We start from the raw sequence: 115,343 nt of genomic DNA on the forward strand, positions 1-115,343 counted from the left end.
GTAGGATAACCGTAGTTATCAAAAATAGTACGGATGTCTTCGATTAATGTTAGTCCGTCAGTTGAGATATCGTCTAAACGACCAATAAAAGGAGACACATAAGTTGCACCCGCTTTAGCAGCTAATAAAGCCTGACCAGCAGAGAATATAAGCGTACAGTTTGTTTTAATGCCTTTTTCAGTGAAATACTTAATTGCTTTTACGCCATCTTTTATCATTGGAACCTTCACCACAATACGTTCGTGAAGTTTAGCCAGAGCTTCACCTTCAGCAATAATCTCTTCAAAAGTGGTAGAAATTACTTCTGCACTTACATCACCATCTGTAATTTCACAGATAGCTTTGTAATGATTAATTACATTTTCTTCACCAGTGATTCCTTCTTTAGCCATTAAGCTTGGGTTAGTGGTAACACCATCTAAAACACCTAAATCATGCGCTTCTTTAATTTGAGCGAGGTTAGCGGTATCGATAAAAAATTTCATAATTTGAGTATATATAATATGAATTGTCTCTTTGACACTTATAATTGATTGCGCTAAGATACAGAATTGAAATTCAGAAAGAAATATTTTTTAATTATTAAATCTTTAAGACTTTCCATAATTGTATCATTCCAGCTAAACACTACATAATCAGACCAATAAGCAACAGTGCAAACGTTGGCATAAAGAAACATTTATTTTCATTCATTAGCAAATTAAATTTAAATCTTTATGCGTGTAAATTTTATGCAACCGATTGCATAACTCTTACAAATTTATCTATTTTTAGCAGTTGAAGCATTGATACTGCCGAGGTAAAGAATGTAATTAATAGTTCATGGCAAAGGAAATTACTATTTATGATATTGCAGAGAAACTCAATCTCTCAGCTGCCACGGTAAGTCGCGGATTGAAGAATTATCGTACAATTAGTGAGTCGACCAGAAAGCGGATCATGGACACCGCTAGAGAAATGGGATATCGCTCCAACACTTTCGCAAGTAATTTGCGGTTGCAACGGACCAATACAATCGGCGTTATTGTGCCCCGTCTCAATAGCAATTTCATGTCGGATGTAATTGCAGGTATAGAAAAGGCAGCAAATAAAGCGGGTTACAATCTTATTATTAGTCAATCACTAGAAACTACGAAAAAAGAGGCTGAAAATGTAGCTACAATGTTTAATAGCAGGGTTGACGGTCTGCTTGTTTCGCTCGCTTATGATACTGCAAACACTAGGCATTTCGAACAATTTATTAACAAGGGAATTCCAGTCATCTTCTTTGATCGTGTTATCCAACACGCTATATGCCCCGGCATTACTATAAACAACTTCAATGCTGGCTATGAGGCAACTAGTCATTTGATTTTTCAGAACTGCAAGCGTATTCTGCATATCTCGGGGGATCAGACAGGGAATGTTTACAAGGATCGCTTAAATGGATACAAAAAAGCCTTGGAAGACCATGGGCTTGTCTTTGATGAAGCGCTTGTGGTTATTAATAAGCTTAGCTTTGAAGATGGCACCAAAACAGCGTCTGATATTTTGCGGATGCAGCAAAAGCCAGATGGAGTCTTTGCAGCAAATGACTCCTGTGCTATTGCTTGTATGCTTGAATTAAAAAAAGCAGGAGTAAGGATTCCGGAAGAAATAGCCTTTGTTGGATTTAATAATGACCCGGTGGCCCTGGTTATAGAACCGCAGCTAAGCACCATTAATTACCCGGGAGAAGAAATGGGAGAGCATGCCGCAAACGTACTCTTCTCTCATCTTAATAATACTAAGGATACTCCACCTGAACACGACCTACTGCTCAAACATGAACTTATTGTAAGAGGATCCTCTGCCAGAGCTATTACAACATAAAATAAACATGATATTAAAAATCCAATATAAACACAGATGATACAGCAAGATCAGAAAATAGCTATCGTTACCGGAGGAGCATCCGGAATTGGCTTAGCCATCGCTAAAGAATTTGTAGCAAATAATATCTTCACTATAATCATTGGACGGGATCAATCAAAGCTTGACAATGCCAAACAATTGCTTGGAGATTTATGTGGGACCATCTCGTTTGATTTGGGGAAACTTGAGGGAATACCAGCACTGGTAGAAAGAATTGTGGATGAATATGGAAAAATAGACATTCTGGTAAACAATGCAGGAATAAATATGAAAAAAGAATTCAGCGAGGTTACCGACCAGGATTTTATGAGCATTATTCAAACTAACTTACTTTCAGTTTTTGCTGTATCAAGAGAGGTTGTAAAAGCTATGACCCCTCGTCAGTCTGGTTGTATTATCAACATTAGTTCAATGGCGGCGCAATACGGCATCCCTAAAGTAATTGCTTACACAGCGTCTAAAACAGCGCTTGACGGGATGACAAAAGCTATGGCAGTAGAATTATCGCCAAAAGGCATCCGGATCAACTCAATAGCGCCAGGATTTATTGCAACCGACATGTCGGCAAAAGCCTTAGATTCTGATCCGGAAAGGAAAAACAAAGTGATGTCGAGAACGCCAATGGGCTATATGGGCGAACCAAAAGATATTGGAACTACTGCAGTTTTCCTTGCATCTGAAGGAGCTAAATATATAACCGGCACAATCATCCCTGTTGATGGAGGAAATTCAGTAGGGTTTTAATCAGTCAACGAACTTATCGAATATAATATGTTAATGGAACAAACAATGCGCTGGTTCGGCCCAAACGATCCGGTTGGCTTACGGGATATAAAACAGGCAGGATGTACGGGGGTAGTAACAGCTTTACACCATATTCCTGTAGGTGATATCTGGACAGTTGAGGAAATACGAAAAAGACTGGAAATCGTCAAAGCTGCGGGCTTGACATGGACAGTTATCGAAAGTTTACCTGTTCATGAGGACATCAAAAAACATTCTGGCAACTATAAGCAACTTATAGAGAACTACAAACAAAGCTTGAGAAATGTAGCCAGTTGTGGCTTGAAGGTGGTAACTTATAATTTCATGCCCTTGCTCGACTGGATGCGGACAAATTTGAGTTATACTTTGGAAGATGGAAGCAAAGCGCTATACTTTGAAAAATCAGCCTTTATAGCCTTTGATCTTTTTCTATTAAAACGCCCTGGCGCAGAAGCCGACTACACTGCAGAAGAAATTTCTAAAGCAGAAAAGCGGTTTCAACAAATGGACGAAGCCGAGAAGGCGAGCTTATTTAATACGTCTTTACAGGCTTTGCCTGGCAGTGATGAACCTTTCACAGTTGAAGAGGTACTGACAGCTCTTAAAACATATGAAGGTATTAGTCGCGAACAACTAAAAGAGCACCTTTACTATTTCTTAAAAGAAGTTGCTCCTGTTGCTGAAGAAAACGGCCTTCAATTAGCCATTCATCCAGACGATCCGCCCTTTAGTATCCTTGGCCTGCCAAGAATACTGAACACGGAAGAAGACGCCCAGGCAATTATTGATGCTGTCCCTAGTCCCGCCAACGGGTTGTGCTTCTGCACCGGATCATTTGGAGCAAGGGCTGATAATGATCTTCCAGGCATTGTGAAACGATTGGGCGATCGAATTCACTTTCTTCACCTGCGCAGTACTCAACGCGATGAGGAGGGTAATTTCTACGAGGCGAACCATCTGGAAGGCAATGCCAACATGTACGAGGTAGTAAAGGAGATTGTGTTGCTAAGCAGACGGAAGAAAGTGTCTATTCCTATGCGTCCGGACCATGGGCATCAGATGCTGGATGATCTACATAAAACTACTTACCCAGGATATTCTGCTATTGGTCGCTTAAAAGGTTTAGCCGAACTAAGAGGACTGGAAATGGGAATAAACCTGTCAATTTAATTCTCCTGCAGATCGAACTTTAAAAGTGCGATCTGCATCCCATTTAAGATCAACCCAAGAACTGAAAACTACAATTACCAGGCAAACTAATTAGACTTTGCGACAAAAAGTTTTTTATGTTTGTATTATGTACTTCTTCAGGAAAAAAGATCCAAACAGACCTCAAAGCTTCAACCTGAAAGTGATGCATTTTATAAATGCTACCGCTATTATTGTATTCCTACTGGGAATTATATATAAGGTTGTTGAGTGGGTGTTCTTTAAATAATTTCCCATAAATTAAGAAGTCTAGTTTATCTCAATCTGATTATGAAGCAAATCATTAATACTACTAAAGCCCCTGCTCCTATTGGTCCGTATAGCCAGGCAATCCTTACTAACGGAACACTTTATGTTTCCGGACAGATTGCCATTAATCCCGAGACAAATGAACTTGTAGTTGACTCTGTTCAGAACGAAACTTCACAAGTGTTGGAAAATGTCCGTGCAATTCTTACCGAAGCGGGTTTTACTTTTAACGATGTAGTGAAGGCTACAATATTTTTGAGTGACATGAGCCTCTTTCCTATTGTTAATGAGTTGTATGGATCTTGCTTTACGTCTACTTACCCTGCAAGAGAAACGGTAGCTGTAGCTGGTCTTCCTAAGGGGGTAAATGTTGAAATTTCTGTAATAGCAACGAAAGATTAGTTTTTAACTGAAATTTTCCCTGTTCTTGGCAAATCATACTCTAATAACTCCCATTGAATATCTGAAAGGTGTTGGGCCAAAAAGAGGAGAAGTTATTAGAAAAGAACTAGGAATATTCTCTTACGAAGATTTAATCAACTATTTCCCATTCAGGTACGTTGACCGTACAAAGTTTTATAAAATACGGGAACTTAATTCAGACCTTCCTTCCGTTCAAGTCCTGGGAAGATTGGTATCAAAAGAACTGGTCGGCGAAAAGCGGGGCAAGCGGCTGGTTGCTACACTAAGGGACGATACAGGAATCATAGAGCTAATCTGGTTTCAGGGGATCAACTGGATTGAAAAGAGCTTAAATCCAGGAAACGTTTACATTGCCTTCGGGAAACCAAACGAGTTTAATGGAAAAATTTCAATAGCACACCCAGAGCTGGAAGTTTACAACCCTAATTCGCCAAAAGCTGGAAATCTAACCCTTCAGCCCGTATATAACTCCACCGAAAAGCTCAAGCAGTTTTCGTTGGATACTAAGGGAATTCAGAAACTTCAGGAAGCAGCTCTGGATATTGTTATTGGTGCGGTAGAGGAAACTTTGCCAGAATACATACTGACAAAATTCAAGCTTTTAACAAAAAGGGAAGCTCTCTTTAAAATTCATTTCCCTCCTGATGCCACCTTACTCGAGGCAGCAAGAAAACGCCTGAAGTTTGAGGAACTATTTTTCATTCAGCTTAAACTATTGAAGAATAAGCTGATAAGAAATCAACGTTTTAGAGGGCATATCTTTTCCCGGGTTGGAGAGAAGTTCAATACTTTTTACAAGGAAAAGCTTCCTTTTAATCTAACTAATGCCCAAAAACGGGTAATTAAAGAGATCAGACAAGATACGCAGAAAGGTCATCAGATGAACCGCCTGATTCAGGGTGATGTGGGAAGCGGAAAAACTGCTGTCGCTCTGGTTAGTATGCTTTTTGCTATCGACAATGATTTTCAGGCCTGTATGATGGCTCCAACTGAGATTCTTGCTCAGCAGCACTATCAATCAGTGAAGAGCTTGGTGGGAGACGATTTTATTAATGTTGCATTACTAACAGGCTCAACCCCTAAAAAAGAGCGGAAGGTGATTCACCAGAGCCTTTTGGAGGGATCCCTCGACATTCTTATTGGAACTCATGCTTTGCTGGAAGACGAGGTTCAATTCAAAAACCTTGGATTGGCAGTGATCGATGAGCAACACCGCTTCGGAGTTCAGCAGCGGGCCAGATTATGGAAGAAAAATACAGTACCTCCACATATTCTTGTAATGACCGCCACCCCCATACCAAGAACTTTGGCGATGACCCTGTATGGTGATTTGGATGTATCGGTGATTGACGAGTTACCAGCTGGAAGAAAGCCAATCAAAACAATTCATCTATTTGAAAATCAACGGTTGAGAATGTTTGGGTTAATACGGCAGGAGATTGCTAAGGGCAGACAGGTTTACGTAGTTTATCCTTTAATTAAAGAAAGTGAAAAGCTTGACCTATTACACTTGGAGGCGGGGATAGAGGCTATTACACGGGAATTTCCTCTGCCGGACTATAGGATCAGCGTTGTGCATGGAAAACTGAAACCAGCAGACAAAGATTTTGAAATGCAACGCTTTGTAAAGGGGGAAACACAAATAATGGTAGCTACTACCGTAATTGAGGTGGGTGTAAATGTTCCTAATGCGAGTGTGATGATCATAGAGAACTCAGAACGATTCGGGTTATCCCAGTTACATCAGTTGAGGGGCCGTGTTGGCCGGGGAGCAGAACAGTCATACTGTATCCTGATGAGCAGTAATAAGCTGAGCAGGGAGGGTAAGGTTCGCCTGGAGACAATGGTAAGGAGCAATGATGGATTTGAAATTTCTGAAATAGACCTTCAATTGAGGGGGCCCGGCGATATTGAGGGAACGCAACAAAGTGGGGTATTAGACCTTAAGATAGCCGACCTGGCCCAGGATCAAAAGATCTTACAGGCAGCCAGAGAGGAGGTGATTCAGATCTTTGAAGAAGACCCGGAACTGGCAAATGAGAAGAACCGGTTACTACGAGAACATTTCCTGAAAAAAGACAGAGCAATTACATGGAATAATATATCCTGAAGCAAGTTTAAGTTTAGATTTGCGATCTTGACTCATATAACGAATACTAGTGGAGACAGATAGTAATACCAGGATTAAAAAAGACCCTTATATATCCCTCAGATACCCCGAATTCAGAGCCTACCTAGGAGTTCGATTTTTTCTCACCTTCGCATATCAGATACAAGCTGTAGTAATAGGATGGTATCTATATAATCTTACTAAAGACCCTCTTTCATTAGGAATGATAGGCCTTGCAGAAGCTATTCCTTCGATAGGCATTGCCTTGTATGGAGGTTACGTGGCAGATAAATCCGAAAAAACGGGAATGCTTAAATGGATATTAACTGCAATGTTTTTCTCTTCGCTGGTTATATATCTGATCACCTTACCAACGACTGCTTCCTATATTAATGGTAAACAGGTTGTACTTATCATATACCTGATGATATTTGTGATAGGTATCGCCCGCGGATTTATGGCTCCAACAGTCTTTTCGCTGATGGCAGCTATTATCCCAAGAGAACATTATCCGAATTCTTCTACATGGAATAGTACATCCTGGCAAATTGCCACGATTGCAGGTCCTGCAGCAGGAGGTTTAATGTACGCTGGAGTAGGTGTTTCAACTACATTCCTTGTTATTCTCATTCTCTTAGCTGTCTCGTTTTGCTGCGTTATGTTCTTAAAAAAACATCCTGCCCAATTTGTACCTAAGGAGAGCATTACAAAAAGCCTAACAGAAGGAATACGATTTGTTTTTAATAGCAGAATGATGCTCGGAGCTATGAGCCTTGACTTATTCTCAGTCTTCTTTGGAGGTGCAGTTGCATTGATACCTGTACTGGCAAAGGAAGTCTTGAATCTGGGTGCTGAGCAATTCGGATTAATGAGAGCTGCACCTGCAGTGGGCGCAGTTTTAACGATGCTGATTATGACAAGATACCCTCCAATGAATAAACCCTGGAGAAACCTGTTGATCGCCGTTACTGGATTTGGCCTTTCAATTATAGGTTATGGTTTATCACGCAATTTTTATCTCACCCTATTTTTCCTATTTTTTGAAGGTGCATTCGATTCGGTTAGCGTGATTATTCGCTCAACCATTATGCAACTGCTTACGCCCGATGAAATGAGAGGAAGGGTATCGTCAGTGAATTCAATGTTTATAGGTTCTTCAAACGAATTAGGCGCATTCGAATCTGGACTATCAGCAAGACTTTTAGGAACAGTTCCTGCGATCGTATTTGGTGGAAGTGTTACACTTTTGGTTGTGTCAATTACTTACTTAAAAACGAAGAAGCTACTCCCATTAGGGGTAAAGGAAATACATGCGGGGTAAAGAATACTGACTATTTAGCTTAAATAAAAAGAGCGGCTCCATCCGGGCCGCTCTTCTTTTATAACTTGATTTCTTCTTCTTTGGAATTGAGGAAATGAAATTCTGTTAAATAATAGGATGGTATCGCCTTAACCTTTATCCATTTACCATAGTTAAAGTACCATCTCATCTGTTTTGAAATAAAGCCTCTCTTTATGTAAGCCTCAATATAAGGGTGTACACAAAGAACAATGTTCTTCTCGTTTTGCTCTTTCAAAATGTAATCGAGGTTATTTTCGATATCATCCATCAGCACAATACTAGCTTTGATTTCACCCGTCCCATCGCAGGCGGGGCATTTTTCATTTGTGACAATGTTCATCTCCGGACGAACACGTTGTCTTGTTATCTGAACCAGTCCGAACTTACTCGGAGGCAGGATAGTGTGCTTAGCACGGTCAAGAGACATCTGCTCTCGTAAGTAATCAAATAACTCCTTCCGGTTGGTTGGCTTGTGCATATCGATAAAATCGATCACTACAATTCCCCCCATGTCTCGCAGCCGGAGCTGACGTGCAATTTCTCGAGCTGCTTCCTTATTCACCTGCAGAGCATTCTCTTCCTGGTTTTCGGGATTAGCTGTTCTGTTACCACTGTTTACGTCCACCACATGAAGTGCTTCGGTATGTTCTATCACCAAGTACGCACCGCCTGGAAGGTTAACAGTTTTGCCAAAAGCAGCCTTTATTTGTTTCTCAATTCCAAAGTGTTCAAATATCGGTTCGCGGTGTTTATAAAGCTTAACAATCCGCTCCAGCTCCGGAGAGATATCCTGAACATACGTTCTAATCTCTTCGTAAATGTTAGTATCATTAACATGAATGTTGGTGAAATCCGCGTTCAGAATATCCCTTAAAATTGTGGATGCTCTGCCCATTTCACCTAATATCTTTTTAGAAGGCTCTGTCTTGTCTAAGCGGGTACTAAAAGTCTCCCAGCGGGCAATCAGATCGAGCAGGTCTTTTTGTAATTCCTCTACTCCTTTTCCTTCAGAAACCGTCCGGATGATTACTCCGAAGTTCCTTGGTTTAATGCTTTCAACAATCTTTTTAAGTCGGCTACGCTCCGTACTACTTTTAATCTTTTTCGAAATGGATATGGTTTCGGAAAAAGGTACCAGCACTACGAACCTACCTGCAATAGATAGGTCTGAACTTAATCGAGGGCCTTTTGTTGAAATTGGTTCTTTGGCTATCTGCACCGGCAATAACATATTGCGGTTTAATACCTCGGAAATTTTACCGGATTTGTTTATGTCCTCCTCCGTTCTGAAACTATCCAGCAGCTTATCCTTGTAGCTGCCATTCTTTACTATCTTAGTCAGCTTTATCAGCGACTGAACCTGCGGCCCCAGGTCAAGATAATGCAAAAACGCATCCTTCTCGTAGCCAACGTCTACAAAAGCAGCGTTTAGCCCGGGCATGATCTTTTTAATCCGTCCGAGATAGATATCTCCAACGGCGTAATTATTGTTAATATGCTCGGTGTGAAGTTCTACGAGTTGCTTATCCTGTAGTAAAGCTATAGTCACCCCATTGGGGGTTGAATTAATAATTAATTCCTTTACCAATAGCTACTCAATTAGTGGCGGGGATCCGCCAAACGTACAACACCAGAATAATAAAACACAAGAACCCCCATGCTTAAGGCCTGGAGGTCTTATACGTTTTGAGTCAATAGTATGAGAGTTTTGAGAATATCCCTTTACTCTGCACTTCTAACTCCAAACTGATTATTTTTTCTTGTGTCTATTTTTTCTTAAACGTTTTTTACGTTTGTGAGTAGCCATTTTATGTCTTTTTCTTTTTTTACCGCTTGGCATAGCTTTTAAATTTTAAATGTTTTATAATTATTTAATTCTTAATTCTTGCAATTTCTTGTCAACCAGTCTATCCACAGATGGATCAGCTGCAAGTTCCTTACCTTTTGTATAAGCAGTTATTGCATTTTCTTTATCGCCCAAACTCTCATAAGCCATAGCAAGGTAAAGCCATGTTTCGGGTTTGGATTCTTTTGTAAGCACCGTTTTAAAACGACTAACTGCTTTATCAAACTGACCTGACTTCATTGAAAACAAGCCGAGGTTCATATTTGCACTTATATTTCCAGGGTCCTTTGCTACTACTTCACGAAGTAGTTGAATGCCCTGCATCGGATTGGGAGTACCACTTACATAAGCTACTCCAAGCCCAGTCTTTGCGTCAAGGCTTTCAGGCTCTTGTTCAATAGCCTTTTGATAGGCCCCAATCGCCTTCTGAACCAATGCCGGTTGAACTATTGAATCCTGCGTATTTTGGTACGCAGTTGTGAATAGATTGCCTGTTTTAATCCAGTCATCATATGACTTTGTAAACTTAGCAACCTCTTCGTAATATAAAGCTGCGGGAGCAGGAAGATTTACATCATCCCATTTCTGCGACAACTGCTTTTGCAATTCAAGCTTTTCCGATCCGGAAGCTGCCTTAAGCTTATTTTCCAGATCACTGATCTGCGCTGCAAGGTCACCGCTTAGTGTTTGCTTAGCTGATTCAGATATATTTTCTATGGAAAGTGTTTGAACTTGGGAAGCACCTTCGGCTGCTTCTCCTGCGTGTTGCCCCTCTTCTTTAACTAAACCTTTAATGTCTAACGAAAACAATAGCCCCATCAGCAAAGCCACCAATCCAATAACTGCTATTTGTTTTCCCTTTAACATCTAGTGTGCGTGTGTATGATTATGCTTCAGCGTTAGCTTCTGCCTCTGCTGCTGCAGCAGCTAATTTTGTAACGTTACCGTTTTTAACTTTCTCAACAAATACTTTTGCTGGTTTGAAACTTGGAACGAAATGTTCCGGAATAATGATAGCCGTATTTTTAGAAATGTTACGTGCTGTTTTAGTTGCCCTTTTCTTAACTACAAAGCTCCCAAAACCTCTAACGTACACATTTTCACCTTGTACCATTGAATTTTTCACCACTTTAAAAAACGCTTCTATCGCTTCTTGTACATCTAACTTCTCTATACCAGTTTTACCTGAGATCTCTGCGATAATTTCTGCCTTAGTCATGTCTTATTGAGTTAAACTATTTCGTAAACACTTAATTGTTTTGGGGTTGCAAAAGTATTGCTTTAAATCGAATTCATAAAATAAACTCAATTTTTTTTTGAGAGCGCCGTTTTAGTGGTGGCTTTTTACCTTTGTAAATTGCTTTATACCTAACGGAGATAGATGAGTTTCATTGCTGAAATAATTGGTTGGTACGAGAACAATAAGCGAGACCTTCCCTGGAGAAAAACAACTGATCCTTACGTGATCTGGCTTTCGGAGATCATCCTACAGCAAACCCGAGTAGACCAGGGAATGCCCTATTTTAATCGCTTTGCTGAAAGATTTCCAACAGTTGCTGACTTCGCTGAAGCTCAGGAAGATGAGATATTAAAATTATGGCAGGGACTGGGTTATTACTCCCGTGGCCGCAACATGCACAAGACGGCACAAATGGTAATGGAAGAGTACGGCGGATACTTCCCTAAACGATACGATGAGCTAGTCAAATTGAAAGGGATTGGCGAATATACCGCCGCCGCTATTTCATCCTTTTCAGCAAATGAAGCGAAAGCAGTGGTAGATGGAAATGTCTTCCGTGTGCTCGCCCGATATTTTGGTATTGAAGAACCTATAAACTCATCAAAAGCAAAAAAAATCTTTACAGACCTTGCCAATGAAGTAATTGATAAAATGCAGCCGGGTCTAAGCAATCAAGCATTAATGGAATTTGGGTCGCTACAATGCAGGCCTAAAAACCCGCATTGTGAAACATGCCCTTTAAAACTCTCATGTGAAGCCCTCAAAAAAGGATTAATAAACCAGCTACCTGTAAAGCTTAAAAAATTGCAGGTTAAAAACCGGTATTTCAATTATTTGATCTGCACGAAAGGAGATAAGGTTCTATTTAACAAACGAGGGCCAAATGATATTTGGGAGAATTTGCACGAGTTCCCTCTTATTGAAACAGACACACCTGTTGATTCAATTGACCTCGTAAACTCCGAAAAATTCCAGAGTTTTTTTGGAAAAAGATCTGCATTAACAGGACAATACGGCCCTGTCAGACACCTTTTGAGTCACCAAAAGTTGCATGTGAATTACTTATTCATTGAAGATTTTGAAGAGCATTTCAAAGACCAGAACAATTGGTTTTACGCAGATATTGGATCAATTGAGCAATTTGCTGTGTCGAAGATCATTTTTTCTTTCTTGAATAAATTTCCTACCTTGAGAAGATCTTAAATCTAAATCTAATGTCAGGAGTAAACAAAGTTATTCTGGTTGGACATTTGGGAAAAGATCCCGAAATCCGCCACCTCGAAGGAAACACATCAGTAGCAACTTTCACCTTAGCGACATCAGAGTCCTACACCAACAAACAAGGACAGAGGGTTGAACAGACCGAATGGCACAACATTGTTGCGTGGAGAGGACTTGCAGAGATTGCTGCCAAGTATCTTCAAAAAGGAAAACAAGTGTATGTAGAGGGAAAAATCAGAACCAGGTCGTACGACGACAAGGATGGAAACAAGAGGTATGTTACTGAAATCATTGCTGAAAACATGACTCTGTTGGGTAAAAAAGAAGGTGAAAACAATTCCGCCCCTTCACAAGCAGGCCAGCAGCGGCAGGACGAGTTAAGTAATATTCATAACTCAGTTAATGATGACCTTCCTTTTTAAAGCCGTTTAAGACCTTCCAGCACTAAGCCATGTAGAAATCTATGTGGCTTTTTTCATTTTTCATTAGAAAGATAGTCTCATATTCAGCACCTTAGTTGATCCATTCCCTCCTCCTTAACTCTATATCATTCCACTTACAATCTCTGCAAAGAAAAAGCAAATTCCTCTTCTGTAATTTCTTGACTCACAAATGAATAAAAAATTTTATTTCAACTTGTAATACTTATTTTTTTATCAATACTTTTGCATCGTTTTAAACTATTTATTGCACTGTAAGTCAAAGACAGAAAATGAACGTATCAATTTTAAATATCACAACAGCGGAACAGCCCAAAAGTGGCTCTGTATGCGTTCTGGTACGTCCACGATTCAGTGACAAACTTATCTTTCGTCCCCGACGACCGTTCATGCCTAGATTTTGATTTCTAATTTGGCAGCCCTTTTGATGTACCGTTTCGGTAAAATATTAATTAACAATTTTTCTGGCACCTTAAAGACAACTAATAAAGTCTTATTCCGTATAAGCGGATTTTGAAAAAATGAACGTAAACGATTTCTCTATAGTAGTAGCATCTGAGGCGCATACAGGTTATGCAGAACAGATTTGTGATGAAATGGCTGAATCGGCAAAAGCTCGGGGAACCGGTATTGCGCGTCGTAGCCCACAGTATGTAGCAGATAAAATGCGAGAAGGAAAGGCCGTTATTGCTTTGCATAATGATGGTACCTGGGCAGGATTTTGCTATATAGAGACCTGGAGCCATGAGCAGTTTGTGGCTAACTCGGGCTTGATCGTTAATCCCGCTTTTCGTAAGGCGGGACTAGCAAAGGCTATCAAGAAAAGAATTTTTGAGCTTTCAAGAGAAAAATATCCCGACGCTAAGATCTTTGGACTGACTACTGGACTGGCTGTTATGAAAATTAACTCAGAGCTAGGCTATGAGCCTGTAACCTATTCCGAACTTACGCAGGATGATAATTTTTGGAAAGGATGCCAGAGCTGTGTGAACTACGAGATCTTAACGATGAAAGGTCGGAAAAACTGCCTTTGTACCGCCATGCTCTACGATCCTGTTGAAAAACAACAACAGGAGGAAGAGAAAGTTGGAACTGTGAAGGAGCAGGAAATGACCCACAAAGCAAATTTGCTAGAGCGCATTGAAAATTCAATTCGTCGTTCAGTAAAATCACTAGCATTTTTATCAACTCTTATCCCTTAAATAGAATACCCACTAAAAAAATGAAGAAGAAAGTAGTTTTAGCCTTTAGCGGTGGTTTAGATACATCTTACTGTGCTATTTACCTGTCTAAAGACTTAAATCTTGAAGTACACTCTGTAATTGTAGACACTGGTGGCTTCACTAAAGAAGAACTTGAGCATATTGAAAAACGTGCTTATGCTTTAGGTGTCGCTTCTCACCATGCTGTTGATGCTGTAAAAGGATATTATGAAAGTGCAATTCGTTATCTGATCTACGGTAACGTCTTGAAAAATAATACTTATCCTCTTTCGGTAAGTGCAGAACGTGTTACTCAGGCTACTGCCATTGCTGAATACGCGAAGGAAATTGGTGCAGATTATGTAGCTCATGGTTCAACAGGAGCAGGAAACGATCAGGTTCGTTTCGATATGATCTTCAACATCCTTTGCCCTCAGGTTGGTATCATTACCCCTATTCGCGACTTAAAACTGTCACGTGAGGCGGAAATTGAATACTTAAAATCGCATGGTGTCGAGTTTAACTTTGAGAAAGCTGCATATTCAATTAATAAAGGTATTTGGGGAACCTCTGTAGGAGGAAAAGAAACTCTTAAGTCAAAAGGAATTCTTCCTGAGGAAGCATGGCCTACCCAAGTAACGAAAACAGACGCCGAAGAAGTTGCACTTGAATTTAATAAAGGTGAATTAGTAGGAATAAACGATCAAAAATTTGATCATCCAACTGATGCTATCAAAGCTTTGCAAGCTTTGGCTGGCCCATTTGGTATCGGACGTGACGTGCATGTGGGAGATACTATCATCGGAATCAAAGGTCGGGTAGGATTTGAAGCAGCTGCTCCAATGGTTATTCTTAAAGCTCACCACGCCTTAGAAAAACATACGTTAACAAAATGGCAGTTAAGCTGGAAAGATCAATTGGCTAACTTCTATGGAACATGGATGCATGAAGGCCAATTCCATGATCCTGTTATGCGTAACATGGAAGCATTCCTTACCGACTCCCAGAAAACAGTTTCAGGTAAAGTGTTTGTTCAATTACTTCCTTACCGCTTTCAGATCATTGGTATAGAATCAGCTCACGATTTGATGGCTAGCAAATTCGGAAGTTATGGAGAAATGAATGAAGGATATACTGGCGAAGATGTTAAAGGATTCTCTAAGATCTTCGGAAATCAGGTTAAGATATTCCATAACGTTAATCCCTAGGCCTCCGCTCCCCCGAGGAGTACAAACGCTATGATAGCGTGCAAGAAGTGGCTTTTCAAGATACCGGGAAGAGAGAGCTTCTCTTTCTTCCCAATGATTTAAATTCTAATGACAGAATCAATGTCGAATAAAATTAAAGTGGGTATTGTCGGTGGAGCAGGATATACAGGAGGTGAATTGCTTCGCATCCTGGTTAACCATCCAAATGTGGAGATTGCCTTTGTTAATAGTAATAGTAACGCAGGCAACTACATTTATGATGTTCACACTGATTTAATTGGTGACACTAATCTAAAATTCACAAGTGAACTCTCACAGGATATAGACGTACTATTTCTTTGTGTAGGTCATGGGGATGCTAAGAAGTTCCTGGAAGCAAACCCTATAAATGACAACATCAAAATAATTGATCTTTCGCATGATTTCAGATTAGGGAAAGCTTCAACAATAGAAAATAAAGCTTTTGTTTACGGTCTTCCTGAATTAAACAGAGATAAAATTAGATCTGCTCAAAATATAGCTAATCCAGGCTGTTTCGCTACTTGCCTGCAACTAGCATTGCTTCCTTTAGCTAAAGCCGGATTGCTGAATAAAGAGGTGCATATCTCCGCCACTACCGGATCTACCGGCGCGGGACAGAGCCTTTCTTCAACTTCTCACTTCAGCTGGAGAAATAATAACCTTTCAGTTTACAAAGCCTTCAGTCATCAGCATTTGAAAGAGATCGGAGAGAGCATTCATCAGCTTCAACCTACTTTTGCTGAAGAGATCAACTTTGTTCCTTACCGGGGCGACTTTACCCGAGGCATCATAGCCTCGATATATACAGAATCAGATTTAAGCCAGGAGGACCTGGAGAATCTATACGAACAATATTATGCAGGACACGAGTTCACTCATGTCAGCAAAAAGAATATCGACCTTAAACAGGTTGTAAATACTAACAAGTGTTTAGTTCATGTAGAGAAACACGGAAACAAAATACTGATACTAAGCATTATCGATAACTTATTAAAAGGGGCTTCCGGACAAGCAGTTCAAAACATGAACCTTATGTTTGGTTTAGACGAGAGAGCAGGATTAAGACTGAAGGCAGCCGCGTTTTAACCCCTATCCCCCTGAAAGGGGAAATTAAAAGCTCCCGAAAGGGAATGGAGGACTCTCATTATGAATCTTTTTGATGTATACCCAATCAACAATATAGAAATTGTCAAAGGTTTGGGTAGCTTGGTTTGGGATAGCAAGGGACAAGAATATCTGGACTTATATGGCGGCCACGCTGTAATTTCTATCGGACATACTCATCCTCATTATGTTGCACGCGTTACTGAGCAATTGAATAAGCTCGGCTTTTATTCGAACTCGGTAGAGATCCCATTGCAACAAGCTTTAGCTGAAAAACTCGGACATGTTTCAGGAAAAGAAGATTATAGCTTATTTCTGATAAGTTCAGGAGCTGAAGCTAATGAAAATGCACTTAAACTAGCCTCTTTTTACAATGGACGTAAAAAAGTAATAGCTTTCAAAGGTGCTTTCCACGGCCGTACATCTTTAGCTGTTTCCGCTACTGATAATCCAAAGATCGTGGCTCCGGTAAACGAAACTGATAATATTATTTTTCTTCCACATAACGATGAAGCAGCATTAGAACAGGCTTTTAGAGAGGTCGGTAATGAGATATCTTCGGTAATAATTGAAGGAATTCAGGGTGTTGGAGGAATAAAAGTTGCTAGTCAAAGCTTCCTTCAGAAGATCCGTTCACTTTGTGACCAATATAATGCTGTTTTTATTGCTGACTCTGTTCAGGATGGATACGGAAGAACAGGACAGTTCTATGCGCACGATTGGGCCGCTATAAATGCTGATGTTTATACTATGGCTAAAGGGATGGGCAACGGGTTTCCAATAGGAGCAATTTCTATTGCACCTAAATTTAAACCATGGCATGGGATGCTGGGAACCACATTTGGAGGTAACCACCTTGCTTGCGCCGCAGCATTAGCTGTTCTTGAAGTTATTGAACAGGATAATTTACTTCAGAATGCTACAGAAGTTGGTTCTTATTTAATTGAAGAGTTGAAGAAATTCAACCAGATTAAAGAAGTAAGAGGTCGCGGATTAATGATTGGGATCGACCTTCCAGAAGAATTAAGCCATGTCAAAAAAGAGCTTCTGTTTAAGCATCACATATTTACTGGCGAAGCAAAGCCGAATGTGATCAGATTACTTCCTGCTCTTAACTTGAGTAGAGCCCATGCAGATCGTTTCCTTGAATCGTTCAGCAAAGAGCTAAAAGCAGAAAGCACAAAGCATAAAGCAGCGGTTTAAAATGAGAGACTACACAAAGCTCGAAGTTTGGCAAAAGTCCCACCTAATGGTGCTTCATATTTACCAGACCATCTTGCCTTGTTTTCCTTCTCACGAAAAATTTGATTTACAGAGCCAGGTTAAAAGAGCAGCCTATTCGGTTCCATTAAATATAGTGGAGGGAGCAGGAAAATCTACAGAAAAAGATTTTGCCCGTTTCCTTGATAATGCTCTAGGTTCTGTTCATGAACTCGAGTATGGTTGTTTACTAGCAAAAGATCTGACTTATATATCAGAAGCTCATCATCTAGAAATAAAGAAAAAATCTAACGAAGTTAAAGCTATGCTCATCGGTCTGATAAAGGCCTTACGAGCATAGCTTTTTTTCCGAAAGTTTAATTTGTTCTTCAATGGCCATCAAGAACCTTCAGGCTACTTTTATCCTCATTTTGTGAGTTCCGCTCATGAAGGTTTTTTCTAACTTTGCAATTTTATAAAGTTTGCAGGAAGCTTTGTGCTTTCAGCTTTCACCTTTAAGCTCAAAATATGAGACAGTTCACTTCAGTACACGACGTTGCTAACGTTCCTGCTATTGTACAGGAAGCCTTAGCACTTAAAAAAGACCCTTTTGCTCATCAGCATCTCGGAAAAAATAAAACAATAGGATTGATTTTCCTTAATCCTAGTCTCCGTACCCGTTTAAGTACTCAAAAGGCGGCACTTAACTTAGGTATGACCCCTATCGTGATGAATATCGATAAAGAGGGCTGGGCTTTGGAAACCAGCGATGGAGTGGTGATGAATGGCACAACAGTAGAGCATATACGTGAAGCAGCAGGAGTTATGGGTGAATACTGTGATGTACTCGGAATTCGGTCCTTCCCATCTTTAAAAGATAAAGAAGAAGATTATAGTGAAGATATCTTCAACAAATTTATAAAATACAGTGGTTTGCCTGTTGTTAGCTTAGAGAGTGCTACGCGACATCCACTTCAAAGTTTAGCCGATCTGGTTACAATTGAAGAGTACAAAAAAACGGCAAAACCCAAAGTTGTTCTTACCTGGGCTCCTCACGTAAAACCACTTCCTCAGGCCGTTCCAAATTCATTTGCGGAATGGATGTGCAAAGCGCAGGAAGAAGGAATGATAGACTTCGTAATTACTCACCCTGAAGGGTATGAGCTTGCCGAGCAATTTACCCCAGGAGCAAAAATTACTTATAATCAGGATGAAGCTTTAGCAGGTGCGGATTTTATTTATGTGAAGAACTGGTCGAGCTACAAAGATTACGGCAAAATCCTTACAGAAGGCGAAGGCTGGATGATGAACCAGGAAAAGTTAAAGATCACTAATAGTGGCAAAGTGATGCATTGCCTACCTGTTCGAAGGGATTTAGAATTAGGATCAGATATTCTTGATAGCGAAGATTCCTTAGTAATTAAAGAAGCAGCAAACCGGGTTTGGGCAGCACAGGCAGTGCTTAAAGGAATTTTGGAGGACTTACAATAATGAAGCCTCTTTATGTAATTAAAATCGGAGGTAATGTGATAGACAACTCTGAAAACCTGCATTATTTCCTCAATGATTTTGCATCCCTTGATGGATATAAAATACTTATCCATGGAGGAGGCAAGATCGCTACAGACCTTTCGCACACACTGGGTATTGAACCAAAAATGGTGGATGGACGGAGAATTACAGACATCGAAACACTTCGCGTGGTAACCATGGTTTATGCCGGATTAATTAATAAGAATGTAGTAGCTCAATTACAACGTTATTCCTGCAATGCGATAGGCTTAACTGGTGCAGATGCAAACCTGATCAAGGCAACTCGTCGTCCTGTTAAAGACATTGATTATGGTTTCGTAGGCGATTTGAACGAACAATCTATTGATAGTCAAAAACTCGCTGCACTACTTGAAACCGGAGTCGTTCCTGTATTTTCTGCTATCACCCACGATGGAGAAGGTCAGCTTTTAAACACAAATGCTGATACGATCGCTTCCTCCATTGCTGTGGCGATGTCTTCATTATACAAAACTAGCCTTGTATATTGCTTCGAGAAAAAAGGGGTATTAAGGGATGTTAATAGTGATGATTCGGTGATCAGAGAAATTAGCGCTTCAGAATTCGAAGGATTAAAAGCTGATAATGTAATTGCCGGAGGAATGCTGCCAAAACTGGAAAACGCCTTTAAGGCAATAAATAGCGGAGTAAGTGAAGTTTATATCGGTAAATCTGATGAACTTCCTTATTTAAATGAACAATTATTCGGAACCAGATTATTTGCATAAGATGAACTTAGAAGGAAATATTGCAATTCTTGGAAGCGGAAACATGGGTCTGGCTTTCGCTGATGGCTTAGTTAAATCTAATACCTATAAAACTTCCCAAATAACCCTTACCAGGAGAACTCTTGAAAATCTCTCGGTTCAGAAATTACAAGGTTATAACACTACTACTAATAATCTTGAGGCTGTAAGAAATGCTGCCATTGTAGTACTGGCTGTTCTTCCTCAGCAATTAAATAAACTACTTGCTGAAATCAAAGATGCAGTAGACCCTAAAACGCATTTGATCATTTCTGTAGTAACTGGAGTTGCCTGTAAAGATATAAAGGGGCATTTATCAGAAGAGGTACAGGTAGTGCGTGCTATGCCCAATACTGCGATCTCTATAGGACAGTCAATGACCTGTATTACCACCGACAATGCAGCTCAGGCGAATGTCGATTTAACAAAGCAGCTGTTTGAAACCGTAGGCTCAGTAGTGCATATCAATGAAGATCTGATGTCATCAGCAACAGCATTATGCGCAAGCGGTATTGCCTTTTTCCTAAGATCCATTAGGGCCGCTTCACAAGGAGGAGTTGAAATCGGCTTTCATGCTGAAGATGCTTTGAAAATGGCGGTACAGACAGCAAAGGGAGCAGCAGATTTGCTTTTAGCTCATGGCTCACATCCAGAGCACGAGATTGATAAAGTAACCTCTCCGAAAGGTTGTACTATCGCCGGACTGAACGAGATGGAACATAACGGCTTCAGCGCGGCATTGATTAAAGGTATTAAATTAGCTTCAGTTAAAGCTGCCGGCTTATATAAAGACTCTAATTAATGTCAAGACAACTTGCAGAGGATAGCCTGGAGCTGTTAAAGGATTTAATTACTATGCCGTCATTTTCCCGGGAGGAGGATAAAACAGCGGATACAATTGAATCCTTTTTTCAAACTCATGGATTAAATCCCAGGAGGCAGCAGAACAATGTTTGGTCTTTCAATGAAAATTATGATCCTGCAAAACCAACAATTCTTTTAAACTCCCACCACGATACCGTAAAACCTAATCCCGGTTATACAAGGGATCCTTTTTCTCCAGAAATTGAGGACGGAAAGCTATTCGGATTGGGGAGTAATGACGCAGGTGGCTGCCTTGTTTCCCTTATTGCTGCCTTCCGGTATTTTTATGCTAAGAAAGATCTGAAGTATAACCTTTGTATGGCGGCTACAGCCGAAGAAGAGGTTTCAGGTAAAAATGGGATAGAAGCTTTAGTGCCAGTATTAGGTCCTTTGGATTTTGCTATTGTGGGAGAACCGACTCTAATGGATCTTGCTGTGGCAGAAAGAGGCCTGATCGTTTTAGACTGCGTAGCTCATGGAAAAGCAGGGCACGCTGCAAGGGAAGAAGGTGAGAACGCTATATACAAGGCCTTAAAAGACATTGAATGGTTCAGAACATATAAGTTCCCAAAAGAATCGGAATTATTCGGGCCAACAAAGATGTCGGTTACTGTAATCAATGCGGGTTCACAACATAATGTCGTTCCTGCAGAATGTAAATTCACTGTTGATGTTCGCGTAACTGATGCTTACCGTAATGAAGAAGTCGTCGAGATAGTTAAGCAACATGTTGCATGTGATGTTACCCCTCGTTCAACTCGTTTAAAACCATCTTCAATCAGCAAAGATCATCCCTTTGTACAAGCTGGTTTAGCTTTAGGAAGGAAAACCTACGGATCGCCCACCACTAGTGATCAGGCTTTACTTGATATTACATCCGTTAAGATTGGCCCAGGCGACAGTGCCAGATCGCATTCGGCTGATGAATATATTTATGTGACCGAGATCTATGAAGGAATAGAGCTTTACATAAAGTTGCTGGAAAAACTTGTTTGATTTACGAATTACGATTTTTGATTTACGATTCCTGCAAATCGTTAGATTTACGAATTACGATTTTAGATTTACGATTCCTGCAAATTTGTAAATTTACAAAATCTGAAACTTGATAAGCTATTCTTTAGGATGGACTATAGAAAGTATATAGAGACAAGGCCAGATGTTCGTTTTGGTCAACCTTGCATAAGGGACACTAGAATTTCTGTTTCAGACGTTTTAAGCTGGCTCGCTAATGGGATGACTCAGGAAGAAATACTATCCGATTTCCCAGAACTAATTGAGACGGACATTCAAGCATGTAAAGAGTATAGTCCCTCATTTCAGTAACCATTATGTCTATGCATATGTATATTTCATTTAGACAAATAGCACATAACTTGTCTAAATCGTAAATCGTAATTCCTAAATCGCAAATCTCGGATGGATAAAGAAATACTAAAGAAACGAACAAAAGCTCTTTCTATAGAAATAGCTCATTTAGTACAATCTTTACCCTACAATATTATTAACAAGAATTATTCAAATCAAATAATAAGATGTTCAAGCTCTGTTGGGGCAAACTATAGAGCCGCTTGTAGGGCGAAATCAAAGGCGGACTTTATTAATAAGCTTAAAATCGTAGAAGAGGAACTCGATGAAAGCATGTTCTTTCTGGAACTTCTCCTCGAATTTAATCCTGATTTTAAGTTAACAATTATAAAATCCTGGAAGGAAGCAAACGAACTTCTTTCTATCATTGTATCCTCAATTACTACCTTACGTAAGGTGATTGAAAGCCAATCGTAAATCCCAATGAAGCTTTGGCAAAAAGATAAACAAGTAGAAAAATCAGTAGAAAAATTCTCTGTAGGGAAAGACAGGGAACTTGATGCAGAAATGGCGATTGAAAGCCAATCGTAAATCGTAAATCGTAAATCGTAAATCGTAAATCCAAATGAAACTTTGGCAAAAAGATAAACAAGTAGAGAAATCAGTAGAGACCTTCACTGTAGGAAAAGACAGGGAACTTGATGCAGAAATGGCGGCATTCGATGTGCTTGGTTCCCTTGCTCATACTCGCATGCTTGAAAGTATTGATCTGCTTAGTGGTGCAGATTTAGAAGTCGTTCAAAAAGAACTGAAAAATATCTATAAAGAAATTGAAGCAGGCGAATTCCTTATTGAAGATGGGGTAGAAGACGTTCACTCGCAAGTTGAGCTACTGCTTACTCAGAGAATTGGTGATGCTGGTAAAAAGATACATAGTGGCCGTTCCCGTAACGATCAGGTTCTCGTCGACCTTAAGCTGTACTTTAGAAGTCAGATCCAAAGAACTGTTGAAAATACTGAAACACTTTTCAATCAACTGATCTCCCTTAGCGAAGAGCATAAGAATAAATTACTTCCTGGCTATACGCACCTTCAGATCGCTATGCCATCTTCTTTCGGCCTATGGTTCGGTGCCTATGCAGAAAGTCTGGTGGACGATCTTGAGCTTATGCTGGCCGCCTGGAAAGTTTGTAATAAAAATCCTCTTGGATCAGCGGCAGGATACGGTTCTTCATTCCCATTAAATCGTACGATGACCACCAACCTATTAGGTTTTGATACGCTGAATTACAACGTGGTTTATGCACAGATGGGTAGAGGAAAGACCGAGAGGATTCTTGCACAAGCTATGTCTTCTATTGCTGCAACTTTAGCCAAGTTCTCTATGGATGTAACACTGTTCATTAATCAGAACTTCGGTTTTATCAGTTTCCCTGATGAGCTCACCACCGGTTCGAGTATAATGCCACATAAGAAGAACCCTGATGTTTTTGAGTTAATGCGTTCCCGCTGCAATAAGATCCAGGCTTTGCCAAATGAAATTGCTTTAATGACGACCAATCTTCCTTCTGGTTATCATCGCGATTTACAACTGTTGAAAGAGAATCTTTTCCCGGCATTCCAGTCTTTGAACGAATGTCTTGAAATGGCTACTTTTATGCTTCAAAACATTAACGTTAAAGATGAGATCCTGAAGGATGAGAAATACCTTTATTTGTTTAGTGTAGAAGCAGTGAACGAAGAAGTTCTGAAGGGAGTGCCGTTTAGGGAAGCCTATAAAAAGGTAGGATATGAGATTGAAAAGGGTGAATTTAAGGCTCCTGAGAAAGTAGAACATACTCACGAAGGTAGTCTGGGAAACCTTTGTAATCAACAGATCACTGATATGTTTAATCATACACTTAAGGGTTTCAACTTTGCGAAGGTAGAAGCTGCTATTCAGGAATTAATTAAATAAAGGCTTAATAAAAAATGTACGAGGGTAAAAGCGCCAACTTTTACCCTTGTTTTGTTACAGAGCGAAGTATCCAGCCCTATTATCCTTTAATATCCACATAATTATAATCAGCTTAGCTTAAACCACCGTATATTTGGCTCTATTCAACCTAGCTAAATAAGCTTGAAAATTTGCAGAAAACAGTAATCAAATGCCAGTATCCCGTTTAGCACAACACTTAAAAGGCTCTGAGATCATCAAGATCGCAGGCGAAATAAATGAATTAAAAAAACAAGGTCAGCAAATAGCTAATCTTACCATAGGCGACTTTGATGCTTCGCTTTTCCCCATTCCGGGAGAATTGACTAACGGAATTAAAGAGGCTTACGATCATCATCAAACAAATTATCCTCCGGCAGACGGTATTCTTACCTTGCGAGAGAGCGTTAGTGCCTTTATGCAGAAGCAATTCGGATTGGAGCTAGGGACAAATGAGATCCTGATCTCCAGTGGTTCCCGTCCTATTATTTATGCTACCTATTTGGCTTTGATCGACCCTGGAGATACTGTTATTTTTCCGGCACCTTCTTGGAATAACAATCACTACTGTGATCTGACTTCAGCGAAAGGAATTGCAGTGCCAACAAAGGCAGAGAATAACTTTATGCCAACAGCGGAAGATCTTCGTCCTTATATTTCCGGAGCTACCTTACTTGCGCTTTGCTCTCCATTGAATCCTACCGGGACTATGTTCGGAAAAGAAAATCTGGAAGAGATCTGCGACCTCGTGCTGGAAGAAAACAAAAATCGCCAGTCCGGAGAGAAACCTCTATATATTCTTTATGATCAGATCTATGCAATGTTGACTTTCGGAAGTCACCAACATGTAGACCCTGTTAGTCTTCGTCCTGAAATCAAGGATTACGTTATTTATATCGATGGTGCCTCGAAATGTTTTGCAGCAACAGGTGTACGTGTGGGATGGGGATTTGGACCAGCTCATGTAATTGATAAAATGCGTTCTATCGTTGGCCATATGGGTGCTTGGGCTCCAAAGCCTGAACAAGTGGCCATGGCAAATTATCTTAATGATGGAGAAGCTGTAGCACAATACCTGACTACTTTCAAAAAACGCATTCAGGCCAGTCTGGATACCTTGTACAAAGGTTTCCAGGAGTTAAAAGCAGAAGGTTTTGCAGTAGATGCAATAGAGCCAATGGGAGCAATTTACCTAACCCTAAAGCTTGACTATACAGGTAAGACTTCACCTGACGGAACTGTTCTCCAAGATAGTTCAGACATCAACTTCTATTTGATTAAAGAAGCTAAAGTAGCCCTGGTACCGTTTTCAGCATTTGGTACCGGACATGAAGTTAATTGGTTCCGGGCATCTGTAGGTGCATGTTCAACGGATGAGATTGCTTTAATGATCCCGCGCATAAAGGAAGCGCTAAGCAAGCTTAGTTAAGTTCTATCATACCCTTTTCAGCAGGTGATACTTCTGAAAGGGGTATTTCTTTAAGCTCTCGGAAAACCTATCCTTTTAATTTTAATCTCCTTGGCAGATTCCTTCCTTGTGATCAATAATGGTACACCAACCCCGCCTGCCAAAGCCATAAGAATAAACATTACTTTCAACCCATTATTTACGGTCTCTGATAAAATATGATTGAAGGTATTAGGATCGATCTTACCAGAAAGATGCATTAATCCTAGCATCATTCGATAGGCGAAAATACCAGGAACCATAGGAATAACCGCCGGAATAGCAAAAACAGGCGGCGGAGCATGCCTCACATGGGCAAACCAAATACTCAGGAAGCCAATAGCTGTTGCTCCCACAAAAGTTGAGAGAATTACATTTATCTCAAAGTGGATCAAAAAGACCTTGAACAAACCTCCAATGGCAGCCATAATATAAATAGGCAACAAGGTCCTCTTAGGGACATTAAAAAGCACTCCAAAGCCGATGGCAGCAAGTCCGAACCAAATTCCTTTTTCTAATAGTAACAGCCATTCCATAACTAATATTTAATTTACGATTGAAGTTTACAGCAGGTGATCTTATTTCACTATATCAGCATTGAGGTAAGCATGCCCAAAGCAATAGCGAATGAAATGATAAACCCGTTTAAGCCTCTTATTAAGCCGTTCTGAGAATTACCTTCAATCATGTCTGAAAAAGAGTTGATCAAGGGCACTCCTGGTATTAAAAATAGAACGGAGGTAGCAAAAGCATGTTCCTGAAAATGCCCTGTACCAAAACGAACTAAAGGCCCCGCTATAAACGAAGCAGTGAACGAGGCAAAATAAATGCACATATATGGGTTAAATCCCTTCTTCAAGGATTGCTGACGGACAAAAAGCCCGGAAAATGTTGCTATAAAAACAACCAGCATATCAATAGCGTCTCCTCCAGCTACCCTGCAGAAGGAAGATCCTGCAAGACCCACAAGAGCCAGCACCAGCAGACGCCTGTAATGGGGCAAGGTAACAAGTCTGTCAACTTCTTCATTGATCTGTTTAACTGTCCACTTTTCGTCCAATACTTGCCAGCTCATCCTGCTTATCCCAGATAGAACCCTAAAATTAACTCCGTGAGGTGAAGTTCTTTTTAGGCTATTGAAGAAGTAATTGTTGTCTTCGTCATATAAGCTAAGCATCAGAGTTCGTTGGGAGATAAGCATATCAGCATTATATCCAAAGGATGTAGCAATACGGGTGATCGTGTTACGAATGCGGGCCGTGCTCGCTCCTGATACCATCAGCAGAGCCCCGATGTTTAGCAAGGTCGCCCCAAGTTCTTTTACTTCTGTATCGGTATGATGTTCGGTCATTTTGATTTTGCCTTATCCTAAAGCTGAACAAAGTTAAATTACTACAGTTAAAAGAAAATTGACTGATGTCACAGATGTAAAAGACTTTTGTCTCTATAATACCTGATAAGGTGGCAAAAGAAAAGCCATTGCTTAAATAAGCAACGGCTTCTGTAATCCGCTTTAATCTCATTTATGCAGCAGTTGAGATATGCTTCACTAAGCTCCGCTTTGCCAGCGGTAGAAGCGTTTGTTCCAAGGGAAACGTGATATCCGTCTCTACATGATAAACTGCTGGATTAGGCACTTCACGACGGATATGAATAAGCTCCTTCCGGATAGCTTCAGGCGTATAGATAAAATTCCGTTCAAAGCTAGACACGAATGAAGTGTTGATTCCTCTGTATTTCTCGTCGTGATTTTCAAAAATTGTTACCTGATATTCATAAACCTCCGTGCTTCGTTCATCCCCATTGCGCAGCAGCAAATATCCGTGATAAGGATAAAGAGGAACAACGCCAATCGGCTCAATCTTCAGACGGCTTTCAACGAACTCATAAATTTCACGACCTTCCTTAAGAGCAGGATCCATCTTACCTAAAGAAAAGCTGATAATGCTCTCTATTTCCAGCATTAGAGAATCATCCTTTACCATTTTCTCATAAGTAAGTTTCACCGCTTCGATATCTGCATTAGTCAATCGTTCAGGAAAAGCTCTCTGCAAAGCAGACTTATTTTCCTTGAAACGCATAAGGTTGTTGTAATGAAAGATTAAGTCGTTCAGATCAGGGTAAAGTTTTGTTTTATTAAAATGATGGTTGATCTGCTGAAGATACGCCAGCAACTGATATTTCTTAAACTCAAAATCAAGAGAACCTTCGATGAACCAGTTAACGCTTAAAGACTTCATATTTTACTAAGATTAAACTGATTAACTATGTTTACACTGATTAACTATGATTACACCGATAGTTTGATCACGCAAAGAAAGTTAGGTATATGTAATCAATTCAAATCAGTGTAATCCTTTTATAAATCTGTGTAATCCTTATATAATCACAACTAATAATAAATAAAAAAACTCAAATTTGCAACGATGCCAACAGGAACCCTCTTTCTAATTCCAGTGCCTCTTGCTGATAATTCGGCCAACAAGGTGCTTACTACTTACCAGCAGGAAATAATAAACAACATCCGTACCTATATAGTAGAGAACGAGAAAACCGCCAGATACTGGTTAAAAAGCATGAATTTACATACGCCTCAAAGTGAATTGTCGATTCATGTATACGGTAAACATTCTGAAAAAAACGACATCAGCACCTACTTCAAAGAACTGGAAGCGGGAGTTGACGTTGGATTAATGAGTGAGGCCGGATGTCCCGCAGTTGCCGATCCGGGATCGGAGATTGTTGCAGAAGCTCATCGTAGGAAGATAAAGGTCGCTCCAATGGTAGGGCCGAGTTCTATACTGCTGGCCTTGATGGGATCTGGGTTTAGCGGACAAAGTTTCACCTTCCATGGTTATCTACCTATAGATAAGGTACAACGTTCAAAAAAAATCAAGGAATTGGAGCTAAACTCTCAGCGCCTGGATCAGACGCAGATCTTTATTGAGACTCCCTTTCGAAATAACCAGATGCTGGAAGAATTACTTAAAACCTGCTCGGCTAAAACGAAACTATGTGTCGGAGTAAACCTCACCGGAGAAGATGAACAGATCATTTCACAGTCGATCGAACTGTGGAGGAAACAAAAAGCAGATTTCCACAAGAAACCTGCTATATTTCTTTTATATCGATAATTAAATCACCCGGCAAAGTAATCCTTTCAGATATTCACCTTCAGGAAAAGATGCCCTTACAGGGTGGTCTTCTGGCTGACAAAACTGATAAATAAACTGGATCTCTTTTCCCGCGTCTAAAGCGGCCCAAGCCAGAATTTGTTTGAAGTGGGCAATATCAACCGCCCCCGAACAGGAGAAAGTAGCAAGTAGACCACCGCTATTTAATAACAACATTCCAATACGATTCAGATCTTTATATGCTCTGGAAGCTTTATCTAAGGTTGAACGGGAAGGTGCGTATTTAGGTGGATCAAGGATGATAATATCAAACTTCTCGTCGTTCTCTTTAAGTAAACGCAATTGCTTGTTAACATCCGACTGCACAGCCGTATGTTTTGCTTTCCCAAATTGATTAAGTTCAATATTCTGCTTTAATGTATCAATAGCCAGAGCAGAACTGTCTACACTCATTACTTCAGCAGCACCTTGTTTAAGTGCATTTAGAGTGAATCCTCCCGAATAAGAGAAGCAATCTAGCACTCGTTTCCCCGCTGCATGCTCTGCTACAATCCTCCTGTTATCCCTTTGATCACAAAAGAAGCCAGATTTCTGACCTTCCGCTATATTTATATGATATTTGATACCATTTTCAAATACCTCGACAAATTCAGGTGGAACTTCACCAAACAGTACCCCATGTGATGCTTCCATGCCTTCGTGAGCACGGGCACCAGCGTCACTTCTATCAAAAATACCTTTAGGGTTTAACAATGCAGAAAGTTCTGAAATAATTACATCTTTTACCTTTTCGACTCCAGAAGTAAGGATCTGCACAGAAAGGTATTCAGCATATTTATCGACGATAAGTCCTGGAAGATAATCAGCTTCACTAAAGATTAAGCGACAGGCGTTCGTATTGCCAGACTCAAGGATAGATCTACGGGCACCAACCGCCTTTTGGATTCGCAGTCTCCACCAATCTTCGTTTAATTCTACGTCCTTGTTCCATTCAAGCAATCTTACAGCGACCCGGCTTTCTTTATTGTAAAACCCATAGGCAAGAAAATCACCGGAAATATCTGTTACAGTAACAAGATCGCCGTTTTCAGGCTTTCCTTTTACAAAATCTACTGCTCCTGAAAACACCCATGGATGTAACTGGCGAACTGCCTTATCTTTTCCCTTCTTTAAGCGAACTGTAAACATCCGTCAAAAGTAAGGATAACATTTGAGGCCTTGAAAGAATTATTTAGCTATTAAAGGTCTTTAAATACTTCTTCAAGATCCAGTTGGAAGCCTGGCAGAAGAGGAGTGGGAACTACGTCCCCAATAGTAAGAAGTCGGGATGGAACAAACTTTTCTTCTTCGCTTAAGGTGTACTTGAGGAAGGTTTTATCCTGAGGAGAAACGATCCAGTACTCTTTCACTCCGGCTTCTTATTCCAAAAATGCAATTTTACGCTCTGGTAAAAAAGGAACCTTCAGAAATAGCAGTCACTTCAAAATACTAGCCGAACAAAGACCCGAATACTTCCTCTATCTTAGACACACTTTTTATCCCAATATCGTATCTTTTCAGATCTAAGCCTTTTTGATTATACTTAGATATATAGATCTCTTCAAAACCCAATTTCTGTGCCTCTGCAATTCTTTGCTCGATACGATTAACTGCTCTGATCTCTCCAGATAAACCGACCTCCGCAGCGAAGCAGACCTTAGAAGATATCGAAATATCTTCATGGGAAGAAATAATTGCAGCAACTATACCAAGATCAACAGCGGGATCTTCTACTCTTAATCCGCCCGCAATATTCAGGAAAACGTCCTTCGCGCTTAACCTAAAGCCACAGCGCTTTTCAAGTACAGCCAGCAACATGTTCATGCGCTTGGTATCAAACCCGGTAGCAGAGCGTTGGGGGGTACCATAAGCAGAAGGACTAACCAGGGCTTGGGTTTCGATCAACATAGGTCTTGCTCCTTCGAGCATCGCCGAAATTGTGATTCCGCTTAACTCTTCATCTCGCTGCGACAGGAGTATCTCTGAAGGGTTAGACACCTCTCTCAGGCCCGTTCCCTGCATTTCGTAAATCCCAAGTTCAGATGACGAACCAAAACGATTCTTCACTGCTCTGAGGATCCTATAGACATGATGCCTGTCCCCCTCAAATTGAAGAACCGTATCGACCATGTGTTCCAATATCTTAGGTCCCGCAATTGTACCATCCTTAGTAATGTGCCCTATAAGGAAAACGGGAGTAGAAGTTTCCTTAGCAAAACGTAAAAGCTCGGCTGTACACTCACGCACCTGGGAAACACTACCTGGCGTAGACTCGATATGAGCAGAATGAAGAGTTTGGATAGAGTCAATCACCACAATATCCGGCTCGAGTTGTTCGATCTGTTTAAAAATATTTTGTGTTGAGGTCTCTGTTAAAATATAAGCACTCCCAACTCCAGAAGGAGGAGAAAGGCGCTCTGCACGCATCTTGATCTGATGCTCACTTTCTTCACCTGAAACATACAGAACTTTCATACTAGGCAGGCTCAAAGCAACCTGAAGCATAAGGGTCGATTTTCCTATACCCGGTTCACCTCCAATAAGTACAAGGGAGCCAGGCACAATTCCTCCCCCCAAAACTCTGTTCAACTCTAGGTCCGGGGTCACCAACCGGGATTCCTCCTGATAAACAATCTCACTGATGAGTGAAGGCTTTGTAACGCGGGAGTTCCCACCAGATACGTTAGTTGCTTTCCAATCAGGAACACTGGCATTGTTCTTTTGGATCACTTCTTCGACGAAGGAATTCCATTGTGAACAGGCAGGACACTTCCCTAGCCATTTGGGAGATTCGTAGCCACAACTTTGGCAGAAATATGCGGACTTAGTTTTTGCCATTCCTTAAATATTGATCTTCTTGGTCCTTCCAACAAGCAAATAAAGAAGTGAACCTAGAATTGGAAGGAAAAGAATTAAAAGTATCCAGATCGTTCGTATTGTGCTATTCTCAAACCTGCCTTTAATTACGTCTACGAGACTAAAGAGCATCAAGCCTAAGGGTATTATACCAAAGAAGCCTATCAGTACCAGCTCAGGAAATCCAATTTTAAATAACAGTATAATATCCATTTTCAATTAATCCTGCAATGATAACTTTTCCCCGATCTGTTGTCTCCACATGGCGTAATAAAGGCCTTTTTCTTCAATGAGCTCTCCATGTTTGCCTGACTCAATGATCTCGCCTTTTTCCAGCACGAAAATCTTGTCGGCATGCATTATCGTCGAAAGCCGATGCGCAATGAGAATAGTGATATGATTACTCATATTCGAAACGTCTCGAATCGTTTTTGTGATTTCCTCTTCCGTTATTGAATCCAGCGCAGAAGTTGCTTCGTCAAACACAAGGATATTCGGCTTGCGTAGCAATGCTCTCGCGATTGATAATCGCTGCTTCTCTCCACCTGAAACTTTAACACCTCCCTCTCCGATCACGGTGTCCAAACCTTTATCCGCCCGCGCTAATAAATTATGACATGCCGCCTTATACAGTACCTGCATACACTCTTCGTTGGTAGCACCAGGGCGCACAAATAATAAGTTCTCCCTAATTGTTCCTGAAAACAACTGGGTATCCTGAGTTACAAAACCAATTTTCTCACGCAACTCGTCAAGATCAATTTCTGAAGAAGGGATGTTGTTATATAATATCTGACCTTGCTGAGGCTGATAAAGTCCTACCAACAATTTAACAAGTGTTGTTTTACCAGAACCTGACGGTCCGACAAATGCGATTGTCTCTCCTTTTGTCGCATCAAAAGAAATATTTGTCAAAGCATTTCTCTTTGCAGTGCGGTGTTTAAAACTAACATCAGAAAAGCTGAATTCATTAACAAAACTAAGGTGCTCCGGCTTCTCCGGCTTAAGGTCAAGAGGAGTATCAAGGATAGCCTTAAAATTATTAAGCGATACTTCCGCTTCTCTCCACGTTAGGATAACATTTCCAAGTTCTTGCAGTGGGCCGAAGAGGAAAAATGAATAGAATAAAAAGGAAAAATATTGCCCAGGAGAGATCGCATTGTCAAATATCAGGATCAGAAGGACAACAACCATCGTACTTCTTACCAAATTAACGGTTGTTCCCTGGACAAAGCTCATACTTCTAACATACTTTACTTTCTTAAGCTCAAGTCCAAGTATCTTATAGGTAGTATTATTTAGACGCTTGATTTCCTGATCAGCTAAACCCAAACTCTTCACCAGCTCTATATTCCGCAATGATTCTGTAGTCGAACCAGCTAAAGCCGTTGTTTCACCAACTATCTTCTTTTGTATAGTTTTAATCTTTCTGCTTAGTAGCAAGCTAACAATAGCTATTACCGGTATTGAGGCTATATATACCAAGGTTACCTTATAGCTTACAGACAGAGAGTAGCCAATTACAAACACCATTCCTATAATGCTTACGAAAAGAACGCTTATAAAGGAAGTGATGAACTTCTCGGAATCTTGTCTTACCTTTTGAAGGATGCCCAGAGTCTCTCCGCTTCGTTGATCCTCAAACACCTGGTAGGGAAGTTGAAGGGAATGCTCAAGGCCATCTGCATACATCTTCGCACCCACCTTTTGAATAATAATATTAGTAAAATAATCCTGGAAGTTCTTTGCTATTCTTGATACCATTGCGGCTCCGATTCCCAATCCCACCCATTTAAGAACTCCGGAAACATATACAGAGCGGTCCAGATGGTCTTTCTTTTCGATAAAGCCATCTACAATACGACCTGTTATATAGGGATCCAGCAAAGAAAAACCTTGATTTATTGCAGCAAGGAACAAGGCTAGAATAACCACGCCTCTATGCTTGCTTAAATACTTGATGAGTAGTTTCATGAATTAGAATTAGATAGCAGCAGTGAGTAGATTGAGCTACTAAGGCCAAAGATTTGCTCGCAGCACCGCTTAGAACAAAAATAAAAAAGGGAATGAGTTTAAATATTCATTCCCTTCAATTTGACTTTAAGATTAAATCCTAAACCGTCATAATATCTTTCTCCTTAACCTCAGCATGCTTGTCTACTTTGACGATATAGCTGTCAGTTAGCTTTTGTACTTCAGCTTCACCTACTTTAATTTCATCTTCAGAAACACCTTCAGACTTTAGTTTTTGGATCTTAGCATTAGCATCCTTGCGGATATTTCTAATTGCCACTTTACCCCTTTCAGCCTCTTCCTTCACCCTTTTAACCAGGTCTCTACGACGCTCTTCCGTAAGAGGAGGAACATTTAAACGAATAACAGAGCCATCATTCTGAGGATTTAAACCAACGTTTGAATCAATTATAGCTTTCTCAATAGCACTCAGAATTGATTTTTCCCAAGGTTGAACCACAATGGTGCGAGGATCAGGAGTGTTAACACTTGCTACTCCACTTAAAGGAGTTGGAGAGCCATAGTATTCCACTACTACTGAATCAAGCATAGCCGGACTCGCTTTTCCTGCCCGAATTTTAATCAATTCTGATTCAGTATGAGCAACAGCTTTATCCATTAAGCCTTTAGCATCATTAAGTTGCTTTTTTATAAGGTCGTTCATATTGTTATTCTAATTTTGGCAAAACTAAAAATTCTTTACACAATGTTTTATTATCCCTTTACCAAAGTACCTATATGCTCGCCATTGGCAATACGCATAAAGTTACCAGGCTTATTCATATCGAATACAATAATTGGAAGTTTGTTCTCCTGGCACAGTGTAAACGCCGTCATATCCATTACGTTTAGATTTTTGTCGTAAACTTCCTGGAAGGAAATTTCATCATACCGCGTAGCAGAAGGATCCTTCTCCGGATCAGCAGTATAAATACCATCTACACGAGTTCCCTTTAATACAACATCCGCCTGAACCTCAATCGCTCTTAAAGAGGCACAAGTATCGGTAGTAAAGTATGGATTACCAGTTCCCGCACCAAATATTACAATACGAGCCTTCTCCAGATGTCGAACCGCCCTTCTGCGAATAAAGGGTTCACAGATCTGCTCCATTTTAATTGCTGTCATTAACCGTGTTTTCACGCTTAATTTTTCAAGAGCATCTTGTAGAGCCATTGAGTTAATAACTGTGGCAAGCATACCCATATAATCAGCTTGAACACGATCCATGCCAGATTTTTCTGCACTTAAACCACGGAAAATATTTCCTCCGCCAATTACGATTGCTATTTCAATTCCTTGATCGTGAACAGCTTTAATGTCTTTGGCATACTGCAGCACACGGTCGCTATCTATACCGTATTGCTTGTCGCCCATTAAAGATTCACCGCTAAGTTTTAAAAGGATACGCTTGTACTTCATTAATAGAGAAATTTGCCAAAAATAGCAAAAAGTTCGGATTGAAGACGGAGGATTGAAGATTTGGAAGATTTAAGTGGCAGAAACAGAAAATCCCCACCAATTTAGGGTGAGGATTTCCGTTTATCTTTAAATCACGGCAATAACGCCAGGAATTTAATCATATTATGCGCCTAATTGTACGCGTTTAAAGGCAGTTACAGTCAAGCCTTTAGAAACTCCGTCAAGGAACTGAGCAATTGACTTAGAAGAATCTTTAACGAATTCCTGATTCAATAAAGTTGATTCTTTGTAGAATTTGTTCAATTTACCTTGGGCAATTTTCTCAACCATTTCTTCTGGTTTACCTTCAGCACGGATCTGCTCTTTAGCGATCTCAAGTTCACGCTCAATTGTACGTGAATCAACATCACCCTTGTCGATAGCAACCGGGTTCATTGCAGCAATTTGCATTGCTACGTCTTTACCAGCCTCTTCAGCGCCAGCAGCATCAGCAGTTAGAGCTACTAATACTCCTAGACGGTAGTTACCATGGATGTAAGCGATTACTTTTTCACCTGATACAGTCTCGAATTTAGAAACACCGATCTTCTCTCCGATTTTACCAGTTTGATCTAAGATAAGATCAGAAAGTTTAGATCCATTTAAATCAAGTGCAGTAAGATCATCTACAGAAGCTGGGTTCTGCTCAATTGCTAAATCAGCAATGCTATTAGCGAAAGCGATAAAATCAGCATTCTTAGCTACGAAGTCAGTTTCGCAGTTAACTTCAACAACAATACCACGTTTGCCATCAGCTGTAGTTTTAGCGATAACAACACCTTCGTTAGACTCACGGTCCTGACGGCTTGCAGCTACTTTAGCACCTTTCTTACGAAGGTAGTCGATAGCAGCTTCAAAATCACCATTAGCTTCGATTAAAGCTTTTTTGCAATCCATCATACCTGCACCTGTTTGCTGGCGCAGTTTGTTTACGTCTGATGCAGAAATTTGTACTGTAGACATTTCTTTTTTAGTTTAAATTTCAAAGCCTCCGCCTTAAGGCGAAGGCTTGATAAATTATGTTATTTAAAATAATATCCTTGTTAAGGGATAGTAAACTTTGCCGCACTCACCTTTTGGCGAGCCTGAGACACTGCTTACTCAGCGGAACCTTCGCCTGCTTCAGCAACTACTTTTGGCTCAGGACGTGCTTCACCTCCGTTGTCAATCTTAGCTTTTGCTGATGCTGCTTCTTTTTCAGCTTCGTCTTCTTTCTCGCGTTTACGCTCGTCAAGACCTTCCTGAATAGCTTTTACAATGATATCAGTGATCAATTGAATTGATTTAGTAGCATCGTCGTTAGCTGGGATAGGGAAGTCGATGTTTGAAGGATCAGAGTTAGTATCTACCATTGCAAAAGTAGGTACGTTTAACTTTAAAGCTTCAGTAACAGCGATATGCTCTTTCTTAACGTCAACGATAAATAATGCTGCAGGAAGACGGTTAAGATCAGAAATACCACCAAGTAGTGTTTCTAATTTAATACGCTCACGCTGGATCATTAATTTCTCTTTCTTAGAAAGAACATCAAAAGTACCGTCTTTAGTCATCTTGTCGATGTTAGACATCTTTTTGATTGACTTACGAACAGTTGCAAAGTTAGTTAACATACCACCTAACCAACGCTCGGTTACGAAAGGCATGTTTACTGATTTTGCCTGAGCCGCAACGATATCCTTAGCTTGCTTTTTAGTAGCTACGAATAATACTTTGCGACCTGATTTAACGATTTGTTTGATAGCTGCAGCAGCTTCTTCCAATTTCGTTAAAGTTTTATTTAAATCTATAATGTGGATGCCATTACGCTCCATGAAAATGTACTGAGACATTTTCGGATCCCATTTACGGGTAAGGTGACCGAAGTGTACACCTGCATCCAATAATTCCTGATATGTTGCTCTAGCCATTGTTTGGTCCTCCTTAAATTAACGTTTACTAAATTGAAATCTACGACGAGCTTTTCTACGTCCTGGTTTTTTACGCTCAACCATTCTGTCATCACGGGTCATTAACCCTTTAGCTCTTAATCCTGATTTCGATTCAGGGTTTAATTCAACGATTGCTTTTGCAATAGCTAAACGAACAGCTTCCGCTTGTCCTTTTACACCACCACCAGCAACATTAACATTTACATCAAATTTGCTATTGTTACCAGAAACTTCGATAGATTGGTTAACAATGTACTGAAGAGGCAAAGTAGGGAAGTATTCTTTGTAGTCTTTACCATTTACGGTAATGTTGCCGCTACCATCAGTTAAGTAGATACGAGCAACTGCAGTTTTTCTTCTGCCTGAAGTGTTAGTAGTTGACATTTCTTTTTCTCCTTAATTAAAGTTTGATTGCTTTTGGATTTTGTGCTGCATGAGGATGCTCGCTTCCTGCGTAAACATGAAGATTACCGAACAAGGCACGACCTAAACGATTTTTAGGCAACATACCACGAACAGCTTTCTCGATGATTCTTTGAGGATGCTTAGCTAGCAACTCTTTTGGAGAAACGAAACGCTGACCACCTGGATAACCTGTGTAACGAACATAAACTTTGTCGCCTAGTTTGTTACCGGTTAGTTTAACCTTGTCTGCATTAATAACGATCACGTTATCACCGCAGTCTACGTTTGGGGTGAATGTAGGCTTGTGTTTTCCTCTTATGATCATTGCGATCTTAGAAGACAAGCGCCCCAAAATCTCGCCCTGTGCGTCAACAACTACCCATTCTTTGTTAACGGTCTTTTTGTTGGCAGAGACAGTTTTGTAACTTAACGTATTCACTTGCTTGAAATTAAATTAATTAAACAATTTTGTATACCCCTTAAATTGGGACTGCAAAGATAAGGCAAATAATTTAAGAGTCAAGGGGTTGAGCCAAAAAATTTAAAAAAGGAAAGCTATCCTCCTTAGCCAGATATTCTAACCAGAATTCTATAAAAAAAGAAGGGCCCGCATTTGCGAGCCCTTCTTTTTATCGGACGTTTAAGTCCTTTTAATAATACGCTTATATACAGTATTATCTTTGTTTGATCTCAACACGACGGTTTCTGATACGACCTTCTTCTGTTGCGTTAGAAGTTAAAGGACGGCTTTCACCGTAAGCTTTAGTAGAGATACGATTAGCATCAACACCAGAGTTTACTAAGTAAGTTTTAACAGAATTAGCTCTGTCACGAGACAAGTTCAAGTTGTAAGCTTCAGTACCTTCTGCAGAAGCATGTCCATCTAAAGTTACTTTAGCTGCTGAGTTTCCACGTAATTCAGAAGAAATTCTATCTAAAGTTGGATAAGATGAAGTTTTAAGAACTGAACTATCAAACTCAAACTGGATGATGTTACCAGCACCAGATGCAGCTAATGAATCAGCTGAAGGGAACTTGATTGTACGACCAGAACCATCAACAACAGCACCAGCAGCGCTATTAGGCTCTTTGTCAAATTTATCAGAAACTCCATCACCATCAGCATCAGCAGAAAGTTGGTTTACAGTGTTCTCTAAAGTGCTTACGCGAGTTTTTAGAGCTTCAACTTCTTGACGTAAAGTAGGATCTTTTAATTCATCATACATTACAGCAATTGGGTTTGTCCACTGTAAGCTTGGTTTTGCTTTGTTTCCTAAAGTAAATTCAAGACCTGCATAACCGTAAGACCATCTGTCTTTATTAGATGCACCGTTTTTCCAGGTACGATCTAAGTTATCAGCATCCAGGAAGTTAGCATCATAACCTAAGTTTAAGGCAATCATATCGCTTAACTTGAAGTTAGCTCCAACACCTACTGGAATAAAAAGCTCGCGTCTTTCGCCGTTGTCATCTGGTTTGTAGCTAGTTAAACCAGCACCCGCTTGAACGTAGAAGCCTAAGTTTCTAGTTCTGCTTAAGAAAGAAACAGTACCAACATTTGCAACTCCCTTTAAAGAGATAGCATAATGTAGATCTGTGTCAAAAGAGCTTGGTTGGCCGCCCTGTTGAACTCTTCCATCGAAATTATCGAATTTACCTGCTAAATTACCACGGTGGAAATCTAATTTAGCTGCGAAAGATGGGGCAATTTGCTTTTTAATGAAAGCTCCATAACCGAAATTCATCTCCCAGTCACCATAATCATTAGTGCCGAAAGGTACAATTGGAGCTAAAACACCTCCGTTAATACCAATAGACCATGTTCTGTACTGGCTAGCGCCACCAAACACCGTGGTAGCGGAGCCTGAAGTTGATGTGGTTGTAGTTTCCTGCGCAGAAGCAGTAGTGATACCTGCTAAGGCTAAACTAGAAACCGCAAAAACTTTCCTTAATGTAGAATAATTCATGCTGCGTTTTTTTTAAGGTTAAACAATTTTTAATTGTGTAATTTTTTACAAAAATAAATATAAGTTTGATTTCACCAAATCAACCAAATACTGTTCCATTTTCTTCAGCTTTAAACATGTTCAGTATAAAATGGTTTGCAGTTAAATAAATTTGTATTAGCATGAAATACCCTTCCCTCGATAAAAACCTATTTCAAAAGAATCGGCACAATTACATTAATTTACTGAAAAGCAACTCGATAGCTATCTTTAATTCTAATGACGAGTTTCCGCGAAGCGGCGATCAAAATTTTCCATTTAAACAGAATAGTGACATTTTTTATTTGTGCGGAATCGATCAAGAGCAAACAATATTGCTTTTATACCCAGATTGTCCCAATCCTCTATACCGGGAAGTCCTGTTTTTAAGACAAACAAATGACCATATTGCGGTCTGGGAAGGATATAAATTCACAAAACAACAAGCTATAGGAGCATCAGGGATAGAAACAGTAATGTGGATCGAGGATTTCTGGAGTGTCTTTAATAGTATAATTCACTACGCAGAGACGATATATCTAAATACGAATGAAAATGATCGCTCAGATAATCCTGTTCCCTACCGAGATCTTCGCTTTATTCATGATCTTAAATATAAGTTCCCGCTACATAAGTACGAACGGTCAGCCCCCTTACTGCGACAACTAAGAGCAAAAAAGTCTTCTTTTGAAGTCGATTTAACAAAGAAAGCCTGCCAAATAACGCGCGATGCTTTTATAAGAGTTCTAAAATTTGTGAAACCGGGCGTGAAAGAATATGAAATTGAGGCAGAGATAATTCACGAATTTATCAGACAGGGAGCGACAGGTCATGCATATAGTCCCATCATTGCATCTGGTGCTAATGCTAATATCCTCCATTATAATGACAACAATCAGATATGTAAGGACGGTGATTTAATTCTCTTTGACTTCGCTGCCGAATACGCAAATTACAATGCAGACTTAAGTCGCTCCATTCCCGTTAACGGGAGATTTACCCAAAGACAAAAAGATGTGTACAATGCAGTGCTGCGAGTATTCAAAGAAGCTAAAAAAATGTTGGTGCCTGGGACTATCTGGAACGAATACCACACAGAAGTCGGAAAAATAATGGAGAGTGAATTAATAGGTTTGGGATTGCTTAATAAATTTGAAGTAGAAAAACAGGATCCCAAAATGCCTTTATATAAAAGATACTTCATGCACGGCACTTCTCATCACCTGGGTTTAGACGTCCACGATTTTGCTGGCAGATACACTCCTTTCGAAGAAGGAAATATTCTAACTTGCGAACCAGGTATATATATTAGGGAAGAAGGTTTCGGGATCAGATTGGAAAACGATATATTATTAACAGAGTCGGGTAACATTGATCTTATGGAGGACATCCCCCTTGAAGCGGATGCTATCGAAGAACTGATGAATTCTTAATGTTTGGATTTGTGCTTTTTTAAATTAGTTGCAGAGAAGTAGGTAATCAAAAGCAGATTTCCTGATTTCAATTCCAAACCAGACAAGTTCCAGATTTTGTTATTTTTGTCCCGATCAATCCCAATCTTGAAAGCATAAAGCACAGGAAACTTTAAAAAACCAATAAATTGTCTATTCCAAAGTTCATTTTTCAGACATTTAAGACAAATAAGTTACCCTTCATAACCCGTTGGCATATAAAGAGGTTCAGAAAAAAGAACCCGGAATATAATTATGAGTTTTATGACGACCAGCGGATTGAGGATTTTTTCAAAGCAGAGTATTCTGAGGAAGTTTTTAAAGCCTATCAAAAATTAAATATAGGAGCAGCTAAGGCCGATTTTTTCAGGTATGCTATTCTCTACAAAAAAGGCGGTGTTTATTTGGATATAGATAGTGGAATTTCAGGCCGCCTTTCTGATTTCATTAGCTCTCAGGACAAGGCTATTATAACCTTAGAAGGAGACCCAAACTTATTTGCACAGTACGCATTAGTTTATGAAGCAGGGCATCCTTTTCTTAAAAGAACAATTGAGCTTGTTGTTGAGAACATCTACCTGAATAAGTTCCCAAATGATGTTCATGCAATGACTGGCCCTACAGTATACACAAAAGCAATTAAACAATGCCTTGAGGAAGATCCAAATATCCCTCATAGAGTTTTTGGAACAGACTATAATGGACACTTGAAGGTAAAGTACCGGTTTGGCAAATTCTTTTTATACAAACGAGGTGATCATTGGAAAAAGCAACAACTGGTAACCCCGGTAATCAAAAAAGACTTACAATAATGAATGCTGAAATAACGATAAGCGGTTTTTCTTATGTCCGTAACGGGATAGAAATGGGTTATCCTTTTTTAGAAGCGATCCAGTCAGTCCTTCCCATCTGCGATGAATTCATAGCAGTGGTCGGTGATTCAAGGGATGGTACCCGGGAAGCCATTCTGGCGTTAAATTCTCCTAAGATTAAAATAGTAGATACCGTTTGGGATATGAATCTGCGTACCGGAGGGAAAATATTTGCTCAACAGGCTAATGCCGGAGTAGATGCCATTACTGGGAAATGGGGATTTCACATTCAGGCTGATGAGGTTATTCATGAAGAGGACCTATATAAGATCAAAGACGCAGTTTATAAATATGATCAAGATCCCGAAGTGGAGGGTTTTTTGTTCCCTTTCATGAATTTCTGGGGCGGATATAATTATATAAGGACTTCAAGAAAAGTTCACCGTAATGAGATAAGAGTATTCAGGAATGATAAAGTAATACTTGCTTATCGTGATTCTCAAGGATTCAGAGTTTACACAAGCAGGAAGGCATACGAAAACGGAGAAAAAGGACGTAAGCTTAACGTTGTTAAAGTAAATATCCCGGTTTTTCATTATAGTTATGTAAGGCCGCCAAAGCTTATGACAAAAAAGGGAGAGGTTTTTCATAGTTTTTACGACCCTAGTCTTGTTGTAGACGATGCAGAGAAGAAGGAGTTCAAATACGAGAGTATCGATAAGCTAGAAGAATTCAAAGGCAAGCATCCTAAGTTGATGGAAAAATGGGTTAAAGGACAAGATTGGACCTTCGTCTATGATAAAAAGAAAACTACAATGCCCTTCAAATATAGAGTACTTCATTTTATAGAAGATCTGACAGGCTATCGTTTTTTTGAATATAAAAACTATAGACTGTTAAATAAGTAGGCTTACAGCTTTTAATTAAAAAACAATTAGAGCTGAAGCTTTTTTAAAGAAGAAACCGTATTAGATAAAATTGCAAGTAACAAATTGATTAGGCATATACTAATAAGCAGAACAGACGCAATTGGGGATGTAGTACTTACGTTGCCCTTATGTGGCTTAATAAAAAAATATCTTCCCGATGCCAAAATCTCTTTTTTAGGAAATTCTTATACAAAAGAACTGATTACTGCCTGCACTTATGTTGACAACTTTGTCAATTTTAGCGATTGGGCAAATGATGAAATTGCCAAGCAACAATTAAAAGACCTTAGCATTGACGCGATAATTCATGTTTTTCCAAAAAAACGCGTTGCAGCTTTAGCCTCAAATGTCAATATTCCAGTTCGCATTGGTACCAGAAATCGTGTTTATCATTGGCTATACTGCAACAATTTAATAAAGCTTAGTAGAAAAAAATCGGATTTACACGAAGCTCAATTAAATATCAAACTTTTAAAAGGCCTGAAATTAGATATAAATCCTGGCTTAACAGAAATACCAACATATTATGGACTTAAACCAGAATTGATTCTTGATAGAGGAATAGAAGGCCTTTTGGGTAACGATAAGTTCAATCTGGTAATCCATCCGAAATCCTCGGGAAGTGCTAAAGAATGGTCTTTAGAACATTACGCAGAACTTATAAAATCTCTTGACCCTACACGTTATCGAATTTTCATTTCTGGTTCTGAGAAAGAAAAGGACATTTTAGGTCACTGGATTCAAAGCTTAGAAGACCGTGTGATAAATTTGACCGGAAGATTTTCATTAGCCCAACTATTAAGCTTTATAAGCAAAGCTGACGGTTTAGTAGCTGCTAGTACAGGACCTGTCCATCTTGCTGCTGCTGCGGGCATACATGCTTTAGGCTTATATCCTAATTCGTCATCAATTAATGCCCAAAGATGGAGACCTATAGGTGTAAAAGCAACATATATTCAGGCAGAAGGAGGAGATATAGACACCATAAATCCCGCAACTGTATTAGATAAAATTAAACATTGGCAAAAATGATAAAGAGACCAGCAAATGTCTTGGTTACATTAGATTCAATGAAAAACCCTAATACAGGTTTATTTTATTTCGGTTATAGTCTGTCTCAAGCACTATTAAATCACGAAAATGCGTATAACGTTATCTTGAACTTTTATCTTCCCAAAAAAGGAACCCCATTATTTGATGGAAAACCCTACACAATAAAGCATAATGAATTCTATAAATATTACTTCCCTCAGCGAAATAAATTTGACCTAGTCCATTTTACGGATCAAATTTGCAGACTGAAACCAACGAGAGTTTCTGGGAAAAAAGTTATTACTATTCATGACTTAAATGTATTGTACGAGAACAACGAACTCTCTCCTGCTCATGTTAAATATTTAAAACGCCTAGGCGATTATATTAGTGAATGCGATAGGATCGTTGCTATATCAAAATTTGTTGCAAAAGATATCCTTCGACATTTTCCTCAAGCTCAAAACAAGCTGGAAGTCGTTTATAATGGAGCAGACCAACTTACTATAACTCCAAATCACACCCCTGATTATCAGCCTTCAAAACCATTCATATTTAGTATCGGCGAGCTGCTGGCAAAAAAAAATTTTCATGTGCTGCCTGCATTACTACAAGATAATGATTATGAGCTTGTAATATCGGGAAATCGTCACCCTTTGGGTTACGAAAATAAGATATTGGAAGCAGCGCGAGAGCTAGGATTCGAAAATCGGGTTAAATTAACTGGCCCTGTTAGTGATATAGATAAAGCCTGGTATTACTATAATTGCCTGGCTTTTGCCTTTCCATCGATTGCAGAAGGCTTTGGACTGCCTATTATTGAAGCGATGCATTTCGGAAAACCTGTTTTTCTTTCAACACATACCGCTGTGCCCGAGATAGGCGGCGACGCTGCTTTTTACTTCCAGGACTTCTCCCCGCAGCACATGCAACAAGTTTTCAAGGAGGGTTTAGAAAAATTTATATCTGACCCCAGCCTTAGAAAGAAAGCTAAGCAAAGAGCAACTGAATTTACGTGGGAAAAGACAGCACAAGCCTACTATAAAATTTACAAGGAATTACTGAATAATTAAAGGATACAACTAGCCCTTCCTATACAATTTCTTGAATTCTCTTATCTTATATCTTATCCAGACTATAAAGCCATAATGCTTAAAAACCAGCCTGGACATGTTTTTTTTCAGAAGCTGGTCAAAGTCTCGAGAAGAAATGCCCGTATGATTGTAGTTAGCAATCATATAGTCTTTATATATCCATTTAATGGATTTATCAGACCAGCACTCCATATTTAATATTGAATCAGCTGAAATTTTGTAATTTAAGTTATACCTGTGACTTTTGAATATTGAAGAAGAATAGAACATAGATTGGTGAGACATCCCAGTTTTAACCATTTTGTATGGCGTCATGAATCCAGAACATTTCATGCCTTTATATATAACATTGCCGTAATAGATGGAATGGGCTTCTTTTAGCTCTAAAGCCATATCCGAAAAACCATCAAGAAGTTCGTCATCCGCCCCTAAAAAAATAACCCAATTACCGGTTACTTCATCAATTGCTTTATTCATAGCATCATAAATTCCCCTATCTGGTTCACTTTTCCAACAGAATAAGCGATGAGAATTCGACTTTAAAATATCAACTGTTTGGTCTGTACTTGCTCCATCCTGAATGATGATCTCCACATTTGAATACCTTTGGGAATATATACTATTAAGACAGGATTGCAAAGTTGACGCCGCATTCCGGGTTACAATGATAATAGAGATTTTAGGAGCACTGATATTTGCAATAGTCATTTAAGCCTTTTTTATGGGTGATAAAAAGAAAACAAACATATTGATATATTTTGACTCAGAATGTCATCGAAATCCCGGGAAATCTTCGACTCCTAAGTATTGGTTAGGTCAAAAAATAAGAGCAATTTAAAGAACTACAATAGGAAACTTTACCTTTGCAGATTAAGCATATAAATGAAAACGTACTTTAGGTTATTATCCTTTGCTAGTCCGATTGGAAAGTTCGCTGTACCATATATTTTCACGACACTTCTACATGTTGTCTTCAATACCCTAAACCTTGCCCTCTTAGTTCCACTACTTACCTTCTTATTTGATACAACAAAGAAGGGGAAGATTTACGAACAGCCAGATAATTTCTGGGATATAATGGGAGCATTCAACTTCTATTCCCAAGAGATAAACAGGACCTACGGTACTTATGGAGCACTCCAATTTATTTGCATAATTATTGTTATTTCTGTTTTACTCAGCAACCTCTTCAAGTATTTCTCACAGAGAGTTATGGAGAATTTAAGAATTCATACGCTACTCAATATCAGGAAAACGGTGTTCGAAAACGTAATGAACATGCATCTTGGCTTTTTTAATAATGAAAGAAAAGGAGATATCTTGTCAAAGATAACTAACGATGTTCAGGTAGTTCAATTTACGGTTACAGGCACGTTGCAAGTGATCTTCAGAGAGCCCTTTCAACTTATCGCATATTTGATCGCCCTATTTGGCATCTCTTACAAACTAACTTTCGTTTCAATCCTGTTTATTCCCGTTTCCGCGATATTTATAGCAAGATTAGTAAAAAGTCTAAAAAATCAGGCTTTTGGATCTCAAGCATCGTTTGGAACAATGGTTAGTAATTTGGAGGAGGCACTTTCAGGAATAAAAATAATCAAAGCATTTAATGCCACCAGCTTTATTACCGAAAAGTTCAACAAGGAGAATGAAAACTTTTCTGAAATTGGCCGGCAGATGGCAAAAAGACAACAACTAGCATCTCCTATATCGGAATTCCTAGGAGTAGTAATGGTTGCTTTTATTTTGTTGTATGGAGGAAGCCTTGTCCTTAGTGGTAGTTCAGAGCTTACTGCGCCAGCTTTCATCGCATATATAGGTATATTTTCACAGCTTACACGACCCGCAAAAGCACTTTCAGATTCTTTTACAGGCATTAACCTTGGTTTAGCTGCGGGTGAACGTATTTTAGAGCTGGTTGACATGAGACCAGAAATACAAAATTCTCAAAACGCTAAGTCAGTTTCCGGCTTTGACTACGCAATTGAACTGGAGAACATCACTTTTGCATACGGAGAGAAAATAATTTTAAATGAGGTGTCGTTAACAATACCTAGAGGTAAAACAGTAGCATTAGTTGGCCCTTCAGGAGGCGGAAAATCGACATTAATGGATTTGATCCCCCGGTTTATTGAACCAAAGGAAGGTCGCATATTATTTGATGGAATAGATATTAAAGATATCGAAATGGACTCATTAAGAGCTCAAATGGGTTTTGTGAATCAGGAGTCAATTCTGTTTAACGATACGATTTTTAACAATATAGCCTTCGGTAAAACTACCGCAACTCAAGACCAGGTAGAAGCAGCCGCTAGAATAGCAAATGCACACGAGTTTATTCTCAAAACCGACGAAGGCTACTACACTAATATTGGGGATAGAGGTGTTAAGCTGTCGGGCGGTCAAAAACAGAGACTTAGCATTGCCCGAGCTGTGCTAAAAAACCCTCCTATAATGCTTCTAGACGAAGCTACTTCAGCCCTCGACACTGAATCAGAAAAACTGGTGCAAGATGCATTGAATAAACTGATGGCAAACCGTACCACGCTGGTGATTGCACATCGTCTTAGTACCATTCAAAATGCTGATATTATTGTCGTTCTTGACGCAGGAAGAATTGTTGAAAAGGGCACCCATTCTGAGTTGATGTCGCGAAATGGACTTTATAAACGTTTAATTGAAATGCAAACGTTTAGTGAGTAATGTCAAATATAGAGGTAAAAAAAAAGCTAGAAAACACCATAGAGGGACCTGGTCTCCCACTTATCTCGGTTATAACCGTTGTAAAAAATTCTGCATATTGTCTTGAAAGATGCATTCAATCTGTTGTTAATCAGGAGTACAAAAACATTGAACACGTAATTGTTGATGGTGAGAGCACCGATGGAACCGTTGAAATATTAAAGAAATATAACGAAAGTCTTGGTTATTGGATCAGCGAGAAGGACACTGGAATTTATAACGCAATGAATAAAGCAATTGAATTCACAAAAGGTAAATGGCTTATGTTCTTAGGTGCAGACGACTTCCTTCTCCCAGGATTTAGCGAGTTCGCATTACAATTAAAGAGTCCTCAAACTATCTACTACGGATGTTGCCTTTGGGGAAATCGGGTGTTAAATACAGAACCTTATACACAAAAATCTTTACCATTCGAATGTATTTGTCATCAAGGGATCTTGTACCCACGAAGTGTTTTCGAGAAGTACAGATATAATGAAAAATACACGGTAGCAGCAGATTATTACCTTAATATACAGTGCTGGACAGATAAAAGCTTCGGTAAATTCCACTGGCCTTTTCTCATTTCTAATTTTACCCAGGGAGGGTTTTCCGAATCTACATTAGACGAGGCCTTTGAGAATGACTTCGAAGATATTTTGAAAAAGTATCTAAAGACTAAGTACTATTTACGTTACCGGTTTAAAAAATTCAAAAAAAGATTAAAAAAAACAAAAGTGGATGATTAAGATTCAGTTTGACCATCAGCATTTTTCTAACCAGGTCTTTGGAGGAATTTCCCGCTATTTCGCTAACATCCAGGCAGCGTTGTCTGAATCTGATGAGTTTTCATTCGACAGAGGAATTTACTTTACTAAAAATTATTACTTAAAGGATGAGAAGTTCCCTTTGCCGAGAATTATTTCCCGGTATATGATAAAAAAATATTCTGACAGTCGTATTTATCGAAAAAACACACGGTATTCACTTAAGTGTATTCAAAAAAACAAATACGATTTATTTCACCCTACCTATTATGATCCATATTTTGTGGATCATGTTAAAGTCCCCGTTGTACTAACCGTCCATGATCTAATACATGAGAAATTTCCCTTATATTTTCCTTTAGATGACGAAACAACTCATCAAAAACGGCTTACAATAGAGCGAACAAATCATTTCATCGCAATTTCCGAGTCGACAAAACGGGATTTACAGGAATATTATCAGATACCGGAAGATCAGATAACTGTTATATATCACGGTTATAATCCTATCGATTTTTCTGGAAGAATTTCGAAGGACTACGGGAATTACATTCTCTTTGTTGGAGATAGAACTAGTTATAAAAACTTCCTCACATTTCTTCAGGCCGTAAAAGAGATTGTTGAGAACTATAGGGACATAGAAATAATTTGTGCAGGAGGTGAAGCCTTTCGAAGTGTTGAAAAGGAAGTAATTCATAGATTAGGACTTTCAGATCGAATAAGACAGTTTAAGGTTAATGACGCAGAGTTACATCAACTTTATAAACATGCATTAGTATATGTAAACCCCTCCCTATATGAGGGGTTTGGCCTTCCAATACTTGAAGCATTTGCAGCAAGCTGTCCCGTAGCTTTAAGCAATACCAGTTGTTTCAGAGAAGTTGGAGGTGATGCTGCTGTATACTTCGATCCCTACGAGCCGTCTTCAATTACAGAAGCCATTCAATCTATTCTATTTGACACAGCCGCTCGTCAAACTCTCACTAACAAAATGCCTGCGCAGTTGAGCCGATTTTCAATGAGTAGTTGCATGGAAAAGACTAAATTAGTTTATAAAAAAATATTAGATAAAAGCTAAGATGATCCACTTCGCTAAGTCTCCTGTATTATTTCTTATATTTAATCGACCTGAGCAAACTAAACTTGTTTTTGATCGGATTAGAGAGGCAAAACCAACAAAGCTTTACATTGCTGCTGACGGGCCCAGGCCCGAAAGGAATGAGTTAGATAGCTGTAAGGCAACGCGTGATATAGTAAAACATATAGATTGGCAATGTGAGGTTAAGACGCTTTTCAGGGAAGAAAACCTGGGGTGTAAAGAGGCGGTTTCAAGTGCTATAGATTGGTTCTTTCAAAATGAAGAAGAAGGTATAATTTTGGAAGACGACTGCTTGCCTTCAAATGATTTCTTCCGGTTTTGCGATACGCTTCTTGAGAAATACCGGTTTGATAGCAGAATTCGCCACATTTCCGGCTGTAATTTACAGCATGGGAGATTTCGTGGAGACCATACCTACTATTTCTCTAATATGACCCACGTCTGGGGTTGGGCCTCTTGGAGAAGAGTTTGGAAGGATTACGATAAGAACCTGTCTAATTATGAAGACCATGAAGTGTTTAGTCGTTTTATAGCGATTTTCCGGGAGCCACTTATCGCGGAAAGCTGGACGAACATTTTCAAGATGGTTAAAGCAGGAGAAATCGATACCTGGGATTACCAACTTACATTAATAAACTTTTTTAATCATAGCCTCTCAATTATTCCCAACTACAATCTTATAACCAATATTGGTTTCGGAGAAAATGCTACTCATACTTTTACTACTGATGACCCTAATGCCCGAATTCCTCTGTCTTCATTACCAGAGCAGATTTTAGATCCAAGATATTTTTTGCCTCAAATAGAGGCTGACTATTATACTCTAAATCTTGATTTCGATTTGGAAGCCCGAAAAGAGCGAATCTTGAAAGAAGCAGCAAAGAGGAAGGGTTGGATTAAGCGAGCCAAGTACAAGTTTAAAAAGTGGCGAAAAAGGAATAAGAAGACTGAACGAGACAAGATCGAGGATTTTTACCTACAAGTAAACCCTTCAATAAAAGATCTTAAGCTTACCTCCCAGCTTCCGAACGAATTACAACTACAACAAGAAATTGAGACCCATCGTAATGTCTCTTACTCTCAGGAGGGAGAAGATGCAGTTCTTGGACGCATTTTCGAATTCCAGCCTTCAGGCTTTTTTGTAGATATAGGTGCGCATCACCCACTTAGGTTTTCCAATACATACAAGTTTTATGAAAAAGGCTGGCGGGGTATTAATATCGATGCTATGCCAGGAAGTATGGACAGCTTTAAAAAGTTCAGACCAAGAGATATAAATCAGGAAATTCCTGTTTCTGATAAAGAAGAATCCATTCCATTTTATATTTTCAACGAGCCGGCTCTTAATACTTTCTCCAATTCTATGGCCGAGGAAAGAAATGGTAAAGAACATTACCGTATCGAACAAACGGTCGAATTAAAGACCAAAACATTAGAAAACATTTTAAATGAATACCTACCGGAGAATCAAGAAATCGACTTTTTATCAATAGATGCAGAAGGATTTGATGTTAATGTTATTAAGTCAAATAACTGGACGAAATACAGGCCCAAAATAGTTTTAATTGAAAATGAAGTCAACTTGAATAATGTTGATAAATCGAGTATTCATCAATTGATGATTCAGTACAACTATGAATTATATGCAAAGACCGTAAAGACGTACTTATACAAAGAAAAAAATTTCGAAATATAAATTAAAGAGGACCTACAGCTAAGCGATCTTATAGGCTTTAAAATAATTTTTATAGTATCCCTTTATAAAAAACTGTAAACTTCTTCCCAAGGACTTGGTAATCCACCTCAATGGAATTCTATCTTCATTAAATCTCTGAATGGGATTCACAATTTTGATCTCCCTTTCAGAGTTAACGAGTTCATTGATGTATCTTCTATAAATCAACTCAATTGTTTTGGGTGCCAGGAAATAATGTTCTGCAGTTAACCTGAAAGTATTTGCTTCTGCATACCGAAAATCGTGGAAATGATAAAAAATTAATTGAAAAACCGACCCTGTCTTAATTTCGTTCCCATAAATTTTCTCGCCCACCTCAGAAAATTCATATTGTTGAACATTCCAAGGCGCAACCCCACCTCCCAGGTGCTGGAGCTCATGTACCCCTTCGAACTTCTCCCTCCAGCAGTCTAAATACTTTTGGTCGCCAAACTTGCCATCCTCAACACGGTTATAACACCATTCTAAGCAAGCATCTCGCCACCAGTTTAGAACCCTAAGCCCTTCAGGAGTGCTTCTGAAACTGACAAATTGAACGCAATATTTTCCATTCTTAGATTGATCATGCTCCGGAGTAAAACGATGTTCAGTAATTAGAACGGAATTGGTTCCCATTTCGGCTAATAGCACTCGCGGATCTTCGAAGAATAAAAGATCAGCATCAAGATAGGTGCAATGATTTAAATTAAAGTTGTTTATACAATACAATATGGCAGAAGAAGTAGAAGTCCAGCAATACTCCCCTGCAGTGCGGGTAGGCTTTACTGTTAATAAATCTTTATCCTCGAAGTTCCTTAAGGGAATTATTGTTGCCTTGTCCAGTCTAAGTTTACAAAGTGTGTTATAACAGTCATCATCAAATGCAATAATATATAAATGAAATCGATTACAATGCTCGTTTAATGAATTGTACAACGCCAGGCCTCTTGACAAATAAACTGAATTGAAAAGGGTACAAAAATTAAGTAATTCATCATTAGACGAAAAATCTGCAAATTCTCTGCTCATCCTACTTGTCGCAATGTTTCTTGTCTAGACAACAGAAGTGAGAAAAAGTACTATAAGAATTATGTATTATCTTTACAAAATTGTTATTGTAAAAACTCCCACTTTGAATTTTAGATACGTGGCTTCTTATCAAACGGTTTCACCAGTCCTCTTTTTAATTTTTAACAGACCAGATACAACAGTAGCGGTATTTGAAAAGATAAAGGAAGCTAGACCTGAAAGGTTATATATAGCAGCAGATGGTCCAAGGTTGGAGAGACCTGGAGAGATTAAACTTTCTAAAGAGGCAAAGGCAATAGTCGAACAGGTAGACTGGCATTGCGAAATAAAAACCCTGTTCAGGGAAAAAAATTTAGGCTGCAAATATGCCGTGTCGTCAGCGATAGATTGGTTTTTTCAACACGAAGAAGAAGGGATTATATTAGAAGATGATTGTTTACCCTCCGCTGATTTTTTCCGGTTTTGCGATGAACTCCTGGAGAATTACAGGGATGATAACCGGGTTACTCAAATAACGGGCTGCAATGTTCAGCCTGGAAAAAGATGGGGTTCTGCCAGCTATTATTTCTCCAATAATATAGAAGTTTGGGGCTGGGCGAGCTGGAAACGAGTTTGGAAGAACTATGACGTCGAATTAAATAACTACAATGAAAAAGAGCTAGAACAGCATTTACAGGAAATCTATAAGAATAGAATTGTAACTCAAAAATTCATGGAGGCTTTTAACGAGTTAAAGGAAGGAAAAATTGACACCTGGGATTATCAACTTCGCTTCATAAATTTTTTTCAAAAAGGCTTGGTAGCTGTTCCGAATTTCAACCTCATAAGTAATATAGGTTTTCGCGCAGATGGTACTCACACAATTAATAGTGACCACATTTTTGCAAATATAAAAACAGAGCAACTTCCCGATATAATTACTCACCCTTCAACTTTCACAGCCTGCACTGAAGCTGATCTTCAAACCTTTTACGCAGATTTTAATATTAAGAAAATGAGTTGGCTAAGGAGATTTAGAAACCTTTTCAAATTTTAAACTACCTCTTCAGGAAGAAACCTTTATCAAACCCGGCCGGAACGCCGTCTATTTTAATATCCGTTTCACCTTCTACAAATGACACGAACTCCGCTACGACCTTATAATCGTTAAAATGATTCAGAAATCTCTTCTCGTTAAAAAACCAGGATGGATATGATGCGCTATAGATATCAGGAGGTACAATTTGGACTGTTAGCTGATCCTCCTCCTTATTTTTCACAAATGCTGTCCGGTCAAATATTAAGTAATCGAAACTATAAGAAGCAAGCTGTTTAAGAAAACTATGCGGATCTGAAAGATACTGAACAGACCCTGATAACAACACTACACTTGGCATACTGGTCTCCAGGCACTCCTCAATACTATAGGCAAACTTCAACTTTTCATCTTCGAAAAATTGCTTCCCGCATTCCACATATTTCTCCTGCTCCACAATTGTCCAGGTAACCTTGACATTATCAGGTATGAAGTCCTTGACTTGAAACCACGTACTTCCGAGTGATCCACCAAAATCGATAAGATTTAGTGTATTATTATTTTTAACGGCAATATTTAACAAGCAGGAGATCACCGCAAACGGATACTCCTTCTTATCAAACAAAACCGAATCACGCTCATATACCGCCTCGCCTTGTTTTACTTTCAAAAGTGATTGCTTTGTTTTCTCTAGTATGTTATCAGCGCTATAACCAGTTGAAGCATCTAAAGCAGCTTCCCAGTTGGAATAATTACCAAACCACCCATATTTCTCCTTTTTACTTCCCTTATTAAAGATTTTTTTTAGTTTTCTAAGCATTATTCATATCTAGAGCAGATAAAATTATAATAATATTGCCATATATATTAATCCTATAAATAAGAAACAAAATATCAGCTGACTACTTTTCCTACAAGCAAGTCATCTAAGTTCTAAAATCGCTTACAGATCAAACATATAACCCTTTTTTGGGTTAAAAGAACATCATATCAACTATTCTATGAAATTAAACGCATACGACTACTTAATAGTAGGCTCTGGACTATTCGGAGCCGTTTTTGCACACGAAGCTACCAAAGCAGGAAAAAAATGTCTGGTAATTGATAAGCGTAATCATGCCGGAGGTAACGTTTACTGTAAGGAGATGGAAGGCATTAACGTGCACCAGTATGGTGCTCATATCTTTCATACCAACGATAAAGAAATTTGGGATTATGTAAATCAATTTGCTGAATTCAATCGGTATACTAATTCTCCAGTAGCAAATTATAACGGCGAATTGTATAACCTTCCTTTCAATATGAATACTTTTTATCGCCTTTGGGGAACTAAAACTCCTGATGAGGCTAAAAAGAAGATTGAGGAACAAATTGCTGATCTTCATATTACAGAGCCCAAGAATCTTGAAGAGCAGGCCCTAAAATTGGTAGGAACTGATATTTACGAAAAATTAATCAAACACTATACAGAAAAGCAATGGGGAAGAAAAGCTACTGAACTTCCTGCTTTTATCATTAAACGCTTACCTGTTCGCTTTACTTACGACAACAACTATTTTAACGATAAATACCAAGGTATCCCTGTTGGCGGTTATAATAAGATTATAGAAGGACTGCTGGAGGGTGTAGAAGTACGTCTCGATACTGACTTCTTTGCCAATCGTGAAGAACTAAGTTTACTTGCCGATAAGATTGTATTTACCGGAAAAATAGATGAATACTATAACTATCAGTTTGGCGAACTGGAGTACCGCAGCCTTAAGTTCGAAACCGAAGTAGTAGATACAGAGAATTATCAAGGCAACGCAGTGATCAATTATACAGATCCGGAAACTCCTTACACCCGTATAATAGAACACAAACACTTTGAATTTGGTACGCAACCAAAGACAGTAGTTACTAAGGAGTACTCATTACAAGCAGCGAAAGGAGTAGAGCCCTACTACCCTATCAATGACGAAAATAATACTGCCATCCTGAAAAAATACCAGGCATTAGCAAAGGAAGAAACTAATGTAATTTTTGGAGGGCGTTTGGCCGAATACAAGTATTATGATATGCACCAGGTTGTCGGTTCGGCATTGGTGAAAGCAAAACGAGAGCTGGGTGTTGAAAAAAACGACGCTGTTTTAAAAGAGGCTGTATAACTCAATTAGCTCCCAAATAAAACCAAAGAGGCTCCTAAAAAGGGGCCTTTACTATTTCAGAACCTTTTGATGACTTCAGCGGCGACATAATCACACCTTACTGACCTTCTGGTTTGCATCACTTAAACAAACCAACTTTTCTATTGCATTAAAACAATTTCATTAAATTATCAAGCTACCCTTCCTTTTTTGATTAATTAAGCAAAAGGTGCTCAGGATTTTTTTTAAGAAGAGACAAGTCCTATAATTGCAGGGTAAATGTTGAAATAAAGAATTGGACGACCGATAAGACCAAATGCCAGAATTAATAGATTTAAAAACTTTTACCGATAACAGAGGAAATTTAACGGTAATAGATAAGTGCATCCCCTTCCCAATTGCCCGTATCTTTTACATTTATGGGGTAGATGATTCTGTCAGAGGAGGTCATCGACATGTTGAAACGGTCCAGGCTGCAATTTGCATACAAGGTTCCTGCCGGATCTTTACGGACAATAATCAGGAACAAAAGTGGTTTGACTTGAATTCTCCATCAACTTGTCTCCTTCTATATCCTGAAGACTGGCACACTATGAGTGAGTTTTCAAAAGATGCTATTTTGATGGTACTGGCATCAACCAGCTTTGATGCAAGTGATTATATACATACGCCATACAACAAGGTATGATAGAGTACGAGGACCTTTCAAGGGTGAACTCCCCTTACAAGCAAAAATTTTCAGAGGCATTCAGCAGATTTCTGGATAAAGGTTGGTTTGTTTTAGGGGAAGAAGTAAAACTCTTTGAAGAAGAGTTTGCATCATATTGCGGCAGTAAGTATTGCATTGGCCTCGCTTCCGGTCTTGATGCCTTGTATCTTTCATTACTGGCCCTGGATCTACCTGAAGGCTCAGAGATTTTAGTTCCGTCTAATACTTATATTGCAACAATATTAAGTATCGTCAATGCTGGATTAAAGCCTGTTCTGGTAGAACCGGATCTAGGAACTTATAATATAGATGCAAAAGGGGTAAAGGAAAAGGTATCTCCTTCTACGAAAGCAATTATGCTTGTCCATTTATATGGCAAACCTTGCAAGATGGACGAACTGATAAATATAGCTAAAGAATACAATCTGCATATCATAGAAGACTGTGCACAGGCTCATGGAGCCAAATACCGGGGTAAGACTGTGGGCACCTGGGGGATTTTTGGAGCTTATAGTTTTTACCCTACAAAAAACCTTGGAGCTTTAGGTGATGCGGGAGCCATAATAACAGACGACCCCCTGATGGCTGAGAAGTTGAGAGCTTTAAGAAATTATGGTTCGCAGGTTAAATATAAGAATGATTACGTGGGAATTAACTCGCGCCTTGACGAACTTCAGGCTGCATTTCTTAGAATTAAGCTTTGCGACGTAGATAAGATAAATGAGCATAAAAGAAACCTTGCCAGTATTTATAAACAGGAATTAAACAGTGATTATGTGATTATTCCTAAAGAGCAGGAGAATACTTATGAAGTGTTCCACATATTTAACATCAGGACGGAAAAACGCGACGAACTGAAACAATACTTGTTCGGCAAAGGAATTAAAACAGAAATTCATTACCCTATTCCTCCCAATCACCAACAGGGATACAAAGACAAGCTTCAGGGATCTTATCCTCTTTCTGAAGAGATTCATAGAACTACACTTAGCTTGCCTATCTCTTTAATTCATACCGGGGATGAGATAAAGATGATAGCTCAAACTATTAATAGATTTTTTGAAGGTGACCTATAAATATAACAAGTGAGAGCCTTTCACCTAACTACATCAGCGGCCAAAATAAAAGGCCCTCTCAACTTATTATGAGAGGGCCTTTTAATCAAATTATATTTTACAATTTTATATTCAATCCTAACAAAACGTTTGTTCCTGCCTGAGGGAAGTAAAAGTTTTCGGTGATCTGACCGCCATACATATAAGAATAAGTATATCCGTTAGATTCGTACTTCTCATCGAACACGTTATTAACAAGCAGGGTGAGGCCGATATTCTTGAGTTTGCGAGCTTGGATATTATATCTTAAGCGAAAATCATTAACGAAAAAAGGATCTAATTTCCTATCCTCATTAGAGGTATTATCCATATATTGCTTACTTACATATTTAGATAATAAAGTTGCTTCTAAACCTTTAGCGATCTTATAGGAGAAATCACTCCCCGCAATAACAGATGGAGAAAAAGCGATATCAGCTTTTGCATAGGTGTTAGAGACTTGGCCTCCGTTGTCATAGTCATCCATATACTCCGTGTAGTTCTTTACCTTGTTTCTGCTCAAAGTAATATTTGCTCCCCAACTCAGGTCTTTTGAAAGCAATACCCGTCCATCTAATTCAAATCCCATCCTATAGCTAGTTGGTACATTTTGACGGATGTACTCACCAACGTCATTGATCTTACCAGTAAGTACCAGTTGATTTCGATAAAACATCCCATAATAGTTTATCCCAAAATTGTAAACTTTGCCAGCATTCCGATAACCAACCTCAACGTTCTTCAGATTTTCAGCTTGTGGCATGGCCTCTGCCAAAGCGTAGCGATAATCATCTCTATTGGGCTCCTTGTTTCCGATAGCAAAGGATCCATATATATTAGAATGGTTATCAACTGAATAAGTTATCCCAGCTTTAGGATTGAAAAATTTATGATAGTACTGAAGATCTTGCTCTGTCAAGGTCTTATCAGTTCCTGTAATTGCATAATCAACGTACCGGTATTGTAAATCATAGAATAAGCGGGCCCTTCCTACCTGAAAGTCAATACGACCATAGATGTTAAAATCCTTCTTCAATCCGCGTCCTAAATAGTATTGCTGGTTAATGGAAGAAACAGGTAAAGTAGCCGAAATTACTTCGCCAAAATGGTCTCCGTCATACTCGTTATAAGCCCCCCCAATGATAATGGAGTATTCACTTGAGGGAGAGTAATCTAAGGAATAGGTGAGGCCATAAAAATCATTCTTTAACCATCTTCTTCTTACCAGATCAGTTTCCTGTCCTGCTGTTCCCCCGAATAATGTTGAGTTTAAACCGTAATCTTCCAACGATGCTCCATTCTTAAACTCCTCATAATACCCTTTACCAAAAGTATAGTGTAAAGCTGTATTAAATGACAATGCAGGATTAAAGGTATGTGTATACAAAGTCTGATAATGGGTTTGATTATAATTGTCTGTTTGATTATTATATCTGAACTGGCTGTAAGTCCGCCCATCTGAGTCCCAAAGATTTAGTGAATCCTCCTGGGTAAAATACAAAACTCCCTGATTGTTATAATAATGGGTCAATAAAGCATCACTTTCGCCTCTTAACTTAGCTTCCGGTACACCATTCCACACCTGGTAAGTTTTTTCTTTTCCTCCGAACACATTAACTCTTACCAGATCTTTTTTTCCATAATAAGCAGCGCTCGAGAAAAACGACTTCAAGTTGGACGAACCTCTATCAATAAAACCATCTGAAGAAATAGCAGATAAACGGCCATCAATAGTAAACTTATCAGCCATGAGTCCTGATCCCAGATTTAAAGTATTCTTTAAAGTTCCAAATGAACCTCCTGCACTGTTCAGTTCAGCATAAGCAGTATCATGCCTTGTTGTAGTTTGAATATTTAGACTTCCCCCAAACGCTACAGCTCCATTGGTTGAAGTTCCAACACCTCTCTGAATTTGTATATTATCTACTGACGATGCAAAATCAGGAAGATTTACCCAAAAGGTTCCCTGACTTTCTGGATCGTTATAGGGGATACCATTTATTGTAACATTAACACGGGTTGGATCGCTCCCCCGGATACGAATACCTGTATAACCTACTCCATTCCCTGCGTCTGAACTAACCACAACAGAGGGCGTTTGATTTAAAAGATAGGGTAAGTCTTGACCAAGGTTATTCTTTGCCAACTCCTCCTTGTCAATATTTTTATAGGTAGTTGGAGAACTTTCTGAGGCTCTTGTTGCCTTTACAATTACAGCATCTGTAACAAAATTTGAAACTTGCAGGCCAACATTTAGCGTTTGATCAGCAGAAAGGTGCAAAGTTTGCGAATAGGTGTTAAAGCCAAGGAAAGTAACTTTGATTACATAATTTCCACCCCTAAGGTTACGGAAAGAGAAATTTCCGTTCGCGTCTGTCTGAGAGCTATACTGATTAACGGTTACATTTGCTCCAACCAGAGGACGTTGACCAGATCCATCAACTACTTTTCCTGAAATCGTAAACTGTGCGGCTGCCCACAATGGTAGAAACATAGCCATGAAGGCTATTACATTCATCTTCTTCATACTTTTTGAAATTTTAGACGAACACAAGGGGCGTGCATTGTCATTAATACTTCCTACGCCAGCATTACCTGGATCAGGTTCCTGTCAAACAGCCTTGTTAAATTCCGGCCCGGAGTTTTTCTGTTTAACCATGGGTGTAATCTCAGCCTGCAAACCTGGTTTGGTTAGGTTTACAAGCACCCCTAAAATTTGTGCAAAAGTATAAAAAATACAGTAAGGGAAGGATTTATTCTAATAGATGGCCTTGTTGTGATAAATCGGCGACGGTGTATCCCAAGTAAGAGCCATATAGGTAATAGCTTTCTTTACCGAAGGCTGAAAGCATCCAGTTTAGGAACAAAATACAAGACAATAGGTAATAAAAGGAAAAATATTAAAACTTAATATCCCCTTTTGGCAAGTCAGGGCCTGTCTTATTGGTTGAAAAAGTAAGCTTTGATGAAGGTTTGTTAACCTTTACCGCCTTATCCCTTAGTTTCGCTATCCTTTTCAGCATTTCAAGACCCTCGTAGTCAAACACCCAATCCTGATCATTTGCTCTAAAGGACTTAGTGATTTTTGATGTCCTAATATCCATGTTTTCAACACTAGGGAGCTGCCATACGTTTAAAAGCTCGGCTGGACTCCATTTAGAGGAATTTACCGTCTCCATTTCCTCGATAAAAACCTGGCTATAGGCATGAATAGACATGCATACGGCCACTAGTCTTCCTTCAGGCACTAACTCGTCCAACTCCATAGATCCTCCTGCATAGCCCTCCCTGCTACCAATCCTGATATCTTTCGTCGAAACATAACTATAAACCCTCTTCCTGAAATCAAAAGCTACGACAGTAAATCTTATAATATAGTATGCCGCATCGCAGCCTCTAATATCGTTTTCTGTAACAGCGGGAAGGTGTATAATTACCTTATTCTCCTGGCTCAGCTCAGCCGAGGCCCTTACTCTAAGCACCTTATCTACTGGCGAGTTGTTATTGAACTGGAAGCCCTTAAGAAAGCTCATATCACCATCGTGAATATCCCTTTCGCCTCTTTCCTTTGCGGAGGCAGATACCGCCTTCCGAACTGCGGAGGTACAACGGTTGATCATTCCTCCATCGTAACCTTTATACGTCCATTTGAAAGCTTGACGGATGATCCTTGCTGTGCTGCTACAGAGCCCAAACTCTAAACTTGCCTCTTTCGAGCTTAGAGTTTGTTTAACTTTATTCGGTTTCATCTGTACGACGTTAAGATCGCGCCAGCTACGATAGACGATATTAGAAACAGATCCGTGAATTACTCCTTTTGTGTCGATAACTGCCATAAGAAAGGTTATTTAAGTTAAATAATTTATTAGTTTTACTAGTAAATTTAATTATCTAAAACTTACCTGTCAATAGTTAAGAAAATTTTCTTCTTCTCCCATCTCCCCTTTATAAGATTCTGCAGACCAAACCTACCTTGGCTGCTTCAACGTCCAATCAAAGCGGAAATAACTCCTTAAATAATCATCACATACCCTTCATTGAGTCCACATATCTTCGATAATACGTGGACTGGATATGGATTTAACACAGATGAAATAAGGATTCATCCAGAAGTTGGAGTGAAGAAAATAATACCTTGCATCGCCTTTGGATTTAACAAGTATTCTAGTTAGGAAATATAAGGATTGGGAGGTAGAAAGATTATCGACGTTACAACCAAATTTGGTAAAAAAATTTGAATTCCCGACCCTCAGAAACAACAATTTCCATTAATCCCCACACATAAAATTCACGTCATCGTTCCCGGAAACGATTGCGTAAAAATTGTATACCATTTCGTCTTTTATCTAATATAAACTCGCTAAAATTGTTGAAAACTAGTCCCTTTAATAACGAAAGGTCAGCAAAAGTCGACCTGCTACATTAGCTTGTTGGGTATAATAAGATGCTGAAAGCCTGCTTAATTCTTGAATGCATTTGCGAAAAATTCGAAAGCAGATCTTTGTAACAAGATAGTTATTCCTGATCGATGGGGGAGTTAAGATATTATTATTGTGAATTAACCGTTTTAACGAAAACCAAAATATAAATGACACACACATTTAAAGTACTTGCATTTCTGGGATTAGCTGCTGCGATAAGTGCAAGCGATGCATTTGCTCAACAAGCGCAAGCTCAGCAGTGGCCAAAGGTTCTACCCACTGTACAACTTCCGCAATTTAAGAAAGATACAGTTAGTATCGTTAAAAATGGAGCGATCAGCGATGGGATCACATTAAACACTAAAAGTATTAACCAAACGATTGATGAAGTAAGCAAAAAAGGAGGAGGTGTAGTACTTGTTCCCCGTGGAATATGGTTAACTGGTCCGATAGAACTTAAAAGTAACGTTAACTTACACCTCGCTAAAGATGCTCTTATAAGTTTTACGGAAGACTTCTCTCAATACAAACTTGTAGAAACTAATTGGGAAGGTTTAGGTGCTGTTCGTAATCAATCTCCAATTTCAGGAACAAACCTTGAGAATGTTGCAATTACCGGTTATGGTATCGTAGATGGCAACGGAGATGCCTGGAGAATGGTGAAAAAAGAGAAACTTACCGAGTCGCAATGGAAGAAGTTAGTAGCCTCTGGTGGTGTTGTAAGTGAGGATAAAAAATCGTGGTACCCTTCAGAAAGCTCGATAAAAGGCTCTAAATTAAAAGGTGCAGGTGTAATTGCCCCTGGAAAAACGGTAAAAGACTTTGAGGAGATTAAAGATTTCCTTCGTCCGAACTTGCTGGTTTTAACTAATTGCAAAAAGGTACTGCTAGAAGGGATAACTTTCCAAAACTCTCCTGCCTGGAACCTTCACCCCTTAATGTGTGAGGATGTTACCGTAAGAAACGTTTATGCCAAGAACCCATGGTATGCTCAGAATGGCGACGGGATCGACGTTGAAAGCTGTAAAAATGTTCTGATCGAAAACAGCACCTTCGATGTGGGTGATGATGGTATTTGTATTAAATCAGGGAGAGATGAGCAGGGACGCCTTCGTGCTAAGCCAACAGAAAATCTAATTGCAAGAAACAACGTAGTGTATCATGCCCATGGTGGTTTCGTAATTGGATCTGAAATGTCGGGAGGCGCTAAAAACCTGTACATTTATGATAACACCTTTATAGGTACAGACATTGGGCTACGTTTTAAAACCACCCGGGGAAGAGGCGGAGTTGTTGAGAACATTTTTGTAAAGAATATCAATATGAAAGATATTCCAGGCGAAGCTATCCTTTTTGATATGTACTATGCTGCTGTGGATCCTGTTCCTGCAGCAGGCGAGAAACGTGAAGCACCTAAGGTTGAATTATTGCCAGTTACAGAAGCAACTCCTGTTTTCAAAAACTTCTATATCAGCAATGTTGTGGCGCAGGGAGCAGAAAAAGCGATTTTTGTAAGGGGTTTACCTGAGATGAACATTAGCAATATTTTTCTTGAAAATATCACTATCCAGGCTAAAAAAGGGATAGAAATCGAAGAAGCAAAAGGCTTATATCTTAAAAATGTTAATGTTGTAACTTCAGAAACCAAGCCTGTTGTTAATGTAGTTAACAGTACTCAAGTTTATTTTGATAACTTAGCTTTCAATAAAGACGCAGAAGTTCTGTTCAACGTGAATGGCAAACGCACTGCCGACATTAATGTAACCAATACTAAAACTACTAATGCTAAAGTAGTTGCTTCGTATAATCAGGAGGCGACTAAAAAGGCGCTAAAAGTAAAATAAACCTATAGACGCACATGAAGAAATTTTCAATTTTATCTGCAGTAACTTGTCTGTTTTCCTTGCAAGTTGCCACTTCTAATGCTCAGACGAAGCCTCTGTCTGAAAGAATGGCTGCACAGGTAATGGATATTTGGGCTGATTCGTTATGGACGGGCCGCCCTTTTAAATGGACTTACGACCAGGGTGTAATTCTTGAAGGCATAGCTGACATTTGGTATAAAACCGGAGATGGAAAGTATTTCAACTACATCAAGAAAAGCATGGATCACTTCGTTCAGGCTGATGGAACGGTTAGAACCTACAGGCCGGATGAGTTTAATATTGACCATGTAAAGAACGGCAGATCCGTATTACTTCTTTATAAAGTAACAGGACAGGAGAAATATTTAAAAGCAGCTCAGGGCTTTAGAGATCAGTTGAGTAAACATCCCCGTACTAAAGAGGGAGGTTTCTGGCATAAGCAGGTTTATCCTAACCAGATGTGGTTAGATGGTCTTTATATGGGAGAACCTTTTTATGCTGAATATTCTGCCTTAACAAATGATGCTGCTGGATTTAATGATGTTGCCAACCAATTCATCTGGATGGAACAGCACTCCCGCGATCCTAAAACAGGCTTAATGTATCATGGATGGGATGAATCAAAAGAACAACAGTGGGCTGATAAAACCACAGGCCGCTCTCCTCATGTCTGGGGACGTGCAATGGGTTGGTACGGTGTTGGCCTGGTTGATGCATTGGAGTATTTCCCTGAAAATCATCCAAAGCGCAAAGAGGTTATTGCTATATTAAATCGCTTTGCTGACGCCATTAAGAAAGTTCAGCAACCGAACGGCTTATGGTACGATGTGATTGATGTACCTAACGGAAAGGGTAATTATTTCGAGTCTTCCGCAGCAGCGATGTTCGTAACTACTATTGCTAAGGGAGTGCGCCTGGGTTACTTACCGCAATCTTATATGTCTGTAGCTGAAAAAGCCTATGCTGGCATGAAGAAGGAATTTGTGGAAGAAGTAAGTGCTGAGAAAGTAAATTATAAAGGTACAGTGAATGTCTCCGGATTAGGTGGAAAGCCTTACCGCGACGGTAGTTTTGAGTATTACATGCGCGAAAAGGTGATCACCAATGATCCTAAGGGGGTAGGTGCATTTATGATGGCTGCTTCAGAAATGGAAATCGCTGCACTTCCTAAAATGGGTAAAGGAAAAACCGTAACGGTTGATTCCTACTTTAATAACGAGTTTCACAAGGAGCCTGCAACAGGCAAAATGGAGCCATTCCATTACATTTGGAGCGAAAAGGATAATAACGGTTATTCGTTACTAGGTCACCTATTTAATGCGAGGGGTGCTAAATTATCAACCCTGGAAGATGCTCCTACAACAGCCAACTTAAAGAACTCCAGCGTATACATCATTGTAGATCCTGATACAGAAAAGGAAACAGAAAAACCAAATTATGTACAGGATGCACACGTAAAAGCAGTTTCTGACTGGGTTAAAGCAGGAGGTGTTTTGGTATTTTTCCATAATGATGCGGGAAATGCCGAATTCAAAAACTTTAACAAATTGGCAAATGCTTTCGGAATTAATTTTAATGAAGTTAGTAAGAACAGGGTTCAGGGAAGCCAGTTTGAGCAAGGAGCAGTAATGATGCCGGCCGATCATCCTATTTTCAAAACTACCAAGAAAGCTTATTTGAAAGAGATTTCAACCTTGACGTTAACTGGCCCGGCAAAGCCTTCAGTCACCCATAATGGCGATGTCATTATTGCTACGGCCAAAGTAGGTAAGGGAACTGTTTTCGCAGTTGGTGATCCGTGGTTATATAATGAATACACAGATGGAAGAAAGCTTCCTGCTGATTTTCAAAACTTTAACGCTGCTAACGATTTGGTGGAGTGGTTATTAAGCCAGGCAAAGCTAAATAATAGTTGCAGTACACCCCATGATAGTAAACAGGCGGGTTTTATTTGGGGTTTGTCTAAGTTTGCATACTTCTGTAACCATAGGGGAAACCACAATTTAAATTAGACAGATACTAGTTAATCTTTCATCACAGACAAAGACAGAAAGATAACAAAGTAAAAGATAGAAAGTACTAATAGATAATGAAACAGTTTTTAGACGAGAACTTCTTATTAAACACGAAAACGGCTCAAACGCTTTACCATGATTATGCTAAAGAGATGCCGATCCTGGATTACCACAATCACCTGATCCCCGAGCAGATTGCTAAGGATGTTACTTTCGAAAACATCACTCAGGTTTGGCTATATGGCGACCACTATAAATGGCGTGCAATGCGTACGAACGGCGTTGACGAGTCGTATATCACTGGAAACAAGAGCGATTACGAGAAGTTCGAGAAATGGGCTGAAACAGTTCCCTATACATTAAGAAATCCGCTTTACCACTGGACTCACCTCGAGCTTCAGAGATATTTCGGCGTGAAAGATATTTTGGATGGAAAGTCTGCAAGGAAGATCTATGATATCTGTACAGAAAAGCTTCAAAGCAAAGAGTACTCGGTAAGGAACTTGTTGAAAATGCAGAAAGTAGAGTTAGTTGGAACAACTGATGATCCTACTGATTCTTTAGAATGGCACAAGGTTATCAATGGAGATAATTTTGGACTCACAGCTCGTCCAACCTTCCGTCCTGATAAAGCGATGGCTGCAGAAGATGTTGCTGGCTTAAATGCTTATATCAGCAAGTTAGAGGCTGTTACGGATTTGAGCATATCTGATTTTGACACCTATCTTAAAGCTTTAAAACAGCGTCATGATTTCTTCCATGAAAATGGAGCGAGGATCTCTGATCACGGATTAGAGCAGATCTATGCTGAAGATTATACGGACGCTGAGATCAAAGCGATTTTCGATAAGATCCGTGCTAACCACATTTTAACTAACCAGGAGGTATTGAAGTTCAAATCAGCAATGCTGATCTACTTTGCGGTGTGGGATCATGAAAAAGGCTGGGTTCAGCAGTTCCACTTAGGAGCATTACGTAATAATAATACCCGTATGCTTACTCAACTAGGTCCTGACACTGGCTGGGATTCAATTGGAGACTTTAGTCAGGCTCGTCAGCTTTCTAAATTCTTAAACAAGCTAGATACTGAAGATAAGTTAGCTAAAACTATCCTTTACAACCTTAACCCTGCAGATAACGAATTGATGGCTACTATGATCGGTAACTTCAATGATGGTTCTGTTGCTGGTAAAGTTCAGTTTGGTTCAGGCTGGTGGTTCCTTGATCAGAAAGACGGCATGATCAAACAAATGAACGCTCTTTCTAACATGGGACTTTTAAGTCGCTTAGTTGGTATGTTAACCGACTCAAGAAGTTTCTTATCTTATCCTCGTCACGAGTACTTCAGAAGAATCCTTTGTAATTTATTCGGAGATGATATCGAGAATGGAGAAATACCTAACGATATCGAGTGGGTTGGAAAAGTGGTTAAAGATATCTGTTACTACAACGCGAAGAACTATTTTGAACTGTGATAACTAAGGTTTTATGCTTTGGCGAATTACTGCTACGAGTATCGCCGGCTCCAAATGACGTAGAAGAAAAACAGCCTTTCCATTTATATATGGGTGGGGCGGAAGCAAACACTGCTACGGCTTTGGCGGGATGGAATGTACCTGTGAAATATTGTACTGTGCTTCCCGATAACTTTATGTCGCGTTACATATTAGATTATTTAGAGTATAGGGGAATTTATACTTCCTCTATCCTCTTTTCTGGTAACCGTGTCGGGGTATATTACCTCGACAGGGGAGCCGATCTGAAAAGCAGCGTTGTATACGACCGCGAACGTTCTTCTTTTTCTGAATTAAAACGGGGAATGATCGATTGGGATAAAGTGCTACGCGATGTTTCCTGGCTTAACCTTACAGCTATTAGTCCTGCTTTAAACCAAAATGTTGCTGATGTTTGTTTGGAAGCGTTGGAAGCGGCCTCAAGAAAAAAAATTACTACTTCGATTGATCTGAACTATCGTTCGAGATTATGGAAGTACGGTAAGCAGCCTATCGAAGTAATCCCGGCTCTTGTGGAGCACTGCGACTTGGTAATGGGGAATATCTGGGCAGCCAACAGCCTCTTAGGCACTTCTATTGACGAGCAGATCCATGAAAAGGGCAGAAAAGAAGATTACCTCGAACATGCTAAAGCTACTTCATTGGAAATAAAGGAAAGATTTCCAAGATGTAAATCGGTGGCAAATACGTTCCGTTTTGATAGCGATAAAGACAATTTGCTTTATTACACGAGCCTTTTCACTGATGGTAAGCAATACAACTCGCCAGAGTTCAGGACTAAAGGGGTAATTGACCGTTCAGGAAGTGGCGATTGTTTTATGGCGGGATTGATCTATGGTTTCTACAACCATCATCAACCACAAGATATTGTGAATTATGCTACTGCAGCGGCCTTCGGTAAGTTGCAGGAACAGGGTGATGCTACTGACCAGGATGTGTTCACAGTAAGTAAGCTCCGTACTGATAATGATGCGTAAGTAACGCAAACGATGGAAAGGCCGACCAGAAGGGGCACACGTCGATTTGACTTTTGGAGTTACGAATAGAAATCGATTGACAAATGGGGTCAAGACGATTAAGAATAATTGAGTTATAAGATTTAAGATTAAATATTGATTTAGAAATCATGCAATTAAGTAAGAAAACGTATACAGGATATCGCGAATATCCAGAGAAGATTCTTCAGTTTGGTGAAGGTAACTTCCTTCGTGCTTTTGTTGACTGGTTCTTCCAGGAGCTTAACAATAGCGGAAAATTTAGCGGTTCGGTTGTAGCTGTACAGCCTATTGCTCATGGTATGGCTGATATGCTGAATGAGCAGGACGGCCTATACACGCTTTACTTACGCGGCTTGAAGGATGGAAAGCCTGAAAGTAAGCATGCCACTATGGATGTAATTAGCCGTGCTATTAATCCGTATGCTGATTTTGCTGCTTATTTAAAAACAGCTGAGAATCCTGAAATGCGTTACGTGATTTCAAACACAACTGAGGCCGGTATTGCTTATGATGAGAACGATGAGCCTACAATGACTCCTCCGAACTCTTTCCCTGCAAAGCTTGCTGTTTGGTTAAATCACCGTTATAAAACTTTCAATGGTGATGCTTCAAAAGGAATTCATATCATCCCTTGTGAACTTATCGACAAAAATGCGGATAACCTTAAGCGTATCATCCTTCAATTAGCTTCTAAATGGAGCCTTGAAGAAGGTTTTGTTAACTGGTTAAACAGTGCATGTACTTTCAGCAATACTTTGGTTGACCGTATTGTTCCGGGGTATCCTCGCGAGCGTATAACTGAAATTACTGAAGAACTTGGTTATGAAGATAAACAAGTTGTTGAAGCTGAGCCTTTCCACCTGTGGGTGATTGAAGCGCCTGAGTCTTTACAACAAGAACTACAGTTTCCTTCTCTAGGGCTGGATGTGAAATACGTTCCGGATATGAGCCCTTATCGTACCCGTAAAGTAAGGATCTTGAATGGTGCACATACTACCTTGGTTCCTGTAGCTTACCTATACGGTTTGGATACTGTACGCGAGTCGGTTGAGCATGAGGTGGTAGGAAAATTCCTGAAGGATGCTATTTACGATGAGATCATCCCGACTTTAGATTTGCCAAAAGAGGAGCTTGAACAATTTGCTGCTGATGTTATCGATCGTTTCCGTAACCCATACATCAAGCACTTGTTAATGAGCATCTCTTTGAACTCATGGTCTAAGTTCGAAACTCGCGTATTGCCTTCAGTATTAGAGTACATTAAGAGAAAAGGAGAAATCCCACAAAAACTAGCTTTCTCTTTGGCAGCTACTATTGCCTTTTACAAAGGAAAACGTGGAGAAGAGGCTATTAACTTAAATGATGATGCACCTCTTATCGAGCTTTTGAAAACTGCATGGGCTAAATACGATGGTACTGACGAATCGTTTGAAGATGTGGTTACTGAAGTTTTAGGTTTCGAAAGAAACTGGAAAACGAATTTAAATAAAGTTGAAGGATTAACTGCTGCTGTTACCAAACACTTAACTAATATTGAGAAGTTAGGTATGCAGAAAGCAATTGAGACTGTTTAAAATAACATTAATAAGACAGCGGGAACCGAACCCTTTTAGTAAATTTGTAGTATAAGGCTTTGGTTCCTACCTGTTTAGAAAGGATTGATACATGAAAGAGTTTATTAAAATACATTCGAAGGATAATGTGGTGATAGCACTGAAAAGTTTCAGTGTTGGAGATGTAATCGAGGTTGAGGGAAAGCGCATTATTGTAATTAGCGACGTTGAACGCGGACATAAAATTGCTACTGAAGATATAGCCAGCGGTTCTGATATTATCAAATACGGTTACCCTATTGGTCATGCGATTGCGGATATTAAAACAGGCGAGCATGTGCACGTACAGAACGTCAAGACTAATTTGAAAGATGTTTTTGATTACTCTTATGAACCGCAATTGTTGGACAGCCTTCCTCACGCATTTGAAGGTCGTACGTTCAATGGTTACCGTCGTGCAAACGGAGATGTTGGCATCCGTAATGAGATCTGGATCGTTCCTACAGTAGGTTGTGTGAACGGTATTGCAGAACAGATCATCCGTGAGTTCAAGGCTGAAGAAAATCCAACTGACTTAGAAGGGATTGAAGTGTTTAAGCATAGCTACGGTTGTTCGCAGTTAGGTGATGACCACGAGAACACTCGTCAGATCCTGGGTGATATTACTTTACATCCTAATGCTGGTGGTGTATTAATTCTTGGTCTTGGTTGTGAAAACAATAAGATCGACGAGTTTGAAGCGTCTTTAGGCAACTACGATAAGAGCCGTATTAAATTCCTTTCAAGCCAGAGCACTTCAGACGAAGTTGAAGATGCTAAAGCATTACTGAAAGAAATCTACGAGGTTGTTCGTCAGGACAAACGTGAGCCGATCCCAGTTTCAGAACTTAAAGTTGGTTTGAAATGTGGTGGATCTGATGGTTTGTCAGGTATTACTGCTAACCCACTTTTAGGTTATTTCTCTGATTGGTTGATCAGCCAAGGTGGAACTACTATCTTAACTGAGGTTCCTGAAATGTTTGGTGCTGAAACAATTTTAATGAGTCGTTGTGTGAACGAACAAGTTTTTGATAAAACAGTTCATTTAATCAATGATTTCAAACAATACTTCATCGACCAGAAACAACCAATTTATGAAAACCCGTCTCCAGGTAATAAGGCTGGTGGTATCAGTACTTTGGAAGACAAGTCTTTAGGTTGTACTCAAAAAGGTGGTATCGCTAATGTTGTTGACGTATTGAAATATGGTGAGCGTGTAAAGACTAAAGGTTTAAACCTTCTTTCAGCTCCTGGTAACGACCTGGTTGCTACTACTGCTTTAGGAGCATCTGGTTGTCATATTGTTTTGTTTACCACTGGTCGTGGTACACCATTCGGTAGTTTTATCCCAACATTGAAGATCTCTACCAATAATGAGCTTGCTACTAAGAAGCCACACTGGATCGATTATAATGCAGGTCCTTTGGCTGAAGACAAAACTTTTGACGAAGCGTTGAAAGAGTTTGCTGATAAAATTATCAGAGTTGCAAGCGGAGAGAAAGCTCATCACGAGAAAAACGGTTTCCGTGAAATTGCAATCTTCAAAACCGGAGTAACATTGTAATGCATATAGTCGAGTTTTAAATAGAGAAGGGGCGTCAGAAATGATGCCCCTTTTTCGTTTTATCTTTGAGTAACAAGGCTATGGAACAGCTGCTTTTGTTCTGGAGTAAGTTCTTTAGCTTCTTCCAGGTAGTTATTAAGATCTACGTGTACACGGTAAAGCTTTGCACTTAAAACTTGCTCAACTCCCTTCCGGCGGACTGTTACATACACTTCTGGGGCATTTAAATTGAAGTCAAAGTATCTTTCCCATAGCTCTTCAACATTGTCGTTGGTCACCTCTATATCCTGGATTCTCAAGAGTATATCTCCATTTTGCAGGCCCAATAGGTTTTTTTCTACGTTAGTGAAGACAGTAACGTTTAGGCTCTCGTCAAACCTCTTCCCAAACCTTCCTGCATAATACCCTTCTATCCTTTTATATGGATGACAGTCGAATCCGATCTTTCCAAAATATTCCTTAATCGGCATTTTCGATACCCCTTTTATATAAGCGTTAAAGAAATTTGCAATGTCAGGATGTGATTCAGCAATAAAAAGGTCAAGTAGAGATTCGTCTTGAAAAGGCTTTTGAGGCCCATACTTACCTGCTAAACTTTGAACCACTGACTTCAATGACTTAACTCCTGCTGTCTTCTGTCGAATTTCAAGGTCTAACATTAAAGCTAAAAGTGCACCCCGGTTATAAACGCTTGTATACTTCTTTTGAAATTCATCCTCCATTACCCTCCTGCTCATTTCAGTCATTGAGAAATCACCAAACTCTACAGATTGATAAATTTTTTCCTGCATCGCTTTGATAAACTTCTTTTCATCAATCAAATTGCTCTGCAATTGAGCTAATTGAGAAAAATACTCCGTAACACCTTCATACAACCATAAATGTTGAGACATCTTGGGACTAGTAAAATCAAAGTTTTCGATTTCAGTACTATGAAGATTTAGTGGAGTAAGAATATGAAGGAACTCGTGTGTAGAAACATCAAGAAGCATCGACTTAAGCTCATTTTTAAAGGAGGTTTCTGGCAAATAATATAGGGAGCTATAATTATGTTCAAGGGCTCCGAAGCCTCCCTCCCCCTTGCTTCTATCTACCAATCCCTTCTTGGGGTCTTCAAAGAAATATAAGAACTGATAGGATGATACAGGAAGACCACTAAAGAACTTATCCATAGCGGTAACCATAGGCTTAAGTAAGTCCGCTACTTGTTGACTTTTAACCTTCCCTGTAGCAGAGTAAACAAATACGTTTATTCTAGTCTTACCAACCATAAAGGAACTTGTATCAGGTTTTGCATAAATAACAGGGTTATCGGCAAGCTCTACGTAGTTTTTTGCATATAGCCTATCAACAGTATTTGACTTATTCTCAACCGGCAGATGGGTAGCTGCAAAAAGATCGGAAGGTTTAGCTACAGTTAGTTCGATAGGGAGTGTCTTGTATTCTTCAAAATATCCATAAAAAGCATGGTTATTGATAACAAAATTTTTGCCTTCCTCTATATTTGTTCCACCTGGTTGAAATATAAAGTCTTTATGCATTTCATCCCAGGTATCCTTTACTTGATACCGTATTTTCTCTAAAGATTGAGCATTACTTATTCGGTACTGGTTTGTATTGAGTTTTTCTACTTTTAGCTTCTTCCCCTCTTTACTAAAAGCTGTAAAATCGCTGATAAATCTACCATAATCTTTTCTGGCATAAGATCCAGGTATAGCCTTGGGAAAAGAATAAGTAACAGTTTCATGGGTAACTTTTGGAGTACGCAGCTCAACTTTTACCTGGTCTTTTTCTATATTAATTAAGTCAACGTCATACTGGTATTGAGCTTTGGTCTTAACGCTTAAAAAAGCGAGGAGGAGTAAAAATTTTAGTTTCATAAAGTGATAGGATTAACTGGCACAGATTAAATTCTATGATCAATAATTTGATGATAATTTTAATAATAACACTATTTCAGACTGCTCTTATTTTCTATTGTCCAAAGGCATTATAACGAGCAAATTTAGAGAAAGCGCTACAAAGATGTTCATTATTGTTATTAAGCCTATTCTAGGTGGTTTGGCGTACTTTCGAAATGGACGAGATTAAAAAAAGGAAACTGCTGTTGAAACGTGATAAAGAAGGTTTTTTTAAGTAAAAGAAAGCTAACCCTATAAGATAGATACCTATAGGGTTAGAATATCTGATGACTATATCTTAATCTTAACAACTAACTTCTTGATATTTCCTTCCCCAATTTGAGGAGCATGAACATCTTCCGGGAAGAATACTGCGAACTGGCCAAATTGAAGATCGAAGTAAGTGCCGGGTTTATCTTTCCAGAATATCACGTCTTTTTCCGCATTATATTCGCCTGCAGGATCAGAAACAGTGCTGCGCTCGGAGTATCCGAAGGTCTCTTTTGGAGATAAAGCTACTTGAATGTCCATCCAGTTGTTATGGCACTCAAACTTAGCAGTCTCAGCTGTATAAGCTTCTTTATCTGATGTTCCGGCTTTTAACCCGTCAGCAATCTCCCATTTACCAACTTCAAGAGAAGAAAGGTCCTGGCTTTTAATCCACTCAAAAGCTTGTTTGAAAAGAGGGTGAACACCGTAATATTTTTCAGCGTTCTGTAATGAATCGATAATCATTTAATTTCCTATTTATATGGTTGTTAAAAATAAAAAAATCCGCCTTACTTATGCAAGGCGGATATATGAGTTTTACCCATTCTCCCCCTTCTGGGGGTGTGGCCCGATTTAAAACCGGGAATCGGGTTTATTAGCGTTGTACACGACCAGAAGCATCACCGTTCATCAACGTTTCAACTTCAGATAAAGTAGCGTGATTTAAGTCGCCAGGAATTGTGTGTTTTAATGCAGATGCAGCAACACCAAACTCAGCAGCTTCGCCCATTGATTTTCCAGTTACTAAACCAGTGATAAAACCAGAAGCGAAAGAGTCACCAGAACCCACACGGTCAACGATACGAACTTCGTATTGTTTAGTGTGATAGAATTCGTTACCATCATAAACTAAGGCAGACCAACCGTTGTCAGAAGCACTATGGCTTTCGCGTAAAGTTGAAGCAATGTACTTGAATCCGAATTTCTCTTTCATTTGCTTACATACTGATTTGTATCCATCAAGGTTCAATTCACCTTTAGTGATGTCAGTACCTTCAGCTTTGAAACCTAAACTAGTTTCAGCATCTTCTTCGTTACCGATACAAACGTCAACATATTGACAAAGTTCAGTCATTACCTGACGAGCTTTTTCTTTACTCCAAAGTTTCTTGCGGTAATTAAGGTCAATACTTGTAGTGATACCTTTAGCTTTAGCAGCTTTAAGAGCTTCTAAAGTAAGAGCAGCAGCAGCATCGCTCAATGCAGGAGTGATACCGGTAGTGTGGAACCAGTCAGCACCTTCGAAGATAGCATCCCAGTCAAACTCAGAAGCTTTAACTTCAGCAATAGCAGCATCAGCACGGTCATAAATAACCTGAGAAGCACGCATAGAAGCACCTGTTTCAAGGAAATAGATACCTAATCTTTTTCCACCTCTTGCAACGTACTGAGTATCTACACCATAACGACGTAAATGGTTGATAGCCGCTTGTCCGATAGCATTATCAGGAACTTTAGAAACGAAAACACCGTTTAAACCGTAGTTAGTTACAGCAACAGCAACGTTAGCTTCACCACCGCCATAAGTTACATCAAAGCTATCGCTTTGTACAAAACGCTCGAATCCTGGAGTAGATAAACGTAGCATGATCTCTCCGAGGGTCACTACTTTTTTTGACATCTTTAAGTCTATTTAATTATTAGAGGTTTAAAAATCTAGTTAAAAACTTGGCAAAAGTACATTAAAGTTAAAGACTTAGTGTATTTGGACGGAAAAAATCATCGGGAACGATTGCATAATTTTTTTGTTACCAGAGGCGTGATTCTCATCACCTTTAGGGTAAAAAGCTACATAGTTTTATATAAAATTTCTACTTTAGCCCTCGATTATAAATCATCTAAAAAAATTCCAATAATTTGATATGAGTAAGAAAGAAGAAGTTCTAAAAGTAATTACTGACCAGGGAATATTACCATTGTATTTTAATAAAGATACACAGACAAGTGTTGACCTGTTAAGAGCGTTATATAAAGCTGGTATCAGAACTGTTGAATATACCAACCGTGGAGAAGCAGCATTGACAAACTTTGCTGAAATGAAAAAAGTTATCGATGCCGAACTTCCAGGAATGCTACTTGGTGTAGGTACAATTAAAGACGCTGCTGCTGCTGAAGCTTTTGTTAATGCAGGCGCAGACTATGTAATTAGCCCTGGACTAGTAGAAGATGTTGCAGAATGGGCAGAGTCTAAAGGTATCCTTTGGGTTCCGGGCTGTATGACTCCTTCAGAAATCATCAAGGCTGAGAAACTAGGTGCTAAATTCGTTAAATTGTTCCCTGGTAATATCTTGGGTCCAAGCTTCCTTTCAGGAATTAAAGCTTTATTTCCAAACCTTCTTTTCATGCCTACAGGAGGTGTTGATACAACGAAAGAAAACATTTCAGGATGGTTTAAAGCAGGTGTTTGTGCTGTTGGTATGGGTAGTAACCTGGTTACTAAAGATATTATGGATAACAAGCAGTACGACTTGTTAACAGAGAATACTGTAAAAGTTCTTGAGGTAATCAATTCCTGCAAATAACCTGGGTTATAAACCTACATTAAACGAAAATGGAAAATCAAAAAGCAAGTAATTATAGGTGGACCATTTGCAGCCTCCTATTTTTTGCTACAACTATCAATTACCTTGACCGGCAGGTCCTTTCCTTAACCTGGAAAGATTTTATTGCGCCAGAATTCCACTGGACTGATAGTGACTATGGTACCATAACTGCTTTGTTCTCTATTTTTTATGCCGCTTCTATGCTATTTGCTGGACGCTTCGTAGACTGGATGGATACAAAGAAAGGATTCTTATGGGCCATCTTCATTTGGTCTCTTGGAGCGTGTTTGCATGCCTATTGTGGTATCGCAACTTCGGGTATAATCACCGGTAATTGGTTAGTAGGATTTGAAGGGGCGAAGGAAGCTATTTCAAAAGTTGGAGACACAGCACTTGTCTTGTCTACCAGTGTTACCCTATTTATCATCGCACGAATTGTTTTGGCCTTTGGTGAGGCAGGAAACTTCCCTGCGGCAATTAAAGCTACAGCCGAGTTTTTCCCTAAAAAGGATAGGGCTTTGGCTACTAGTATCTTCAACGCGGGAGCAACTGTGGGAGCTTTAGCAGCACCGGTAACTATTCCTCTGATTGCTGCCAACTTTGGATGGGAAATGTCTTTTATCCTTATCGGAGCGTTGGGATTCGTTTGGATGGGATTCTGGATCTTTGTTTATAAAAAACCTCATGTTCATCCACGAGTGAACAAAGCAGAACTGGAATACATTCAGCAAGACATCGTTTCAGAGAATCCTGTGATCGAGCCCGTTCTAGGAACAGAAAAAAGGATGAGTTTTGCTTCTTGCTTCAGCTACAAACAGACCTGGGCTTTTGCCTTTGGAAAGTTTATGACTGATGGAGTTTGGTGGTTCTACTTGTTCTGGTTTCCGGCATACTTAAGCTCGGTTTACGGTTTGAAGTCGGATAATCCGTTGGCGCAAACAATGATGTTCGTTCTTTACGCAATCACTCTTCTTTCCATTATCGGAGGTTGGCTTCCAACTTATTTCGTCGATAAGAAGAAAATGAACCCTTATGAGGGCAGGATGAGATCTATGCTTATTTTCGCATTCTTTCCGCTATTAGCCTTGTTAGCTCAGCCACTAGGTAATTATTCAGCTTGGTTTCCGGTTATTATAATTGGTATCGCGGGTGCTGCTCACCAGGCTTGGTCAGCGAACATTTTCTCTACTGTGGGAGATATGTTTCCAAGATCTGCCATCGCAACTGTGACAGGTATCGGAGGAATGGCTGGAGGATTAGGTTCATTTCTAATCAACAAAGGCTCAGGTCTCTTATTTGATTTTTCAAGAAAGAACTGGTCAACAGTAAACGGAGAACCTCTGGCTACTGTAAAACCAGAGTGGGTTACTGCTGATTTCAAATTAAGTGATACCATGTTAAAAGACCTTGCCAAAGAAGGTGTAGAGGTTGCAAACGGAGTGAATACGGGCTATCTGATTATTTTCTCTATTTGTGCTGTAGCTTATCTTATCGGCTGGTTTGTTATGAAATCTTTGGTTCCTAAGTATAAACCGATAGAGTTATAAGGTTGAAAGTATTATAAAGAAGAGGCTGGCTCCAAACAAATGGTGCCAGCCTCTTTTTTTTATAATAAAGTTTTGTCCTTTGGAGAGCGTTGAAGTTCACCATTTTTCCAATGGTGTCCTTTTCTATTACTTCGCATTTTTACAGGCATTAAAGTAGAGTTTATATCAGTTAAAGCAATTTCTTTACTTTTAATTGATCTAGCTCACTTCCAAGTCTTGCTCAAAACCGTAAGTTTGCCATAACCGTTATTAAATTTTTACTGACATCTTACTGTCGGTAAAGTTATACTTACTAAAACAAGTAATTTGGAAGCAACATTAAACCTGGATTCGATTTTCGTAGAGGAAAGTCAAGTCCCATCAGAGTTTCTGATCGAAGAAGTTCATCAGAAAGAGTATCTGAGCAATGGAGAGATGAAACGCTGGGACGGAGACACCAGCTCTGTCTATTCTCCAGTATGCGTTAGAACACCTGAAGGCCTAAAAAGAAAGCTGATCGGAAGCTACCCTGTTTGCACTGAGAAAGAAGCAATGGAAGCTCTGGCTGCAGCAGAGGCAGCTTACGACAATGGTCGCGGCCAATGGCCAACTATGAGTGTTCAAGACCGTATCAAATGCGTAGAAGACTTCACACACAAAATGATCGAACAAAAGGATATTGTGGTGAAGCTGATTATGTGGGAGATCGGCAAATCGTATTCTGACTCAGTAAAAGAATTTGATCGGACAGTTGAGTACATCTATGCTACTATTGATGCTTTAAAAGACATTGACAGACAATCTTCCCGCTTTGAAATAGAACAAGGGATCGTAGCTCAGATACGTCGCTCTCCTTTAGGCGTAGTGCTATGTATGGGACCGTTTAACTATCCCCTAAACGAAACCTTTACAACGCTTATACCTGCGCTGATTATGGGCAATACATTGCTTTTCAAACCACCTAAGCATGGCACCTTATTACACTATCCTTTATTGAACGCATTTAAAGAATGTTTTCCTAAAGGCGTGGTAAATACGATCTATGGAAGAGGTGCCACTATTGTGCCTGCGTTAATGCAGTCTGGGAAGATAAATGTGCTTACCCTGATCGGATCATCGAAAGTAGCAGATCAACTAAAGAAACTTCACCCTAAGGTCAACCGTCTTCGTGCTATCTTAGGACTTGATGCAAAAAATGCCGCGATCGTATCTGAAAAGGCTGATTTAAAACTAGCTGTTAGCGAAACCGTTTTAGGTTCCCTTTCATTTAACGGTCAGCGTTGTACAGCCTTGAAAATTATCTTCGTTCATGAATCGGTCGTTGACCAGTTCCTGAGTATGCTTTCGGATGAAGTTGCAAAATTAAAATATGGAATGCCATGGGAAAAAGGTGTCGCTTTAACTCCACTTCCAGAGCCTCATAAGCCAGCTTACTTGAAAGAGTGTATTGATGATGCTATTGCCAACGGAGCAAAGGTCGTAAATGAAAATGGTGGAGAAACATTTGAGTCCTTTGTATACCCAGCGGTCGTATATCCAGTGAAGAAGAATATGAAGCTTTACCGCGAAGAGCAGTTCGGTCCGGTTATTCCGGTAGTTCCTTTCTCTGATGTAGAAGAACCAATTGAATACCTGATAGAATCTACTCACGGGCAACAAGTAAGTATTTTCAGTAATGATGCAGACGAACTTGCTTCATTAATTGATCCTTTAGTTAACCAGGTAAGTCGTGTAAACATCAACTGTCAGTGTCAGCGTGGGCCAGACGTGTTTCCCTTTACTGGACGTAAAGATAGCGCTGAGGGAACATTGTCAGTAGTTGACGCGCTTCGTTCTTTTTCCATCCGTTCGCTAGTGGCAACAAAATTAAATGATAATAACAAGCAGTTATTAAACGAGATTGTTGCCGACAATAACTCAAACTTCTTAAGTACGAAGTTCATCTTCTAAGTACTGTAAACATATGAAAAGCTCCCATTGATTTTGGGAGCTTTTTTTTAAACCAATACAGGTATGTTATTGGAAGTTTCCTCTTTTCTCAAATTAACAATTGCCTTATTTATAACTCCTCCATCTGATGCTGACCGGGTATGATGACATGATTGAAGCCTACATCTTCCAACCTTCTCTTAAACAGCTTTTGGACGTCATACTCTCCATGTACAAGAAACAGCTTCTTAACTAGTTTAGGATCCTGGCAGGAAAGAAACTTCAATAGGTCTTCATAATCGCCGTGAGCACTCATTGACTTAATTACCTGCACCTCAGCTCGAACATCATACTCCTCTCCAAAGATCCTTACCACTTTCGCTCCATTGGTTAAGCGGCCTCCAAGAGATGTCGGTTCGGCATAGCCCACTATCAGTATGGTATTTTTCTCATTACCTATACTATTTTTAATATGATGTCTTATTCTTCCTGCCTCTGCCATTCCTGAAGACGATATGATTACGCAAGGACGTGGATCTGTATTTAGTGCTATAGATTCCTGGACTGTCTCTATAAACTTCAATCCTTTGAAATGAAATATATCGTCGTCGGTCTTCATAACCTGCTGTACATTACGGTTGTATTCTTCGGGATGTTCCTTAAGAACCTCTGTCGCCTTTTTAGATAAGGGGCTATCCACATAAAAAGGGATGTCAGGCAACTGCCCCTTCAATTCAAGAGCATTTAGGGCATAAAGCAACTCCTGAGTTCGTCCAACGCTAAAGGCTGGAATAATCACTTTTCCTCCCTTCACGACACAAGTCTGATGAATGATTTCCTTGAGTTGCCCTTCAATTGGTTCCAGGTCTTTATGTAAAGAATCGCCATAAGTGGATTCGATTAAGATGTAATCTGCCTGTGGGAATGTTGAAGGACTCCGAAGCAGCATATCTCCATATCTACCTACATCTCCGCTAAAGGTCAATTGGTTGAACTTTCCATCCTCTAGTATTGTAAGATGAACCGCTGCACTTCCGATTATATGCCCGGTGTCAGTGAGCCTTAACGTTACTCTTGGATCTATTTCAAAATCCTCATTATACTCAACGATTTTAAAAAGACTTAAGGCTTTAGTTACATCCTCATCAGTATACATGGGCTGTATGGGCTCCAATCCTTTCTTCAATCGGAGGGAATTCTCATATTCGGTATCCTGAACCTGAATATTTGCTGAGTCTGAAAGAAGGATCTTAGCCAGATCCATAGTTGGAGCTGTAGAATAAATAGTACCATTAAAGCCTTCTGCAACCATTTTAGGGATCAACCCACAATGGTCTATGTGGGCATGAGATAGGATAAGGCAATCTATAGAATCAGGGCGAAAGCCGAAGTGATCATTTAGTCCATCAGTTTCCTCTCCTAATCCCTGGAACATCCCGCAATCAAGCAGTATTTGAAAGCCGCTGTCAAGTTTTATTAAGTGTTTGCTGCCTGTTACATTACGTGCAGCTCCGTGAAACGTAATTCTCATTCTTTCCAATTTGGATTTAAACAACAAAGTAGTGGAGAAAGAGATTTATTATAAAATAACTAAAACATTAGTTCTATAACTAAGTTCTTAGTTATATACTTGGTATAGCAATTAGATACATGGAAATTAAAGAGTTAACAAAGGCGGAAGAGCAGGTAATGCAAGTACTATGGGAATTGGAAAAAGCATTCGTTAAAGAAATTATCGACCAGCTGCCTGATCCCAAACCTGCTTACAACACAATTTCAACGATTATAAGAATTCTTGAAACAAAAGGATTTGTAGATCACGAAGCATTTGGTAAAAGCCATCGATACTTCCCCTTAATCGGAAGAGAAGAATACAAGAGTTACGCTACCGAAAAATTGTTGAGTTCCTACTTCGGTAACTCTGTCGAAAACATGTTCTCCTTCTTCGTTAAGAAAGAGAAAATAGACCTCAAAGAGGCAGATGAAATAATCAAACTAATCGATAAACTCAAAAATAAATAGTTATGACTTTCCTAAATTTCCTTATCCAGGTAAATATCTACCTGACGCTGTTTTATCTGTTTTATGCAGTATTCCTAAAGAACGAAACATTCTTCAATGCTAACAGATTATACTTGATCTTAACCACACTACTTTCGGTGGCAATACCTACGTTAAAGCTTCCCTGGATCCTAAGGCTGCTGGAGACTGAGAAGGTTGAGGAGGTGACTCAAATTGTGATGTTATCCGCGGCACCTATTATCCTTAGGCCTGACTCTGCCGAATACAACCTTGGTTTTAGAGATTACATCATGATCATTTATTTTGCTGGTGTAATTGGCCTTACAATTCGATTTTTGATCCGTTTAATCGCCCTTTTTGTAATTACGCCTAAGGCAGGCAGTGCTTACTCCTTTTTCCATATAATAATAGTTTCTGATGAACTGGAAGGCAAGGACGCCATAATCGAGCACGAAAAAGTTCATCGCAGGCAGCTGCATTCTGCAGATGTCTTACTCTTTGAGCTAATGATAGTCTTCAATTGGTTGAACCCAGTTGTATATGCTTATAAAAAAGCTATAAAGTCTATCCATGAATTTATTGCTGATGAGATCTCCACACGAAATACTAATAAGGCTGACTACGCCCTGCTTTTGTTGGGAAGGGCTGTCGATGTGCCATCAAGACATCTGACTAATAATTTTTTCAATGATTCACTTTTAAAACGCAGGATAATAATGTTAAACAAAACCAAATCAAGAAAAGCAGCTATATTGAAATATGGCCTTTCAGCACCTTTATTTGCATTAATGTTGATCTTTTCCTCAGCAGTAATAGAGTCTGACGCTAAGGACGTAGGAACGATTGGAGCAATTAAACAACAGAAATTAACTACACTTGAAGTTCCTGCTCCGGAGGAATCGTCCAGAACAACAAATTCTACTATATCAACTGAAAGAAGACGACGGCTAACTGAAAACCAGAAACAAGATTTAGCTTCACAAGTCGCAAGAACTTCCTTAGCAATTATTCAAGCAGTTGCGGACAGTTCCATCTACGAGGTCGGTAATGTTGAAATACAGCCTCAATTCCCTGGTGGAATGCAAGCCTTCTACACGTTTGTAGGTAAAAACTTCACGTACCCAAAAGAAGCTCGCGAAAAAGGGGTTAAAGGCAGAATTATAATAAATTTTGTGGTAGAGCCTGACGGCCGTTTAACTAGCTTCAAAACGGTTCGGGATTTAAATTACGGAACAGGAGATGAGGCGATCAGAGTTCTTAAAACAAGTCCAAAATGGGAACCGGCCTTTCAAAATGGTAAACCTGTACGAGTTATGTATACGATTCCAATTATACTTAATATTGAACCTGATTCTAATAAAGAACTACGAATAAAGGGACCGGAACTTGACCATGCGTATATCCTTTTAGATGGCAAAAATATTACAGTAGCAGAATTTAGAAAAATTGACCCTCAGAATATAGAATCAATCAAGGTAATTAAAGATGATAAAGAAAAATTTAAAGAATATGGAGCGCCTGAAGATGCGACCGGAGTAATTATTATAAAACTTAAATAAATCTAAACCCTATAAAACACAAGAGCCCGGAAACATTGCTGTTTTCGGGCTCTTTTTTTCCTCCTTGCCTCGTAATGCAAAGCTAATCAATTTCTTCCTCTTTAAAAAACTTAGCGTTGAAATAATCACGACGCATTCTGTTGATATTTGTAAGAGAGATTTCTTTTGGACATTCAATTTCGCAGGCACCTGTATTGGTACAGCTTCCAAAGCCTTCTGCATCCATTTGAGCAACCATTGCCTGTACACGGCGGTAGCGCTCAGGCTGGCCTTGTGGTAATAAAGCTAACTGAGAAATTTTTGCTGACACGAACAAGGAAGCTGAAGCATTTTTACAAGCAGCTACACAAGCACCACACTGGATACAGGTTGCAGAGTTGAACGCCTCATCAGCAATAGTTTTAGGAATCGGAATTTCGTTAGCATCCGGAATACCACCAGTGTTAACTGATACGTATCCTCCTGCCTGCTGAATTCTGTCAAAGGCTGAACGATCTACAGCTAAGTCCTTGATTACAGGGAAGGCAGTTGCTCTCCATGGCTCGATTGTAATAGTCTCACCATCTTTAAAGCTACGCATGTGTAATTGACAAGTTGTAATTGCTCTTTTCGGGCCATGTGGTCTTCCGTTTATGTACAATGAACACATACCGCAAATACCTTCACGGCAATCGTGATCAAAGTGAATAGGATCCTCGCCTTTCTTTGTCAATCCCTCGTTCACTACATCCAGCATCTCCAGGAAAGACATGTCCTGTGATATATTATCAGCTTTGTAAGTAACAAATCCTCCCTTGTCGTTGGCATTCTTTTGTCTCCACACTTTAAGGGTTAAATTCATGTTTCCGCTCATCTTATTTTGAGTTTGGAAGTCCAAGGCTCAAGGTATCAAAATCAACCTCAAGCCTCAGGCCTCAGTCTTTTACTTATAACTACGTTGTGTTAATTTTACGTTCTCGTACACTAATGGTTCTTTGTGAAGTTCCTGAGGTACATTATCCCCCTTGTATTCCCAAGCAGCAACGTACGCGAATTCATCGTCATTACGCTTTGCTTCACCTTCTTCAGTCTGACTTTCTTCACGGAAGTGACCTCCGCAAGATTCAGCACGGTTTAACGCATCCCGAACCATTAATTCGCCAAGTTCAATGAAGTCAATCACGCGATGTGCTTTCTCCAACGACATATTGAACTCTTCATTCACTCCAAGAACTTTTGCATTTTTCCAGAAATCAGCTTTTAACTCCTGAATCAATCCAATCGCTTTAGTTAAGCCAGCTTCATTACGTGCCATTCCGCAGTACTCCCACATAATGTTTCCAAGCTCGCGGTGATACTCATCCACGGTTTTAGTTCCATTAAGAGAAAGGAGTCTCTTGATCGTATCTTCTACACCCTTTTTAGCCTCAGCGAAAGCAGGATGCTTGTCGTCTACAGGTTTTGGACCAATAGTAGCAAGATAATCTCCTAAAGTGTACGGGATTACAAAGTAACCATCAGCTAAACCCTGCATCAATGCAGAAGCCCCTAAACGGTTAGCTCCGTGGTCAGAGAAATTACACTCTCCTAAAGCATATAATCCAGGTACTGTAGTTTGCAAGTTATAATCTACCCAAAGTCCACCCATTGTGTAGTGAACTGCAGGATATATACGCATTGGCATCTCATACGGATTCTCGTCAGTGATCTGATAGTACATATCGAACAAGTTCCCGTACTTTGCTTCTACTGCCGCCTTGCCTAAACGTTTGATCGAATCAGCAAAGTCCAAGTATACTGCTTTACCAGAAGAACCAACGCCCCGACCATCATCAAATGCCTCTTTTGCATTACGGGAAGCTACGTCACGTGGTACCAGGTTACCGAAAGAAGGATATTTACGTTCTAAGAAGTAATCTCTGTCTTCTTCTTTAATATCGGCAGCTTTCAATTGTCCGTTACGAACTTTTTCAGCCATTTCACGAGTCTTTGGAACCCATACCCGACCGTCGTTACGTAAAGACTCAGACATCAATGTCAGCTTAGATTGATGGTCACCACTAACAGGGATACAAGTAGGGTGGATCTGAGTATAGCATGGATTGCCGAAGAAAGCTCCTTTTTTATGTGCACGCCAAATAGCTGTTGTATTGCTACCCATTGCATTTGTTGACAAGTAAAATACGTTTCCATATCCACCAGTACAAAGCAATACTGCGTGACCAGCATGAGATTCTATCTCTCCGGTGATCAGGTTACGTGTAATTACACCTTGTGCTTTTCCGTCAACTTTAACTATGTCCAACATTTCGTGACGATTATACATCTTCACTTTACCTTCATTGATCTGACGGTTTAAAGCTGAATAGGCGCCCAAAAGCAATTGTTGTCCGGTTTGGCCTCTGGCGTAGAAAGTACGGGATACCTGAGCACCACCGAATGACCGGTTGTCTAGCAAACCTCCGTATTCACGAGCAAAAGGAACACCTTGAGCCACACACTGGTCGATGATATCTACAGACACTTCAGCTAAACGATAAACGTTCGCCTCACGAGCACGATAATCGCCCCCTTTAATGGTATCGTAGAATAAACGATAAACTGAGTCACCATCATTACGATAGTTCTTGGCAGCATTCACACCTCCCTGAGCAGCGATAGAGTGAGCGCGACGAGGGCTATCTTGAAAACAAAAAGCTTTAACGTTATAACCAAGCTCGGCCAATGATGCTGCAGCTGATGCTCCAGCTAAACCCGTTCCAATTACGATTACAGTGTACTTACGCTTGTTAGCAGGGTTAACAAGCTTTAAGTTGAATTTATGTTTAGACCATTTTTCGGCCAACGGCCCTTCTGGTATTTTCGAATCTAAAATCATTTGAATTTTTTTTACTCCTCTTAATTTACCAATGAATTATTTAAAGAAGAAAAAGTATAAAGGCATTGCTGCAAAAATAGCAGGGATAATAATGCTAAACGCCCATAAGCCCAGGAAGTCAATTAAAGGCTTGTACTTGCTATGATCAAACCCAAGTGTCTGAAAGCCGCTCTGGAATCCATGATATAAGTGAAAGCCCATTGCAATCATAGAAATTACATAAAGAACAACATACCACCATTGCTTAAATGATTCACTTACAATCTTGTACAGATCTTTGGCAACTACAACTTCTGTCCCTTTCTGGGTATCAACATACTCAGAATGAACTAAGTGCTTTCCGTCGAAGGGCAGCTCTGTAACCTTTACGTCTGTAGCATCACTTAAGTTCATCTCGTATCTGGCATAAGGTAATTTACCCCAATGATACTGCGCCCAGAAGTTACTCATATGTACAACGATGAAGATTAAAAGAATAGTACCAAGTATACCCATGTTTCTTGAGCTCCAAGTACTATTGGCTTCACCTTTCGTTACTGCATACTCTATCGGCCGGGCCTTTTTGTTCGCAGTAGTTAAAATTAAAGCGTACACAGCATGTAAAATGATTGACGCGTACAGCAAATAGGAAACGATTTTAATAGGCGCGAAGTGAGTCATGAAGAATGAATACTCATTGAACGCTTTTCCACCATCATCTTTAAATAATTGAAGGTTACCTATGAGATGGACTACTAAGAACAGAGACAAAAACAGCCCTGTTAAGCCCATGATCAATTTCTTCCCCAACGTAGACGAGAAAGCTTTACTGAAATTGCTCATTACTTTTCTTGATTGATTTAATTAATTTTTCGGGATACAAAAGTATTTAATTAGGTCGAATATATACACTATGTAACAGGACTGTCAAAAGAATTACTTTATTTAGAAACGTTCTAAAATAAAAAGAACACCTGATCTAGATCATAATATTTTTGGTATTCTAATTTACTTTGAGAGTCTTTTTGAAAAAAAGAGTGTAATATTTTAGATTTTTACCACCTTTTTATCAACAATCCCAAATACTGCAGAAGAATCTCCTACTTCAACACAGAAATTACCAGTAAAACGACCAAAGGCAGGCAAAATAGCTTGTCGGAGTCCAAAATAGAAACAAGAAATCGTTAAACTTTGCCTTCCTCCACCCCTCAACTTTACTCCTGGGTGGATATGACCTGAAAAAACGTACTTATTTTCGATTTGTAACTGTCCTGCACCTAAGGGTTCATGAACAAAAGCAAACGTTGGAGTCTCGAACCGCTCAGTAATTTTAAATCCGGCCTCTTCATAATGTTGTTGAGGGAGAATATCATGATTGCCCTTTACCAAGATCATGTAAACTTCAGGGAACAGCCCACGCCAAAGTTGCAGCCAATTCCAGTCACTATTTATTTCACTATGAAAGAGATCTCCCAGGAAAATAACTTTCGAAGGTCTCCATTCATGTATCAAGTCAGATAGAGTACTTAGGTCTTCCTGCTCAAGAGTACGGGGAATAGCAATACCTGCCTTTCTAAAGTGGCCAACTTTTCCAATATGAAGGTCCGAAACAATTAAAGTTTTTTCTTCCTGCCAAAAAATAGCTTTTTGAGGAAGAAGGCAGAAGGTTTGTTCAAGAAATTTCCACTCCAGGCAATGCGCACTCATCATACAATTACAAAAATAAAAAAAGCCTTCTGCTTTAAACAGAAGGCTTTTCTAACTATGTTTTTTATTAATTCGACAAAGGTACAGTTAACATGATCTTTCCACCTTCCGGTGTAATACCATCCAGTCTCAACATGTTATTTTTAGAAGCACCTAGTGCTGCATTAATATCATCAACCTTATTAACTGGTTTGCCATTCATGCTTGTGATTATAGTACCGGCAGGAATTTCGTAATCCGAAAGTAACCCTCCAGGTTTAATATTTGATGCAACAAGTCCTGAATTAATTCCAAAACGCTGTTTTTGTGCACCAGTTACCGGAGTGAAGCTAGCGCCCAACTTATCAACTACAGCTTTAGAGGATAGGTTATTCGCCGTTTTTACAGTTTCCTCCCCTTTAAGCGTAACATTCACAGTTTTATCGTCACCACCGCGCTCATAGGTAAGCTGAACTTTGTCTCCGGGACGAAGTCTTCCAACCCTTTCCTGCAGGTCAGCAGAAGACATGATATTAGCTCCCTCAACTTTAGTAATAATATCACCTTCCTTAATTCCTGCAGCCGCCGCTCCTCCATTTGGCACCACGCTGTTAACATATAAACCATTTATACGTTTTACGCCGAGTTCTTTTGCTACACTTGCATTCAGCTCCCGGAAGGTAACTCCTACAAATCCACGCTTAACGCTACCGAACTTAATAAAGTCATCCATAATCTTTTTAGCAAGATTGATCGGAATAGCGAAGCCGTACCCTTCGTACGTTCCAGACTTTGATGCAATAGCCGAGTTAATGCCAATAAGCTCACCCTGAGCATTTACTAATGCGCCACCGCTATTTCCAGGGTTAATAGCTGCGTCAGTTTGGATAAAAGCCTCAATTGCAGAATTCACTCTTTGTTGCGGCTCCTCACCTTGTCTTGACCAGTTGTCAGGGTTATTTTGCTCACCAAGAATACCTATACTCCTTCCTTTCGCACTAACTATACCCGCAGTTACCGTTGAATTCAATGTCAGAGGATAACCTACTGCTAACACCCATTCGCCAATTTGTACATTATCAGAGTTACCGATTTTAACAACAGGCAGGTTAGAGCCAGTTACTTTCACTAATGCAAGGTCAGTATTGGGATCTCGTCCAATAACCTTTCCTTCAAAGGAGCGATTATCTGGAAGGATAACTTCAATTTTGCTCGCATTCTCTACTACGTGATTGTTTGTGACGATGTACCCATCATCACTTACAATAACCCCTGAGCCAGAAGCTACCTGAGGCATGCGCTGCATATTACGGGGTGACCCAAAAAAATCTCTGAACATATCGTCAAATGGATCCCCACTGCCACCGTTTCGTCCCCTGTTGGAAGCATTTGTGTTTCCATAAGTAGTTTGTATGTGAACTACTGCCGGAGTTACCGCTGCTGCAGCCTGAACAAAATCTACTTGTCCAGCGGATGAAACATTTAAAGGATTATTTGTAAAATATACTTTCTGTTTCTCGTCGATACTCATTTTTTCGGCGTACTTGGTTTCAACAAGCTTGTATCCGCCTATCGCCACTGCACCTCCAATAAATGCAGTTAAAAGTGTTACTCCTATTTTTTTCATACCTTATTTTTCCTCGTGTAAGTTTCTGTTTTCAAATTTAATACCAGTTAAACGGAATTTGCAATTTCCACATATTTCAAACCCTGTTAAAAATTGTTAAAAACCCGAATCCTGATAGAGAAGGATTATAATTGAAGCGCAATATCTCTATTTCTATCCACAAAATTCCTTCCACATTTTGTATTCTTGCTTTCATTTTAGTCAAAATAAGATCTCATAAGCTTATTCTTTTCGAACACATGAAACTTCATTTTTATAAATATCAGGGAGCAGGTAACGATTTTATTCTTGTTGACAACCGAAATTCCGTCATTAATCACAATGATCCATCTCTTATATCCTTTATATGTGATAGAAGATTTGGGATTGGTGGCGATGGAATGATGTTTCTTCAGAAAAAAGAGGGATTCGATTTCGAAATGGTTTACTACAACTCAGACGGTCAACCAAGTAGTATGTGTGGAAATGGGGGACGATGTATTGTGGCTTTTGCACATGACTTAGGAGTCATTAAACAGGAAACGAACTTTTTGGCAGTTGACGGTCCTCATCATGCCACAATTACAGCTAACAACAACTGGGTTAGCCTCCAAATGATAGATGTAAAAGAGGTAAAATCAGATGGGGATGCTACTGTATTAAATACGGGATCTCCGCACTATGTGCTCCCGACAGAGAAGCTAAAAGAGAAAAATGTTTATGAAGAAGGCAGAGCTATCCGCTATAATGACACCTATAAGAAGGAAGGTATTAATATCAACTTTGTGGAAGACCTGGGAGACCATTACTTCGTAAGAACCTATGAAAGGGGAGTTGAAGATGAAACTTTTGCTTGCGGGACAGGTGTAACGGCAGTAGCTCTGGCAATGGCTAAAAGGAAAAATCAAACAGGAACCCTAAGTACTCCAATAAAGGTATTGGGAGGGGATCTAAATATCCGTTTTGATTACGACGGCACTCTCTTCTCTAATATTTTCTTAGAAGGACCGGCAAAATTTGTATTCGAAGGAGATATTGAAATTTAATCCTTCCAACTCGTGCATAGTTAATTTTTCAGTCACCAAAGGAACTCCATAGTGAGTTCCTCAATCAACTTTACAATCCATACTTATTTTTCAGTTTCAAATAGTATATTCCTCAAAAAATATACTTTTGCACCTCTAACCGTATTTTTATGCATAGGACACATACCTGCGGCGAATTAAATATCAATGATTTAGGCAAAGAAGTTACCCTTGCAGGATGGGTACAAAAGTCACGCGACTTAGGAGGAATGACATTCGTGGATGTCCGTGACCGTTATGGAATAACTCAGCTATTATTCAACATGGATGAAGATGCTTCGTTATGTGAAGGAGCCCGCGGACTGTCACGTGAATTTGTAATTAAAGTGAGCGGCAAAGTGGTAGAAAGGACTAATAAAAATCCTAAGATGCTGACTGGCGATATCGAGATTAAAGTTTCCAGTCTGGAAATTTTGAATCCCGCTAAATTGCCTCCATTTCTTATCGAAGATGAGACTGATGGAGGAGATGAGTTGCGGATGAGATACCGTTATCTTGACCTTCGTCGTAATCCGGTTAGAAACAATTTAATTCTTCGCCATAAAATGGCTCAGGAGATCAGAAAATACTTGGATAACCAAGACTTCTTAGAGGTTGAGACTCCAGTGCTTATTAAATCTACTCCTGAAGGTGCGCGCGACTTCGTTGTTCCAAGCCGAATGAACCCTGGTGAATTTTATGCATTACCACAATCTCCTCAAACTTTTAAGCAATTATTGATGGTGTCGGGCTTTGACCGCTACTTTCAAATTGTTAAGTGTTTCAGGGATGAGGATTTACGCGCAGACAGACAACCCGAGTTCACGCAGATAGATTGTGAAATGGCTTTTATAGAGCAGGAAGATATATTAAACCTGTTCGAAGGATTGATACGACATCTATTCACAACCGTTAAAGGTGTTGATTTAGGGGAAGTTCCTCGAATGGTGTATGCTGACGCAATGAAGTACTACGGCTCAGATAAGCCTGACACCCGTTTTGGTATGAAATTCGTTGAACTAAACGACCTGGTAAAAGGTGCCGGTTTCCCTGTATTTGATAATGCAGAACTTGTTGTTGGAATTAATGCAAAGGGTTGTGCACCGTACACAAGAAAACAGGTTGATGAACTAACCGACTTTGTAAAACGTCCTCAGATCGGAGCAACTGGCCTTGTGTATTTAAGATACAATCAGGATGGTTCCCTAAAATCATCAGTAGATAAGTTCTTCAGCGAAGAGCAATTAAAAGCATGGGCAACTGCTTTCGAAGCAGAACCAGGGGACTTAATATTATTGATGGCAGGTCCCACGGAAAAAGTTAGAAAACAACTGAATGAGCTTCGCCTCGAGATGGGTACTCGTTTAGGCCTTCGTGATAAGAATAAATTTGCTCCACTCTGGGTGATAGATTTCCCGCTACTTGAGTGGGACGAAGAGCACGGTCGTTACCATGCAATGCACCATCCATTTACTTCACCAAAGCCAGAAGACATTGAACTATTAGATTCAAAACCGGGAGAAGTACGTGCGAATGCATACGATTTGGTAATTAACGGAACAGAAATTGGTGGTGGATCGATTCGTATCTATGAAAAAGGTTTGCAGTCCCTCATGTTTAAGCACCTTGGGTTTACTCCTGAAGAAGCACAAAAACAGTTCGGATTTCTCCTAGATGCCTTTGAATTCGGAGCTCCGCCTCACGGAGGTATTGCATTTGGCTTCGACCGCTTAGTTTCTATCTTCGCTGGTCTGGATTCAATTCGTGATGTGATCGCTTTCCCTAAAAATAATTCTGGCAGGGATGTAATGATCGATTCTCCAGCTACTATATCTGACGATCAATTAAAGGAGTTAAGTATTACCACAACCGTTTAACCTAATTCATAACTTCCATTAGTAGGATTTTCTCAACCATGGATGAAAACAGGTTAAACGACCTATCTCTAATAAAAAAAGCCTTCTAACTCCGGAAGGCTTTTTTATTAGGAATTAAACTAAACTATTTTATACAGAAAACTACCTGGACTACGCTTTTCAACTGTGGCAGATTAAATGATGCAACAGCCTGCATCTGCTCCGCCTCCTCCCTATCAACAGGATTGAACGCAAGCAGAGCAACAACTAATAACACGGGAATCAATAAAATGATAAAGGGAGATATGTTGTTGATTGAATTTTTCATGTCGTTGATCTTTAATACTTCAAAGCAACAACATATTATCCTTTCGAGAAAAACGTTTAGACTAACAGTTTAAATTTGTAGATAAACAATCAAGAGAGAAATTCGTCTACTAAAGGCCTGTTTGTCGATAAAAATTGGCAGTTCATCGAAGAACCAGTTCTGTGTCTAACATTTTTGTCTCATATTCGGTTACAGGATGTTTACTTTCAATAAGCTTTATAAGGAGTTCTGTTGCAGCCTGACCAATTTCAAATGCTGGCTGTCTAACTGCTGTAAGCGAAGGGCTAAAAAGATCAACCACATTGGAATTAGTAAATCCAGCTATTTTTATCGTTTCCCCAAAATCCGGAGCAAGTTTCTTCAACGCAAGAAGACAGCCGGTACTCAACTTGTCCTGAGCAATAAAAATAGCATCTGGCCGGTCTGGTAGTGACAAAAGATCAGACACAGCATGTTCTACTTCATTTTGTAATTCGCCGGCATACTCACAATACTTTACATATCTCTCATCAAATGGAAGGCCATGGCTCTCAAGCGCCGACTTATAACCTTCAAAACGCTCCTTAGTTATAGATAAATGGGCAGCATTAGTGATATGAGCAATCCTTTTTTTTCCAAGACTAATCAGATAATCTGTAGCATCGAAGCCACCTTTAAAATTGTTGGCAATTACTTTATGAGTCTGGATCTCTTCTGAAACCCTATCGAAAAAAACTATTGGAAGCCCTTTACTATTAAGGCTTTTTAACAAAGAAACGTCAGCAGTTTCTGATGAAAGGGAAATCAATAACCCATCGACCGACCGCGAAGCAAGATGTTGCACGTTTACAATCTCTCTTTCATAAGATTCATTACTTTGGGTAATGATAACGTTGTAACCAGCACTATAAGCAATAGATTCAATTCCGTTTATAGCTTGAGAGAAAAAGTTATTAGCAATTTCACAAACAACAATTCCAATCGAATGGCTGCGTCGCTCCTTTAGACTTAAAGCTATAGGGTTTGGTTTATAGTTAATTTTTGCTGCATAATCCAAAACAATCTTCTTCGTTTCCTCACTAATCTCATATCCGCCCCTAAGAGCTCGGGAAACAGTCGAAGTGGAGAGTCCCAGGGCCTTAGCAATATCCTTTATAGTTATTGTTTCAAACTTCATTAGCTTGTGTGTACAGTCGAAAGTAGTAAAAAAATCACAAGGAACAATACCCCTGTAAATGCATTAGCCAGCAGCGGTACTAATACACTGCCGGCTAATTACTTATGAAATTAATGATCGAAGCAATTGTTTTAAGCAATTACATAGCCTGCACTACATAATGCAAAAAGGATACTATTTTTATTTACTCATTTGCTGCTTTTCCAAGAGTTGCTAAAATTCCTCCGTCAACATAAAGTATGTGTCCGCTAACAAAGTCTGAGGCTTTCGCCGAAAGGAAAATAGCAGCGCCCTGTAAGTCTTCGGGTTCCCCCCAACGGGCAGCAGGGGTACGACTTATAATGAAATCATTGAAGGGATGGCCGTCAACCCTGATCGGCGCAGTTTGAGTTGTTGCAAAATAGCCAGGACCTATTCCATTTACTTGAATATTAAACTGCGCCCACTCTGTTGCAAGATTTTTTGTAAGCATCTTCAGGCCGCCCTTTGCAGCAGCATATGCACTAACAGTTGCCCGTCCCAGTTCACTCATCATCGAACAGATGTTGATAATTTTACCAGCACGTCTCTCAACCATGTATTTACCCACTGTTTTAGACATGATGAAAGGTCCCGTAAGGTCAATTTTTATTACCTGTTCCCAGTCCGCAACTTCCATTTCAAGTACGGGGATCCGCTTAATGATCCCTGCATTATTTACCAGAATATCAATTGGGCCTACCTCCTGCTCAATTTGGCTCACGGCACTAATCGCAGCTTTTTCGTCTGTTACATCAAATTGGTAACCTAAAGCATCTATTCCGTTAGATTTATATTCTGCTATAGCCGCATCCAATTTCTCTTGAGAGATATCATTTATAATAATCTGAGCACCAGCCTTAGCAAGCCCTGTGGCCATAGACATTCCTAAACCGTGTGTTGCCCCAGTAATAAGAGCTCTTTTTCCTGTTAAATCAAATAGAGATACCGACATAATTCAATATTTAATGGTTTATTTAGCCTTTTCTAATGCTGCAATTTTAAGCTGAGAAGTCCGTACAAAAAATGATGGGAATCAGTCGAAATAATAAAATATGTTATTTTACCACTTCCTAATCTTAGGCATAAACAGTAATTTGCGCCGCATTTTCATCATTAGACCAATGAGTAACCAACATATTTTTAGCCTTGAAGGCAAAATAGCGCTTGTGACCGGATGTAATCGTGGAATCGGTAGAGCTATGGCAGAAGCACTTGCAGAGGCAGGAGCAGATATAATAGGAGTTTCATCTTCTATTGCATTAACCGGTAGCGACGTTGAAAATTCGATCAATGCCATTGGCAGAAATTTCAAAGCCTATCAATGTGACTTCGGAGACAAGGATTCTGTAACTAATTTCCTTCAGAAGGTGCTTGCAGAAAATCAACGGATAGACATCCTGGTAAACAATGCCGGAACCATTCTTCGTCAGCCGGCTGCAGAGCATTCTGACGAGTTTTGGTATAAAGTAATAGACATTAATCTAAATAGCCAATTCCTGATTACCAGAGAAATCGGAGCAAGAATGTTGGAACAAGGTTCGGGAAAAATTATTTTCACAGCCTCTTTACTTACCTTCCAGGGAGGTGTTAATGTTCCAGGTTACGCTGCAAGTAAGGGTGCAATCGGAAGTTTAGTTAAGGCGTTCTCCAATGAATGGGCTTCAAAAGGCATCAATGTTAATGCTATCGCTCCAGGCTATATTTCAACTGATAACACTGAAGCCTTGAGAAATGACCCGGTTCGCAGTAAATCAATATTAGACCGTATTCCTGCGGGAAGATGGGGTGAGCCCGAAGATTTTAAAGGACCAGTAGTGTTTCTTGCTTCTAAAGCAGCAGATTACGTTAACGGCACCATCCTTACTGTTGATGGTGGCTGGATGGGAAGATAATAAACTAGTATAAAAATACAAAAATGATAATGAATCAACGTTATGCGCAGGGCCCTAAAGAGGTAGCAGCTTTGAGTACAGCTGAGCTTAGGGAAAATTTCCTTGTTGAGGACCTGATGCAAGCCGACCAGTTCAACTTTACTTACTCACACTATGATAGAGCTATCATAGGCAGTGTTTCACCAGTAAGTCAAACACTTGAACTTCCTAACAACTACGAAAATCTTCGCTCCGACTATTTCCTGGAAAGACGTGAAATGGGAATGATCAACGTAGGCGGAGATGCAGAAGTAACTGTAGATGGAACGACATTTTCTGTATCAAAATTAGATGCAGTATATGCTGGAAAAGGAGTTAAGTCGGTAACATTTAGAAGTATTTCAGCAGAAGACCCTGCTAAGTTCTTCATTTACTCTGTTCCTGCTCATCACGCTTATCCTACTCGCCTGATGAAGAAGGAAGAAGCTTCTCCTTTGGAAATTGGCAGCAAGGAAACGGCCAACGAGCGTACTGTTTATAAGTATATTCATTTGGAAGGAATCCAGAGCTGCCAGATGGTAATGGGCCTTACTGTCCTTAAACCTGGTAGCGTTTGGAACACAATGCCATCTCACGTTCACGATCGTCGTATGGAGTCGTATTTCTACTTTGACGTGCCTCAGGGGCAGATAGTGTTGCATTTGATGGGACAACCACAAGAAACGCGTCATCTCGTGGTTCAAAATCACCAGGCAATTATATCTCCGCCTTGGTCTATCCACTCAGGATCAGGAACTACTGCTTACGGCTTTATCTGGGCTATGGCAGGAGAAAACCTTGTTTACAGTGATATGGATACCTTCCCGGTAAGCGAGCTAAGATAAGTTCTAATACATAAATACATTGAAGAGGCCTTCCTGTGAATTCAGGGAGGCTTTTTTTGTCAGGTAAACCTATTCCTCAATTAAACGTTTATTTCCAATACATAATTGAAAAACTTGTTTTATGAATAAACTTTCGTAAAATTGTTAATACTAACCAATAGCCGAAAACTAATAGGGAAAACTGCGCCATTAGAGTTTCGATTCTTTTACTAACAATTACAAACTTACAGTTAAACAATCTACATGAAGGACTCTAAGTTAAAGCTGATTTGGAATGATCAAGATCAATTAAAGTTGAGTATTTCGCAAGGGAATCAAAGTGCTTTTGAACAGCTCTACTTGCAGTACAATAAAAAGATTACTTCATTTGCAACCTACCTGTTAAAATCTAAAGAATTGGCAGAAGAGGTTGTCGAGGATGTATTTGTAAAATTGTGGTGCCGACGTGAAACTGTAACAGAGATAAAGGACTTGAAACTTTTCCTTTATACCTCTACTAAAAATCTCTGTTTGAATACGCTGGCAAAAAACTCAAATAAAATAGTTTCTTCTTCCATCGAGTTGCTCGATCTTGATTTTTATAGTCAGGAAAGCCCTCAAGAGGCTATCATTGCTTCTGAGTTGATGAAAAATATGCAGCAGGCTATCGACGCACTTCCCGCACGCTGTAAGCTTATTTTTAAATTAATAAGAGAAGATGGCTTGAAGTACAAAGAAGTAGCTGAAATCTTAGGAATATCTGTTAACACCATCGACAACCAGATGGCAATTGCTGTTAAACGTATTTGCTCAGCCTTGAAAATAAGGAAGGAAGATGTCTTATGAAAACCAGCCTCCCATCTTAAAAAATTAAATTTTTTTTTAGTAGATAACTTAACATTTCCGGTCTTAAGTATATAACAATGGCGAGACCTGAAAAAATATGGAAGTTAATTGCGCGAAGCTTAAATAACGAAGCATCGGAAAGTGAGCGGGCAGAGCTTTATTATTACATGCAGGAAGACCCGGAACTTAAAAGTGAATACAATTTTTTAAAAGAAAACTGGCATTCTTCGAAAGAGGAAAGGAACCTACCAGAAGTTTCAGGAAACCTCAATAGAATTTTCCAAAAGGCAGCAGGCGAACAACAGCAGTTGGTTTCTGAACCAATAAGAGAAGTAGAGCGCAGCTTTTTAATCAGGAGGTATAGTAAATATGGTATTGCTGCTTCCCTGATTATCGGCGTCACTTTTTTTTGGTACAAACACCTTAGTCCGGCCCACACTGGCATGCCGGTCAAAGAACAGGTAATAGCCGCACAAAATGGTAGTCGAACCCGGGCACTTCTGCCAGATGGATCAACAGTATGGCTAAACGCAGGATCAAAACTCATGTATAAATCAAACTTCAAGGGTAAAAACAGGGTAGTGACCTTAGAAGGAGAAGCATTCTTCGATATCGTGAGCATGCCTGAGAAACCGTTTATTGTGCATCTAGGTGCAATGGACATCAAAGTTCTAGGTACAGCCTTTAACGTGAAGAATTACAAACAAGACAACATCATTGAAACCACACTTCTGCGAGGATCAATTGAAGTGATCTCCAACCGCAAAGAAGAACGTATCAAGCTTAAGCCGAACCAAAAACTACTTTTTGAGAAAACAGAGAATGCTGATGTTGAACCGATTATTGCCGCAGATCAGGTATTGATCAAAACGCCAGAATATCAACTCGGAGAAATTAAGTCAGGTCTGAAAGAAAATGAACGCTTGGAAACAGCATGGGTGTACAATAGGATCGAGTTTCGTGGGGAGACATTTGTAGAGCTTGCTGAGAAGCTTGAGCGGTGGTACGATGTCGAAATCCATTTCGAGGATGAAGACGTTAAAAAACTGAAGTTTAACGGATCTTTTGAAAAAGAAACTATAAACCAAGCTTTTGATGCACTACGAGAGGTAGCATCATTTGAATATAAACTTAAAGAACGTGAAATATTTATTAAATCTTCAAATTAGTCTGCGTCCAGGATAGCAGGCTAAAAAAGAACGGAGAATGTTCGCTGCATTCCCCGCTTCTTATCCGATTAAATCTATGAGTAGGTAAACAACCCTGAGGGGTTGATTTTTTAATTTAACCGTAATCAAATTTATGAAATGTTTTTATACGATTTCAGGGAAATCGTTTTTCCTAAAATTTCTCCTTACTATGAAGCTAACTGCCTTATTGATAATGGTTTTTACTGTAACAGTGTCGGCGACGAGCTTTTCTCAGAATAAGATAAATTTTAAAGGACAGAAAACTGAAATTTCAAAAGCAATTGCTGCAATTGAAAGTCAGACCTCTTATCGTTTCCTTTATAATGAAGGCTTAAAAGAAATAAGAAAAAAGATAACCGTAAACTTGGCTGATGCTTCCGTAGAAGATGCATTAAACACTCTTTTTAAGAATACAGATCTATCTTATCAATTGCTCGAAAACCAACTGATAATTATTAAGGGAGACAATATAGAAGCTGCCGACCAAATTATAATTGGAAAAGTAACAGACGAGAAAGGAGAAGCCTTGATCGGTGTATCTGTAAAGATCAAAGGAACAAACAGGGGGGTATCAACAAATATAAATGGTCAATTTTCTATTGACGCACCAACTGATGCAACCCTTGTTTTCACTTATATAGGTTTTCAGACCAAAGAAGTAAAAGTAGGCGGTCAGAAATCTATCAATGTAATCTTGAGTCAAACTAACAGTCAGTTGAACGAAGTAGTGGTAGTTGGCTATGGAACACAAAGAAAAGCATCACTAACAACTGCAGTTGCCAGCGTAGGCGGCGAAGACATAGCGGAAAGAGGCACTGTAAGTCCCTTACAAGCTGTTCAAGGCCAGGTAGCCGGAGTTGACATAACTGCTAGTTCAGGACGCGCCGGAGCGAATTTCACCACTACCATCCGTGGACAAAACTCGCTGGCAGGGGGATCTCCGCTATATGTGGTAGACGGTGTTATCGTTAGCGATGTATCGTTCCTTAACCCTCAAGACATCGCGAAGATGGACGTTCTTAAAGATGCTGCCTCCACAGCTATTTACGGCTCCAGGGGTTCTAACGGAGTTATTATAGTTACCACTAAAACTGGAACCAGTGCAAGAAGCTCCAAAACTCTTTCCTACGAGGGCTACACGGGCGTAAGAGCGGTTAGTAGAATGCCAGATTTTATGAGTGGTGACCAATGGGCTGAATTTCGATTAAACGCATATATAGTCCCCGAGCTTGACAGAGGCAGTACGAATTACTCGAATAAAATAGGCGGCTTTGAGAATCCTGTGATCGCGGGAAGAGTTGAGAATAAAGATTATACAAATTGGAGAGACCTGGTTTTACAAAATGGCATACAGAGCAATCACTATTTAAGCTTTTCCGGCGGAGCAAATAATATAAATTATTTATTAGGGGCAGGGTATCAAAATGAGGAAGGCAATTTGATCAACGAAAACTTTAGGAGATATAATATTAAAGGTAGCTTTGACAGCAAGATAAGCGAAAGATGGTCTACGGGGCTAAGTATTAACCTTGCACTATCCGAGCTTGAAAGGGGCAGCGATCTTTCTGTAACAAATGCCTTTCGTATGGCGCCTATCTTTTCGCCCTACGATGACGCCGGAAATCTAACATTCAGACCTGGTCAGATTTTTAATCCTTCTACAAATGCCACTACAAGCATTACAAGCTCCGTTAATCCTTTACTTGACAATGCAAACTCGCAAAATAATACACGAAGGACTTTTGGTCTAAGTAATATTTATCTTCAATATAAACCAGCAAGCTGGCTCCAAATCAGGTCTACATTTTCTCCTCAGGTTAATGTAGAAAGGAACGGCCGTTATTCTGGATCACTTACAGAAAGCCGGGGCGGGCAACTGGCTTCAGCACAAAGAGCTGATCTTCAGAAATACAGCTATATCTTCGATAATGTACTTACTGCAAAAAAGGAATTTAAAGGAGGCCATGCATTTGAACTAACAGCACTTTACAGCCAACAGCTTGACAGAACCGAGGTGGATACAACAGTAGTAGCCGACCTCCCTTACAATTCATCCTACCATAATATTGGTTCAGCAGGTCGTAGAGAAAGAAATGAAAGCTTCTTCTACAAAGAAACGCTTCAATCTTACATGTTGAGGTTAAACTACTCGATAAATAATAAATATCTTTTTTCCTTCGTAAACCGCTGGGATGGATCATCGAAACTTGCGCCCGGTCACAAATGGGCAGCATTTCCATCCGCCTCGGCCGCCTGGAGATTGACTGAGGAAGCGTTCCTGAAAAAGTATACCTTCATATCCGATCTGAAGTTGAGATTCAGTGCAGGAATAGCTGGTAACAACAATAACATTACCCCTTACGGCACCCAAATGAACTTGGGTTCACCTGCATATTACGATTTTGGTGGTGCCCTTGCTTTGGGTTTCAATCCTAATCGTCTCCCAAACAGGTCCTTAAGTTGGGAAAGAACCAGAGAGTATGATTTAGGTTTAGATTACGGTTTCCTCCGTGGACGAATTTCTGGTAGCATTGATGTTTACGATAAACTTTCGAAGGACGTAATCCTCGACAGAGAGTTAGCATTCGAGAACGGCTGGGCCATCTTAAAGGATAATGTAAGTTCAGTAGGCAACCGTGGGATCGAATTTTCCTTAAGGACAACAAACATCAGTACCAAAAATCTTACTTGGACAACCAGTATAAATTTCGCTAGAAACAAAAACGCTATTAAGGAGCTTTTGGACGGCAAAGTAGACCTTCCAGGTAATAAATGGTTTATTGGCCAGCCTATCAATGTCAACTATACATTTGTTTTTGATGGCATCTGGCAACAAAACGAGGTGGATCAAGCAAAACTATATAGCCAAACCCCTGGTCAGGCGAAAGTTATTGATTTTGATAACAACAGGATTATCGACAATAATGACAGAAGGATAATAGGACAAGTTGATCCCAAGTGGACGGGCGGTTTTTCTACTCAATTAACTTATAAAGGCTTTGACTTTTCCACCTCTTTATTTACACGTCAGGGAATGCAAGTACTTAGTCGCTTTCATGAAGAATTTACAAACTTAGCTGACAGAGGTAGAACCAAGTTGAATGTGAACTATTACATGCGTCCTAACCTCTATACCACCACCAGGGAATCAAACACCTATCCCCAACCACAAAATCCCGGTCCTTATTGGGCGTCAGTAGGATACTATAAAGACAACTCTTTTGTCAAAGTTCAAAATATCCTCCTTGGCTATACGCTTCCCGACAAGTTAAGTCAGAGGATAAAGGCGAGGAGCTTGAGGCTATACGCTAATATTCTAAATCCTTTCATTTGGACAGATTATGATGGTTTCGACCCTGAGTATGCGGGACAAAACTTATTAAACACCGGTGTTAGTTCAACTACCTATCAAATTGGCGTTAACGTTAAATTCTAAGAGATTATTATGAAAAGACTTTATTTCTATATAGCTAGCCTGTTTCTAATTCTTACAACTACTACGGGCTGTAAAGATTTTTTACAGGAGGAAAATCTATCAAACGTTCAATCTGATGAATTTTATAAGACTGCAGAAGGATATGAAAGATTGATAAATGCTTCCTATTCGAGCCTCCGCTCTGTTTACAGTGACCCATTTATCTATACCGCAGGAACAGACATGTTCGTTGAAGGACGAGATGCCCAGCCTCCAGGAATCAGTGAGTACCGGAACTTAACACCGGAAGAAGAAACGGTACTTAATTTCTATCGCAGGGTTTATGCTGCTATTCAAACTTGTAATACTGCAATTTATTTCAACGATATAACTACCCAAACAACAAATACACCCGTACGAAAAGGAGAAGCTAAATTTTTAAGAGCCTATTATTACTTTCTACTGGTTCAGACTTTTGGCGATGTGAGTCTTGTAACAGACAGGATTTTGGAACCCCAAGAGGGTTTTAAAAGAAATTCGGCGAGTGAGGTTTACAACTTCATTATTAACGAAATGACAGAAGCTTTAAATCTGGTTCCAGAAACAACACCTGATTTTGGTAGAGTTACAAAAAGAGCAGTCCGCCACTTTTTAGCAAAAGTATATTTAACCAGATCTTACGAACCATATGGAGATTCTCTAGAGGACGCAAAAAAGGCGGCAACCTTTGCTGATGCAGCTATAAACAATGAAAAACTGAATACTGCTTTTGAAGATATTTTCTTCCCTGGAAACGAGAAAAATCCTGATGTTCTCTTCTCAATTCAATTTGATCCGGCATCTATTGTAAACCCACAGACAGGAGGGAACTCCCAAAATTACTGGTTTGGCCCATATATGGGAGGACAAGGAGCAACTCAAGGATACCCTCAGAGGGCCTACAGGCTTGTACCAACTATGTACCTTTTTGATGTTTTCAATCAAGATGATGCTCGTTTTGATGCAACTTTCATGATTGAGTACTACAACCGATACTACGATTACTATGATAAAAGATCAGAGAGAAACTCATTGGATGTAAGATTCTATTATGCACCCCAATGGGCTTCCAGCCCAGCTGATATTGCAGCCTGGCGGGCCGTTAATCCAGCACGAAGGGGTAAAACAACGGTAATACCTTATTCTAATGCATGGCAAGCAGGAAGAACCACTGCAAATGACAACGCTACACCCGCAATCAAAAAGTTTGATGATCCCAAATCTGCTTTCGGTTCAGCCAGTAGCACCAGAGACTTCTTCCTTGCAAGATTAGGGGAAACGTATCTGATTGCAGCAGAGGCATACCTGAAATTGGGGGATCCAGCTAAAGCCACAGACAGGATAAATGAAGTTAGGAGACGTGCTGCTAAACCTGGAAAAAGCATGCAGGTTTCTAGTACACAAGTAACTCTTGATTTCATTCTTGATGAAAGAGCTCGTGAACTAGCAGGAGAATACCATAGGTGGTTTGATTTGAAAAGAACCGGAAAGCTAATAGAGAGAACGCGATTATATAATAGGGATATTAAGAAGTGGTTCGATTTGGGAGAAAATCCCTTCCAAGGACCAACTGGTTTGAAAATTCTTCGCCCTATACCAGCGAAGGCTTTGATACTTAATGAAGAAGGAGTAGCACAGAACCCGGGCTACTAAACTAAAAGCTTTCTTATTCTCAAATGTGCTATTAGTAAGGGAACAAAGAGCAGCCAAAAAGGATTGTTACTTGTAAATTCCATTTATAGAAGGCGTAACGAAAATCCGTTACGCCTTCTATGCTTATAGCTATCGTGCCTCAAAATAAAAAAGGCCCAGCTTGTGTTGCTGAGCCTTTGATCTCTAATTAGGTTACTCTAAGAACATCCGCCTTGAGTACCGCAATTCAAGCATTTATAGCAAGTCCCTGACCGAACCATGATATGTCCACAGTTAGTACAAGCAGGGGCATCACTCTGCCCTCCACCAGAAATATCAAGAACAGGTTTCAATACTTTATCAGATACTGTCTTTGTTGACTCTACAACCTGAGGAGCTTGAGGGTCATGATTAACATCTTCATCCGCCATTTGAGGGTTTCCTAAAATAGCCTTTTGCTCAGTGATCACATGTACCAAGTCAGTGCGATTTAGGTACTCATAACCCAGAATACGGAAGATATAGTCTATAATTGAGGTAGCGCTCTTAATATTTTCATGCCCGCTTACCATACCAGAAGGCTCGAAACGAGTGAAAGTAAATTTGTCAACAAATTCTTCCAATGGTACACCGTACTGAAGACCTACAGAAATGGCGATGGCAAAACAGTTCATTAATGAACGAAAAGTTGCGCCTTCTTTGTGCATATCCACGAAGATCTCTCCTAATGTTCCGTCTTCGTATTCCCCTGTTCTTACGTATACAGTTTGACCGCCTACCGATGCTTTTTGAGTAAAGCCACGACGTTTTGAAGGCATACTCTTCTTCTCGACAACAGATGATAACTGACGCTTGAACGTAGTATCAGTAGACTTCTCAAGGATTGCACGAGCAGCCTCTAATACCTGCTCAGGGGTTAGATCACTCAATCTTACATTAGCGGCTTCTCCAAGAACTTCCTCAACGCTATCGAGTTTATCTTCCTTAGTATCCGATTTTGTAGATAAAGGCTGAGAAAGCTTACAACCGTCACGGTAAAGAGCATTAGCTTTCAATGCCAATTTCCATGATAACTCATAGCAATCTTTGATCTCTTCAACCGTAGCCTCATTTGGAAGGTTGATCGTTTTAGAAATTGCACCAGAAAGGAATGGTTGTGCGGCAGCCATCATCTTGATATGGCCGTGAGCATGAATATATCGAACTCCTTTTGCACCACATTTATTAGCACAGTCAAAAATTGGATAGTGCTCTGCCTTTAAATAAGGAGCACCCTCAATAGTCATTGTACCGCAAATATATTCGTTCGCTTCAGTGATTTGCTGGCGGCTAAATCCAATAGAACGCAGAAGGTTGAAGTCTGGGGCATTGTACTGCTCAGATTTGAAACCTAAACGTTTAAGGCAATCCTCGCCAAGCGTCCACTGGTTGAACACGAAACCAATCTCGAAGGCTGCGAGTAGAGATTTGTCGATCTTCTCCAATTCATCCTGAGTAAAGCCTTTTGCAGCGAGAGAGTCAAAATTAATATGAGGAGCACCTTTTAAGGTAGCATGACCTTTGGCATAATTTACGATAGCTTCGATCTCATGCTCTTTATAACCCTGATTCTTTAATGCAGCAGGAACTCCCTGATTAATGATCTTAAAGTAACCTCCACCTGAAAGTTTTTTGAATTTAACAAGAGCGAAATCAGGCTCGATACCAGTTGTATCACAATCCATTACCAGACCTATTGTTCCGGTTGGAGCAATAACTGTGGTTTGTGCGTTACGGTAACCGTATTTCTCTCCTAATTCTAGTGCTTTATCCCATGCATTACATGCAGCAGACAACAGATAATCAGGACAATGTTTCTGATCAATTCCCGGAGGCGCTATCTCAAGACCTTCGTATGCATCAGTAGCATTATAAGCTGCATAACGGTGATTACGCATTACACGAAGCATATGTTGCTTGTTGTCTTCGTAGCGTCTGAAAGTACCTAACTCTCTCGCCATCTCGGCAGAAGTAGCGTAAGCAGTACCAGTCATGATTGCAGTAATAGCTCCACCAATAGCACGAGCTTTGTCGCTATCATAAGGAATACCTGCAACCATTAACATTGAACCCAGGTTAGCATATCCTAAACCTAAAGTTCTATAGTCATATGATAATTGAGCAACTTCTTTAGACGGGAACTGAGCCATAAGAACCGAGATCTCCAGAACCATAGTCCAAACGCGGCAAGCATGCTCGAAGCCTTTTACATCGAAAGTTAATGTATCAGGATTGAAGAAGTGTGCAAGGTTGATTGAAGCCAGGTTACAAGCCGTGTTGTCCAGGAACATGTACTCAGAACATGGGTTAGATGCGTTGATACGACCGCCCTCAGGACAAGTATGCCATTCGTTGATAGTAGTATCATACTGTACACCCGGATCTGCACAAGCCCATGCAGCGAAGGCAATATCTTGCCATAATTTCTCCGCAGAGATTGACTTCATTGTTTTTCCTGTAGTACGCGCTACAAGGTCCCAGCTTGCTCCTGTTTCTAAAGCTCTGAAAAAAGCGTTTGGAATACGAACAGAGTTATTTGAGTTCTGACCGGCAACAGTACGGTATGCTTCACCTTCGTAGTCTGAAGAATAGCCTGCAGCTATTAACGCAGCAACCTTACGTTCCTCTTCAACTTTCCAATTAACAAAACCTTCGATTTCAGGGTGATCCAAGTCTAAACAAACCATTTTAGCAGCACGACGAGTGGTACCTCCTGATTTAATAGCACCAGCTGCGCGATCACCAATTTTCAGGAATGACATCAAACCTGAAGAATAACCTCCGCCTGATAATTTCTCATTTTCTCCACGAATTGCAGAGAAGTTAGTACCTACACCAGAACCATATTTGAAAATACGGGCTTCACGCACCCAAAGGTCCATGATACCACCTTCGTTAACTAGGTCATCCTCAACAGAAAGGATAAAACATGCATGTGGTTGAGGACGCTCGTAAGCTGAAGTAGACTTTTTCAACTCCTCAGTTTCCGGATCTACGTAGTAATGCCCCTGAGGCTTACCTGCGATACCGTAAGAAGAATGTAATCCTGTGTTGAACCATTGAGGTGAGTTTGGAGCAGCGAGCTGACCGACAATGGTGAACACCAATTCATCATAAAATATATCAGCATCAGCTTTTGATGCAAAGTAGCCGTAACGTTCGCCCCACTGCTTCCAGCAGTCTGCCATACGATGTGCTACTTGCTTTATGCTTTTTTCTGACGAAGTCGTTCCATCCGGCTGTGGTACACCTGCTTTGCGAAAATATTTTTGAGCAAGAATATCAGTAGCCACCTGGCTCCAGGAAGCAGGCACCTCTACATCATTCATCTCAAATACTGCATCCCCGGCGGGGTTTCTGATGACAGAAGACCTCTTCTCGTATGTGAATAAATCATAAACACTCACACCTTCCTTTGTAAAGTAACGCGGAATGCTCAAACCGCCACCTTTTCCTGTTTTTGCTGCAGTATTTTTGCCCATGTCCTATAAATATTAATGTTTTAAATGCGTTTTTATGTATAAAAAAACTAAAGGGGTTTTTTACCAAATTTACTCTCCAAAATCAGATACCGCAATTTCCGTTTTCCACACCATTTGCATCAAACCGCCTGTAGAAGTTATCAACATTCGTTAAAGGACTAAAAAACAACATTTTACAATGTGGAAAACTTCAAAAACTATACCTATGCCATGTCGCTTTTATGTCATAACAGCCTGATTTTTATTACATTATTTAAACGAAATTCCATTGCAGAAACGAAGGGTATTTTGTAATAAGAACACTAGTTGATGCACTGGGAAAACAGAGAGGTTACGCTTATTAAGCTGCCTTTCAACACGGGGGACAACCTGATACAAAATAAAAAGCCCCGTTATTCAACAGGGCTTCTTCTAAAAAAATGAGTTTACTATAGTTATTATTAATCAACTACTGTAACACGTATCATGTTCGTTTTACCTTTTTTCTCAATTGGCATCGCAGCCGTATTAATCACGATTTCACCCGGCATAATCAGGCGCTCGTCACGAAGGATACGATTAACATCGCTTATTGATTGATCTGTACTTTCAGCTTTATCATAGAAGAATCCTCTAACACCCCAAAGTAGACTCAAGGTATTCAGAAGTTTCTTATTATTAGTAAAAATAAAAGTACTTGCTTTTGGGCGGTGGCTGGAAACTTCGAAAGCAGTGTAACCAGAAGAAGTCATAGCAACGATACCAACAGCGTTAGTCTTCTCAGACAAATATACAGCCGATCCACAAACAGCATCCGACATATAACGAGGAGAGCTTTGATTAAGCTTCTTAGGCGTTTGATAAGGGTAAGCAGTTTCCTCAATATTAGTGATAATCTTAGCCATTGTTTCGATAACAATAAGAGGGAATTCACCTACAGAAGTCTCACCACTTAACATCACTGCATCAGCACCATCCAATACAGAGTTAGCAACGTCGTTCACCTCTGCACGGGTTGGGCGAGGAGTTGTGATCATACTCTCAAGCATTTGAGTAGCTACGATAACAGGTTTAGAAGCCTCACGACATTTGCGAGCAATCATTTTTTGAAGCACCGGAACTTGTTCCATTGGCATTTCAACTCCAAGGTCTCCACGAGCCACCATTACACCGTCAGTAGCGGCTATAATCGCATCAATATTATCAATTGCCTCTGGCTTCTCTATTTTAGCAATAACCCTTGCTGATTTCCCGCTTCTGTTAATGATGCGTTTCAATTCAACGATATCTTCTGCAGTACGAACAAAGGATAAACCGATCCACTCAACATCATTCTCAAGAACGAACTCCAGATTATTTAAGTCGTCTTCAGTTAAAGATGGAATAGAGATCTTAGTATTTGGAAGGTTAACACCTTTACGGGATGTCAAAACTCCACCGTGAACTACTTCACATACCACCGTATCCTTGTTGTTACTATCGATAACTCGCATTTGCAGTTTTCCGTCATCCAGAAGAATGATCTCACCTGCTCTTACGTCTTTAGGGAAGTTTTGATAAGTAATATATATTTGCTTCTCGTCGCCGATAAGCTCATTAGTTGTAATTTCAATGCGGCTTCCATTTACTAGTTGGATCCCGCCTTCTTTCACTTTTCCAATACGGATTTTTGGACCCTGAAGGTCAGCTAAAATACCAACATTGGTTTTGTATTGCCTGTTAATTTCGCGGATAGTGTCAATCACTTTTTGGTGATCTTCCTGGCTACCGTGCGAAAAATTTAACCGGCACACATCTACTCCGGCTTTAATCATGCTCAGCAAAGTTTCCTTTGGAGAAGATGCCGGGCCTAACGTTGCAACAATTTTTGTCCTTTTATGAACTTGTCTCATTTTTTTAACCTTTTAATATATGGTTGACTGGGTGTACAAAATACACTATGAAATTATCGGCTAAAATATCAGATTTTCTTTAGATTTCAACTTTTCAGGATCAACTTCTGCTGCCACTACCACTTCCTGAAGTTTATTTAAGCCGTCAATAATATAATTTAAGTCTTCTTGGTCTATAAAATTTTTGATTAAAATAAAATAATCTACCTGTTTCATCTCCGGAATCAGATAAGTTTCCGAACCTTTATTGGCTAAAAGGTAAAATTCCGTATCAGAATTAGGGATTTGATAAAAATAACGTGAAAAAAAAGAAGAAATACTATTTTTCAAGTAGAGGCTAAGCTCTTCTATCCTATGGAAATTAGTGTTCAACTGTTTATTTATCTTATAGCATAACGTGTAATCCTTCAACGACGACGTTACTGCGATCAAAACAAAATCAAGATCCAGTTCGTATTTTAATATAAGCCTGTTCAAAACTCCTTTTTCAATCCCAACAAAGGTAATAAAGAAAGGTGTTTCGTATTATGACTCAGGTCATTTTTGTGCAAAAACAAAAAGGTTTGATATTTATTAGAATTTATTTTTCTTTGCACTGAATTATTTAACCCATTTAAAAAATAAAACTATGTCTGATATCGCTTCAAGAGTAAAAGCAATTATCGTAGAAAAATTAGGTGTAGATGAGAGTGAAGTAACACCTGAGGCATCTTTCACTAATGATCTTGGCGCAGACTCTCTGGACACCGTAGAGTTAATTATGGAGTTCGAAAAAGAGTTTAATGTTGCTATTCCTGATGACCAGGCTGAAACAATCGGCACAGTAGGCCAAGCAATCGCTTACTTAGAAAAAAACGTAAAATAATCCACGCATCCACAATATAAATGGAGCTTAAAAGAGTTGTAGTAACAGGATTAGGTGCGCTTACTCCACTTGGTAACACCGTTGCAGAGTACTGGAACGGTTTGATTAATGGGGTAAGCGGTGCCGCTCCGATTACAAAATTTGATGCTACAAACTTCAAAACCAAGTTTGCCTGCGAAGTCAAAAACTTTAATCCCGAAGACTTTCTTGATAAAAAAGAAGCACGTAAAGTAGACCCTTTCGTACATTATGCTATCGCCTCCACAGACGAAGCAGTTAAGGATGCAGGTTTTACTGATTTCAGTAAATTTGATACTAACCGAATTGGTGTGATCTGGGGTTCTGGAATTGGCGGGTTAAAAACCTTCTTGGATGAAGTATCAAATTTTGCTAAAGGTGATGGTACTCCTCGTTTTAATCCTTTTTTCATTCCTAAAATGATCCTGGATATAGCGCCGGGTCATATTTCCATCAAATACGGTTTAAGGGGCCCTAACTTCTCCACCGTATCTGCGTGTGCATCATCCACAAATGCACTTATAGATTCCTTCAATTATATCAGACTGGGAATGGCTGATGTTATTATCTCCGGAGGATCTGAAGCGATTATCAACGAAGCGGGCATGGGCGGATTTAACGCAATGCATGCGCTTTCGACCCGAAACGATGATCCTCAAACAGCCTCGAGGCCGTTTGATAAAGACCGAGATGGCTTTGTTGCAGGTGAAGGTTCGGGAACCATTATTCTTGAAGAACTGGAGCATGCAAAAGCTCGGGGCGCGAAAATCTACGCCGAAATTATTGGTGGAGGAATGAGCGCCGATGCTAATCACATTACAGCACCTCATCCTGAGGGCTTGGGTGCTAAACTAGTAATGACTAATGCTCTAAGGGACGCGAATTTAACTACTTCAGACATAGATTATATCAATGTCCACGGTACCTCAACTCCGCTTGGCGATATAAGTGAGTCTAGAGCAATCATTGATTTATTTGGAGAAAATGCTTACAAACTAAACATCAGCTCTACAAAATCAATGACAGGTCACTTATTGGGAGCAGCAGGAGCCATTGAATCTATCGCATCCATACTAGCTGTACAGAACAACATTATTCCTCCAACTATCAATCACTTTACTGACGATCCAGAAATTGATCCGAAGTTGAATCTGACTTTCAACAAAGCTCAGGAACGTGTGGTAAGGGCTGCTCAAAGCAATACCTTCGGTTTCGGAGGGCATAATGCCTCTGTCATCTTCAGAAAGTATGAGGGTTAGCAGAAACTTTTGCTCAAGGCGAGCATATAGATTGTTGAAAATGGCTATTTTTATGTAACAGTATCTTACGCTTTTATGTAAAAAATACGCATGCCATTAAGCAAGATATATAAGCTCTACTTTTCTCCGCAAAGAAAATACGTTAAGACATTAAGGAATCTGCTGGGCTTCGTGCCCGGCAACCTTAGTTTATACAGAATGGCTTTTCGCCATCGCTCTGCCGCTGTTATGCTTAAAAATGGCACAAAAAACAGCAATGAAAGACTAGAATTTCTTGGCGACGCAGTTTTGGGCTCTGTTATAGCAGAAGAGCTGTTTAAACGCTACCCTTACAAAAGCGAAGGCTTCTTAACAGAAATGCGGTCAAAAATTGTTAGTCGTGCTAACCTTAACCAACTTTCCAAAAGATTAGGTTTGAACGAGCTCATAGAGTTTGATACCAAGATCGTTAATTATCCCAATAAGCAAGGTTCGTTATTAGGCGACGCTTTTGAAGCGTTGATCGGGGCAGTTTACCTTGATAAGGGATACGATTTTACACACTCCTTCATATTAAACAGGATAATAAAACCCCACGTTGATATCCATACTCTTGAAAATACAGAAACCAATTTTAAGAGTAAATTGATAGAGTGGTGTCAGCGTCACGGAAAAGATATCACCTTTGAACTTGTGGCTAATAATGAAGGCGACAGCAGCAAACTTTTCACTATTCAGGTCAGTATCGACGGAGAAACCTACGGAGTCGGCCGAGATTATAATAAGAAGAACGCTGAAAAACTCGCTGCTGAAAAAGCATGTGAAGCTTTAAGTATATAAATCAACCACCTTCTTAAAAAAAACAAATCATATTCATCCTTCTGATTGTTCTTGCTTAAATTATAAAGCAAGTTATGAGATTAAGATCTGCATTAATATTCGCATCAGTAGCACTAACCTTTGTTGCGTGTCAACCTAAAAATTCAAATAAGGAAGCCACAGATACAACTACAATTTACGGCAATCCTACAGATACCGGGCAGCGTGAAGGTGATACAGTTATCGACCAAGGAATGGGAGATACAGCAGAAGTACAAGCAGGAGGTGCTAAAACTAATGTAGGCCAAGATACAGTAGGTAAACAGCCACACGACCATTAAACAGAATACTATCTTTTCTGGACGTGATTATTCAGACCATAAATAATAGTAAAGGCTTTAATAAGATAATAGTTAACTTTTGATAGCTGTTTCATTATATAGGAATTTTAGATGTAAGTTATCATCAGAAGATGAAGTTGGCATGAAGAAAACTGACAAAATACCTATTTGTTTTACAGATAAAATTTTCACAATCCCTATCTAGCCTAAGTATATTAATAATGGTATGATTAAAAATCAAAGAATTAATAATACGTGTAGACAAGGTAGCTGAGAAATCTTGATAAAAAAAGAAGCCGGATAATTCCGGCTTCTAATGTGAACGTTAACTTAGAAAAAGTTCTTGTGGAATCAATTCTATCTATAAGCTCTTGAAGTAAGAAATATCATTACCAGAATTTATCTTAACCACAATTTGGCTATCAGACTTCCTTAGGCTCACGAAATAATAAGAGTTTCCGCTATCGCTAGAGAAGCTATAAGGTAATGAGCTCACCTGGCTGTCAACCTCGAAATGAAGCACTTCACCAATTGAATAGTCTTTATATAGCTTTTTCAATTTAGCTAAGCTTTCAGCAGGAATTTTGTCTGCTTTTACATACTGAGTAGTGGCTACATACTCACCCTGAGCATCAAAGAAAGCCGATTTCTTTTCACCGTTTAAGGTAAACGACGCCTTATAATAATTATCTACCTCAGACCATTCAACGTCTTTAGCACCCTGAAACCTTGAGGTAAAATTATTTTTAGCGAAATAAGAAGCTCCTGTTTCCTTTTTAGCAGTTTTGTTTTTGTCGACCGCAAATCCGTTTACAACCAACGCCAAAACAAAAAAGGCTGATAAAAATAAATTCTTCATCTTGTTAAATTTTATTTTTCATAACAAAGGTGACAACAAAATATCATATCCTAAAACTTTTCTCACTTTTTATGGAATTTTAATAATAAAAAGCTCACATTGATATTACTTTAAAAAAATAACGATTTAAGTATTAGAAATTTGAGAATCTCTTAAAAAAGAAGAAGACACTATTCCGTTCAAATGGAACGATATAAGGCACTTTTGAAAGAAACAAGGCTTAGAGTGGGTTACTGAAAAGGATTAACATAATGATTACAAGGAAGGTACCTGTTTTCAACTTTTTTAAATCTATTGTTGGAAAATAATGTTAACAGTTAAAATCTCACAAAAACAGAAACTATGAAAGCTAAAATGTTAACAGTGTTGCTTGCTACGGGATTAGGCCTTGCCTCATGCTCTTCAAGCAAACAAGGAAACACCGGCTCTGATTCTGCCACGGCTGATTCAATGGGTGGAACAACAATGGACACTACTACCACGGGTACTGGTATGGGAACTACTGATACCACCGGAACTGGCACAGGAACTGGCACTGGTACAGGAACAGGAACTGGAACTGGAACCGGCACAGGTACTGATGGAACTGGTACTGGTGGAACAGGAACTGGCACCGGCGGAACTGGTACAGGTACAGGTACTGGCACTGGCACTGGCACTGGTACGGGTACCGGAGGAACTGGAACAGGCACAGGTACTGGCGGAACGGGAACTGGTTCTGGAACTGGAACAAGCGGTTCTGGAGGTGGAACTACAACTCCTCGTCCATAAAAAAAGAAGCCCGACTGAAACAGCCGGGCTTCTTTTTACAAGGTATTTAAAGTCTTACTTCTGAACGTATAAAACATTTTTTACTGCTCTAACAACACGCTCGGCATTAGGCAATGCTTCTTTAATTAAGGTAGGAGCATATGGAAGCGGAGTATCAGCAGAAACAACACGTACTACAGGAGCATCAAGATAATCAAAAGCATCTTTCTGAACTTTGAAAGCAATCTCAGTAGCTATTGAACCAAGAGGCCATGCTTCTTCAACCACAACAAGACGATTAGTTTTCTTAACAGAATTAATGATAGTGTCATAATCGATAGGACGTACACTACGCAGGTCGATTACTTCTGCATTAATTCCCTCTTTAGTTAATTCTTCAACCGCAGGATTAACAACTCTGCTCAGCATTTTTCCAAAAGTCACGATAGTAACATCAGAACCTTCTTTTACGATATTTGCTTTGCCAATTTCAATGTAGTATTCCTCTTCAGGAACTTCACCTTTGTCTCCGTACATTACTTCAGACTCCATGAAGATCACAGGATCTGGGTCTATGATAGATGATTTTAACAAACCTTTAGCTTCATAAGGAGTTGAAGGAACAACTACTTTCAATCCTGGACAGTTAGCGTACCAGTTTTCGAAGTTCTGAGAGTGCTGCGCTCCTAATTGACCAGCGTTTCCAGTTGGGCCACGGAAAACAATTGGCACTGAGAATTGGCCACCGCTCATAGAATATACCTTAGCAGCACCATTAATCACCTGGTCAATCGCTACAAGTGAGAAGTTGAAAGTCATGAACTCGACTATCGGCTTCAAACCGTTCATTGCAGCGCCGGTTGCGATACCAGCAAAACCAAGTTCAGCAATTGGGGTATCAATTACGCGCTTCGCTCCAAATTCATCAAGCATTCCCTGGGTAACTTTATAAGCTCCGTTATACTCGGCAACTTCCTCACCCATGATAAAGATCTTATCGTCTTTGCGCATCTCTTCGGTCATTGCTTCACGAAGCGCTTCTCTGAACTGTATTTCTCTCATTTTATGTTAAATCAATATTTTGGAACGCAAATATAAGGGAGTATAATTGCAAATCCAACGAGTAGAAAGGTAGGATTTGTAATATTTCTTATAATATCTACCGTCCGCACATCTGCTTGTAGACACAATATCCACAGTTAGCTGCTTTTGTGGTCTGAGCAAAGGGAATTTCAGCATCGAACAACTCCTCCAACAGTCCCTTCAGCCTCGAATAGAAGCCGGATTTAATATCCTCAAGATGCTCCGCTTGCAGAACGGCCTTGCTACCTCGTCCGCCCGAGAAAAACAGCGTACCATCATTTCCCATTCTGCGTATGATGTAGAGATTAGGCTCAACTCTTTCAACCTGCTTTACCTGTTCATAGATATAGGTATAGAAAAGCGTTTGTATCATCGCCTTATTCTGCTTGTTCCCATCCCGTTCAAATAAAGCGTCCAAATCGTTGTACTTCACCTCATCACTTCCTGTCTTATAATCGACAATCCGAATAATACCATCCCGCTGATCCACACGGTCAATTATTCCGTAAAGCAAAACCTGGTGCTCCTTTTCTCTAATAGAAATAGGGAAACGTAATTTATAGTCCTTTTTATTTTCCAGTTCTATGATCGAGAAGGGAGCAACCGTTTCATCGTGACTAAGAATAGCATCAACATATTCCTCCACAATGCGAAGGATAATCTGCTGCATACTATTTGGTGCTCGAAGTTTAGTTTTATTGCCGAACAAAACCATCGAAAGAGCCTGCTTGCATAACTTAGGCACTTCCTGCCTTTTTTTCTTTATATCTTCAGCGGTAATAAGTCTATTATCCCTGGATAATTCCTCGTAGTACCATTCCATAACCTGATGAAGAACAGAACCTACCTGATTAGCTTCCAGGTTTTCCGTTATTTCCTCTGGTTCTTTAATCTTTGCAACGTATTTGAGGAAGAACTGCAATGAGCAATTGAGATAGGTAGTTAGTGCTGTCGCGGATATTTTCTCATCATCCCAATTACCCTTTGATTGCAGGAACTTTTGCAGTGCCGTCCAAACCTTGCCTTTTTTCTCTATAACCAGATCTTTTACTGATTCGATCTGCACCGGCTGG

At 39.6% G+C, this 115,343-nt stretch carries 102 protein-coding genes (1 of these 102 running past the window's edge); 60 read left to right on the forward strand and 42 right to left on the reverse strand.

The window, feature by feature from the left end; all coding sequences use genetic code 11:
- Positions 1-485 (reverse strand): transaldolase family protein (locus J4N25_RS24000; protein WP_207424437.1); only part of this gene is annotated, 485 nt, incomplete at its 3' end.
- 337 nt (positions 486-822) lie between these two features.
- Here J4N25_RS24000 and J4N25_RS24005 point away from each other — a divergent pair.
- From J4N25_RS24005 to J4N25_RS24030, 7 genes are all read left to right on the forward strand, one after another.
- Positions 823-1,851, forward strand: a complete 1,029-nt coding sequence (locus J4N25_RS24005) for a LacI family DNA-binding transcriptional regulator (RefSeq protein WP_207424438.1) — start codon at positions 823-825, stop codon at positions 1,849-1,851.
- Positions 1,852-1,887: 36 nt separating this feature from the next.
- Positions 1,888-2,637, forward strand: a complete 750-nt coding sequence (locus J4N25_RS24010; RefSeq protein WP_242696014.1) for an SDR family NAD(P)-dependent oxidoreductase — start codon at positions 1,888-1,890, stop codon at positions 2,635-2,637.
- A 33-nt stretch (positions 2,638-2,670) separates the two neighbouring features.
- Positions 2,671-3,828 (forward strand): mannonate dehydratase, encoded by a 1,158-nt coding sequence (gene uxuA, locus J4N25_RS24015; protein ID WP_369410880.1) that lies wholly within the window; start codon positions 2,671-2,673, stop codon positions 3,826-3,828.
- A 127-nt stretch (positions 3,829-3,955) separates the two neighbouring features.
- Complete coding sequence (locus J4N25_RS27215; protein ID WP_369410881.1) at positions 3,956-4,096, forward strand: DUF6728 family protein; 141 nt, start codon at positions 3,956-3,958, stop codon at positions 4,094-4,096.
- A 41-nt stretch (positions 4,097-4,137) separates the two neighbouring features.
- Entirely contained in the window at positions 4,138-4,518 is a 381-nt protein-coding gene (locus tag J4N25_RS24020; RefSeq protein WP_207424440.1) for a RidA family protein, read from the forward strand.
- A 25-nt stretch (positions 4,519-4,543) separates the two neighbouring features.
- Positions 4,544-6,649 carry an ATP-dependent DNA helicase RecG gene (gene recG / locus J4N25_RS24025; protein WP_207424441.1) on the forward strand — a complete coding sequence of 702 codons (2,106 nt, stop codon included), beginning with the start codon at positions 4,544-4,546 and terminating at the stop codon, positions 6,647-6,649.
- A gap of 49 nt (positions 6,650-6,698) precedes the next feature.
- Positions 6,699-7,970, forward strand: a complete 1,272-nt coding sequence (locus tag J4N25_RS24030; protein ID WP_207424442.1) for an MFS transporter — start codon at positions 6,699-6,701, stop codon at positions 7,968-7,970.
- A gap of 58 nt (positions 7,971-8,028) precedes the next feature.
- Here the strand turns inward: J4N25_RS24030 and J4N25_RS24035 are convergent, their stop codons facing one another.
- From J4N25_RS24035 to J4N25_RS24045, 3 genes are all read right to left on the reverse strand, one after another.
- Positions 8,029-9,579: an Rne/Rng family ribonuclease gene (locus J4N25_RS24035; protein ID WP_207424443.1), complete on the reverse strand. Its 1,551-nt coding sequence runs from the start codon at positions 9,577-9,579 to the stop codon at positions 8,029-8,031.
- A 279-nt stretch (positions 9,580-9,858) separates the two neighbouring features.
- Positions 9,859-10,704 carry a tetratricopeptide repeat protein gene (locus J4N25_RS24040; protein ID WP_207424444.1) on the reverse strand — a complete coding sequence of 282 codons (846 nt, stop codon included), beginning with the start codon at positions 10,702-10,704 and terminating at the stop codon, positions 9,859-9,861.
- A 19-nt stretch (positions 10,705-10,723) separates the two neighbouring features.
- Positions 10,724-11,056 carry an HU family DNA-binding protein gene (locus tag J4N25_RS24045; protein ID WP_207424445.1) on the reverse strand — a complete coding sequence of 111 codons (333 nt, stop codon included), beginning with the start codon at positions 11,054-11,056 and terminating at the stop codon, positions 10,724-10,726.
- A 162-nt stretch (positions 11,057-11,218) separates the two neighbouring features.
- Here J4N25_RS24045 and mutY point away from each other — a divergent pair, with 162 nt between their 5' ends.
- The 15 genes from mutY (at position 11,219) to J4N25_RS24120 (ending at position 25,346) form a co-directional block, all read left to right on the forward strand.
- Positions 11,219-12,280 (forward strand): A/G-specific adenine glycosylase, encoded by a 1,062-nt coding sequence (gene mutY, locus J4N25_RS24050; protein WP_207424446.1) that lies wholly within the window; start codon positions 11,219-11,221, stop codon positions 12,278-12,280.
- 11 nt (positions 12,281-12,291) lie between these two features.
- Positions 12,292-12,720 (forward strand): single-stranded DNA-binding protein, encoded by a 429-nt coding sequence (locus J4N25_RS24055; RefSeq protein WP_207424447.1) that lies wholly within the window; start codon positions 12,292-12,294, stop codon positions 12,718-12,720.
- A gap of 539 nt (positions 12,721-13,259) precedes the next feature.
- Positions 13,260-13,940 (forward strand): GNAT family N-acetyltransferase, encoded by a 681-nt coding sequence (locus tag J4N25_RS24060; RefSeq protein WP_207424448.1) that lies wholly within the window; start codon positions 13,260-13,262, stop codon positions 13,938-13,940.
- 20 nt (positions 13,941-13,960) lie between these two features.
- Positions 13,961-15,148, forward strand: coding sequence for an argininosuccinate synthase (gene argG, locus J4N25_RS24065; protein WP_207424449.1), 1,188 nt, complete (start codon positions 13,961-13,963; stop codon positions 15,146-15,148).
- A gap of 120 nt (positions 15,149-15,268) precedes the next feature.
- A complete protein-coding gene (argC, locus tag J4N25_RS24070) occupies positions 15,269-16,255 on the forward strand; it encodes an N-acetyl-gamma-glutamyl-phosphate reductase (RefSeq protein WP_207424450.1) in 987 nt (328 codons plus the stop codon).
- 60 nt (positions 16,256-16,315) lie between these two features.
- On the forward strand, positions 16,316-17,476 hold the full coding sequence (locus J4N25_RS24075) for an aspartate aminotransferase family protein (RefSeq protein ID WP_207424451.1): 1,161 nt from the start codon (positions 16,316-16,318) through the stop codon (positions 17,474-17,476).
- 1 nt (position 17,477) lies between these two features.
- Positions 17,478-17,834 carry a four helix bundle protein gene (locus tag J4N25_RS24080; protein WP_207424452.1) on the forward strand — a complete coding sequence of 119 codons (357 nt, stop codon included), beginning with the start codon at positions 17,478-17,480 and terminating at the stop codon, positions 17,832-17,834.
- Between the two features lie 167 nt (positions 17,835-18,001).
- Entirely contained in the window at positions 18,002-18,964 is a 963-nt protein-coding gene (locus J4N25_RS24085) for a Rossmann-fold NAD(P)-binding domain-containing protein (RefSeq protein WP_207424453.1), read from the forward strand.
- Positions 18,964-19,752, forward strand: coding sequence for an acetylglutamate kinase (gene argB, locus J4N25_RS24090; RefSeq protein WP_207424454.1), 789 nt, complete (start codon positions 18,964-18,966; stop codon positions 19,750-19,752). The genes J4N25_RS24085 and argB overlap by 1 nt, the downstream gene beginning before the upstream one ends.
- A gap of 1 nt (position 19,753) precedes the next feature.
- Positions 19,754-20,572 (forward strand): pyrroline-5-carboxylate reductase, encoded by an 819-nt coding sequence (proC, locus tag J4N25_RS24095; RefSeq protein ID WP_207424455.1) that lies wholly within the window; start codon positions 19,754-19,756, stop codon positions 20,570-20,572.
- Entirely contained in the window at positions 20,572-21,630 is a 1,059-nt protein-coding gene (locus J4N25_RS24100; RefSeq protein WP_207424456.1) for a M20 family metallo-hydrolase, read from the forward strand. The genes proC and J4N25_RS24100 overlap by 1 nt, the downstream gene beginning before the upstream one ends.
- Before the next feature lie 129 nt (positions 21,631-21,759).
- The gene (locus J4N25_RS24105) at positions 21,760-21,960 is read left to right on the forward strand and encodes a DUF433 domain-containing protein (RefSeq protein WP_207424457.1); all 201 of its coding nucleotides are present in this window, start codon (positions 21,760-21,762) and stop codon (positions 21,958-21,960) included.
- Between the two features lie 93 nt (positions 21,961-22,053).
- Positions 22,054-22,419, forward strand: coding sequence for a four helix bundle protein (locus tag J4N25_RS24110; RefSeq protein ID WP_207424458.1), 366 nt, complete (start codon positions 22,054-22,056; stop codon positions 22,417-22,419).
- A gap of 148 nt (positions 22,420-22,567) precedes the next feature.
- Positions 22,568-23,899 carry an argininosuccinate lyase gene (gene argH, locus J4N25_RS24115; RefSeq protein ID WP_207424459.1) on the forward strand — a complete coding sequence of 444 codons (1,332 nt, stop codon included), beginning with the start codon at positions 22,568-22,570 and terminating at the stop codon, positions 23,897-23,899.
- A gap of 190 nt (positions 23,900-24,089) precedes the next feature.
- Positions 24,090-25,346, forward strand: a complete 1,257-nt coding sequence (locus J4N25_RS24120) for a pyridoxal phosphate-dependent aminotransferase (RefSeq protein WP_207424460.1) — start codon at positions 24,090-24,092, stop codon at positions 25,344-25,346.
- Between the two features lie 50 nt (positions 25,347-25,396).
- Here J4N25_RS24120 and J4N25_RS24125 read toward each other — a convergent pair whose 3' ends face one another.
- The 3 genes from J4N25_RS24125 to J4N25_RS24135 form a co-directional block, all read right to left on the reverse strand.
- A complete protein-coding gene (locus tag J4N25_RS24125) occupies positions 25,397-25,900 on the reverse strand; it encodes a threonine/serine exporter family protein (RefSeq protein WP_207424461.1) in 504 nt (167 codons plus the stop codon).
- A 50-nt stretch (positions 25,901-25,950) separates the two neighbouring features.
- Entirely contained in the window at positions 25,951-26,715 is a 765-nt protein-coding gene (locus J4N25_RS24130; RefSeq protein WP_207424462.1) for a threonine/serine exporter family protein, read from the reverse strand.
- A 172-nt stretch (positions 26,716-26,887) separates the two neighbouring features.
- Positions 26,888-27,604, reverse strand: a complete 717-nt coding sequence (locus J4N25_RS24135) for a hypothetical protein (protein WP_207424463.1) — start codon at positions 27,602-27,604, stop codon at positions 26,888-26,890.
- A gap of 186 nt (positions 27,605-27,790) precedes the next feature.
- Between J4N25_RS24135 and J4N25_RS24140 the strand changes: the two genes are divergently transcribed.
- Positions 27,791-28,498 (forward strand): SAM-dependent methyltransferase, encoded by a 708-nt coding sequence (locus J4N25_RS24140; protein ID WP_207424464.1) that lies wholly within the window; start codon positions 27,791-27,793, stop codon positions 28,496-28,498.
- Here J4N25_RS24140 and J4N25_RS24145 read toward each other — a convergent pair whose 3' ends face one another.
- The 12 genes from J4N25_RS24145 to J4N25_RS24200 all read right to left on the reverse strand — a co-directional run bounded on the left by J4N25_RS24145 (position 28,499) and on the right by J4N25_RS24200 (position 39,167).
- Positions 28,499-29,686 carry a class I SAM-dependent rRNA methyltransferase gene (locus J4N25_RS24145; protein ID WP_207424465.1) on the reverse strand — a complete coding sequence of 396 codons (1,188 nt, stop codon included), beginning with the start codon at positions 29,684-29,686 and terminating at the stop codon, positions 28,499-28,501.
- Positions 29,687-29,736: 50 nt separating this feature from the next.
- Positions 29,737-29,907, reverse strand: coding sequence for a Uma2 family endonuclease (locus J4N25_RS24150; RefSeq protein WP_207424466.1), 171 nt, complete (start codon positions 29,905-29,907; stop codon positions 29,737-29,739).
- A gap of 79 nt (positions 29,908-29,986) precedes the next feature.
- The gene (radA, locus tag J4N25_RS24155; protein WP_207424467.1) at positions 29,987-31,375 is read right to left on the reverse strand and encodes a DNA repair protein RadA; all 1,389 of its coding nucleotides are present in this window, start codon (positions 31,373-31,375) and stop codon (positions 29,987-29,989) included.
- A gap of 3 nt (positions 31,376-31,378) precedes the next feature.
- Complete coding sequence (locus J4N25_RS24160) at positions 31,379-31,606, reverse strand: PLDc N-terminal domain-containing protein (RefSeq protein ID WP_207424468.1); 228 nt, start codon at positions 31,604-31,606, stop codon at positions 31,379-31,381.
- A gap of 6 nt (positions 31,607-31,612) precedes the next feature.
- Entirely contained in the window at positions 31,613-33,367 is a 1,755-nt protein-coding gene (locus tag J4N25_RS24165) for an ABC transporter ATP-binding protein (RefSeq protein WP_207424469.1), read from the reverse strand.
- A gap of 139 nt (positions 33,368-33,506) precedes the next feature.
- Positions 33,507-34,070: a ribosome recycling factor gene (frr, locus tag J4N25_RS24170; protein ID WP_207424470.1), complete on the reverse strand. Its 564-nt coding sequence runs from the start codon at positions 34,068-34,070 to the stop codon at positions 33,507-33,509.
- Positions 34,071-34,120: 50 nt separating this feature from the next.
- Positions 34,121-34,828 (reverse strand): UMP kinase, encoded by a 708-nt coding sequence (gene pyrH / locus J4N25_RS24175; RefSeq protein ID WP_207424471.1) that lies wholly within the window; start codon positions 34,826-34,828, stop codon positions 34,121-34,123.
- A 162-nt stretch (positions 34,829-34,990) separates the two neighbouring features.
- Positions 34,991-35,830 carry a translation elongation factor Ts gene (gene tsf, locus J4N25_RS24180; RefSeq protein ID WP_207424472.1) on the reverse strand — a complete coding sequence of 280 codons (840 nt, stop codon included), beginning with the start codon at positions 35,828-35,830 and terminating at the stop codon, positions 34,991-34,993.
- 134 nt (positions 35,831-35,964) lie between these two features.
- The gene (rpsB, locus tag J4N25_RS24185) at positions 35,965-36,774 is read right to left on the reverse strand and encodes a 30S ribosomal protein S2 (RefSeq protein WP_207424473.1); all 810 of its coding nucleotides are present in this window, start codon (positions 36,772-36,774) and stop codon (positions 35,965-35,967) included.
- An 18-nt stretch (positions 36,775-36,792) separates the two neighbouring features.
- Complete coding sequence (rpsI, locus tag J4N25_RS24190) at positions 36,793-37,179, reverse strand: 30S ribosomal protein S9 (RefSeq protein ID WP_207424474.1); 387 nt, start codon at positions 37,177-37,179, stop codon at positions 36,793-36,795.
- Positions 37,180-37,195: 16 nt separating this feature from the next.
- The gene (rplM, locus tag J4N25_RS24195) at positions 37,196-37,639 is read right to left on the reverse strand and encodes a 50S ribosomal protein L13 (protein ID WP_207424475.1); all 444 of its coding nucleotides are present in this window, start codon (positions 37,637-37,639) and stop codon (positions 37,196-37,198) included.
- A gap of 235 nt (positions 37,640-37,874) precedes the next feature.
- Entirely contained in the window at positions 37,875-39,167 is a 1,293-nt protein-coding gene (locus J4N25_RS24200) for an OmpA family protein (protein ID WP_207424476.1), read from the reverse strand.
- Positions 39,168-39,328: 161 nt separating this feature from the next.
- Between J4N25_RS24200 and J4N25_RS24205 the strand changes: the two genes are divergently transcribed.
- From J4N25_RS24205 to J4N25_RS24225, 5 genes are all read left to right on the forward strand, one after another.
- Positions 39,329-40,618 (forward strand): aminopeptidase P family protein, encoded by a 1,290-nt coding sequence (locus J4N25_RS24205; RefSeq protein WP_207424477.1) that lies wholly within the window; start codon positions 39,329-39,331, stop codon positions 40,616-40,618.
- A 167-nt stretch (positions 40,619-40,785) separates the two neighbouring features.
- Positions 40,786-41,448: a glycosyltransferase family 32 protein gene (locus J4N25_RS24210; RefSeq protein ID WP_207424478.1), complete on the forward strand. Its 663-nt coding sequence runs from the start codon at positions 40,786-40,788 to the stop codon at positions 41,446-41,448.
- Entirely contained in the window at positions 41,448-42,356 is a 909-nt protein-coding gene (locus J4N25_RS24215) for a glycosyltransferase family protein (RefSeq protein WP_207424479.1), read from the forward strand. Before J4N25_RS24210 ends, J4N25_RS24215 begins: the two co-directional genes overlap by 1 nt.
- Before the next feature lie 84 nt (positions 42,357-42,440).
- Positions 42,441-43,409, forward strand: a complete 969-nt coding sequence (locus J4N25_RS24220) for a glycosyltransferase family 9 protein (protein ID WP_207424480.1) — start codon at positions 42,441-42,443, stop codon at positions 43,407-43,409.
- A complete protein-coding gene (locus J4N25_RS24225) occupies positions 43,406-44,482 on the forward strand; it encodes a glycosyltransferase family 4 protein (RefSeq protein ID WP_207424481.1) in 1,077 nt (358 codons plus the stop codon). Before J4N25_RS24220 ends, J4N25_RS24225 begins: the two co-directional genes overlap by 4 nt.
- A 9-nt stretch (positions 44,483-44,491) precedes the next feature.
- Here the strand turns inward: J4N25_RS24225 and J4N25_RS24230 are convergent, their stop codons facing one another.
- Positions 44,492-45,211: a glycosyltransferase family 2 protein gene (locus tag J4N25_RS24230; protein WP_207424482.1), complete on the reverse strand. Its 720-nt coding sequence runs from the start codon at positions 45,209-45,211 to the stop codon at positions 44,492-44,494.
- A 174-nt stretch (positions 45,212-45,385) separates the two neighbouring features.
- Here J4N25_RS24230 and J4N25_RS24235 point away from each other — a divergent pair, with 174 nt between their 5' ends.
- From J4N25_RS24235 to J4N25_RS24250, 4 genes are read left to right on the forward strand one after another with little or no spacing between them, the layout of a single operon-like run.
- The gene (locus J4N25_RS24235; protein WP_207424483.1) at positions 45,386-47,206 is read left to right on the forward strand and encodes an ABC transporter ATP-binding protein; all 1,821 of its coding nucleotides are present in this window, start codon (positions 45,386-45,388) and stop codon (positions 47,204-47,206) included.
- Complete coding sequence (locus J4N25_RS24240; RefSeq protein WP_207424484.1) at positions 47,206-47,973, forward strand: glycosyltransferase family 2 protein; 768 nt, start codon at positions 47,206-47,208, stop codon at positions 47,971-47,973. The genes J4N25_RS24235 and J4N25_RS24240 overlap by 1 nt, the downstream gene beginning before the upstream one ends.
- Positions 47,966-49,069: a glycosyltransferase family 4 protein gene (locus J4N25_RS24245; RefSeq protein ID WP_207424485.1), complete on the forward strand. Its 1,104-nt coding sequence runs from the start codon at positions 47,966-47,968 to the stop codon at positions 49,067-49,069. Before J4N25_RS24240 ends, J4N25_RS24245 begins: the two co-directional genes overlap by 8 nt.
- A gap of 1 nt (position 49,070) precedes the next feature.
- Positions 49,071-50,786, forward strand: coding sequence for an FkbM family methyltransferase (locus J4N25_RS24250; protein WP_207424486.1), 1,716 nt, complete (start codon positions 49,071-49,073; stop codon positions 50,784-50,786).
- Positions 50,787-50,804: 18 nt separating this feature from the next.
- Here J4N25_RS24250 and J4N25_RS24255 read toward each other — a convergent pair whose 3' ends face one another.
- Positions 50,805-51,833: a glycosyl transferase gene (locus J4N25_RS24255; protein ID WP_207424487.1), complete on the reverse strand. Its 1,029-nt coding sequence runs from the start codon at positions 51,831-51,833 to the stop codon at positions 50,805-50,807.
- A gap of 103 nt (positions 51,834-51,936) precedes the next feature.
- Here J4N25_RS24255 and J4N25_RS24260 point away from each other — a divergent pair, with 103 nt between their 5' ends.
- A complete protein-coding gene (locus tag J4N25_RS24260; RefSeq protein WP_207424488.1) occupies positions 51,937-52,869 on the forward strand; it encodes a nucleotide-diphospho-sugar transferase in 933 nt (310 codons plus the stop codon).
- 1 nt (position 52,870) lies between these two features.
- On the opposite strand, the gene J4N25_RS24265 is transcribed toward J4N25_RS24260, so the two are convergent.
- Positions 52,871-53,668 carry a methyltransferase, TIGR04325 family gene (locus J4N25_RS24265; protein WP_207424489.1) on the reverse strand — a complete coding sequence of 266 codons (798 nt, stop codon included), beginning with the start codon at positions 53,666-53,668 and terminating at the stop codon, positions 52,871-52,873.
- A 181-nt stretch (positions 53,669-53,849) separates the two neighbouring features.
- On the opposite strand from J4N25_RS24265, the gene glf reads away from it, so the two are divergent.
- The 3 genes from glf (at position 53,850) to J4N25_RS24280 (ending at position 56,759) form a co-directional block, all read left to right on the forward strand.
- A complete protein-coding gene (gene glf, locus J4N25_RS24270) occupies positions 53,850-54,995 on the forward strand; it encodes a UDP-galactopyranose mutase (RefSeq protein ID WP_207424490.1) in 1,146 nt (381 codons plus the stop codon).
- A gap of 295 nt (positions 54,996-55,290) precedes the next feature.
- Positions 55,291-55,662 carry a sugar 3,4-ketoisomerase gene (locus J4N25_RS24275; RefSeq protein WP_207424491.1) on the forward strand — a complete coding sequence of 124 codons (372 nt, stop codon included), beginning with the start codon at positions 55,291-55,293 and terminating at the stop codon, positions 55,660-55,662.
- A complete protein-coding gene (locus J4N25_RS24280; protein WP_207424492.1) occupies positions 55,659-56,759 on the forward strand; it encodes a DegT/DnrJ/EryC1/StrS family aminotransferase in 1,101 nt (366 codons plus the stop codon). The genes J4N25_RS24275 and J4N25_RS24280 overlap by 4 nt, the downstream gene beginning before the upstream one ends.
- A gap of 97 nt (positions 56,760-56,856) precedes the next feature.
- Here J4N25_RS24280 and J4N25_RS24285 read toward each other — a convergent pair whose 3' ends face one another.
- Positions 56,857-59,304 (reverse strand): TonB-dependent receptor, encoded by a 2,448-nt coding sequence (locus tag J4N25_RS24285; protein WP_207424493.1) that lies wholly within the window; start codon positions 59,302-59,304, stop codon positions 56,857-56,859.
- Between the two features lie 373 nt (positions 59,305-59,677).
- A complete protein-coding gene (locus J4N25_RS24290; RefSeq protein WP_207424494.1) occupies positions 59,678-60,613 on the reverse strand; it encodes a hypothetical protein in 936 nt (311 codons plus the stop codon).
- 752 nt (positions 60,614-61,365) lie between these two features.
- On the opposite strand from J4N25_RS24290, the gene J4N25_RS24295 reads away from it, so the two are divergent.
- The 6 genes from J4N25_RS24295 (at position 61,366) to J4N25_RS24320 (ending at position 70,746) form a co-directional block, all read left to right on the forward strand.
- Positions 61,366-63,042 (forward strand): glycoside hydrolase family 28 protein, encoded by a 1,677-nt coding sequence (locus tag J4N25_RS24295; protein ID WP_207424495.1) that lies wholly within the window; start codon positions 61,366-61,368, stop codon positions 63,040-63,042.
- A 14-nt stretch (positions 63,043-63,056) separates the two neighbouring features.
- Entirely contained in the window at positions 63,057-65,075 is a 2,019-nt protein-coding gene (locus tag J4N25_RS24300) for a glycoside hydrolase family 88/105 protein (protein ID WP_207424496.1), read from the forward strand.
- Positions 65,076-65,152: 77 nt separating this feature from the next.
- Entirely contained in the window at positions 65,153-66,553 is a 1,401-nt protein-coding gene (gene uxaC / locus J4N25_RS24305) for a glucuronate isomerase (protein ID WP_207424497.1), read from the forward strand.
- Positions 66,550-67,569: a sugar kinase gene (locus tag J4N25_RS24310; protein ID WP_369410882.1), complete on the forward strand. Its 1,020-nt coding sequence runs from the start codon at positions 66,550-66,552 to the stop codon at positions 67,567-67,569. Before uxaC ends, J4N25_RS24310 begins: the two co-directional genes overlap by 4 nt.
- A gap of 149 nt (positions 67,570-67,718) precedes the next feature.
- Positions 67,719-69,164 carry a tagaturonate reductase gene (locus tag J4N25_RS24315; protein ID WP_207424498.1) on the forward strand — a complete coding sequence of 482 codons (1,446 nt, stop codon included), beginning with the start codon at positions 67,719-67,721 and terminating at the stop codon, positions 69,162-69,164.
- A 91-nt stretch (positions 69,165-69,255) separates the two neighbouring features.
- Positions 69,256-70,746, forward strand: coding sequence for a UxaA family hydrolase (locus tag J4N25_RS24320; RefSeq protein ID WP_207424499.1), 1,491 nt, complete (start codon positions 69,256-69,258; stop codon positions 70,744-70,746).
- Positions 70,747-70,805: 59 nt separating this feature from the next.
- On the opposite strand, the gene J4N25_RS24325 is transcribed toward J4N25_RS24320, so the two are convergent.
- The 3 genes from J4N25_RS24325 to J4N25_RS24335 all read right to left on the reverse strand — a co-directional run bounded on the left by J4N25_RS24325 (position 70,806) and on the right by J4N25_RS24335 (position 74,538).
- Entirely contained in the window at positions 70,806-72,626 is a 1,821-nt protein-coding gene (locus J4N25_RS24325; RefSeq protein ID WP_207424500.1) for a M61 family metallopeptidase, read from the reverse strand.
- Between the two features lie 312 nt (positions 72,627-72,938).
- Positions 72,939-73,382 (reverse strand): NanQ anomerase/TabA/YiaL family protein, encoded by a 444-nt coding sequence (locus J4N25_RS24330; protein WP_207424501.1) that lies wholly within the window; start codon positions 73,380-73,382, stop codon positions 72,939-72,941.
- A gap of 130 nt (positions 73,383-73,512) precedes the next feature.
- Positions 73,513-74,538, reverse strand: coding sequence for a sugar kinase (locus J4N25_RS24335; RefSeq protein WP_207424502.1), 1,026 nt, complete (start codon positions 74,536-74,538; stop codon positions 73,513-73,515).
- Between the two features lie 241 nt (positions 74,539-74,779).
- Between J4N25_RS24335 and J4N25_RS24340 the strand changes: the two genes are divergently transcribed.
- From J4N25_RS24340 to J4N25_RS24350, 3 genes are all read left to right on the forward strand, one after another.
- Positions 74,780-75,439, forward strand: coding sequence for a beta/alpha barrel domain-containing protein (locus J4N25_RS24340; RefSeq protein WP_207424503.1), 660 nt, complete (start codon positions 74,780-74,782; stop codon positions 75,437-75,439).
- A gap of 29 nt (positions 75,440-75,468) precedes the next feature.
- A complete protein-coding gene (locus tag J4N25_RS24345) occupies positions 75,469-77,007 on the forward strand; it encodes an MFS transporter (protein WP_242696015.1) in 1,539 nt (512 codons plus the stop codon).
- Between the two features lie 306 nt (positions 77,008-77,313).
- Complete coding sequence (locus J4N25_RS24350; protein WP_207424504.1) at positions 77,314-78,936, forward strand: NADP-dependent glyceraldehyde-3-phosphate dehydrogenase; 1,623 nt, start codon at positions 77,314-77,316, stop codon at positions 78,934-78,936.
- Positions 78,937-79,045: 109 nt separating this feature from the next.
- Here the strand turns inward: J4N25_RS24350 and J4N25_RS24355 are convergent, their stop codons facing one another.
- Complete coding sequence (locus J4N25_RS24355; protein WP_207424505.1) at positions 79,046-80,446, reverse strand: MBL fold metallo-hydrolase RNA specificity domain-containing protein; 1,401 nt, start codon at positions 80,444-80,446, stop codon at positions 79,046-79,048.
- Between the two features lie 119 nt (positions 80,447-80,565).
- On the opposite strand from J4N25_RS24355, the gene J4N25_RS24360 reads away from it, so the two are divergent.
- Entirely contained in the window at positions 80,566-80,937 is a 372-nt protein-coding gene (locus J4N25_RS24360; protein WP_207424506.1) for a BlaI/MecI/CopY family transcriptional regulator, read from the forward strand.
- A 2-nt stretch (positions 80,938-80,939) separates the two neighbouring features.
- Positions 80,940-82,496: an energy transducer TonB gene (locus J4N25_RS24365; RefSeq protein WP_207424507.1), complete on the forward strand. Its 1,557-nt coding sequence runs from the start codon at positions 80,940-80,942 to the stop codon at positions 82,494-82,496.
- A gap of 82 nt (positions 82,497-82,578) precedes the next feature.
- Here J4N25_RS24365 and J4N25_RS24370 read toward each other — a convergent pair whose 3' ends face one another.
- The 5 genes from J4N25_RS24370 to J4N25_RS24390 all read right to left on the reverse strand — a co-directional run bounded on the left by J4N25_RS24370 (position 82,579) and on the right by J4N25_RS24390 (position 88,645).
- Complete coding sequence (locus J4N25_RS24370; protein WP_242696016.1) at positions 82,579-83,349, reverse strand: succinate dehydrogenase/fumarate reductase iron-sulfur subunit; 771 nt, start codon at positions 83,347-83,349, stop codon at positions 82,579-82,581.
- Positions 83,350-83,418: 69 nt separating this feature from the next.
- Positions 83,419-85,353, reverse strand: coding sequence for a fumarate reductase/succinate dehydrogenase flavoprotein subunit (locus tag J4N25_RS24375; protein WP_207424509.1), 1,935 nt, complete (start codon positions 85,351-85,353; stop codon positions 83,419-83,421).
- A 36-nt stretch (positions 85,354-85,389) separates the two neighbouring features.
- On the reverse strand, positions 85,390-86,175 hold the full coding sequence (locus J4N25_RS24380) for a succinate dehydrogenase cytochrome b subunit (protein ID WP_207424510.1): 786 nt from the start codon (positions 86,173-86,175) through the stop codon (positions 85,390-85,392).
- A 204-nt stretch (positions 86,176-86,379) separates the two neighbouring features.
- Positions 86,380-87,042: a ligase-associated DNA damage response endonuclease PdeM gene (gene pdeM / locus J4N25_RS24385; protein ID WP_242696017.1), complete on the reverse strand. Its 663-nt coding sequence runs from the start codon at positions 87,040-87,042 to the stop codon at positions 86,380-86,382.
- A gap of 64 nt (positions 87,043-87,106) precedes the next feature.
- Positions 87,107-88,645 carry a Do family serine endopeptidase gene (locus tag J4N25_RS24390; RefSeq protein ID WP_207424511.1) on the reverse strand — a complete coding sequence of 513 codons (1,539 nt, stop codon included), beginning with the start codon at positions 88,643-88,645 and terminating at the stop codon, positions 87,107-87,109.
- Positions 88,646-88,884: 239 nt separating this feature from the next.
- On the opposite strand from J4N25_RS24390, the gene dapF reads away from it, so the two are divergent.
- Positions 88,885-89,670 (forward strand): diaminopimelate epimerase, encoded by a 786-nt coding sequence (gene dapF, locus J4N25_RS24395; RefSeq protein ID WP_207424512.1) that lies wholly within the window; start codon positions 88,885-88,887, stop codon positions 89,668-89,670.
- Positions 89,671-89,819: 149 nt separating this feature from the next.
- On the forward strand, positions 89,820-91,565 hold the full coding sequence (gene aspS / locus J4N25_RS24400) for an aspartate--tRNA ligase (RefSeq protein WP_207424513.1): 1,746 nt from the start codon (positions 89,820-89,822) through the stop codon (positions 91,563-91,565).
- Positions 91,566-91,689: 124 nt separating this feature from the next.
- On the opposite strand, the gene J4N25_RS24405 is transcribed toward aspS, so the two are convergent.
- From J4N25_RS24405 to J4N25_RS24415, 3 genes are all read right to left on the reverse strand, one after another.
- Entirely contained in the window at positions 91,690-91,872 is a 183-nt protein-coding gene (locus tag J4N25_RS24405; RefSeq protein WP_207424514.1) for a hypothetical protein, read from the reverse strand.
- 142 nt (positions 91,873-92,014) lie between these two features.
- The gene (locus tag J4N25_RS24410; protein WP_207424515.1) at positions 92,015-93,028 is read right to left on the reverse strand and encodes a LacI family DNA-binding transcriptional regulator; all 1,014 of its coding nucleotides are present in this window, start codon (positions 93,026-93,028) and stop codon (positions 92,015-92,017) included.
- 184 nt (positions 93,029-93,212) lie between these two features.
- On the reverse strand, positions 93,213-94,001 hold the full coding sequence (locus tag J4N25_RS24415) for a gluconate 5-dehydrogenase (RefSeq protein WP_207424516.1): 789 nt from the start codon (positions 93,999-94,001) through the stop codon (positions 93,213-93,215).
- 169 nt (positions 94,002-94,170) lie between these two features.
- Between J4N25_RS24415 and J4N25_RS24420 the strand changes: the two genes are divergently transcribed.
- The 6 genes from J4N25_RS24420 to J4N25_RS24445 all read left to right on the forward strand — a co-directional run bounded on the left by J4N25_RS24420 (position 94,171) and on the right by J4N25_RS24445 (position 102,926).
- Positions 94,171-94,941 (forward strand): SDR family oxidoreductase, encoded by a 771-nt coding sequence (locus J4N25_RS24420; protein ID WP_207424517.1) that lies wholly within the window; start codon positions 94,171-94,173, stop codon positions 94,939-94,941.
- A gap of 29 nt (positions 94,942-94,970) precedes the next feature.
- Complete coding sequence (kduI, locus tag J4N25_RS24425; protein WP_207424518.1) at positions 94,971-95,804, forward strand: 5-dehydro-4-deoxy-D-glucuronate isomerase; 834 nt, start codon at positions 94,971-94,973, stop codon at positions 95,802-95,804.
- A gap of 243 nt (positions 95,805-96,047) precedes the next feature.
- The gene (locus J4N25_RS24430) at positions 96,048-96,629 is read left to right on the forward strand and encodes an RNA polymerase sigma-70 factor (RefSeq protein WP_207424519.1); all 582 of its coding nucleotides are present in this window, start codon (positions 96,048-96,050) and stop codon (positions 96,627-96,629) included.
- Between the two features lie 77 nt (positions 96,630-96,706).
- Positions 96,707-97,798 (forward strand): FecR family protein, encoded by a 1,092-nt coding sequence (locus J4N25_RS24435; protein WP_207424520.1) that lies wholly within the window; start codon positions 96,707-96,709, stop codon positions 97,796-97,798.
- A 190-nt stretch (positions 97,799-97,988) separates the two neighbouring features.
- On the forward strand, positions 97,989-101,255 hold the full coding sequence (locus tag J4N25_RS24440; protein ID WP_207424521.1) for a TonB-dependent receptor: 3,267 nt from the start codon (positions 97,989-97,991) through the stop codon (positions 101,253-101,255).
- A 9-nt stretch (positions 101,256-101,264) separates the two neighbouring features.
- A complete protein-coding gene (locus tag J4N25_RS24445) occupies positions 101,265-102,926 on the forward strand; it encodes a RagB/SusD family nutrient uptake outer membrane protein (RefSeq protein WP_207424522.1) in 1,662 nt (553 codons plus the stop codon).
- 197 nt (positions 102,927-103,123) lie between these two features.
- Here the strand turns inward: J4N25_RS24445 and J4N25_RS24450 are convergent, their stop codons facing one another.
- The 3 genes from J4N25_RS24450 to J4N25_RS24460 form a co-directional block, all read right to left on the reverse strand.
- Positions 103,124-106,426: a vitamin B12-dependent ribonucleotide reductase gene (locus tag J4N25_RS24450; protein ID WP_207424523.1), complete on the reverse strand. Its 3,303-nt coding sequence runs from the start codon at positions 106,424-106,426 to the stop codon at positions 103,124-103,126.
- A gap of 440 nt (positions 106,427-106,866) precedes the next feature.
- Entirely contained in the window at positions 106,867-108,297 is a 1,431-nt protein-coding gene (gene pyk, locus J4N25_RS24455) for a pyruvate kinase (protein WP_207424524.1), read from the reverse strand.
- Between the two features lie 60 nt (positions 108,298-108,357).
- Positions 108,358-108,774: an IPExxxVDY family protein gene (locus tag J4N25_RS24460; protein ID WP_207424525.1), complete on the reverse strand. Its 417-nt coding sequence runs from the start codon at positions 108,772-108,774 to the stop codon at positions 108,358-108,360.
- A gap of 151 nt (positions 108,775-108,925) precedes the next feature.
- Here J4N25_RS24460 and J4N25_RS24465 point away from each other — a divergent pair, with 151 nt between their 5' ends.
- The 4 genes from J4N25_RS24465 (at position 108,926) to J4N25_RS24480 (ending at position 111,578) form a co-directional block, all read left to right on the forward strand.
- Complete coding sequence (locus tag J4N25_RS24465) at positions 108,926-109,162, forward strand: acyl carrier protein (RefSeq protein WP_008508386.1); 237 nt, start codon at positions 108,926-108,928, stop codon at positions 109,160-109,162.
- A gap of 20 nt (positions 109,163-109,182) precedes the next feature.
- Positions 109,183-110,439, forward strand: a complete 1,257-nt coding sequence (gene fabF / locus J4N25_RS24470) for a beta-ketoacyl-ACP synthase II (protein WP_207424526.1) — start codon at positions 109,183-109,185, stop codon at positions 110,437-110,439.
- Positions 110,440-110,529: 90 nt separating this feature from the next.
- Complete coding sequence (rnc, locus tag J4N25_RS24475; RefSeq protein ID WP_207424527.1) at positions 110,530-111,258, forward strand: ribonuclease III; 729 nt, start codon at positions 110,530-110,532, stop codon at positions 111,256-111,258.
- A 74-nt stretch (positions 111,259-111,332) separates the two neighbouring features.
- Entirely contained in the window at positions 111,333-111,578 is a 246-nt protein-coding gene (locus tag J4N25_RS24480) for a hypothetical protein (RefSeq protein ID WP_207424528.1), read from the forward strand.
- A gap of 361 nt (positions 111,579-111,939) precedes the next feature.
- Here the strand turns inward: J4N25_RS24480 and J4N25_RS24485 are convergent, their stop codons facing one another.
- Positions 111,940-112,437 carry a hypothetical protein gene (locus tag J4N25_RS24485; protein WP_207424529.1) on the reverse strand — a complete coding sequence of 166 codons (498 nt, stop codon included), beginning with the start codon at positions 112,435-112,437 and terminating at the stop codon, positions 111,940-111,942.
- A gap of 342 nt (positions 112,438-112,779) precedes the next feature.
- Here J4N25_RS24485 and J4N25_RS24490 point away from each other — a divergent pair, with 342 nt between their 5' ends.
- The gene (locus J4N25_RS24490) at positions 112,780-113,208 is read left to right on the forward strand and encodes a hypothetical protein (RefSeq protein WP_207424530.1); all 429 of its coding nucleotides are present in this window, start codon (positions 112,780-112,782) and stop codon (positions 113,206-113,208) included.
- A gap of 54 nt (positions 113,209-113,262) precedes the next feature.
- Here J4N25_RS24490 and J4N25_RS24495 read toward each other — a convergent pair whose 3' ends face one another.
- Entirely contained in the window at positions 113,263-114,249 is a 987-nt protein-coding gene (locus J4N25_RS24495) for a pyruvate dehydrogenase complex E1 component subunit beta (RefSeq protein WP_207424531.1), read from the reverse strand.
- A 97-nt stretch (positions 114,250-114,346) separates the two neighbouring features.
- Positions 114,347-115,343 carry the final stretch of a PD-(D/E)XK nuclease family protein gene (locus tag J4N25_RS24500; RefSeq protein ID WP_207424532.1) on the reverse strand. Its footprint extends 1,883 nt past the window's final position, so only the last 997 of its 2,880 coding nucleotides appear in the window; its start codon lies beyond the right edge, outside the window — the gene reads right to left on this strand; it ends in the stop codon at positions 114,347-114,349.

The sequence above is a fragment of the Desertivirga brevis genome (genome assembly GCF_017355835.1).

What these genes read in the sequence shown, in the direction of transcription:
- J4N25_RS24005 (WP_207424438.1), top strand. Translation starts at nt 823, where the DNA reads ATGGCAAAGGAAATTACTATTTATGATATTGCAGAGAAACTCAATCTC.
- J4N25_RS24010 (WP_242696014.1), top strand. Translation starts at nt 1,888, where the DNA reads ATGATACAGCAAGATCAGAAAATAGCTATCGTTACCGGAGGAGCATCC.
- uxuA (WP_369410880.1), top strand. Translation starts at nt 2,671, where the DNA reads ATGGAACAAACAATGCGCTGGTTCGGCCCAAACGATCCGGTTGGCTTA.
- J4N25_RS27215 (WP_369410881.1), top strand. Translation starts at nt 3,956, where the DNA reads ATGTACTTCTTCAGGAAAAAAGATCCAAACAGACCTCAAAGCTTCAAC.
- J4N25_RS24020 (WP_207424440.1), top strand. Translation starts at nt 4,138, where the DNA reads ATGAAGCAAATCATTAATACTACTAAAGCCCCTGCTCCTATTGGTCCG.
- J4N25_RS24040 (WP_207424444.1), bottom strand. Translation starts at nt 10,704, where the DNA reads ATGTTAAAGGGAAAACAAATAGCAGTTATTGGATTGGTGGCTTTGCTG.
- J4N25_RS24045 (WP_207424445.1), bottom strand. Translation starts at nt 11,056, where the DNA reads ATGACTAAGGCAGAAATTATCGCAGAGATCTCAGGTAAAACTGGTATA.
- mutY (WP_207424446.1), top strand. Translation starts at nt 11,219, where the DNA reads ATGAGTTTCATTGCTGAAATAATTGGTTGGTACGAGAACAATAAGCGA.
- J4N25_RS24055 (WP_207424447.1), top strand. Translation starts at nt 12,292, where the DNA reads ATGTCAGGAGTAAACAAAGTTATTCTGGTTGGACATTTGGGAAAAGAT.
- J4N25_RS24060 (WP_207424448.1), top strand. Translation starts at nt 13,260, where the DNA reads ATGAACGTAAACGATTTCTCTATAGTAGTAGCATCTGAGGCGCATACA.
- argG (WP_207424449.1), top strand. Translation starts at nt 13,961, where the DNA reads ATGAAGAAGAAAGTAGTTTTAGCCTTTAGCGGTGGTTTAGATACATCT.
- argC (WP_207424450.1), top strand. Translation starts at nt 15,269, where the DNA reads ATGTCGAATAAAATTAAAGTGGGTATTGTCGGTGGAGCAGGATATACA.
- J4N25_RS24075 (WP_207424451.1), top strand. Translation starts at nt 16,316, where the DNA reads ATGAATCTTTTTGATGTATACCCAATCAACAATATAGAAATTGTCAAA.
- J4N25_RS24080 (WP_207424452.1), top strand. Translation starts at nt 17,478, where the DNA reads ATGAGAGACTACACAAAGCTCGAAGTTTGGCAAAAGTCCCACCTAATG.
- J4N25_RS24085 (WP_207424453.1), top strand. Translation starts at nt 18,002, where the DNA reads ATGAGACAGTTCACTTCAGTACACGACGTTGCTAACGTTCCTGCTATT.
- argB (WP_207424454.1), top strand. Translation starts at nt 18,964, where the DNA reads ATGAAGCCTCTTTATGTAATTAAAATCGGAGGTAATGTGATAGACAAC.
- proC (WP_207424455.1), top strand. Translation starts at nt 19,754, where the DNA reads ATGAACTTAGAAGGAAATATTGCAATTCTTGGAAGCGGAAACATGGGT.
- J4N25_RS24100 (WP_207424456.1), top strand. Translation starts at nt 20,572, where the DNA reads ATGTCAAGACAACTTGCAGAGGATAGCCTGGAGCTGTTAAAGGATTTA.
- J4N25_RS24105 (WP_207424457.1), top strand. Translation starts at nt 21,760, where the DNA reads ATGGACTATAGAAAGTATATAGAGACAAGGCCAGATGTTCGTTTTGGT.
- J4N25_RS24110 (WP_207424458.1), top strand. Translation starts at nt 22,054, where the DNA reads ATGGATAAAGAAATACTAAAGAAACGAACAAAAGCTCTTTCTATAGAA.
- argH (WP_207424459.1), top strand. Translation starts at nt 22,568, where the DNA reads ATGAAACTTTGGCAAAAAGATAAACAAGTAGAGAAATCAGTAGAGACC.
- J4N25_RS24120 (WP_207424460.1), top strand. Translation starts at nt 24,090, where the DNA reads ATGCCAGTATCCCGTTTAGCACAACACTTAAAAGGCTCTGAGATCATC.
- J4N25_RS24125 (WP_207424461.1), bottom strand. Translation starts at nt 25,900, where the DNA reads ATGGAATGGCTGTTACTATTAGAAAAAGGAATTTGGTTCGGACTTGCT.
- J4N25_RS24130 (WP_207424462.1), bottom strand. Translation starts at nt 26,715, where the DNA reads ATGACCGAACATCATACCGATACAGAAGTAAAAGAACTTGGGGCGACC.
- J4N25_RS24135 (WP_207424463.1), bottom strand. Translation starts at nt 27,604, where the DNA reads ATGAAGTCTTTAAGCGTTAACTGGTTCATCGAAGGTTCTCTTGATTTT.
- J4N25_RS24140 (WP_207424464.1), top strand. Translation starts at nt 27,791, where the DNA reads ATGCCAACAGGAACCCTCTTTCTAATTCCAGTGCCTCTTGCTGATAAT.
- J4N25_RS24145 (WP_207424465.1), bottom strand. Translation starts at nt 29,686, where the DNA reads ATGTTTACAGTTCGCTTAAAGAAGGGAAAAGATAAGGCAGTTCGCCAG.
- radA (WP_207424467.1), bottom strand. Translation starts at nt 31,375, where the DNA reads ATGGCAAAAACTAAGTCCGCATATTTCTGCCAAAGTTGTGGCTACGAA.
- J4N25_RS24160 (WP_207424468.1), bottom strand. Translation starts at nt 31,606, where the DNA reads ATGGATATTATACTGTTATTTAAAATTGGATTTCCTGAGCTGGTACTG.
- J4N25_RS24165 (WP_207424469.1), bottom strand. Translation starts at nt 33,367, where the DNA reads ATGAAACTACTCATCAAGTATTTAAGCAAGCATAGAGGCGTGGTTATT.
- frr (WP_207424470.1), bottom strand. Translation starts at nt 34,070, where the DNA reads ATGAACGACCTTATAAAAAAGCAACTTAATGATGCTAAAGGCTTAATG.
- pyrH (WP_207424471.1), bottom strand. Translation starts at nt 34,828, where the DNA reads ATGAAGTACAAGCGTATCCTTTTAAAACTTAGCGGTGAATCTTTAATG.
- tsf (WP_207424472.1), bottom strand. Translation starts at nt 35,830, where the DNA reads ATGTCTACAGTACAAATTTCTGCATCAGACGTAAACAAACTGCGCCAG.
- rpsB (WP_207424473.1), bottom strand. Translation starts at nt 36,774, where the DNA reads ATGGCTAGAGCAACATATCAGGAATTATTGGATGCAGGTGTACACTTC.
- rpsI (WP_207424474.1), bottom strand. Translation starts at nt 37,179, where the DNA reads ATGTCAACTACTAACACTTCAGGCAGAAGAAAAACTGCAGTTGCTCGT.
- J4N25_RS24200 (WP_207424476.1), bottom strand. Translation starts at nt 39,167, where the DNA reads ATGAATTATTCTACATTAAGGAAAGTTTTTGCGGTTTCTAGTTTAGCC.
- J4N25_RS24205 (WP_207424477.1), top strand. Translation starts at nt 39,329, where the DNA reads ATGAAATACCCTTCCCTCGATAAAAACCTATTTCAAAAGAATCGGCAC.
- J4N25_RS24215 (WP_207424479.1), top strand. Translation starts at nt 41,448, where the DNA reads ATGAATGCTGAAATAACGATAAGCGGTTTTTCTTATGTCCGTAACGGG.
- J4N25_RS24225 (WP_207424481.1), top strand. Translation starts at nt 43,406, where the DNA reads ATGATAAAGAGACCAGCAAATGTCTTGGTTACATTAGATTCAATGAAA.
- J4N25_RS24230 (WP_207424482.1), bottom strand. Translation starts at nt 45,211, where the DNA reads ATGACTATTGCAAATATCAGTGCTCCTAAAATCTCTATTATCATTGTA.
- J4N25_RS24235 (WP_207424483.1), top strand. Translation starts at nt 45,386, where the DNA reads ATGAAAACGTACTTTAGGTTATTATCCTTTGCTAGTCCGATTGGAAAG.
- J4N25_RS24240 (WP_207424484.1), top strand. Translation starts at nt 47,206, where the DNA reads ATGTCAAATATAGAGGTAAAAAAAAAGCTAGAAAACACCATAGAGGGA.
- J4N25_RS24245 (WP_207424485.1), top strand. Translation starts at nt 47,966, where the DNA reads ATGATTAAGATTCAGTTTGACCATCAGCATTTTTCTAACCAGGTCTTT.
- J4N25_RS24250 (WP_207424486.1), top strand. Translation starts at nt 49,071, where the DNA reads ATGATCCACTTCGCTAAGTCTCCTGTATTATTTCTTATATTTAATCGA.
- J4N25_RS24255 (WP_207424487.1), bottom strand. Translation starts at nt 51,833, where the DNA reads ATGAGCAGAGAATTTGCAGATTTTTCGTCTAATGATGAATTACTTAAT.
- J4N25_RS24265 (WP_207424489.1), bottom strand. Translation starts at nt 53,668, where the DNA reads ATGCTTAGAAAACTAAAAAAAATCTTTAATAAGGGAAGTAAAAAGGAG.
- glf (WP_207424490.1), top strand. Translation starts at nt 53,850, where the DNA reads ATGAAATTAAACGCATACGACTACTTAATAGTAGGCTCTGGACTATTC.
- J4N25_RS24275 (WP_207424491.1), top strand. Translation starts at nt 55,291, where the DNA reads ATGCCAGAATTAATAGATTTAAAAACTTTTACCGATAACAGAGGAAAT.
- J4N25_RS24280 (WP_207424492.1), top strand. Translation starts at nt 55,659, where the DNA reads ATGATAGAGTACGAGGACCTTTCAAGGGTGAACTCCCCTTACAAGCAA.
- J4N25_RS24285 (WP_207424493.1), bottom strand. Translation starts at nt 59,304, where the DNA reads ATGAAGAAGATGAATGTAATAGCCTTCATGGCTATGTTTCTACCATTG.
- J4N25_RS24290 (WP_207424494.1), bottom strand. Translation starts at nt 60,613, where the DNA reads ATGGCAGTTATCGACACAAAAGGAGTAATTCACGGATCTGTTTCTAAT.
- J4N25_RS24295 (WP_207424495.1), top strand. Translation starts at nt 61,366, where the DNA reads ATGACACACACATTTAAAGTACTTGCATTTCTGGGATTAGCTGCTGCG.
- J4N25_RS24300 (WP_207424496.1), top strand. Translation starts at nt 63,057, where the DNA reads ATGAAGAAATTTTCAATTTTATCTGCAGTAACTTGTCTGTTTTCCTTG.
- uxaC (WP_207424497.1), top strand. Translation starts at nt 65,153, where the DNA reads ATGAAACAGTTTTTAGACGAGAACTTCTTATTAAACACGAAAACGGCT.
- J4N25_RS24315 (WP_207424498.1), top strand. Translation starts at nt 67,719, where the DNA reads ATGCAATTAAGTAAGAAAACGTATACAGGATATCGCGAATATCCAGAG.
- J4N25_RS24320 (WP_207424499.1), top strand. Translation starts at nt 69,256, where the DNA reads ATGAAAGAGTTTATTAAAATACATTCGAAGGATAATGTGGTGATAGCA.
- J4N25_RS24325 (WP_207424500.1), bottom strand. Translation starts at nt 72,626, where the DNA reads ATGAAACTAAAATTTTTACTCCTCCTCGCTTTTTTAAGCGTTAAGACC.
- J4N25_RS24330 (WP_207424501.1), bottom strand. Translation starts at nt 73,382, where the DNA reads ATGATTATCGATTCATTACAGAACGCTGAAAAATATTACGGTGTTCAC.
- J4N25_RS24335 (WP_207424502.1), bottom strand. Translation starts at nt 74,538, where the DNA reads ATGTCAAAAAAAGTAGTGACCCTCGGAGAGATCATGCTACGTTTATCT.
- J4N25_RS24340 (WP_207424503.1), top strand. Translation starts at nt 74,780, where the DNA reads ATGAGTAAGAAAGAAGAAGTTCTAAAAGTAATTACTGACCAGGGAATA.
- J4N25_RS24345 (WP_242696015.1), top strand. Translation starts at nt 75,469, where the DNA reads ATGGAAAATCAAAAAGCAAGTAATTATAGGTGGACCATTTGCAGCCTC.
- J4N25_RS24355 (WP_207424505.1), bottom strand. Translation starts at nt 80,446, where the DNA reads ATGAGAATTACGTTTCACGGAGCTGCACGTAATGTAACAGGCAGCAAA.
- J4N25_RS24360 (WP_207424506.1), top strand. Translation starts at nt 80,566, where the DNA reads ATGGAAATTAAAGAGTTAACAAAGGCGGAAGAGCAGGTAATGCAAGTA.
- J4N25_RS24365 (WP_207424507.1), top strand. Translation starts at nt 80,940, where the DNA reads ATGACTTTCCTAAATTTCCTTATCCAGGTAAATATCTACCTGACGCTG.
- J4N25_RS24370 (WP_242696016.1), bottom strand. Translation starts at nt 83,349, where the DNA reads ATGAGCGGAAACATGAATTTAACCCTTAAAGTGTGGAGACAAAAGAAT.
- J4N25_RS24375 (WP_207424509.1), bottom strand. Translation starts at nt 85,353, where the DNA reads ATGATTTTAGATTCGAAAATACCAGAAGGGCCGTTGGCCGAAAAATGG.
- J4N25_RS24380 (WP_207424510.1), bottom strand. Translation starts at nt 86,175, where the DNA reads ATGAGCAATTTCAGTAAAGCTTTCTCGTCTACGTTGGGGAAGAAATTG.
- pdeM (WP_242696017.1), bottom strand. Translation starts at nt 87,042, where the DNA reads ATGATGAGTGCGCATTGCCTGGAGTGGAAATTTCTTGAACAAACCTTC.
- J4N25_RS24390 (WP_207424511.1), bottom strand. Translation starts at nt 88,645, where the DNA reads ATGAAAAAAATAGGAGTAACACTTTTAACTGCATTTATTGGAGGTGCA.
- dapF (WP_207424512.1), top strand. Translation starts at nt 88,885, where the DNA reads ATGAAACTTCATTTTTATAAATATCAGGGAGCAGGTAACGATTTTATT.
- aspS (WP_207424513.1), top strand. Translation starts at nt 89,820, where the DNA reads ATGCATAGGACACATACCTGCGGCGAATTAAATATCAATGATTTAGGC.
- J4N25_RS24405 (WP_207424514.1), bottom strand. Translation starts at nt 91,872, where the DNA reads ATGAAAAATTCAATCAACAACATATCTCCCTTTATCATTTTATTGATT.
- J4N25_RS24410 (WP_207424515.1), bottom strand. Translation starts at nt 93,028, where the DNA reads ATGAAGTTTGAAACAATAACTATAAAGGATATTGCTAAGGCCCTGGGA.
- J4N25_RS24415 (WP_207424516.1), bottom strand. Translation starts at nt 94,001, where the DNA reads ATGTCGGTATCTCTATTTGATTTAACAGGAAAAAGAGCTCTTATTACT.
- J4N25_RS24420 (WP_207424517.1), top strand. Translation starts at nt 94,171, where the DNA reads ATGAGTAACCAACATATTTTTAGCCTTGAAGGCAAAATAGCGCTTGTG.
- kduI (WP_207424518.1), top strand. Translation starts at nt 94,971, where the DNA reads ATGAATCAACGTTATGCGCAGGGCCCTAAAGAGGTAGCAGCTTTGAGT.
- J4N25_RS24430 (WP_207424519.1), top strand. Translation starts at nt 96,048, where the DNA reads ATGAAGGACTCTAAGTTAAAGCTGATTTGGAATGATCAAGATCAATTA.
- J4N25_RS24435 (WP_207424520.1), top strand. Translation starts at nt 96,707, where the DNA reads ATGGCGAGACCTGAAAAAATATGGAAGTTAATTGCGCGAAGCTTAAAT.
- J4N25_RS24440 (WP_207424521.1), top strand. Translation starts at nt 97,989, where the DNA reads ATGAAGCTAACTGCCTTATTGATAATGGTTTTTACTGTAACAGTGTCG.
- J4N25_RS24445 (WP_207424522.1), top strand. Translation starts at nt 101,265, where the DNA reads ATGAAAAGACTTTATTTCTATATAGCTAGCCTGTTTCTAATTCTTACA.
- J4N25_RS24450 (WP_207424523.1), bottom strand. Translation starts at nt 106,426, where the DNA reads ATGGGCAAAAATACTGCAGCAAAAACAGGAAAAGGTGGCGGTTTGAGC.
- pyk (WP_207424524.1), bottom strand. Translation starts at nt 108,297, where the DNA reads ATGAGACAAGTTCATAAAAGGACAAAAATTGTTGCAACGTTAGGCCCG.
- J4N25_RS24465 (WP_008508386.1), top strand. Translation starts at nt 108,926, where the DNA reads ATGTCTGATATCGCTTCAAGAGTAAAAGCAATTATCGTAGAAAAATTA.
- fabF (WP_207424526.1), top strand. Translation starts at nt 109,183, where the DNA reads ATGGAGCTTAAAAGAGTTGTAGTAACAGGATTAGGTGCGCTTACTCCA.
- rnc (WP_207424527.1), top strand. Translation starts at nt 110,530, where the DNA reads ATGCCATTAAGCAAGATATATAAGCTCTACTTTTCTCCGCAAAGAAAA.
- J4N25_RS24480 (WP_207424528.1), top strand. Translation starts at nt 111,333, where the DNA reads ATGAGATTAAGATCTGCATTAATATTCGCATCAGTAGCACTAACCTTT.
- J4N25_RS24485 (WP_207424529.1), bottom strand. Translation starts at nt 112,437, where the DNA reads ATGAAGAATTTATTTTTATCAGCCTTTTTTGTTTTGGCGTTGGTTGTA.
- J4N25_RS24490 (WP_207424530.1), top strand. Translation starts at nt 112,780, where the DNA reads ATGAAAGCTAAAATGTTAACAGTGTTGCTTGCTACGGGATTAGGCCTT.
- J4N25_RS24495 (WP_207424531.1), bottom strand. Translation starts at nt 114,249, where the DNA reads ATGAGAGAAATACAGTTCAGAGAAGCGCTTCGTGAAGCAATGACCGAA.